Origin of the sequence: Bremerella cremea (assembly GCF_039541315.1) — a bacterium.
Taxonomy (GTDB): domain Bacteria; phylum Planctomycetota; class Planctomycetia; order Pirellulales; family Pirellulaceae; genus Bremerella; species Bremerella cremea.
Genome location: NZ_BAABFZ010000003.1, coordinates 1,613,056 through 1,728,398 on the forward strand (window position 1 = coordinate 1,613,056; position 115,343 = coordinate 1,728,398).

78 protein-coding genes and 15 tRNA genes (1 of these 93 running past the window's edge) are annotated in these 115,343 nt (G+C 56.9%); 44 read left to right on the top strand and 49 right to left on the bottom strand.

Annotation, left to right across the window (positions count from 1 at the left end; genetic code table 11):
- Positions 1-69: 69 nt before the first annotated feature.
- The 3 genes from rfbC to rfbB are packed head-to-tail and all read right to left on the bottom strand — an operon-like array spanning position 70 to position 2,637.
- Positions 70-624: a dTDP-4-dehydrorhamnose 3,5-epimerase gene (gene rfbC / locus ABD890_RS08765; protein WP_345087942.1), complete on the bottom strand. Its 555-nt coding sequence runs from the start codon at positions 622-624 to the stop codon at positions 70-72.
- A complete protein-coding gene (rfbA, locus tag ABD890_RS08770) occupies positions 614-1,516 on the bottom strand; it encodes a glucose-1-phosphate thymidylyltransferase RfbA (protein WP_345087944.1) in 903 nt (300 codons plus the stop codon). Before rfbA ends, rfbC begins: the two co-directional genes overlap by 11 nt.
- A gap of 50 nt (positions 1,517-1,566) precedes the next feature.
- Complete coding sequence (gene rfbB, locus ABD890_RS08775) at positions 1,567-2,637, bottom strand: dTDP-glucose 4,6-dehydratase (protein WP_345087946.1); 1,071 nt, start codon at positions 2,635-2,637, stop codon at positions 1,567-1,569.
- A 256-nt stretch (positions 2,638-2,893) separates the two neighbouring features.
- Here rfbB and rfbD point away from each other — a divergent pair, with 256 nt between their 5' ends.
- On the top strand, positions 2,894-3,742 hold the full coding sequence (rfbD, locus tag ABD890_RS08780; RefSeq protein WP_345087948.1) for a dTDP-4-dehydrorhamnose reductase: 849 nt from the start codon (positions 2,894-2,896) through the stop codon (positions 3,740-3,742).
- Here the strand turns inward: rfbD and ABD890_RS08785 are convergent.
- Both ABD890_RS08785 and ABD890_RS08790 read right to left on the bottom strand, forming a co-directional pair.
- On the bottom strand, positions 3,739-5,847 hold the full coding sequence (locus tag ABD890_RS08785; RefSeq protein ID WP_345087950.1) for a glycosyltransferase: 2,109 nt from the start codon (positions 5,845-5,847) through the stop codon (positions 3,739-3,741). The genes rfbD and ABD890_RS08785 overlap by 4 nt on opposite strands.
- A gap of 41 nt (positions 5,848-5,888) precedes the next feature.
- Positions 5,889-7,073 carry a glycosyltransferase family 4 protein gene (locus ABD890_RS08790; protein WP_345087951.1) on the bottom strand — a complete coding sequence of 395 codons (1,185 nt, stop codon included), beginning with the start codon at positions 7,071-7,073 and terminating at the stop codon, positions 5,889-5,891.
- A gap of 1,062 nt (positions 7,074-8,135) precedes the next feature.
- Here ABD890_RS08790 and ABD890_RS08795 point away from each other — a divergent pair.
- The 3 genes from ABD890_RS08795 to ABD890_RS08805 all read left to right on the top strand — a co-directional run bounded on the left by ABD890_RS08795 (position 8,136) and on the right by ABD890_RS08805 (position 17,129).
- Entirely contained in the window at positions 8,136-11,966 is a 3,831-nt protein-coding gene (locus ABD890_RS08795; protein WP_345087953.1) for a CHASE domain-containing protein, read from the top strand.
- Between the two features lie 391 nt (positions 11,967-12,357).
- Positions 12,358-13,662 carry an efflux RND transporter periplasmic adaptor subunit gene (locus tag ABD890_RS08800; protein ID WP_345087955.1) on the top strand — a complete coding sequence of 435 codons (1,305 nt, stop codon included), beginning with the start codon at positions 12,358-12,360 and terminating at the stop codon, positions 13,660-13,662.
- A gap of 65 nt (positions 13,663-13,727) precedes the next feature.
- Entirely contained in the window at positions 13,728-17,129 is a 3,402-nt protein-coding gene (locus ABD890_RS08805; protein WP_345087957.1) for an efflux RND transporter permease subunit, read from the top strand.
- Between the two features lie 93 nt (positions 17,130-17,222).
- On the opposite strand, the gene ABD890_RS08810 is transcribed toward ABD890_RS08805, so the two are convergent.
- The 7 genes from ABD890_RS08810 to ABD890_RS08840 all read right to left on the bottom strand — a co-directional run bounded on the left by ABD890_RS08810 (position 17,223) and on the right by ABD890_RS08840 (position 27,477).
- Positions 17,223-18,503, bottom strand: coding sequence for an SGNH/GDSL hydrolase family protein (locus ABD890_RS08810; RefSeq protein ID WP_345087959.1), 1,281 nt, complete (start codon positions 18,501-18,503; stop codon positions 17,223-17,225).
- 80 nt (positions 18,504-18,583) lie between these two features.
- The gene (locus ABD890_RS08815; RefSeq protein WP_345090870.1) at positions 18,584-19,819 is read right to left on the bottom strand and encodes a DUF1501 domain-containing protein; all 1,236 of its coding nucleotides are present in this window, start codon (positions 19,817-19,819) and stop codon (positions 18,584-18,586) included.
- A 119-nt stretch (positions 19,820-19,938) separates the two neighbouring features.
- Positions 19,939-23,673: a DUF1553 domain-containing protein gene (locus tag ABD890_RS08820; protein ID WP_345087961.1), complete on the bottom strand. Its 3,735-nt coding sequence runs from the start codon at positions 23,671-23,673 to the stop codon at positions 19,939-19,941.
- 59 nt (positions 23,674-23,732) lie between these two features.
- Entirely contained in the window at positions 23,733-24,164 is a 432-nt protein-coding gene (locus ABD890_RS08825; RefSeq protein ID WP_345087963.1) for a lipoprotein, read from the bottom strand.
- A gap of 74 nt (positions 24,165-24,238) precedes the next feature.
- Positions 24,239-25,174, bottom strand: a complete 936-nt coding sequence (locus ABD890_RS08830) for a DUF1559 family PulG-like putative transporter (RefSeq protein ID WP_345087965.1) — start codon at positions 25,172-25,174, stop codon at positions 24,239-24,241.
- A 102-nt stretch (positions 25,175-25,276) separates the two neighbouring features.
- On the bottom strand, positions 25,277-26,953 hold the full coding sequence (locus ABD890_RS08835; RefSeq protein WP_345087967.1) for a FecR domain-containing protein: 1,677 nt from the start codon (positions 26,951-26,953) through the stop codon (positions 25,277-25,279).
- Positions 26,950-27,477 carry a sigma-70 family RNA polymerase sigma factor gene (locus tag ABD890_RS08840; RefSeq protein WP_345087969.1) on the bottom strand — a complete coding sequence of 176 codons (528 nt, stop codon included), beginning with the start codon at positions 27,475-27,477 and terminating at the stop codon, positions 26,950-26,952. The genes ABD890_RS08835 and ABD890_RS08840 overlap by 4 nt, the downstream gene beginning before the upstream one ends.
- 327 nt (positions 27,478-27,804) lie before the next feature.
- Between ABD890_RS08840 and ABD890_RS08845 the strand changes: the two genes are divergently transcribed.
- The 4 genes from ABD890_RS08845 to ABD890_RS08860 all read left to right on the top strand — a co-directional run bounded on the left by ABD890_RS08845 (position 27,805) and on the right by ABD890_RS08860 (position 36,285).
- Positions 27,805-30,798, top strand: coding sequence for a DUF1553 domain-containing protein (locus tag ABD890_RS08845; protein WP_345087971.1), 2,994 nt, complete (start codon positions 27,805-27,807; stop codon positions 30,796-30,798).
- A gap of 17 nt (positions 30,799-30,815) precedes the next feature.
- On the top strand, positions 30,816-32,273 hold the full coding sequence (locus ABD890_RS08850) for a DUF1501 domain-containing protein (protein ID WP_345087973.1): 1,458 nt from the start codon (positions 30,816-30,818) through the stop codon (positions 32,271-32,273).
- A 131-nt stretch (positions 32,274-32,404) separates the two neighbouring features.
- Entirely contained in the window at positions 32,405-34,819 is a 2,415-nt protein-coding gene (locus tag ABD890_RS08855; RefSeq protein ID WP_345087975.1) for a DUF1549 domain-containing protein, read from the top strand.
- A 32-nt stretch (positions 34,820-34,851) separates the two neighbouring features.
- Positions 34,852-36,285 carry a DUF1501 domain-containing protein gene (locus ABD890_RS08860; protein WP_345087977.1) on the top strand — a complete coding sequence of 478 codons (1,434 nt, stop codon included), beginning with the start codon at positions 34,852-34,854 and terminating at the stop codon, positions 36,283-36,285.
- A gap of 96 nt (positions 36,286-36,381) precedes the next feature.
- Here the strand turns inward: ABD890_RS08860 and ABD890_RS08865 are convergent, their stop codons facing one another.
- A complete protein-coding gene (locus tag ABD890_RS08865; RefSeq protein ID WP_345087979.1) occupies positions 36,382-36,948 on the bottom strand; it encodes a hypothetical protein in 567 nt (188 codons plus the stop codon).
- A gap of 241 nt (positions 36,949-37,189) precedes the next feature.
- On the opposite strand from ABD890_RS08865, the gene ABD890_RS08870 reads away from it, so the two are divergent.
- Together ABD890_RS08870 and ABD890_RS08875 are read left to right on the top strand one after the other, a co-directional pair.
- Positions 37,190-38,992, top strand: a complete 1,803-nt coding sequence (locus ABD890_RS08870; RefSeq protein ID WP_345087981.1) for a cytochrome c peroxidase — start codon at positions 37,190-37,192, stop codon at positions 38,990-38,992.
- 250 nt (positions 38,993-39,242) lie between these two features.
- A complete protein-coding gene (locus ABD890_RS08875) occupies positions 39,243-39,785 on the top strand; it encodes a hypothetical protein (RefSeq protein WP_345087983.1) in 543 nt (180 codons plus the stop codon).
- A 47-nt stretch (positions 39,786-39,832) separates the two neighbouring features.
- Here the strand turns inward: ABD890_RS08875 and ABD890_RS08880 are convergent.
- The 20 genes from ABD890_RS08880 to ABD890_RS08975 form a co-directional block, all read right to left on the bottom strand.
- A tRNA-Arg gene (locus ABD890_RS08880) sits at positions 39,833-39,904 on the bottom strand.
- Between the two features lie 84 nt (positions 39,905-39,988).
- Positions 39,989-40,061 (bottom strand) — tRNA-His (locus ABD890_RS08885).
- Between the two features lie 141 nt (positions 40,062-40,202).
- Entirely contained in the window at positions 40,203-40,850 is a 648-nt protein-coding gene (locus ABD890_RS08890; RefSeq protein ID WP_345087985.1) for an RNA ligase family protein, read from the bottom strand.
- 16 nt (positions 40,851-40,866) lie between these two features.
- Positions 40,867-40,949: transfer RNA gene (locus tag ABD890_RS08895), tRNA-Leu, on the bottom strand.
- Positions 40,950-40,956: 7 nt separating this feature from the next.
- A complete protein-coding gene (locus ABD890_RS08900; protein ID WP_345087987.1) occupies positions 40,957-41,469 on the bottom strand; it encodes a class I SAM-dependent methyltransferase in 513 nt (170 codons plus the stop codon).
- A gap of 113 nt (positions 41,470-41,582) precedes the next feature.
- Positions 41,583-41,657, bottom strand: a tRNA-Leu gene (locus ABD890_RS08905).
- 69 nt (positions 41,658-41,726) lie between these two features.
- A tRNA-Asp gene (locus ABD890_RS08910) sits at positions 41,727-41,799 on the bottom strand.
- A gap of 185 nt (positions 41,800-41,984) precedes the next feature.
- A tRNA-Val gene (locus ABD890_RS08915) sits at positions 41,985-42,057 on the bottom strand.
- A gap of 18 nt (positions 42,058-42,075) precedes the next feature.
- Positions 42,076-42,146, bottom strand: a tRNA-Trp gene (locus tag ABD890_RS08920).
- 8 nt (positions 42,147-42,154) lie between these two features.
- Positions 42,155-42,229: transfer RNA gene (locus ABD890_RS08925), tRNA-Gln, on the bottom strand.
- A 37-nt stretch (positions 42,230-42,266) separates the two neighbouring features.
- A tRNA-Gly gene (locus tag ABD890_RS08930) sits at positions 42,267-42,338 on the bottom strand.
- A gap of 12 nt (positions 42,339-42,350) precedes the next feature.
- A tRNA-Asn gene (locus ABD890_RS08935) sits at positions 42,351-42,425 on the bottom strand.
- Positions 42,426-42,429: 4 nt separating this feature from the next.
- Positions 42,430-42,504, bottom strand: a tRNA-Pro gene (locus ABD890_RS08940).
- A 10-nt stretch (positions 42,505-42,514) separates the two neighbouring features.
- Positions 42,515-42,585 (bottom strand) — tRNA-Gly (locus ABD890_RS08945).
- A 36-nt stretch (positions 42,586-42,621) separates the two neighbouring features.
- Positions 42,622-42,693 (bottom strand) — tRNA-Thr (locus ABD890_RS08950).
- A gap of 62 nt (positions 42,694-42,755) precedes the next feature.
- Positions 42,756-43,019 (bottom strand): hypothetical protein, encoded by a 264-nt coding sequence (locus tag ABD890_RS08955; protein ID WP_345087989.1) that lies wholly within the window; start codon positions 43,017-43,019, stop codon positions 42,756-42,758.
- Positions 43,020-43,053: 34 nt separating this feature from the next.
- Positions 43,054-43,125, bottom strand: a tRNA-Lys gene (locus tag ABD890_RS08960).
- A 13-nt stretch (positions 43,126-43,138) separates the two neighbouring features.
- A tRNA-Ile gene (locus ABD890_RS08965) sits at positions 43,139-43,214 on the bottom strand.
- Positions 43,215-43,666: 452 nt separating this feature from the next.
- Positions 43,667-44,650, bottom strand: coding sequence for a dihydrodipicolinate synthase family protein (locus ABD890_RS08970; RefSeq protein ID WP_345087991.1), 984 nt, complete (start codon positions 44,648-44,650; stop codon positions 43,667-43,669).
- Positions 44,651-47,377 carry an exo-alpha-sialidase gene (locus ABD890_RS08975; protein WP_345087993.1) on the bottom strand — a complete coding sequence of 909 codons (2,727 nt, stop codon included), beginning with the start codon at positions 47,375-47,377 and terminating at the stop codon, positions 44,651-44,653.
- Between the two features lie 179 nt (positions 47,378-47,556).
- Here ABD890_RS08975 and ABD890_RS08980 point away from each other — a divergent pair, with 179 nt between their 5' ends.
- From ABD890_RS08980 to ABD890_RS09010, 7 genes are all read left to right on the top strand, one after another.
- Positions 47,557-48,627 carry a GntR family transcriptional regulator gene (locus ABD890_RS08980; RefSeq protein ID WP_345087995.1) on the top strand — a complete coding sequence of 357 codons (1,071 nt, stop codon included), beginning with the start codon at positions 47,557-47,559 and terminating at the stop codon, positions 48,625-48,627.
- Positions 48,628-48,684: 57 nt separating this feature from the next.
- Positions 48,685-49,575, top strand: coding sequence for a DUF1559 family PulG-like putative transporter (locus tag ABD890_RS08985; protein WP_345087997.1), 891 nt, complete (start codon positions 48,685-48,687; stop codon positions 49,573-49,575).
- 45 nt (positions 49,576-49,620) lie between these two features.
- On the top strand, positions 49,621-50,049 hold the full coding sequence (locus ABD890_RS08990; RefSeq protein WP_345087999.1) for a hypothetical protein: 429 nt from the start codon (positions 49,621-49,623) through the stop codon (positions 50,047-50,049).
- A 428-nt stretch (positions 50,050-50,477) separates the two neighbouring features.
- Positions 50,478-53,678 carry a response regulator gene (locus ABD890_RS08995; RefSeq protein WP_345088001.1) on the top strand — a complete coding sequence of 1,067 codons (3,201 nt, stop codon included), beginning with the start codon at positions 50,478-50,480 and terminating at the stop codon, positions 53,676-53,678.
- A 51-nt stretch (positions 53,679-53,729) separates the two neighbouring features.
- Complete coding sequence (locus tag ABD890_RS09000) at positions 53,730-54,974, top strand: sensor histidine kinase (protein WP_345088003.1); 1,245 nt, start codon at positions 53,730-53,732, stop codon at positions 54,972-54,974.
- Positions 54,964-55,530 (top strand): response regulator, encoded by a 567-nt coding sequence (locus ABD890_RS09005; protein ID WP_345088005.1) that lies wholly within the window; start codon positions 54,964-54,966, stop codon positions 55,528-55,530. The genes ABD890_RS09000 and ABD890_RS09005 overlap by 11 nt, the downstream gene beginning before the upstream one ends.
- Positions 55,531-55,535: 5 nt before the next feature.
- Positions 55,536-56,054 (top strand): hypothetical protein, encoded by a 519-nt coding sequence (locus ABD890_RS09010; protein ID WP_345088007.1) that lies wholly within the window; start codon positions 55,536-55,538, stop codon positions 56,052-56,054.
- 66 nt (positions 56,055-56,120) lie between these two features.
- Here the strand turns inward: ABD890_RS09010 and ABD890_RS09015 are convergent, their stop codons facing one another.
- Both ABD890_RS09015 and ABD890_RS09020 read right to left on the bottom strand, forming a co-directional pair.
- Positions 56,121-57,416 carry a DUF1552 domain-containing protein gene (locus tag ABD890_RS09015; RefSeq protein WP_345088009.1) on the bottom strand — a complete coding sequence of 432 codons (1,296 nt, stop codon included), beginning with the start codon at positions 57,414-57,416 and terminating at the stop codon, positions 56,121-56,123.
- Positions 57,417-57,448: 32 nt separating this feature from the next.
- Positions 57,449-59,800: a DUF1592 domain-containing protein gene (locus ABD890_RS09020; RefSeq protein WP_345088011.1), complete on the bottom strand. Its 2,352-nt coding sequence runs from the start codon at positions 59,798-59,800 to the stop codon at positions 57,449-57,451.
- A 405-nt stretch (positions 59,801-60,205) separates the two neighbouring features.
- Here ABD890_RS09020 and ABD890_RS09025 point away from each other — a divergent pair, with 405 nt between their 5' ends.
- A complete protein-coding gene (locus ABD890_RS09025) occupies positions 60,206-61,030 on the top strand; it encodes an alpha/beta hydrolase family protein (RefSeq protein ID WP_345088013.1) in 825 nt (274 codons plus the stop codon).
- 3 nt (positions 61,031-61,033) lie between these two features.
- Here the strand turns inward: ABD890_RS09025 and ABD890_RS09030 are convergent, their stop codons facing one another.
- Entirely contained in the window at positions 61,034-62,209 is a 1,176-nt protein-coding gene (locus ABD890_RS09030) for a glycosyltransferase (protein WP_345088015.1), read from the bottom strand.
- A gap of 66 nt (positions 62,210-62,275) precedes the next feature.
- A complete protein-coding gene (locus ABD890_RS09035; protein ID WP_345088017.1) occupies positions 62,276-63,109 on the bottom strand; it encodes a hypothetical protein in 834 nt (277 codons plus the stop codon).
- Between the two features lie 140 nt (positions 63,110-63,249).
- Here ABD890_RS09035 and lpxA point away from each other — a divergent pair, with 140 nt between their 5' ends.
- The 11 genes from lpxA (at position 63,250) to ABD890_RS09090 (ending at position 79,520) form a co-directional block, all read left to right on the top strand.
- Positions 63,250-64,137, top strand: a complete 888-nt coding sequence (lpxA, locus tag ABD890_RS09040; protein WP_345088019.1) for an acyl-ACP--UDP-N-acetylglucosamine O-acyltransferase — start codon at positions 63,250-63,252, stop codon at positions 64,135-64,137.
- A gap of 111 nt (positions 64,138-64,248) precedes the next feature.
- Entirely contained in the window at positions 64,249-65,859 is a 1,611-nt protein-coding gene (locus ABD890_RS09045) for an arylsulfatase (protein WP_345088021.1), read from the top strand.
- A gap of 32 nt (positions 65,860-65,891) precedes the next feature.
- On the top strand, positions 65,892-67,694 hold the full coding sequence (locus tag ABD890_RS09050; protein WP_345088022.1) for an arylsulfatase: 1,803 nt from the start codon (positions 65,892-65,894) through the stop codon (positions 67,692-67,694).
- 4 nt (positions 67,695-67,698) lie between these two features.
- Positions 67,699-69,189, top strand: a complete 1,491-nt coding sequence (locus ABD890_RS09055; RefSeq protein WP_345088024.1) for a sulfatase family protein — start codon at positions 67,699-67,701, stop codon at positions 69,187-69,189.
- A 32-nt stretch (positions 69,190-69,221) separates the two neighbouring features.
- A complete protein-coding gene (locus tag ABD890_RS09060) occupies positions 69,222-70,664 on the top strand; it encodes a sulfatase-like hydrolase/transferase (RefSeq protein ID WP_345088026.1) in 1,443 nt (480 codons plus the stop codon).
- A gap of 332 nt (positions 70,665-70,996) precedes the next feature.
- Complete coding sequence (locus ABD890_RS09065) at positions 70,997-71,896, top strand: DUF1559 family PulG-like putative transporter (RefSeq protein WP_345088028.1); 900 nt, start codon at positions 70,997-70,999, stop codon at positions 71,894-71,896.
- A gap of 30 nt (positions 71,897-71,926) precedes the next feature.
- Positions 71,927-72,343, top strand: a complete 417-nt coding sequence (locus ABD890_RS09070; RefSeq protein ID WP_345088030.1) for a hypothetical protein — start codon at positions 71,927-71,929, stop codon at positions 72,341-72,343.
- 171 nt (positions 72,344-72,514) lie between these two features.
- Positions 72,515-73,084 (top strand): sigma-70 family RNA polymerase sigma factor, encoded by a 570-nt coding sequence (locus tag ABD890_RS09075; RefSeq protein WP_345088032.1) that lies wholly within the window; start codon positions 72,515-72,517, stop codon positions 73,082-73,084.
- A complete protein-coding gene (locus ABD890_RS09080; RefSeq protein WP_345088035.1) occupies positions 73,081-74,802 on the top strand; it encodes a FecR domain-containing protein in 1,722 nt (573 codons plus the stop codon). Before ABD890_RS09075 ends, ABD890_RS09080 begins: the two co-directional genes overlap by 4 nt.
- A 3-nt stretch (positions 74,803-74,805) precedes the next feature.
- The gene (locus tag ABD890_RS09085) at positions 74,806-78,039 is read left to right on the top strand and encodes a DUF1549 domain-containing protein (protein WP_345088037.1); all 3,234 of its coding nucleotides are present in this window, start codon (positions 74,806-74,808) and stop codon (positions 78,037-78,039) included.
- A gap of 53 nt (positions 78,040-78,092) precedes the next feature.
- Positions 78,093-79,520 (top strand): DUF1501 domain-containing protein, encoded by a 1,428-nt coding sequence (locus tag ABD890_RS09090; protein WP_345088039.1) that lies wholly within the window; start codon positions 78,093-78,095, stop codon positions 79,518-79,520.
- 5 nt (positions 79,521-79,525) lie between these two features.
- Here the strand turns inward: ABD890_RS09090 and ABD890_RS09095 are convergent, their stop codons facing one another.
- Positions 79,526-79,996: a hypothetical protein gene (locus tag ABD890_RS09095; protein ID WP_345088042.1), complete on the bottom strand. Its 471-nt coding sequence runs from the start codon at positions 79,994-79,996 to the stop codon at positions 79,526-79,528.
- A 381-nt stretch (positions 79,997-80,377) separates the two neighbouring features.
- Here ABD890_RS09095 and ABD890_RS09100 point away from each other — a divergent pair, with 381 nt between their 5' ends.
- The 4 genes from ABD890_RS09100 to ABD890_RS09115 all read left to right on the top strand — a co-directional run bounded on the left by ABD890_RS09100 (position 80,378) and on the right by ABD890_RS09115 (position 83,572).
- Positions 80,378-81,058 carry a response regulator transcription factor gene (locus tag ABD890_RS09100; RefSeq protein WP_345088043.1) on the top strand — a complete coding sequence of 227 codons (681 nt, stop codon included), beginning with the start codon at positions 80,378-80,380 and terminating at the stop codon, positions 81,056-81,058.
- A gap of 1 nt (position 81,059) precedes the next feature.
- On the top strand, positions 81,060-82,466 hold the full coding sequence (locus tag ABD890_RS09105) for an ATP-binding protein (protein ID WP_345088045.1): 1,407 nt from the start codon (positions 81,060-81,062) through the stop codon (positions 82,464-82,466).
- Between the two features lie 286 nt (positions 82,467-82,752).
- Positions 82,753-82,962, top strand: coding sequence for a hypothetical protein (locus ABD890_RS09110; protein ID WP_345088047.1), 210 nt, complete (start codon positions 82,753-82,755; stop codon positions 82,960-82,962).
- A 370-nt stretch (positions 82,963-83,332) separates the two neighbouring features.
- Entirely contained in the window at positions 83,333-83,572 is a 240-nt protein-coding gene (locus tag ABD890_RS09115; protein ID WP_345088050.1) for a hypothetical protein, read from the top strand.
- A 152-nt stretch (positions 83,573-83,724) separates the two neighbouring features.
- Here ABD890_RS09115 and ABD890_RS09120 read toward each other — a convergent pair whose 3' ends face one another.
- Positions 83,725-84,360 carry a hypothetical protein gene (locus ABD890_RS09120; protein ID WP_345088052.1) on the bottom strand — a complete coding sequence of 212 codons (636 nt, stop codon included), beginning with the start codon at positions 84,358-84,360 and terminating at the stop codon, positions 83,725-83,727.
- A 74-nt stretch (positions 84,361-84,434) separates the two neighbouring features.
- Positions 84,435-85,889 (bottom strand): OprO/OprP family phosphate-selective porin, encoded by a 1,455-nt coding sequence (locus ABD890_RS09125; RefSeq protein ID WP_345088054.1) that lies wholly within the window; start codon positions 85,887-85,889, stop codon positions 84,435-84,437.
- 440 nt (positions 85,890-86,329) lie between these two features.
- On the opposite strand from ABD890_RS09125, the gene ABD890_RS09130 reads away from it, so the two are divergent.
- A complete protein-coding gene (locus ABD890_RS09130) occupies positions 86,330-88,189 on the top strand; it encodes a methyl-accepting chemotaxis protein (RefSeq protein WP_345088056.1) in 1,860 nt (619 codons plus the stop codon).
- A gap of 79 nt (positions 88,190-88,268) precedes the next feature.
- On the opposite strand, the gene treZ is transcribed toward ABD890_RS09130, so the two are convergent.
- The gene (gene treZ / locus ABD890_RS09135; RefSeq protein ID WP_345088059.1) at positions 88,269-90,074 is read right to left on the bottom strand and encodes a malto-oligosyltrehalose trehalohydrolase; all 1,806 of its coding nucleotides are present in this window, start codon (positions 90,072-90,074) and stop codon (positions 88,269-88,271) included.
- A 190-nt stretch (positions 90,075-90,264) separates the two neighbouring features.
- Here treZ and ABD890_RS09140 point away from each other — a divergent pair, with 190 nt between their 5' ends.
- From ABD890_RS09140 to ABD890_RS09150, 3 genes are read left to right on the top strand one after another with little or no spacing between them, the layout of a single operon-like run.
- Entirely contained in the window at positions 90,265-91,986 is a 1,722-nt protein-coding gene (locus ABD890_RS09140; RefSeq protein WP_345088062.1) for an arylsulfatase, read from the top strand.
- Positions 91,987-92,006: 20 nt separating this feature from the next.
- The gene (locus ABD890_RS09145; protein ID WP_345088065.1) at positions 92,007-93,629 is read left to right on the top strand and encodes an arylsulfatase; all 1,623 of its coding nucleotides are present in this window, start codon (positions 92,007-92,009) and stop codon (positions 93,627-93,629) included.
- A 54-nt stretch (positions 93,630-93,683) separates the two neighbouring features.
- On the top strand, positions 93,684-95,030 hold the full coding sequence (locus ABD890_RS09150) for a sulfatase family protein (protein WP_345088067.1): 1,347 nt from the start codon (positions 93,684-93,686) through the stop codon (positions 95,028-95,030).
- Between the two features lie 24 nt (positions 95,031-95,054).
- Here ABD890_RS09150 and ABD890_RS09155 read toward each other — a convergent pair whose 3' ends face one another.
- From ABD890_RS09155 to ABD890_RS09180, 6 genes are all read right to left on the bottom strand, one after another.
- A complete protein-coding gene (locus ABD890_RS09155) occupies positions 95,055-96,332 on the bottom strand; it encodes a tetratricopeptide repeat protein (protein ID WP_345088069.1) in 1,278 nt (425 codons plus the stop codon).
- A 2-nt stretch (positions 96,333-96,334) separates the two neighbouring features.
- Positions 96,335-97,609 (bottom strand): tetratricopeptide repeat protein, encoded by a 1,275-nt coding sequence (locus ABD890_RS09160; RefSeq protein ID WP_345088071.1) that lies wholly within the window; start codon positions 97,607-97,609, stop codon positions 96,335-96,337.
- A gap of 12 nt (positions 97,610-97,621) precedes the next feature.
- A complete protein-coding gene (locus ABD890_RS09165; RefSeq protein ID WP_345088073.1) occupies positions 97,622-98,893 on the bottom strand; it encodes a tetratricopeptide repeat protein in 1,272 nt (423 codons plus the stop codon).
- Entirely contained in the window at positions 98,890-100,236 is a 1,347-nt protein-coding gene (locus ABD890_RS09170) for an AAA family ATPase (RefSeq protein ID WP_345088075.1), read from the bottom strand. The genes ABD890_RS09165 and ABD890_RS09170 overlap by 4 nt, the downstream gene beginning before the upstream one ends.
- Positions 100,237-100,393: 157 nt before the next feature.
- Positions 100,394-101,947, bottom strand: a complete 1,554-nt coding sequence (locus ABD890_RS09175) for a hypothetical protein (RefSeq protein WP_345088077.1) — start codon at positions 101,945-101,947, stop codon at positions 100,394-100,396.
- A 176-nt stretch (positions 101,948-102,123) separates the two neighbouring features.
- Positions 102,124-103,635, bottom strand: a complete 1,512-nt coding sequence (locus ABD890_RS09180) for an aldehyde dehydrogenase family protein (RefSeq protein ID WP_345088079.1) — start codon at positions 103,633-103,635, stop codon at positions 102,124-102,126.
- Between the two features lie 225 nt (positions 103,636-103,860).
- On the opposite strand from ABD890_RS09180, the gene ABD890_RS09185 reads away from it, so the two are divergent.
- From ABD890_RS09185 to ABD890_RS09205, 5 genes are all read left to right on the top strand, one after another.
- On the top strand, positions 103,861-104,673 hold the full coding sequence (locus ABD890_RS09185) for a hypothetical protein (RefSeq protein WP_345088081.1): 813 nt from the start codon (positions 103,861-103,863) through the stop codon (positions 104,671-104,673).
- A gap of 85 nt (positions 104,674-104,758) precedes the next feature.
- Positions 104,759-106,141 carry a sulfatase-like hydrolase/transferase gene (locus tag ABD890_RS09190; RefSeq protein WP_345088083.1) on the top strand — a complete coding sequence of 461 codons (1,383 nt, stop codon included), beginning with the start codon at positions 104,759-104,761 and terminating at the stop codon, positions 106,139-106,141.
- 111 nt (positions 106,142-106,252) lie between these two features.
- Positions 106,253-106,576 (top strand): ArsR/SmtB family transcription factor, encoded by a 324-nt coding sequence (locus tag ABD890_RS09195; RefSeq protein WP_345088085.1) that lies wholly within the window; start codon positions 106,253-106,255, stop codon positions 106,574-106,576.
- Between the two features lie 73 nt (positions 106,577-106,649).
- Positions 106,650-107,198 (top strand): rhodanese-like domain-containing protein, encoded by a 549-nt coding sequence (locus tag ABD890_RS09200; protein WP_345090873.1) that lies wholly within the window; start codon positions 106,650-106,652, stop codon positions 107,196-107,198.
- 130 nt (positions 107,199-107,328) lie between these two features.
- Positions 107,329-108,753, top strand: coding sequence for an MBL fold metallo-hydrolase (locus ABD890_RS09205; RefSeq protein ID WP_345088088.1), 1,425 nt, complete (start codon positions 107,329-107,331; stop codon positions 108,751-108,753).
- Between the two features lie 73 nt (positions 108,754-108,826).
- On the opposite strand, the gene ABD890_RS09210 is transcribed toward ABD890_RS09205, so the two are convergent.
- On the bottom strand, positions 108,827-110,083 hold the full coding sequence (locus ABD890_RS09210) for an outer membrane protein assembly factor BamB family protein (RefSeq protein ID WP_345088091.1): 1,257 nt from the start codon (positions 110,081-110,083) through the stop codon (positions 108,827-108,829).
- Positions 110,084-110,266: 183 nt separating this feature from the next.
- On the opposite strand from ABD890_RS09210, the gene ABD890_RS09215 reads away from it, so the two are divergent.
- Positions 110,267-111,454, top strand: a complete 1,188-nt coding sequence (locus ABD890_RS09215; protein WP_345088094.1) for an FAD-dependent monooxygenase — start codon at positions 110,267-110,269, stop codon at positions 111,452-111,454.
- 40 nt (positions 111,455-111,494) lie between these two features.
- On the opposite strand, the gene ABD890_RS09220 is transcribed toward ABD890_RS09215, so the two are convergent.
- Entirely contained in the window at positions 111,495-113,159 is a 1,665-nt protein-coding gene (locus ABD890_RS09220) for a tetratricopeptide repeat protein (RefSeq protein ID WP_345088097.1), read from the bottom strand.
- Between the two features lie 544 nt (positions 113,160-113,703).
- Here ABD890_RS09220 and ABD890_RS09225 point away from each other — a divergent pair.
- On the top strand, positions 113,704-115,343 hold the 5' portion of the coding sequence (locus ABD890_RS09225; protein ID WP_345088099.1) for a glutamine synthetase III family protein. 574 nt of this gene lie beyond the right edge of the window; the window shows 1,640 of its 2,214 coding nt (coding positions 1-1,640); it begins with the start codon at positions 113,704-113,706; its stop codon lies off the right edge, out of view.

The following is a 115,343-nucleotide window of genomic DNA, read 5'->3' on the forward strand; positions in this document are numbered from 1 at the left end:
TCGGGTTGATCGTAGGATCTCAGGCTCGTTCGATCAACCAGCGAAGTTCTGAAAGGTGCGACGACCACTTTATCGGGTCGACGACGCCCTGCCCTGAAAAGCCGATAACGGTTTGGCGTTATGCTGGTCTTTGTCAGAGAGAATCGGGTTGTCGATCGGCCAATCGATCGCGACGTCGGGGTCGTTCCACTTCAAGATCTCTTCGTCTTCTGGATGGTAGACTTCCGTGCACTTGTATAGAAAATCGGCCGATTCGCTCAAGACGCAGTAGCCGTGTGCCATACCTGGCGGAACGTATAGTTGGTGCTTGTTCTCTTCGGAGAGATGGGCACCAACCCATTGGCCGAAGGTGGGCGAGTCAGTGCGAAGGTCGACCGCGACATCGAACACTTCACCCTGAATCACGTTGATCAGCTTGCCTTGCGGGTAGTTCACCTGGAAGTGCATACCACGCAAGGTTCCTTGAACGCTACGGGAAAGATTATCCTGCACGAAAGGGGCTTCGATGCCGGCCTCGGCATAACGTTCGTGGCGATAGGTTTCCATGAAGAAGCCGCGTCGGTCGGCGAAGACGCGCGGCTTGATCAGCAGCACGCCAGCGATCTTCGTCGTTTCAATTTCCACGGGGGCTCTCCTCTTCCGCGATGCCGCTCAAATATTCGCCGTAGTCATTACGGAACTGGCGGCCTAGCTCGGCCAACTGCGACCGGGTAATGAAGCCTTTGCGAAAGGCTATTTCTTCCAGGCAGGCAATCTTCAGGCCTTGTCGCTTTTCGATCGTTTCGACGAACATGCCTGCTTCGATCAACGAATCGTGCGTCCCAGTATCGAGCCAGGCAAACCCGCGCGTGAACTTTTCGACCCGCAACGTACCACGTCGCAGGTACTCCATGTTGACGTCAGTGATCTCGAGCTCGCCCCGGGCCGAAGGCTTCAGGTTTTCGGCGATCTCGACTACGTCTCGATCGTAGAAGTATAGGCCTGGTACGGCGTACTTCGATTTCGGCTTCTGCGGCTTCTCTTCAATCGAAACGGCGGAGCCTGACGCGTCAAACTCGACGACACCGTAGCGCTGCGGGTCTTTCACTGGGTAGCCGAAGATCGTGGCACCTTCCTGTTGATTGGCTGCTCTGCCCAACATCTGCTGAAAGCCCTGACCGTAGAAGATGTTGTCGCCCAGAACCAGGCTGACCGATTCGCCTTCGATGAATTCTTTGCCGATGAGAAAGGCCTGAGCGAGCCCTTCCGGTGCGGCCTGAACCGCATAGCGAATGCGGATGCCGAAGCTCTCGCCATCTCCAAGCATTCGCTCGAAGAGGCCGATGTCGTGCGGCGTCGAAATCAGCAGCACATCACGAATGCCAGCGAGCATCAGCGTCGACAGCGGGTAATAGATCATCGGCTTGTCATAGACCGGCAGCAATTGCTTGCTGATGCCACGGGTCAATGGAAACAACCGCGTGCCAGAGCCGCCGGCGAGGATGATTCCTTTGTTGCATTGTTGCGAAGAGGACATGCGATTTCTCAATGCCAATGATGAATTGCTCTAGGTGCTGAAACTCGCGACTATGGACTCAACACACCAAGTCGTTCGCGTCGATAGTTGCCACTGGTGACGTTCTCGACCCAAGGCATGTTATCCAGGTACCACGCCACGGTTGCCTTCAAACCGGATTCAAAGCTTTGCTTTGGCTGCCAACCAAGCTGCTCTTGAATCTTGGTGCAGTCGATTGCGTAGCGAAGATCGTGGCCTGGACGATCTTTGACGAACGTAATCAAGTCGCGACGTGGGTGTGGCAGTTTCTTTTCGGCCAGTTCATCGACGATATCGCAAATCGCTTGGACAACTTCCAGATTCGTGCGTTCGCTGTTGCCGCCAATGTTATAGACCTCGCCTGCTGTCCCTTTGTGCATCACCGTCCGAATCGCCTGGCAATGGTCTTCGACAAAAAGCCAGTCTCGGATGTTCTCGCCGGTACCATAAACAGGGAGCGGCTTCCCTTCCAAGGCATTCAACACCATCAACGGAATCAGCTTCTCAGGAAACTGAAACGGCCCGTAGTTGTTCGAGCAGTTCGTCGTCAGCACCGGCAGACCATAGGTGTGATGATACGCACGCACGAAGTGATCGGAAGCTGCCTTCGATGCGGAATAGGGAGAATTCGGCGCGTAAGGGGTGGTCTCGGTGAACTTACCGGTCGCGCCTAGTGAACCATACACTTCGTCGGTCGACACGTGCAAGAATCGAAACGTGGTTCGCTGCGAACCCGTGAGCCCGTTCCAATAGACGCGAACTGCTTCCAACAAACGAAACGTACCGACCACATTTGTTTCGACGAAAGCCTCGGGCCCGTCGATGGATCGATCGACATGGGACTCGGCGGCGAAATTGATCACCACGTTCGGCTGATGCTCGATGAGAAGCTGCGAAACGAGCTCTGTATCGTTGATATCGCCTTGGACGAACCGATGACGCGAAGGATCTTTGAATCCGGTCAATGAACTGAGATTGCCCGCGTAGGTAAGCTTATCGAGATTGATGATCCGGCAAGTCGATTCCGCCATCATCTGCCGGACGAAACATCCCCCGATGAAACCGGCGCCACCGGTGACCAGAATGTTTTGCGTTATTTTCATAGACCAGGCGTCACTAAAAGGATCGAACCAAACCCTGACTATACTCTGTGTATCTTATTTTTCGGTTAAGAGACTACGGAGATTTCGAGCGGTTTCCTCCAGGATCTGCCAGGGAATCGATCAATCTCCCTCGTTTTCGACCGTATTCAATGACCAGCGAACTTGTCGGCCGGCATGGGCCGTGCAAGCTTGAATCGCCCAGATTACCTTAGGCGTATTCGCGCCATCTCGTTTCACGCCTGAAGCAGTCTTCACCATGAATCCAATTTTAGTCACCGGTGCCCTGGGACAACTGGGGAGCGAACTGCTTGCCCAACTCGGCGGACGGGCGTTGGGCATAACCCGGGCAGAACTGGATCTGGCCAACCTCGATTCGATTGGCCCAACCCTACGGCGACTTCATCCGGCAATGGTGATCAACTGCGCGGCTTACACGGCGGTCGATCAAGCCGAGGCCGATCGCGAAACTTGCTTTCGCATCAACCAGCATGCCGTCGAAGCGATGGCAAACGCATGCAACCAGTTGAAAGTCCCGCTGGTTCAGGTCAGCAGCGACTATGTCTTCGATGCGTATCGAGGATGTCAGCCTCGCACAGAAACCGATGCGGTGGAACCGCTTGGGATCTATGCTCAGAGTAAGCTTCAGGGGGAAATCGCGGCAGCTCACGCCGATCGCCATTTGATCGTCCGTACCTGCGGGCTGTACGGCGGAGGCGCTCGGTTCCGTAACTTTGTTGAGACGATGCTTCGCTTGTCGGACATTCACTCGGAACTAAAAGTGGTCAACGACCAATGCTGCACGCCGAGTTATTGCCGCGATGTCGCTGCAGGAATCGTTCACTTGATCGATGGGAACGCGGAAGGCTTGGTTCATTTGACCAACAGCGGCAGCACGACCTGGCATGAGTTCGCCGAGACGATCTTTGCGATCGCCGGGCGGAATGTCTCGGTGCTTCCGATCACGACGGAAGAGTTCGGTGCGGCGGCACCTCGTCCAAGTTACAGCGTGCTCGATTGCCAACGTTTTCAAGATCTGACAGCGACTCCCCTTCCCTCTTGGAAAGACGCGTTGGCTCGTTACCTGGCTGAGAGACCGGCGACTTAGCGACTGGCAAAGCGAACCATCAGTTCGCGGAACCTGGCAGGCAGTTGCTCATAGAATCGCTGCGGAGCGAAGAACGATGCCGCATGCGTCTGGGCGGATTCACCAAGCTTTTGTCGCTGGGAAGTGTTCTCGGCCAGATCAGCAATGTGCTGCGAAAGCTGCTGCTTGTCAGGCTCGGCCCAGACTTGATCCGGGAAGTCGTAGACCTGAGAAGGATCGTGAACGGGGACCAACTCGTAGTCGACCAGGGCGGCCGTGTCAGGCGGCATGAAGTCAACGTTGCCGGAATAGTTCGTGGCGATCACCGGCTTCCCCAGCAGCATTCCTTCGGCCAGCACGAGCCCAAAGCCTTCCGAGCGATGGGGCGACAGAACGACGTCAGACACTCGGAGCAGATCGCCCACTTCTCCTCGGCTTAATAACTGGTCGATGACTCTTACGTTGGCAGCGTTGCCGATCGCCGCTTCAAGTCGCGCGAGATTCTCTGGCGATTGCTGCGTGTGGTGCGTTTTAATTATCAGCATCGTATCGGCACGATTGCCGCAAGCTTCCACGAACGCTTCGACGGCACCGGTTAGGTTCTTCCGCGCGAAGCTGGAACGCATATCGGCCATCGCTAGAAAGATGACCTGATCTTCGGGCAAACCAAAAGCTTGCCGGGTCTTGCCACTGGTCGGAGGAACGCGAACCGGATGCGGCACCACGTGCACCGGGATTGGGCTCTCTGGTTGAAACGCATCGGCACAGAATCTCGAGGGAACCCACAACTCGTCCAGCAGCGAATACATCTCGCGGCAATAGGCCGGCGGCTTGGAAAGTTCCCAGGCCCAGCCTCCGGCCAGGTAGCGCCGCTTGAGGGCAGGCTGGCCGATAAATCCCAAGGTCCGCGGAAGATCGAGTGGGTTGGTCCGAATGAGCAGCGGGCCCCCTTCGGTCAGAATCGTATTCCCAAAGCCCCAGCCTTGAAGGTCGGCCATATTGAAGGCGGGACTGACATCGAGACGGGCCGGACCGAAACGCAGTTCCTGCAAGGCCTGAAGTTCGAGTCGTGCTGCTTCGCCAATTCCCAGTGCCGATTGCAAATAGCCTGCCACGGTGACGCGACCTGGGGCAGGTTCGCCATCCCGCGAGAGCTTGGCGAGCTTGCGTTTGGGTGGACTGATCACCATCGAAACGATTCGCGATCGCATCGTGCCTGATAGTGGCAATGCCCGCCATACCTTGCGCACGAAGCCGCTGTACATGAACGGAGTCGTATTCTTCGGCCGCGATGTTTTGATGAGCTCAAGGACTGCCTGCCACTTGCTGCGAAACTTGTTGCGCGAGTTCATCGCCAATTGCGTGCGTGTGCTGGCCATCGATCCGCCATCGACATGCAGCACCAGACAATCAGGCTGATAAACCACCTCGAAGTCCCTCTGCCAGGCCTCGAAGCAGAGGTCAACATCTTCGTAGTAGGCGGGCGAATAGCGTTCGTCGAATCCGCCGATCTCTTGCCACAGTTTCGTTCGAATGGCCAGGCATGCCCCAGACACGTAATCGCAGCAGCGCTGTTCCAGGTACTGCGGATCGTCGGCATCTCCATCGATTCCTTCACGACGCGTGATGGCCGTGGGGAACACTGTGCATCCTGCCTCTTGCAGTCTTCCATCGGGATAGACCAGCCGGGCACCAACGATGCCGATGCGTTCACTTTGCTCGAGGGTCTGGTCAATCGCGTCGAGCCAGCCAGGCTGAACTTCGGTATCGTTGTTCAGCAGCAGAATAATCTCGCCGCGGGCTTCTTGGGCCGCGAAGTTGCAGTTGTGCAGAAAACCTGATCGAGCGGAAGTGTTCACCACACGACGGACGCCAGGAAACTGCGTTTCGCAGTCGAGCGTGGCGTCTTTCGAGTGATCGTCGGCGATGATCACCTCGTACGGAGTACGCTTTGCGTCGGTTCGATCGGCGATGGAAACGAGAGCTCGCTGCGTTAGCGACCAGCCATTGTAGACCGGAATGACAATAGAATAGCGAGGCTGCTGCGATGTCGGCAAGGGACGACAATCATCGATCGACGAGAGAGGCGTGACGATCGAATTGGGTAAGATAGTCGTAGTCGACATCGGGCCTTCGACGCAGGTTGTATACGGAAAACAGGGCTTCGCTACGAAACGCTCGAAACCACCTGGCGACGATCGGCCAATGCTCGCACCGATTCTGGAAGCGATGCCGCCAAACCAAGCTGACGACGGTAGTTGTAGAGCGTCAGAATCGCGGCGTTGTCCCAGGTAAAGTTCGAGGCGAATGCCTGATTGCGAGCCTCGTCTCGGCGACGTTCCGTTTCGTTTTCTAGATAGTACTGGATTGCGTTGGCGAACTGTACCTCAGAATCGGCATCGCAGTATTTCACGTGATCGCCGAAAACTTCTCGGAAGGCGGGCAAATCGGCACAAACCGCGGCGGTTCCGGTCGACATCGCTTCGAGGACCGGCATCCCAAAGCTTTCGTACTTCGACGGAAAGCAGTAAATCAACGCTTCACGGCAAAGCTGCGGAAACGTGTCACGCCACTGCTTATGACTCAATTTGCTCTCAAGCGAGAAGTATTGCTCGACTCCCAGTTTTTGCAGCAATGGCGTCAGCCGAGCCCGATCGGCATCGTTTGCGCCAATCATTCGAAACAGAGGCAAGTCAACACCGCGCTGCTTCAACACCTGATAAGCACGCATCAAAACTTCGACATTCTTATGCGGCAGCATGCGTCCTGCCCACAGCAGATGCTTTTTGGTGATTGGTGAAGCGGTCGCGGCACCGTCGAGGAAGACCGGATCGATGCCGTGATACACATGCGAGATCCGCTCGCTGGGGATCTGCATCTCTTGCTGTAAGAGCGACGCCGCGTAGCCTGAGACCGCGATCACCCATTTTCCGCTGCGGACATTTCGTCGTTGGATCCGCCGATAATATTGCCCCAGCAGAAACGGCGTCAGATCGGGCCGTTGCAGGCGGATCGTATCGTGCATCGTCACGACACTTGGGGGTGAATAGAAGTAAGGTGCCGTCGAGCCAAGGAAGTGCGTCAGGTCGAGGCGATGCTGCTTTAGATACCGGGCGTAGTCGGTGTGTTCCCATATGACCCGGGAATAGATGTTCTCGACCGGGCAAGGCAATTCGACCAACTCGAAGTTATTCGCCTCGAACTGAAAATCGTGTCCCTTGGGGAGAAACACCACGTAGTGGTTCGTCTGGTCGATTCGTGCCAGGGCTGGTATCAATTGCCGCGCATAGGTTTCGGCGCCACCAAACCGCGACGGATGGATCAATAACGCACCTAGGCCAATTCGCAACATCGCTACCGACTCGAAACGTTCGACTTTCTACGAAGCAGCGAGTTTACGCCAAGCTGAAATCGGTGAGGACCACCATAATTGCCTGCCCGGCACATCGGCCATTCCACGGTGAATCTGCCGATCTTGCGAAGGTTTTCGCCGCCACCGCCTCCCCTTGCATTCCGGGCAGCATCGACGATTCGCAAACACTAGCGACGCCATGACTTGCGACTCTCATTGAGTTGAATTCGATGGGGCCAAACGGCGTCGTATCACTCGTTTCGACCGGGCGAAATGGCCTGCTTAAGAGTTAATGAAGAATCGAACAAGTTTGCCAGCCAGCCTAAAACGCCCCCGCGTTGGTGCTCGCAGCAGTAACGCCCGCATGCCCCAAATTGGAAGCATGTTTCCGAGATCGCAATGGAAAACGCCACTTCGTCTGCGCCGCTTCCGCGTGAACTCTTCCGGCCGGGCTTCTTTTGCACATGAAAAGAATGATGATTGCCCTTCGCTGGAAACTCAGAGAACCTGGGGCAGATATTCAGCCAGTCGAAGGAGATGGTCGTTCATGGACGTCAGGCTCCGCAGCGGAATCACTTTACGGGACGCCCGTAAAGCACCGCTTGGAACCTCGGACAACTAGGGATTCGACGTCGATACGAAAGCGTAGATTCTGGCCTGGATGTCGCGGTGTCCCCATTCAGAATAGGCTACAATTTGTATTGTTGATTGAAACCTCGAAATAACACTAGACATCGGCCACCCGGCAGAAGTACGCTGGCCGTTACGGCACTTCGAGCCATATCGGATTTTGGCGAAGCGTTGCCTGCCTCGAGTTCTTTTCTCCACCAGCGGCTCACAAATCACTCGTGGATTGGCGAGCGTTTCTGAAGTCCGACGCAGGTACAAGGATCGGATTCCTCACATGCCCAACAGTCTCCCTACTCTTTTGATCTTGCAGCGAATCCGACGCATTGCCGGCCCGTCGATCGCTGTTCGCTCTGCCGTGATGCACTGTCTTGTAGAATCGATTTAGCGACCCGTTGCGTTAGCGGCATCGAGTGTAGTCTTTGAGTTTGCATCATGGTTAATTCGTTGTTTCATACCGATCCCTCCGAGCAGTCGCAACAAATATCGGTTGCGTGGTGGGTGATGGCAGCGCGTTTGCTGCTGGCGGTCGCCCTTATCGTCGCGGCGATTGTCATGATTGCCTGGCCAGCCGAGTGGACCACCCTACGATCGCTGATCGCAGGTCTGCCGACGATGAAATTCAACACGGCTCTGGGCCTGGCGACGTTGGCCGCCGCCGGATTGCTGCGTTCACAAGCGATCCTGTCCTATCACCTTCGCAGTCGCTTGCCAGAAGTTCTGGGCTGGTTCGTTTTGCTGCTGTCATTGGCCAGCATTTTCGAGAACCTATTCCTTGTTCAGTTCGGGATCGATACGCTGGTCAGTGCCGACCCACGATCTGTTGCGCGGGGAAAACTGCCGGGACTAATGTCAACCGGGACCGCCATCGGCCTATCGCTCTTATCCGGCGGCTTTCTGTTAAGCGTGCACGGAAAAAGAAAATTTGGCGAACGACTCCTGGCGTTGGGCGGCTTGCTTGGCGTGATCGGCGTCGTGCTTTACATCGTGCGGGCCTCAGGCCTTCGCAGCGGGAGCATCTTTTCCACAACTGCAATTCACACCGCCATTTTGCTGGTTGTACTAGCCTCAGGAATCTGGCTGATCGAACACTCCGGCGCGTCGATCCGCGGTCGTGACGCGGCTAACCAGATTCGTCGCGAATTGTCGCGTGCTCGCTGGATGACGACGTTCATTACCGGAACCTTGCTGCTGGGTTTCTTTGTGACATCCGTTCTGGTCCTTGATTCCCAGTCGAATATCTATCAAATCAACCAGTCTCGTTTCCAACACCTGACAGAAATTTCAGTCGACGAAATTGGACGCCGGATCAATCGAATCGTTTACGGATTGCGAGGGGCCCGTGGTTTGTACCTCGCCAGCGAATTGGTGACCCGAAAAGAGTTCGAGACATTCGTCGAGTCGCGTGACATCGAAGCGGAGTTCCCCGGTGCCATCGGAATCGGGCTGATTCAACGGGTGATGCGAAGCGATCTCGATAAGTTCATCGCGGCCGAACGGAAGGATGAGGCACCAGATTTCGACGTCTTGAGTCCCAGTAGCGCCCCCGATCTTTACGTGATCAAGCATATTTATCCCCTCGATCGAAATCGCGCGGCGTGGGGATTCGATATTGGCTCGGAACCGACGCGACGTACGGCCGCTGAAAAGGCGATGATGACCGGCAAGCCGCAAATTACCGGGCGAATCGAGCTATTGCAGGACGATAAGAAATCGAGCGGCTTTCTCTATTTCTTGCCTGTCTATAAGTTGGGCGCCCCAGTCGACACGCCGAATCAACGCGAAGAGAACCTGATCGGCTTGCTCTATTCGCCGATCATTTTGAACGAAACTCTCGACGGAATCGATAAGCTCCACCAGGGCCGTCTGGAAATTGAGATTCTCGACTCCGAAGACTCCAGCGACCCGACAACACTTTACGAAGATGCGTTCGAGGTGCCGCAGTCACCTCCGGCCGATGATGTCGCTCCTTGGGGTTGGAACTTATTTCGTCAGGAAACCGAGATCATCGCCGGCGGTCGACACTGGATCATTGTCACGCGAAGTTCTCCTGACTTCGAGTTGCGTATCGACCGTGTTACCCCATCGTTGATCGGCGTGGGCGGAACAATTCTGACCTTCCTGCTGGTCAGCATCGTGTGGTCGATGGGCCGCAACGAAGCGGTCGCCCGGAATCTTTATCACGAACTGCAAGACAGCGAAGCATCGGCAAAGGCGGCTCGCGCCAATGCCGAAGAAGCGAATCGCGCGAAGAGCGAGTTCCTGGCGAACATGAGCCACGAAATTCGCACACCCATGAATGCCATCATTGGCCTGACCGACTCCGTCCTGCGAACTTCGCTGACATCCGACCAGCGTGACTACTTGTTGACCGTCTCCGACGCGTCGAATTCGCTGCTGCGAATCATCAACGATATCCTCGATTTCTCACGCATCGAAGCAGGCAAGCTGAAGCTCAGCGATGGCGACTTTCAGCCGCGCGAGTTGATCGCCAATGTTCTGAAGCCACTCTCGCAGAAGACTTCCGGAATGGCGCTCGACCTGGTCTATCATGTCGATAGCAATGTTCCGGAAGCTGTGCATGGCGATGCCGGACGTATCCGCCAGATTCTGTTCAACCTGGTGGGCAACGCCATCAAGTTCACACCAAGTGGCCAGATCGATGTTGGCTGCACGCGGATCTATTCTGAAGGCGACACTTCAGATATCGTCGAACTGCAGTTCACGGTCCGTGACACAGGCGTCGGCATCCCCGGCGACAAGCTCGAATCGATCTTCAACGTCTTCGAGCAGGCCGACAATTCGCTTACGCGGAAGTTTGGCGGAACGGGCTTGGGACTGACGATCTCGTCGAGGCTCGTTCATCTGATGGGAGGAGCAATCTCGGTGACCAGCGAGCCTGGGACCGGCAGCGTGTTCCGCTTCACAACCAGGCTTCGTGCCAGTCAAACGCAAGCGGAACCGGCCTGGCACTCGTACGCCGACCAACTGGCCGGCAAGCGTGTGATGGTTGTCGACGACAACATCATTAACCTGGAAACGCTCGTCGGTATCGTGGCTTCCCAAGGCCTTTCGCCTGAGGCGGCCGAGACCGCAGACGATGCCTTGCATCAAATGCAAGTTGGTGTTGACGATAATCGGCCGTTCGATGTCCTGCTGACCGATATGCGCATGCCGGACAAAGACGGTATCGAACTTATCAGCGAAATTCGACGGGCCCCAGAGAAATACGGCAATCCCATCTCGATCCTGGTTTCCTCCAGTAATCTGCACGAACTCGATCCGCCAGGGAATCTCAACATCTGTTCGCGCATCATGAAGCCTGCCCGGCCTTCCGAAGTGGTCGAGGCAATCGCGGTCGGCATGGGCTTGATCGAACGTTCGCATGATCTTCAGACGAAGCAGCAGCAAGCCGAAGAGCAAACCCTGGTCCTGAAGCCGCTGAACATTCTTCTGGCGGAAGATAGTCGCCCCAACCAGAAAGTTGCTTTGGCGATGCTGAAGCGTTTCGGCCATACGATCACGATCGCCGAGACCGGCAAGGCTGTGCTCGAACTGCTGGAAACGCAATCGTTCGATGTCATTCTGATGGACGTCCAAATGCCGGAAATGGATGGACTGACCGCCACGCAAGAGATTCGTAAAGCGGAACAGAAGTCAGGACAGCACATGCCGATCGTGGCGACGACTGCACACGCCTTGCCACTGGATCAAGCTCGCTGCCTCGATGCGGGCGTCGACAGTTACGTCTCGAAACCACTCTCGCTGAAAGAGTTGAACAAGGCCATCCACCACGCGATCCTGGTCGCCAATGGCGAATCGGCCGAAACCGATGCGGTGGTGCCAGCCACCGAGTCAGAAACCAGCACCCAGATCGTCGACTCGGCTGAATCATCGTTGGTGCCGTGGGACAACCTGAAACGGCGTTTGGGGAACGACGAGGGGGCTTTGCTCGAAATCGTCCAGGCTTATCTCCCCGAAATGCGGGAGAGTCAGGATCGAATTCGTCGGGCATTTCAGGACTCGAACGGGACCGAACTTTGCATGGCTGCGCACAAGCTGAAGAGCGCCCTGCAATTCTTTCAACAAAAAAATGTGTCGCTGATTGCCCAGCGTTTAGAGACCCAGGGCTCGGAAAAGAACTTCTCGACCGGCAAAGAGCAGCTCTCTGATTTCAACGCTCAACTTGACGAATTGTTCCCAATTCTCGAGAAGTTTATCGAAGCCACACAAGCGAAGCTGCATAACCCCACCAACCCTGAATAGTCGGTTCCAGGGCGGGTGAAAATTCTTTGCTCGGACAATCGCTTCGTCGACTTAAGCCCGCTTCTGGACCTTTTGAAATCTTGTTTTCAGACGGTCAAAGAAAGCCCCACTGCCCGAGTTTATGGGGGTAGGCGGCTGCCAGGTGGACTTCCTCTAGTATGCCGGCTTGGCCATCGAATAGGGGAAGATCGTTCGATCGCGCGAATTTATGATCGCCAGGGCGGGCAATCTGATTTCGACCTGAAATGCGTGGTATCTTGTTAGGTGCACAAATTCGGGAGCCTTCCCTTCTTCATGAAGGGAGTCCGAGGCGTGGTTAGCCCCGTGCGGCGTGACCTTGCCTGCTTCCGATTGCCTGACCTTCAACTGGAATATCAACGGGAAGCAGAAAATGAAGCTGGATTTGCTTCGCCTGGCCACCATTTTGGCAGTTGTTGTCTTGACCGTCGCAGGCTGCGGCCGCCGCCGGCAAATGCCCAAGGCAGAACCACCGCAAGTGACGGTTGCCCCGGCCATTGAACGACAAGTCGTCGACTTCGATGAATACACCGGGCACGTCGAGGCTGTCTCATCGGTCGACGTCTATGCGAAGGTTTCGGGCTATCTGCAAGAGGTTGCCTTCCAGGATGGTGCCAACGTGAAGGAAGGCGAGCTGCTGTTTCTGATCGACAAGCGGACCTATCAGGCCGAATACAACCAGGCCGCTTCCCAGGTTGCTTTGTACCAGGCCAAGGCCAAGCTGGCCGAAGCGACCTTGGCTCGTAACGAGAAACTGGTTGGCAGCGGTGCTGTGAGCCAGGAACTTTACGACGAGAGTGTTGCGGCTGCGAACGAAGCCAACGCCCAGGTCGCCGCAGCGGAAGCCAACGTGGCTGCTCGCAAGGTCGACCTCGACTACTGCACGATCACCGCCGCCATTAGTGGCCGCATCGACCGTACCTACGTCACCAAGGGCAACCTGGTGCAAAGTGGCGTCGGGGCCCCTACCCTGCTGACGACGATCGTGTCGGTCGACCCAATGTACGTCTACTTCGACATCGACGAACTCGCTTTGCTGCATTACATCGAACAAGCCGCCGCAGCCAATGGTGGCAAGGTCGATGATGGCTCGCTGCGAGATCGCAAGATTCCTGTCGAGATCATGCTGGCCGACGGAACCGAATACCCGCATCTCGGCACGATTGACTTCGGCTCGAACGAGGTCACCGCCGGCACCGGTACGTTGACCGTTCGTGCCGTGGTACCGAACCCCAATGGTGCCCTTCGCCCTGGCCTGTTTGCCCGTATCAAGGTCGCCGCTGGTCCTCCGTACAACGCGGTTCTCGTTCCAGAAGCGGCGATCGGTGCGGATCAAAGTGATCGCTATGTCTACGTCCTCGACGACAAAGGACTCGCCCAGCGCCGTGGCGTTACGCTCGGCACGAAGCAAGGCAAGCTGCGTGTCATCACGAGCGGTTTGAAGAAAGGCGAGAAGGTCATCATCAACGGCACGCTGCTGGTTCGACCGGACAAGCCAGTCGTTCCGCACGATGGCACCATGCCAGAACCTCCGCCAATCGATAAGAAGATCTTGCAGAATGCCCAAACCGATACCGAGGCACCTGCCGCTGATTCGGCTGATGACGTAGGGGATCAGCCGGCCGCCCCGAACGCTTCGGATGCAGCCCCTGCCTCCGAAAACCCTGACCAGTCGTAGCCAGTTACCTGGTAGTGGAAACCTTTTTAGCTCATAGCCGTTAACTAACGACGAAGGAATACACCGTGCTGGCTCGCTTCTTTATCGACCGCCCGATTTTTGCCTGGGTGATCTCGATTGTCATCGTATTGGCAGGCACGATCTGTCTTTACCTGCTACCGATCGCCCAGTATCCCGAAATCGCACCGCCAACGGTTTCGGTGACCTGTCAGTATGCTGGTGCAAGTGCCGACGTGGTGGCCGAAACGGTCGCCGCTCCGATCGAACAACAAGTGGTGGGTGTCGAAGACGCCCTCTACATGTCGTCGCAATCGGCGAGTGACGGCAGCTATACCCTGACGGTCACTTTCGCCCTGGGAACCGACCTCGACATGGCCCAGGTGTTGGTGCAAAACCGCGTCGCCCAAGCCGTGCCGCTGCTTCCCGATGTGGTGCAACAAACCGGCGTGACGACGAAAAAGAAGTCGCCGAATATTCTGCTGGCGGTCAACCTTTACTCGAAGGACGACCCTGAAACCGGCAAGCCGCTGCTCGACAACCTTTACCTGAGCAACTACGCCACCATTCAGATCCGCGACCAGTTGGCCAGCCTCGATGGCGTGGGCGACGTGCAGATTCTGGGTCAGCAAGACTACAGCATGCGTATCTGGTTGAACCCCGATGCGTTGGCCTCGCGAAACATGACTGCCGGTGAAGTGGTCTCGGCGCTGAAAGAACAGAATATCCAAGTCGCCGCCGGTCAGATTGGTCAGCCCCCGGTCCCCAAGGGACAGGAAATGCAGTTGACCATGACTACGCTCGGTCGACTGACGACGCCGGAACAGTTCGCTGACATCGTGGTCAAGACGGGCGAAGATGGTCAAATCACGCACATCAGCGACGTCGGTTACGTCGAACTGGGTGCCAAGAACCAAAACACTTTGTGCCGCCTCGACCAGATGCCTTCCGCCGGTCTGGGTGTGTTTCAGCTTCCTGGCTCGAACGCCCTGGATGTAGGCGAACGGGTGAAGACCCGCATGGAAGAGCTGAAGAAGCGATTCCCACCAGGCCTGGAATACGAAATCGGTTACGACACCACGCCATTCATCGAACAGTCGGTGGAAGAAGTGTTCAAGACGCTGCGTGACGCCATCATTCTGGTGGCGATCGTGGTGCTGCTCTTCCTGCAAGACTGGAAGGCCGTGATGCTGCCGCTGATCGACGTCGGCGTGTCGCTGATCGGTACGTTCGCCATCATGATGGTGATGGGCTTTACGCTGAACAACTTAACCTTGTTCGGGCTCGTGCTGGCCATTGGTATCGTGGTCGACGACGCGATCGTGGTGCTTGAAAATATCGAGCGATGGATAGGCATGGGCTATAAAGTCCGCGAGGCCACCATCAATGCCATGGCGGAAATCACCGGCCCGATCATCGCAATCACCCTGGTGCTTTCCAGCGTGTTCTTTCCGAGTGCCTTCCTCGGAGGCATCACCGGGCAGTTCTTCCGCCAGTTTGCGTTGACCATCGCCGCGGCGATGCTTATTTCCGCTTTGAATGCCATGACGATGACGCCGGCTCGTGCGACATCGATCTTTAGCGATCCGAAACCAGGCGAAGACCACACCAAAGATCGCGAAGCGTTGCCTTGGTGGGGGATCGCCATCCTGTTCGGCATGCTGACGGTCTGGCTTGGCAACATGTTCATCACCGCCAAAGACAGCGACCTTGGTTCGCTGAAATACCTGGTCGACGCCGCGTTCTTCATTCCAGGTGCTGTGGTTGGTGTGCTGCTGGCCCACACGGTCAACAAGATGTTGGCTGCCATCTTCGGCGTATTTAACAATGCCTTCGATTGGGCGACCGATCTGTATGGCAAGGGAATCGCCAAGCTTCTGCGAATCAGCTTCGTCGCCTTGTTCGTTTACGTTGGTTTGATTGCGTTGACCGGCTTCGGTTTCACAACCGTCCCCGGCGGCTTCATTCCGACTCAGGACCAAGGCTACTTGATCTTCGACGTGCAGCTTCCCGACTCGGCTTCGTTGGAACGTACCGACAACGTGATGAAGCAGATCGAAAAGATCGCCATGGAAACCCACGGCGTGCGTCACGTGGTCGACGTGGCCGGTCAGTCGTTTGTGCAGAATGCTGTTACCTCGAACCTGGGAGGTGGCTTCCTCGTTCTCGATCCGTTCTCGGAACGCCATACGCGTGCCGAGTCTTCCGAGGGAATCGCGATGGAGCTTCGCAAGAAGTTCGCCCAGATTGAAGAAGCTCGTATCTCCGTGTTCGAGGCCCCGCCGATCAACGGTCTGGGCAACGCCGGTGGTTTCAAGCTGATGGTCGAAGACCGTGGCGACAATGGCTATGCGGTCCTGCAAGCCCAGGCCGATCGCCTGGCCAACGCGGCACTTGATCAGCCTGGCATCGTCGTTGCCTTTAGTAGCTTCCGTGCCAGCACGCCGCAGTTGTACATCGATATCGACCGCGAAAAGTGTAAGGCGATGGGGGTCGAACTGAACGACGTCTTCGACGCGTTGCAGGTCTACATGGGTGGTACTTATGTGAACGACTTCAATCGCTTCGGACGTACCTGGCAGGTCAACGTGCAGGCCGAGTCCCGCTTCCGCGTCAATTCCGACTCGGTCAAGCAGTTGAAGGTGAAAGGCCGCTCGGGCGGCATGGTTCCGCTGGGATCGATCTGCAAGATCGAAGACAGCGTCGGACCGATGTTCATCAACCGCTACAACAACTTCCCGGCTGCCGCCATCAACGGTGTGAACGTGCCGATGATCAGTACCGGCCAGGTGCTCGACCTTATGAATAACCTGGCCCAGGAAGAATTGCCTGCCTCGATGGAGGCCGAGTGGACGGAGATCTCGTTCCTGCAGGAACAAGCCAGCCAGTTCACGTCGTTCAAAGACTTGCTGCAAAACCCGATCTCGGCATTGATTGGTGCCGTGATCCTGGTTTACCTGATTCTGGCTGCCCAGTACGAAAGCTGGGAACTTCCGGTCACGATCATCCTGGTGGTCCCGATGTGCGTGCTGGCCGCTTTGACCGGCATTATCATCGCCCAGATGGACTTGAACATCTTCGTGCAGATTGGGTTCGTGGTGCTCGTGGGGCTGGCGTGTAAGAACGCGATTCTCGTGGTCGAGTTCGCCAAGGACCTGATGGAGAAGGAAGGGATGCCGCTGCTCGAAGCGACCGTCCAGGCCTGTACTACGCGTCTGCGACCGATCGTGATGACCAGCTTCGCATTCGTGCTCGGTGTGGCTCCGCTCCTCTGGGCCCACGGGGCTGGTGCTGAAATGCGTTACGCTCTCGGCGTGGCGGTGTTCAGCGGGATGCTTGGTGTGACCGGCTTCGGTTTGATCTTCACCCCGGTGTTCTATTACGTCGTGATGAAGGTCCTCCAGAAAGAAGGCCTCTCGCCGATCCACGTGCAAGAGCACAAGGAAACCGAGCCAGAGCCGCCGGCCTAATGCCAACGGTCAACTTGATAAACCAAGAGGCCTCGCGATTCAGTTCGCGAGGCCTCTTTTTGTTTTGTCATGGAATGTCGCCGATTGCCAACCTTAAGGAACGATGTCCCCCAGCACTAGGATCTGGCTGGCTCGCACATTCGTGCCTTGGTACTTCGGAGCCTTCAGCTCGACTTCCGGATCCTTCAAGCGGAAGGCAACCGGCTGACGATCTGGCTGGTCAGGATGAATTTCGATCGTGACCGTATGCACTTCGTTCGGATCGAGCCCATCGGCCAGACCCAACGTGGCGATACGATGATAGGTGCAATAGCTATCGAACCGCGGAATTGGCTTGCCGTGTGGCTTGCCATCGACGGTGACGATTACCTGGCCTCCGTCGGGACCGAGCAGGTCGTAGATCTTGGCGGTCGAGCCCTTGAACTTGAAGGTGATCTTGCTGCCAGGCTCGCTACCTTCGTAGATCTGACCCATTCGCTTGCCGAACGCACGCTGCAGCGAGGCATCTTCTGCCAGGGGCTTCCAGTTGCCCGTCAGCATGCTGTCGTTCAGCGGAACCATCTTGGCGGCTTGCCAGTTGTCGGCGACGAACGGCGTGGCCATCTTCGCCTGGTGATCGACCGGCTGACGGTTGGCAGCCATCTGCTCGATCGCCTTACCGAGAACTTCGGTGTAGATCTCATAACCAGCATCCAGCGGATGGACACCGTCGGACGAGAAGTGAATCTTTCCTTCCTCCGGCTTATCGGACTGGAAGGTCAGTTTGCCATCGGATTCCAGCTCGACCACCTTCAAAGCGAAGTTGACCGAAGGGATCCCGTAGTGGTCGGCCAACATCTCCATCGCCGAAGCGGCACGCGGGCATTCCCCTTTGCGAAGTGGTTCTTCGTAGTTGACGCGGAAGGTGTAGACAAAGCAGATGTCGGTTTCGGGGTTCAATGCCCAGGTCTGGCGAACGATCCCTTCCATCGCCTTCCAGATACGTTCCGGTGGAGCACCACCGTCGTTCACGGCGAACTCGACGAACAAAAGGTCCGGCTTGTGAACCAATGCATCACGTTCCAAACGAAACACGCCCAGGTCGCTGCCAGTCCCACCGATCGCAGCATGGATCTCTTCGATCTTGGCGTCAGGGTATTTCTCTTGTAGCCATTTGGTCGTCTTCACTCGCCAGCCATTGGCCGCGGTGATCGAGCCGCCCAGGTACGCGACCCGGACCGTCTTGCCTTCTTCCAGCTTCTTTAAAACGTTATTCAAGCCCTCGCGAGGCTTGACCAATTGGGCCGGCACGGTCTCGAACGTCGGTTCGGCCAGTACCGTCGTGGCCAGCAAGGCACACAGCGAGAGGGAAAGAAACACGCGGGCAAGATTCATGGGGGGCTCCATCGAAACAGGTAGGAATGTGGAGCCCCTAGTTTAATCACGGATCGAGACGAATTCGAGATCCGCCTTGTTTATCCGAACAAAGCGGCGATCGGCTGTCCACCATCAGTCACGGGAACCGGACGGTCGCCGTCGTACAGCGACTTCGAGTAGTCGATCCCCAGCGATGCATGGATCGTCGCGAAGAAGTCAGGCACCGAAACCGGGCTAGAGACAATCTTCTGAGACAACTCGTTCGTTTCGCCATAGGCTCCACAGTGCTTCAGCCCGCCGCCGGCCAGCACGCACGTAAAGGCCGAGCCCTGGTGACCACGGCCGCCGCCACCATCGAACTGCGGAGGCCGACCGAACTCGGTCGTGATGACGACGAGCGTCTTGTCGAGCAGCTTCTTTGCTTCCAGGTCCAAGATCAATGCCGACACCGCGTCGTCCATCTCGGCAATCAGCTTGTGCTGATCGAGAATACCGCGGTTATGGACATCCCAGCCAGCACCGTTCAGGAAGTTCAAGTTGTGCGAAACCTCGATAAAACGAACGCCTCGTTCGACCAGACGCCGCGAAAGCAAACAGCGCTGGCCGAACTCACCGCCGTATGCTTCACGTAGTTCCGCAGGTTCGTTATCGAGCTCGAAGCTTCGCATGAACTCTGGCCCGCTCAGTCGCATGCTCAAGCGAGCGGCCGCTTCGTAGTCTGTCAGACGCTTGTCGTGTGCTTCCGGCTGGACAGCACGCAGTTCGGTCAGATACTGCTCGCGACGAGCCTGACGTTCCGGCAAGATCGCGTCCGGCCGGGAAAGCCCTGCGGGGCCTCGCCCTGTCTCGGTGAGATAGAGATAGCTGTGCTGAGCCCCGAGAAAGCCAGGGCCGCGAGAGCTGTTGGGGTAACCAATCAACACGTAAGGTGGCGCGGACTCGGAAGCGGCGCCTCGTTCGTGAGCGATGATCGATCCCAACGAAGGATAGACGACGGTACCACTGACCGGGCGACCGACATGCATCCAATTGGTCGCTGCGGCATGTTCATCGATCACTGAATGATGAACCGTTCGCACGGCCGTGACACGGTCCATGATGCCGGCCATCTTCGGCAGGAACTCGCAGACCTGAACCCCGTCGACGGCCGTGGGGATCGCATCGTAATACGACCCAGCGACCTTCTTAGCGGGATCTCCTTTCCGTTTCGGATCGAAGGTATCGATCTGTCCCATGCCACCACCCAACCAAATGGAGATGACATGTTCAGCCTGACCTTGAATCAGCGGAGCGTTTGATTCGGCAAACAGTGGCGTGGCGGCCATGCCCGCCATCGCTGCGCTGCCGGCGAGGAAGTTACGTCGATTTAAGGAATGATTTGGATTCATAGGATTCGATCCTGTGCTTTGCGTTTTGGCTTGAAATGAAACGATGCGGCAGATGGCTTCGCGAACTAAGGCATCCACACAAACTCGCGCAGGTTCGCCACGCTCCAAACAAAATCTTCGTAGCGTGTCCGCCACTTCGGCTCGAGCCGTGGATCGGCAGGTGGCCCCTGACGAACACGGTCGGCATGTTGCTGCTGAATCGTATTGGCTTCCGAACGAAGATGATTCGACCAGGTCACTTGCGGCAGACGCGGCAGCGGCTCTGGCGTTTTCACCTGATCTTTCGGCAGCAAGCGGCTATCGAAGCCTTCCGCCAGACGATCGTGGAACAACTGACGTTCGTCGTCGGTCGGATAACGACTCAAAAATCGCAGGTAGATCGTCTCGATCAACTGATCAGGCGACTTTGCATTCACTGCCAGGTCGGCCAGTTCCGATTGATAGGCCGCCTTCGTCAGAGTGATCGCCAGGTTGCTGTTGGCCATCACGGCTGGCTGACGAATATTCGGATCGGTTTCGCGATCGGTCTTTGGAGCCTGACGATCTGCCGACCAGCCAAAGGCAGTCAGCACCTCGGTCACCATCGCCGCGTGCGGGAACGTCAGACTCGGCCGATCCCGTTCGTTGGAAAGACTGACGAACATCCAACTGCGATAAGGCGTGCCGAAGGTATTGCGACTACTTGCCGCACGGCGACCGTCCGGGTCTAGCGTCATTTGCTCGACATCCATCTGGCAACCGGCAGCCTCGTAGAACGAATCAACAATCTGCTCGGCCGTCATGCGACGCCGTTCCGGAGCGTTGAACAATCGCTGCCCTGGTTCGGCATCCAAGTTATGCCCGACCGCTTCTTGCTGATACAGCTCCGAGTTCATGATCACGCGGGTCAAATGCTTGACGTCGTAGTTGCTGGCCACCAGTTCTTTCGCCAGCCATTCCAGCAGTTCCGGATGGCTCGGCAAGTTGCCTTCCCAGTCGTGCGGTGGTTCGACGATCCCGGCCCCGATCAAACGTCGCCAGATTCGGTTCGCCATCACCTTAGCAAAACGTTCGTTCTGCGGCGCGGTGATCAGTGTCGCCAGCTTCTCACGAGAATCAGAAGCGTTCTGCATCAACGACTGCAGTGCGTCGTCATCGGCCGCCCCGGTGACTTTGGCGAATGGCCAAGTCGGCGTGACGCTCTCGCCCGGCTTCAACGTTACCTGAATCAACGACTCGCGCTGCTTGCTTTCAAAGAAGCCTGGCGGAACAGTGCTCGACTTCGGAACCGTCACCGACTTCCGCGAGAACATCGCGGCCAGCGAGTACAAGTCTTTCTGCGTTGTCGAATGGTAGGGCGAGTCATGGCATCGGGCACACTGCATTTCCAAGCCGAGGAACGCACTGGCAACCACATGCCCTTTGGCCGCAAATGGCGAGTCGTTCTGGGCGGCCTGACCGAAACCGGCACTGCCACCGTCGGCCGAACTTCCTCGCAACATGATCAGTTCCGTCACCATGCGATCGAGCGATTTGTCGTCGCGAAGCGAATCGTAGAGGAACCAGCGGAATGGTCCCGTTGCGTTCAACGTCGCGTTGATCATCGTTGGATTCTCCGCCAACAGATCTTGCCAATAGCTGACCCAATGATCGGCCCAGCGAGGATCGTCTAGCAGGCGATCGATCCACTGCGAACGCTTGTCTGGCGACGAGTCCTGGAGGAACTGCTGAACTTCTTCCGCGGTGGGCGGAACACCGACCGTATCGAGATAGGCACGTCGCAGGAAGGTCGTGTCACCGACGACGGCCGAGCGTTCCGTCTGGGCTTCGGTCAATTGAATTTCCGGCCAGATCGCCCCGTCGGTGATCCATTTTTCGAGGATCTGAATCTTCTTTTCTGGCAGCGGTGTGCCCGTCGGTGGCATGCGTTCTTCAGCCGATTCACTTCGCATGCGTGCGATCATGGCGCTGGCATGCGGATCACCTGGCGTGATCGCCGGCTCACCGGAGAACCCGCCCAACATGGCCAGCTCGCGTGAGTTCAGGGCGAGTCCACCTTTGTCTTTCTCGCCATGGCAGCGGATGCACTCCGACTTCAAAATCGGCAGCACTTCTTTATGGAAGTAGCTGACATCGGTCGTGCCCCCCTTCCCTTGTGAAGCCTTCATTTCTTCGATTCGAGAGACGATGAACGCGTCGATCGGGCCTTCGACTTTCGTCTTTGGAGTCGGAACGGCAGGTGCCGGATGCTCCGTCAGCCAGGCCTGTCCCGCTTCGTGGCGTTTCTGCCAATAAGCATCCTGACCTTTTGCCGCCACGTGACGCTTCTGGCGATTGAGCTGTTCCAGCGAAGCTTTTACACGTTTCAATTCCGACTCGACGGCTACGTTGGTCAACGGCAACGGGTCACCAGCCAAGGCTGCCGGACGCAGCACCTGGAAGGTCTTTCCTTCGTCGCTACTGACCGCGATGGTCAGTTCGCCTGGATCGACGCGAAACCGCTTTCCGCCAGCAATCGCTTCGACGACAACACGGACCGGGCTGATCGTTTTTACCTGAAAGTCGCCCGTTACCTCTTGGCAACGATGCCACTTGGGGCGATGTCCCGGTGCTGGCGGCTCGGATACCGGCGTGATCGGCTCTTCGCCATCGGGCGAACCAGATAGAGGTTTCGTCGAAGCAACCAACTGGCCATCGACCCAGACGCGAGCCAGACCACGTGCCCGCATCAGCAGCGTGTGGTTGCCTGGCGAAAGCTGCACGTCGGATGCCATCCGCACCACCACCGGAGCCTTCCAGCTATCGCGAATACCCCACGCGTCGTATCGCAGGGGAAGATGATTCAGCAGGAAGGCATCGCCACTCCAGGTCTCAGCCGCTTCCGGCCAGCTTTCGTTCGACATCAACCAACGATCGTGTGCCGGGAAGTCTTCAAAGAACGAAACTGAGACCTGATCGGCAGGCAACTTGCCAAGCTCTGGCATCGTTTCTGGTGCCGGCCCAATGACAACCGCCTCGCCGACGCGTCGATATCGCTTCTGCAGCGTGGTATCGTCCAGGATCTGCCGATGAATGGCGATCGAGTCGAGGCCTCCGCGGAAGCTGGTCGAAGCGGCACCACCCATCGAAGAGCCAATCCAGATTTCGTCGTCGTCCACGACTGGGGCCTTTTCGGTGGCACCACCCATATCCCACTTGCCAGGCACCTTCTTACCATCGATCCACGTCGCCACGCTGTTCGGATCACCAAATCGGTACGTCGCGGCAACATGATGCCACTCGCTGTTTGGGATGAAACCAGTCATCGAGGTGTATCGATGCCAAGGGTCTTTGCCATCACCGTGAGGAGGCGTCGAGAACAGGAAGCTGACGCAGGCCATTCCATTCACGCGGCGCATTCGCAGGGCCCAGTTTTGATTGTTGGGCATGAAGCCGGCCCGGCCGGTGCGTCCTTTGCCGATGACGTAGGTGTTCTCCCCTTCCTTCAGGTCGCGAACGTCGACCCACGCTTCGAGCGTGATCTCGTCACCATTGGTGAAGTCGAACGGGCTCTCAGGTCCCAGATCGGCAAAGGTGAAGCGAGCTCCGCTACCATCGAAATCGACCGCCGTGTTGTTCTCGGCAAAGTCGGGATAAGCAGGCGGACGCGGACCAGGGACATCGCGATGAACGCCTCCCACCGATTTGAGCGGGGACTGTTCTTCGGTACCAAATTCCCAAGAGGCGACCGGTTCTTCGCTATGAACCATGCCGACGGTAAGAGGAAACACGGTCGAGATGCTGGCGAGACATCCAAGCGAGACTCTCTGAAGGAACGTCATGGGTAAGATTTCCATTCGGGAAGCAAGTTAGGTGGGAAAGTCGAGGCGGGAAGAAAGACCTATTGGTCCTTCAGATCGAACGTGAAGGTATTTGTCTTGCCAGCCACGACGTCGGCTGTCAGTTCGCTGGTCGAGAAGCTGGTGTACTTCTGTGGGATCAGCATCTTGGGGGCGGTCATTTCCGTGTTTTCGGCCACTTCGCCAGCCGTGCCCGCATCGCGATCGGTCGCGGTCACCAAGACTTCGTTCATGCCGATGATCGCGCCATCGCCATTGCCGTAGGTCGACAAGGTGAAGGTGCCATCGCTTTGAATCGTGCCGGTCGCAGGCGAACCTGCCGCAGGTCGAAAGCTGACCGTACCAAACTTCAGCGGTTGACCGTTATAGTTCACGACGCCGGTTACCGGTGCCGTTTCTAAAGAGCCACTTCTGCCACAGCCAAGTAGCATCAAGACGGCCACAAACAACAGAACAAGGGATAGGCTACGCATGATTCGCTCCGAACTCGTGGCGACAGTTCCACCACGAGAAAATGTCAGGACAAGGAATGGGAGGTGGGATGTCGTTATGGAATCGACAAGGCTTCGCTTCCGTTGATCGTGCCGATCGCACGGTAGACATCGAAGTTGATCGTTTCCGGGATGAAGTGCGCGCTTCCGTCGGCGGCGACGAAGTTCCCTCCGCCCGGATGCTGACTGCCGAAAGGCAAGTGGTTGAACGCCACGCCATCGTTGCGATCGCGACGCGAGTTGATCGTGTCTTCGTAGATAATCTTCATGTTGTAGAGGGCCCCCTTGGCGACGTCGGTCGTGCCCATGATCCAGACACGAACGTTGCCAGGGTAACCGCTGTTCACACCGGTTCGGTCGGCGTGGTTATAGTCGCCAATCATCACGGTATTGCTCATGCCGTCGGTCAGCTCGGCCGCACGACGCGGACCGTTCAGACGGAAAACACCGTTCGAGGTGATCATGCCATGGCCTGCGTTGCCGGGCAGGTTACGGTCGAGCGTCGAGTTGTTGTAATAAACGCCGGCCACGCCTTGATAGGTCAGCAAAGCACCATCCGAAAACGCACTACCGGACGAGTTCTTCGAGGCACCTGGGAAGCTCGGGCAAATATATCCGGACACGACCGTCCGGCGGATGTTCTGATGAACGGTGGCTTGCGGTCCCTGCGAGAAGTCGTAACCGTCGTACAACGCGTTCTGTTCGATGTAAGGCAGAATCGCCACGGCCCAGCCGTGCGAGTCCCACTGGCCTGACTGCAATACGTACATCGACCCTGGCGGCAGATAACCTTGATGGGTGTCCATATAGTTGTGGCACGCCAGGCCCATCTGCTTTAGGTTATTCGAGCATTGCATGCGGCGAGCCGCTTCACGGGCTTGTTGCACAGCCGGCAAGAGGAGCGCGATCAAGATACCGATGATGGCAATCACAACCAACAATTCAACGAGCGTGAATCCACGTCGCCGAGGCGAAACGAAGTGCGATTTCATAGAAAGGATTCCTGCGAATGAGGGATGAGGAGGAATAGTCGGGATTCGGAACGTGCCACAGCGAAAGGCAGGCCACATTCCGTTAGGATTCTCGGAGGAGTCTTATGAGCTGGTCTCGTCAGGCAAACCGGCAATGAACACCGGGTCGACGGCATCTTCGTTGTCCATGGCGTCTTGAAAGAACAGGCCTTCGACCAATGCTCCTTCGGGGTAGCCAAGATCAGACAAATCGATACCGACCGCAATCGCGTCAAAACGGGTCGACTGTTCGACAGACTCGAAAGGCACCTGCTCCAGTTGTTCCAATGACTTGGGGGCCTGATCGCTGCGATACAACCAGGTCGGTTGCACGCACAATGCTTCGGGCGATTCCATCGTCAGGTCGTACTGGGTGATCGTGTGCGAACGCAGTCCCTCGGTGAACTTCAGAGGGCTAACGTGAAACGCGTCCCCTTCGATCGGATTGGAATAGGTTTGAATCTCGAAGAACACAATGTCGGCCCCTGGTCCGTTGCGGACCGGGCGATCAAACATCACCGCCATGCCGGGTGTGCCGACGTCGTTCGCATCGACATCGATCGTCATCTTCGGGTCGGAAGCCAACGGATGGGGATTGCCCCCCATATTGATCAGCCCAGTCCGCAAACTACGATCGGAAGCGAAGTCGGCCCGTAGCTTTGGCAGTTCTTTATCGCCAATCAAATAGCCAACATTCTCTTGAGCCTGGTACCAGGTCACTCGCGATAGGATTAAGTCTTCGATCGGAATCGTGGTCGTCTTGCCGCCCCGCTGCATCGAGATGCTCAGCAGTTCATCGACCTGACCTTTGGCATCGGTCGTTCCGTCGTACGAAACAATTCGATCCGGCAGTTGCCGTTGATACTGGCTGGCCTCAAAGGGAAGTGGCTGTGGGTTCGCTCGATTCGACTGCGAGAACCGCAGGGCATCTTCCGGGTTCAAACGTCGCTCGAACTGGGGCTCCAGTATGGTCGTCGCGTCGTTGGCCGGTTTGCGATAAACGTCGGCGGCCCCTTCGATCACCTGGACATCGGTGATGTTGCCTTCCAGGACATTCACCGAGAAGCGCGTTCCGCGATCGACCACGTTGATCTCCGGCGTGGCGATTTCGAACCCTTCGGCTCCCGCAGGGGCATGCACGCTACAACGTCCAACGTCGAGCGAAAGCCTTTGATCCGATTCGACCCGAAAGACTGCCGGACCTTCAATAATTGTCGAAGCGCCGCGTGGGAACTCGAGCTCGACCATCCCTTCCAGCAGGACGTAGTCCTTCAAGGGAACCAACTGCGAACGTATCGCCGGGGGAAGCTGTCCGTAAAACTTGGCATGCGCGACGTTCGCGAAAAAGACCTGATAGGTCACACCACCATTGGCCGCGATTGGCGACGTGGGACTGATCAGTGGATCGCCACCGCGCGGCAACATCATGCCGACGACGACCGCCAACGGCAGAAGCAGCGCGACTGAAAGCGAAATCATCCACTCTGGCAGGCGTCTGCTTTCCTCCACCGGGACATGGACCGGAAGTTGGGGCAGCTTCTCGACGGGCTGGATCGGTTCTGGTTCGCAGGTGATATACGCGAACTCACTCAAGTCGCCGTGCAACTGCAAATAGTCGAGGTAAATCTGACGTGCTTCTGCGTCTTCCTTCAGCCACTGATCGAGCCGGGCGAACTGTTCGTCGGTGATCGAACCTTCGACCAAAGTCGAAATCAGATCGCAAAGTTCGCGGGCTTGCTTGGGATCCATGGGCGTGCTCATGAGGTGGCCTCCGCGGCGATCGTCTCACGGACGCACAAAGCCAACGCATAGCGAATCCGTGCCAGCGAGCGATACAACTTCGCCGCAGGTTCGCCGATTCGCTGGGCGAGACTGTCGATCGTTTCTTCGCTGAAATATCGTAGCTCTACGAGCCGACGATCTTGCGAATCCAATTTGTGCAGGCAATCGGCCAGAGCCTTCTTGCGCTCTTCCGATTGTTGTTGATGCCGCTGATACTCTGAGGCGATCGCTTCTACCACTTCATCCGAGAAATGGCGGCGACGCGTGTTCGATCGCTTGCGATGCTGTAACACTTCGTACAGCGCAAAGCGGCACGCCCAGTTAAAAAAGGGTTGCTCGTCGTCGTATTGCTCGAACTTACGCATTAGCGCGATGGCTGTCTCTTGCAGCACATCATCCACGTCGGCAGTCGAAGGGACCAACGACGCGACATAGCGCCGCAGTCGTCCTTCGTCGCGGGCGTACAGCCGAACAAACTGCTCATTCTGGGGGGATATTTTCACAAGTCACCGATTGGGGGTCGTTCAATCCGATTCATCCTCAATTCATTCAATTCTCGTTGCAATTTTAGAAAAAAACAAAAACTCTCAGCGGCGCGGCTCTTCGGAAATTTCCCCAGAGGTGGGTCTATTTCGGTTTCCTCCTCGCTGCGCCGTAGATTCCCATTCTTAGTGCAGCTGATCGCTCCCTTCGGTGGCTTGTCCCCCGACAGAATGCCTACCCATTTTTTCTTGCTCTCGACCTACCCGTCATGGCAAACTTGGACGCAGCAGCACTCGTCTGCTTCCGCGACATCGATGTCGACCCACCTTCCCTGACGAGCCCTCCTTATGTCGATCTCTTCTCCACGATGGCTGTCCGCAGTTTGCTCGCTTGCGTGTGCACTGGCCGGTTCGATTGTCTTGGGCGAACCCTTGCCTGCCGCAACGTTTGAGAACTCGGTCGGAGCGATCCTGTCGAACCACTGCGTCAGTTGCCACAACCCGAAGAAGCAAGAGGGCGGCCTATCGCTGGCAAGTGCCCAAGCGGCATTCGCTGGCGGCGACACCGGCGAAGCAATCGTCCCGCGACACCCCGATGCCAGCACCCTGCTCGATTACATCAGCGGCGACGAACCGGAGATGCCGAAAGGGGGCGTGCCACTAAGTAAAGAGGAAGTCGAAACCATCCGCCGCTGGATCGCTACTGGGGCTGATTGGCCGGAGGGAGTCGTTTTGAAGGCGAACGATACCTGGTGGTCTCGCCAGCCGCTGAAGCGTCCCGAAGTGCCAGCAATCACCGGCGAACTTGCCGCGCAGGTTCGCACCCCCATCGATGCCTTCATCATCGCGAAGCAACAGGAACATGGCCTTCAACTCTCTCCCGAGGCCGACGCACGCACGCTCGTCCGGCGACTTTACTTCGACCTGATCGGTCTTCCCCCAACGCCAGAGGAGATGCATCACTGGACTGCGAAGCTAGAGAGCGGCAACGAAGCGTACGCGCAGCTTGTCGAACATCTCCTGGCGTCGCCTCACTATGGCGAACGCTGGGCCCGGCATTGGCTGGATGTGGTGAAGTACGCCGATACGTGCGGGTACGACAAAGACAAGCTGCGGCGAAATGCGTGGCCGTATCGCGACTACGTGATTCGTTCGTTCAACGAAGATAAGCCGTACACGCGATTCGTCCAGGAACAGATCGCTGGCGACGCGATCTTTCCTGGCGAAGCCGATGGCATCCTCGGCCTGGGATTCATCGCCGCGGGTCCGTGGGACTTTATCGGCCACGTCGAAGTTCCGGCGACCAAGATCGATGGCAAGATGGCCCGAAATTTGGATCGAGACGAAATGGTCTCGAACACGATGAACACCTTCTGCAGCGTCACGATCCAATGTGCCCGTTGCCACGATCACAAGTTCGATCCCTACACCCAGCAACACTACTATGGACTGCAAGCGGTCTTCGCCGCGGTCGACCGGGCCGAACGAGCCTATGACCTCGATCCTGCGATCGAACAACAGCGGCTCGAACTCGCCGAGCAAAAGCAACATGCCCAGCAGCAGTTGGCTTCGCTGAACAGTGAAATAGAAGCCTCCGGCGGGAAGCGTCTGCGAGAGCTTCAAGTTGAATTGAAATCACTTCAAGCACAGCATCGCCCGAAGACACCTGTCGCCGAGCATGGCTACCACAGCCGAATCGAAGCGAACGCGGATCAGGCCAAGTGGGTGCAGATCGACTTGGGGGCACCGGTCGAGCTGGCTCGTGTGGTGCTTCATCCCTGCTACGACGACTACGCCGGCATCGGTCCTGGTTTCGGCTTTCCGATTCGCTTCAAAGTCGAAGCCTCCTCCGACGCCGCAATGACCAACGCCATTACGCTGGCAGATGAAACGACTCGCGACTATCCCAATCCGTTGCTGGCAACCTATGAGGTAAACACCGAGGTCACGGCCCGATTCGTTCGCATCACGGCGACGAAGCTTGCCCCGCGGCAGAACGACTTTATCTTCGCACTGTCCGAAGTTGAACTACTCGACGCGAATGGGAGTAACCTGGCAACCGGTGCGGAAGTGACTGCCTTGGATTCAATCGAGGCCCCGATTCGTTGGGGTCGAGCCAACTTGACGGATGGACGCTGGCCGCAGCCTTTTGAAACGTCGTCAGTTCGGGCGATCGGAGAGGTCCAACAGGAATTGGCTCGCATCGAAAGCGACATCAACACGCCTGAACGAACGACACGTCGACAAACGCTCCAGCAGCAACTTCAGCAGGCCGAAGCGAAGCTGAAATCGCTTCCGACCGGCAAGATGGTTTATGCAGCGGCAATTCATTTCAAGCCGCAGGGAAGTTTTCAGCCAACCGAAGGCACCCCGCGCACGGTTCACGTTTTGCATCGCGGCAACGTGACCGATCCGCGTGAAGAAGCCCTGCCAGGGGCATTGCCACTTCCGGGCGACGACACGGCATCATTCGATTTAGCGGATGGACATCCTGAAGCAGCACGCCGGGCTCAACTAGCCCGTTGGATTACCAATCCTGAACATCCGCTGACCTGGCGAAGTATCGTCAATCGAATCTGGCAGCACCATTTCGACCAGCCGATTGTTGGATCTCCGAACGATTTCGGACGGATGGGGCAACTTCCCACGCATCCGGAATTGCTCGACTGGTTGGCGATCGAGTTTCGTGGCAATGGCGAGTCGATGAAGCACTTGCATCGGCTGATCGTCAACAGCAGCGTTTATCGCCAGCGGTCGGACCACCAGGAAGAGTTCGCAGCGATCGATGGTGGCAACCAGTTTTATTGGCGAATGAATCGTCGCCGGCTCGAAGCGGAAGAGATCCGCGATTCAATCCTGTCCGTCAGCGGACGCTTGAACCTGCAGATGGGTGGCCCAGGGTACTTTCTTTTTGAGCTTGAAAAGGAAGCCCACTCGCCGCACTACGAGTACCACAAATTCGACCCGCGCGATCCCGCTTCGCATCGTCGCAGTATTTATCGGTTCGTTGTGCGGTCGCAGCCCGATCCCTACATGACGACGCTCGACTGTGCCGACTCTTCGCAAAGCACACCGAAGCGAAGTGAGACACTGACGGCGCTGCAGGCCCTTTCGATGCTCAACAATCCGTTCCAGTTGGCGATGTCCGAGGCATTCGCCGCGCGACTGCAGCAAGAAGCCGACAACCTTCCGCGGCAGATCGAACGTGGCATTCAGCTTACGCTGGGCCGATCGGCGACACCGCGGGAAGTGGAGCTGTTTACTAACTTCGCCGAGCAGCACGGGCTCGTTAATTTGTGTCGCGTCTGGTTCAACCAAAGCGAATTCGTCTACCTCGACTAAGCACCCCAGGACAGCGAATGTTCCCTTCACGACGCGAATTCTTGCAGCAAAATGCCTGGGGCTTTGGTTCCCTGGCGTTGTCCTCGTTGCTGATGCAAGAGGATGCCGATGCGGCATCTGGTCAGTCAGGTGTGCTTGCCTCGCCCCATCATCCCCCGAAGGCGAAGCGAGTCATTCAGCTCTTCATGAGTGGTGCGGCGAGCCCGATCGATATGTTCGATCACAAGCCGTTTCTCGATAAGCATCATGGCGAAGACTCGGACTTCGGCGAACATGTCGAAGCATTTCAGAACGGACTTGGTCCCTGGATGAAATCCCCGTTCCCGTTTCGCCCCTACGGCAAATCAGGCAAGATGCTGAGCAACGTGGTCGCCCCGCTGGGAGCGTGTGTCGACGACATGGCCTTTGTGCACAACATGGTCGGCAAAAGTGGCGTGCATTCGCAAGCCACCTACCTGCAAGCGACCGGTTTCGATACGCCGGGCTATCCTGGCATGGGTGCCTGGATCAGTTATGGGCTGGGAAGCTTGAACGACAACCTGCCTGCGTTCGTCGTTCTGCCCGACCATCGCGGCTTTGCGAGCAACGGGCCTAAGAACTGGAGCAGTGCCTTCTTACCGGCCAGTACCCAGGGGACCGCGATATTTCCACAGCGTGCCAACCCCATAGAAGACCTCATGCCAAGCTCGTCGTTCACCACCAAGGCAGGCGATGCCGACAGCATGCGATTGCTTGAGCAGATCAACGGCCAATATCAGTCGCAGCGTCCCGGTGACTCGCGACTGGAAGCACGCATCCGAAGCTACGAGCTGGCCGCCAAGATGCAGTTGAGTGCTCCCCAGGCGCTTGATATCTCGGACGAACCGCAGCACATTCTGAAGATGTATGGTCTCGATCGGATGGGGTCCGAGTATCCGGCCGAAATCAACGCCCCGGAAGAGATCGAGTACTTCGGCCGTAAGTGCCTGATCGCGCGACGACTCATCGAAAGTGGCGTTCGGTTCATTCAGATCTGGTCTGGCAACGACAACGGTTTCCCCCGCCGCAATTGGGACAGCCACGAAGATATTCGACGCGATCATGGTCCCCTGGCCACCGGCATGGCGGTCGGTACGGCGGCTCTGATCCAAGACCTGAAACAGCGCGGGCTGCTCGACGATACGATTATCCTCTGGACGACCGAGTTCGGGCGGATGCCTTCAACCCAAGGCAATGTCGGCCGCGACCATAATCCGTATGTCTTCACCAATTGGCTATGCGGCGGCGGCATCAAACCAGGCGTCACCCATGGGGAGTCGGATCAGTGGGGATACAAGCCGCTCGATCGCGATCATCCAACCCAGGTCTACGACATTCATGCCACGATGCTGCATCTGCTGGGAATCAATCACGAAAAGTTGACCGTGCGGCACAACGGAATCGATCGCCGACTGACCGATGTGCACGGCCACGTCATTCACGAACTACTCGCGTAGAAGTTCCATCAGGCTGAGAACCTTTTCGCCTGCCATGAGATTGCTTCCCGCGGCAATATTCCAATTTGCATATCGGGCATGCGGATATATACTGAGGTTTTTCCCGCCTCCATTTTTCTGCATCTGATCTTATGATTTCACGACTCGCGATCGTTCTCGCAATCGGTCTTGGCTCGGCACTTCAAGCTGAAGAAATCGACTTTGCTCATCAGATCGTGCCCCTTCTGAAGCAGCAATGTGGCAAGTGCCATAGCGGCAACCAGAAGGAAGGTGGTTTCTCGCTGAATACTCGCGAGACGGTCCTGGCCGGGGGCGAATCGGGCGTTGCCGTCGTTTCTGGCAAGACCGATCAAGGCGAACTGTTGGCACGCGTGACCACCGACGATGAATTCACGCGGATGCCGCCCGAAGGGGACGGACTCGACGAAGAACAGATCACCCTGTTGAAGAAATGGATCGCCGGTGGCGTGACCTGGGAGCCAGGTTTTACCTTCGGCGAACCAATCTACGAGCCACCGCTGAAGCCTCGTCGCCCGGAACTTCCGCCGGCAGTCGCTGGCCGCACCAACCCGATCGATCGCATCCTGGATGCTCAACTGGCAGCTGAAGGCGAGGCCCCCATCGCGCCCCTTGGCGACGAAGCATTTCTGCGGCGTGCCTATCTCGATTTAATAGGTCTGCTGCCGACGCCTGAGCAGCGGAGTCAGTTCCTCAGCGATGCCAGTCCAGATAAGCGAGCCCAGCTCGTTCGCGAACTTCTGGAACGTGACGTCGACTATGCCGAACATTGGCTCAGCTTCTGGAACGACTTGCTCCGCAACGATTACGCCGGAACTGGTTTCATCACCGGTGGGCGTTCGCAGATCTCGAAGTGGCTGTATAACGCGCTCGTGACCAACATGCCGTACGATCAATTCACGCAAGAGTTGATCGCACCACCGACATCCGACAGTTCTGGGTTTGCTGGTGGCATCAAGTGGCGTGGAGAAGTGAGTGCCGGGCAAACCGTTGAGATCCAATTCGCCCAGAACATGGGGCAATCGTTCCTTGGCATCAATCTGAAGTGTGCCTCGTGCCACGACAGCTTCATCGATCGCTGGAAGCTGAAAGATTCGTACGGGCTCGCTGCCATTTACGCGGAACGTCCGCTGGAACTACATCGCTGCGATAAGCCGATCGGCAAGATGGCCGAGGCTGCCTGGCTGTTCCCGGAACTAGGTCAGATCGATCCGAACGCCGCCAAGCCGGAACGCTTGAAGCAGCTTGCCGCCTTGATGACGCATCGCGAGAACGGCCGATTCACTCGTACGATTGTCAATCGCTTGTGGCATCGCATGATGGGCCATGGGATTGTTCATCCGACCGATTCGATGCAAAGCCCTCCGTGGAATGACGACCTGCTCGACTTCCTGGCCGAGCACCTGGTCGACAACCACTACGATCTGAAAAAGACTCTCGAACTGATTGCCACGTCGCAGGCCTATCAAAGCGAAGCGGAGCGCGTCACCGAAGGCAAAGATGACAATGGCTACGAGTATGCTGGGCCGCGTTCGAAACGGATGACGGCGGAACAGTTCATCGACTGTGTCTGGCAGGTAACCGGCACCGCCCCGAGCAAGTTCGACGCCCCAGTCGTGCGAGGCAAACCAATCGCAAAACAAGCGGACGCATTGGCTGTGACCGGTTCCTGGATCTGGAGCCGAGCCGATGCATCGAACGCGGCCGCAGGCGAAACGATCTCGCTTCGCAAAGAGTGGGACATCACCGAACCGATCACGACTGCATTCGCGGTGGTGACGTGCGACAACTCGTACACGCTGTACGTGAATGGCAAACAAGTCAAAGCGGGCGACAACTGGGAAGAACCGAACCTGATTCCACTGACTTCGCTAAAGCAAGGGGTTAACGAAATCCTGATCGTCGCGAAGAATGGTGGTAGTGGACCGAATCCGGCTGGCCTCTTCTTTGAGGCACGCCTTGGCTCTGGAGATGCTCCGGCGCAGGTCTTGGCCTCGGATGCCACCTGGCAATGGACGTCTGAAGTTCCTGCGAAGTCGGGCAAGTTTCCCAAGCCTCCTGAAGATTGGCAGCCAGCCGAGGTCGTGAAATCGCAGCAGGTCTGGATGAGTCGGATTCAGCCTCAGTTGACGCAGCTACTCGCTCAAGGTGTCGATGGCTCGCAAATGATGGTGCGAGCTTCGCTGTTGAAGAGCGACTTCCTGATGCGGTCGCTGGGTCGTCCAAACCGTGATCAAGTTGTCAGCGTTCGTCCATTGGAACTGACTACGCTCGAGGCAATTGATCTTTCCAATGGCGAAACCTTGGCCAGCATGCTGCACCAAGGTGCCGAGCACCTTCAGCAGCAGTCGTGGCAGTCGCCCGAAGCGATGGTTACCTGGCTGTATCAGTTCACATTGAGTCGAAACCCGACCGAAGCCGAGTTGACGACACTCAGCCAGTCTCTGGGTGATGAGATGTCGACCGAGGCAATTGAAGATGTCCTGTGGGCGGTCTTCATGTTGCCAGAGTTTCAACTCGTTCATTAGTACATGCGGGCCTAGCCCGACGGAGTTTATCCATGGATCGTCCAGCGATTCGACGTCAGTTCTTGAAGCAGATGGCCGCTGCCTCCGCCGCGACGATGATGGCAGGCGCGCCCCGACTTGTTGAAGCCAACGAAGGGGAACCGATCGAACACCCTGCCCCGAAGGCGGACGCGTGCATTCTGCTGTGGATGGCGGGCGGCATGGCAGCCCCGGACACGTTCGATCCGAAAAAGCACGTTCCCTTCGAAGTCGGCACACCGGTATCGGCAGTCGAAAGTACCTTCCCGGCGATCGACACGAACGTCGACAACATCAAGATCTCGGAAGGGATGGAGAACATCGCTCAGGTCATGGATCGCGCGACGCTCATTCGCTCGCACGTTCTGCCTGACCTCGGCAGCATTCTTCACTCTCGTCATCAGTACCATTGGCACACCGGCTACGTTCCTCCGCAAACGGTAGCCTGTCCGCACATCGGTGCGTGGATGGCCAAAGTGCTTGGTCCGCAAAATCCGGTGATGCCTGCCTTCATCAACATCGGGCAACGCCTGGAAGGTGTCGGCGAACAAGAGGAACTGAAGGCCTTCACCACGGCCGGATTCTTCGGCAGCGAATTCGGCCCGATGAACTTGCCTTACCCGGAACAAGCGGCTCAGTCGGTTCGTCCGCCGGAAGGTATGAAGTCGGACCGGTTTGCCAATCGCAACAAGCTATTCCGCAAGCTGATCGATCAGTCGCCACAGCGCGAGTTCCTGGGAGACTTCCAGCGCGAGTCGCTGCTCCGTTCGATGGATAACGCTTATCGGCTGCTTAGCGCGAAAGAGCGCGAGGCGTTCGACATCTCTCTGGAACCGAAAGAGTCGTACGAGAAATACGACACCGGGCGTTTCGGCCGAGGCTGCTTGCTGGCTCGCCGGTTGGTTGAGAACGGGGCTCGCTTCGTGGAAGTCACCACCGAGTACGTTCCGTTTTTGAACTGGGACACGCATGCCAATGGCCACACGACACTGCAGCGGATGAAGAAAGAGATCGACTTGCCGGTCGCTCAATTGATTCGTGACTTGGAAAGCCGTGGCCTGCTCGATCGCACGCTTGTGATTCTCGCCAGCGAGTTCAGCCGCGACATGATCATGGAAGGCAAGCCAGGATCGAACGCCTTCGACCAGGCGACCGAGAAGGTCGAAGTCTTCCAAGAGATGAAGCACTACGGGCAGCACCGCCACTTCACCGGTGGCTCGTGCGTGGCGATGTGGGGGGGCGGCGTGAAGAAGGGTCACCTTTACGGCAAGACGGCCGAGCAACGACCATTCGTCGCGGTCGAGAACCCGGTATCCGTAATGGACCTGCACGCGACCATTTTCACCGCGATGGGAATCAGCCCGAAGACGGTTTACGACATCGAACGTCGTCCGTTCTATGCGACCGAAGATGGCAAAGGCAAAGCAGTCAGCGAGGTCTTTGCATAGTCGCAACAAGTATTGCTGGAAGCCAACAAAAAAAGAGCTGCCTGACAGAGGTAGCCAGGCGGCTCTTTTATTTTGATGCGAGTCGGGATCGTGAAACTAGTTCAGGATCTTTTCCAGACCAGCGATGACGGCGTCGACCTTCAGGTCCTTAGCCGAAGCAGCGGCGAAGTTCGCCTTCACTTCACCACCCTTGGCCAGGATGATGGTGACTTCAGCCTTTGGATTGATGCCGTAGTTTTCTGGGCCGTTTTCAAATTCGTTTGGCAGAACGATTGGCACGTTGTCGGCAGTAACGGTCTTGGCCAGCTTTTCAGCGTCAGCCTTGGCCGAAGCCTTTTCGTCGCCGAGGTAGTTCACGAACGAACGCAACTGCTTGTCTTCGTTAGCGGCGATGGCCTTGTCCAACTGCTGGACCAGATCGACCACCTGCTTATCGCCGGTGCGGGTAAACACGATCACCTGTGGACGACCACCGTTTTTGCAGCGGTAGCAGAGGTTCTTACCAACATCGACGCCATCTTCCGAGGCACCGGCCAGCTTGGTCACGTAGAACGCGCCAATCATTTCGCCCGTTTGCAGACCGCTCTTGGTTTCTTCCGCCATGCAAAGCGAGGAACCGGCAACCAAAGCGACCGCAGTAAGCATCATCGTCAAAAGCTTCATCAGAGAACTCCTGGAACAAACCGAGGGGAACAGAATGGGGAGGTAACGGAGGGGACGCAACGACCGAGTCCTTCCACCTTGGCGGTACCGGACTGGGCATCCAGATCAGATGCAGTATCCGCAATCCCATCCCCAGCTACAAGTCTTGAGTATGATTATCCAAAGGAAACCGCGTTTCTGTTATGCTGCTAACAAACACCGAAAACTTGCTTCAGTTCTCGCTGGTTAGGCCGAAAATTAAATGAATGCTCTGCGTTTGATCTGCCTGTCGTTTGCCTTAATTTGCGCAAGTGTCCCGTTGCTAGCCCAAGCTTCGCCGGTCGAACTGGCTCAATATCGCTCGCCCGTGGACGTCGCCCTGTCGAAAAACGGCGAATGGTTAGTCGTCGCGAATCAATCCGCTGGCTCGATCAGCCTGATCGACACCCGCCGTCAGGTAGTGCTCGACGAGCTGGCCGTCGGCAAACACCCCACCGCGGTGGCGATCTGTCTCGATGGTGACCACGTCCTGGTGAGCTGTTCTTACAGTGGTCAGGTCTCGCTCGTTCAGGTGGACGGCAATACGCTACAAAAGAAGAAGACATTCGACGTTGGTTTTGAACCAAATGGCCTGGCGATTTCTCCCGATGGCCAAAAAGCCTACACCGGGCTGGTCGCGACCGGCGAAGTCGCCGAACTTGATCTGGAAGCCGGCCAACTCGTCCGTAAGTTTCCGGTCGGACCTTGGCCTCGTTATCTGACCGTCACGCCGGATGGCTCGAAACTGGCAGTCGGCTGCAGTGGCGAAAGCAAGATCGTCGTCGTCGATATTGCCTCTGGCGAGATCGCCTATGCCGAGAAACTTTCTGGCGGTATCAACATCGGTCACCTGCAATGTTCGGCCGACGGAAAGCACGTCTACTTTCCCTGGATGGTTTATCGCAGCAATCCGATCAGCCGCGTCAACATTCGCCAAGGCTGGGTTCTGGGAAGTCGGATTGCCCGGGTTCGTCTGGATGGCCCAGAGTATCGTGAAGCAATCACTCTCGACGAATCAGGAACCGCCGTCGCCGATCCGCATGGCATGGTCATCAGTGAAAACCAGAAACGAATGGTGGTTTCGGCATCCGGGACGCACGAACTGCTGGTCTATCGTCGGGCTGATCTCCCTTGGGAAGGTATCGGCGGACCCGGCGACTTCATCGATTCGCGGTTGATGATGGACAAAGATATGTTCGGCCGAATCGACGTCGGTGGTCGCCCGATGGGCATGGCGATGGCGGACGATAGCCGAACCGTTTACGTTGCCAACTATCTGAAAGATGCCGTGCAAATTGTCGATATCGAATCCCGCAAGCTGCTGGCAGAGATCCCGCTGGCCCCAGCGATCGAAGTCACCCAGATCCGTCTCGGCGAAGCGTTGTTCTTTGATGCTCAGCGGAGTCTTGATCAGTGGTACAGTTGCCACTCGTGCCACTACAACGGTGGTGTGAACTCGAAGGCGATGGATACCTGGAACGATGGTTCCGCGTTGACCATGAAGACGGTGCTGCCACTGTACGATGTCGATAAGACCGGACCATGGACCTGGCATGGTTGGCAGGTCGATCTGAACGATGCGATGCACAAATCGTTCACCACGACGATGCAAGGCGAGAAGGTCAGCGAAGCAGAAAAGGAAGCGATTCTGGCCTACCTGAAGACCGATCGTTCGCCACCCAATCCATTTCGAGGCAGTGATGGCCAACTAAGCGAGTCGGCCCAGCGCGGCAAAGCGATCTTCGAGAGCAGTGAAGCCAATTGTGCGGCATGTCACTCTGGTCCCTACCTCACCGACGGCAAGATCCATGATGTCGGCTTAGGCTCAGACGAAGATGAATACGAAGGCTTCAACACGCCTTCGCTGGTTGGCATCTACCGCAAAGTGCGATTCCTGCACGATGGTCGAGCGAAGAGCCTGGAAGATGTTCTGGTGGACTTTCACTCGCCCGAAGAAGTCTCCGGCACGCGTGCTCTGTCCGATGGCGAATTGACCGATCTGATTTCGTATTTGAAATCGCTGTAACAAAAAGGCTACGAATACCATGAGCTGCCGTTGGAATGCCACCTGAGTTTTCTGACGCTGGGTTAGCGAGGCCTTCGGTCCTAGATCCAGTTCGATATGCGCATCCGGCTGGATCAGCCAACACTGCTGACTTTCGATACCAGCGTGTGAGAGGTCAGAAAGAGCTGGGGATAGAGAGTCAGATGAGGCATCGATTATATTGCTTCCATTCTGGAAACGATCCCACCCCGCGACTTGAAAGTTCCTTCTTATGCCTGAGCTAACGCAAGATGATGCGATCCAGCAGTTTCTAACGATGGCCCAGGCATGGCATTCCGATCAGGCAACTTGCCATCGAATTATCGAGGCGTTCGTCGCCTTCTACGAAGATATCCAAATTGTCGGAGCGGACCGCGAAAAGTACGACGACGCCGACATGTTCTCGATCGAGACGGGACCAACAAAAGAAATTGGCATCCCTGAAATTGCCGACTTTCGGGGTGTCGGTGATGAGTGCCTGAATGACACATCAGCTCAGAACTACCAAGCCATTATGATTTATCGAACGGTTCACGCCATTGACGAGCTGTCGGACATGTCGGAATTCGACGACGATGCTTTTAACATGAATGCACGGCTATACTTCGACCCGACCGACGACACTAGTTTCAGTGGATGGCAAGGCTTTGTTGAGATAGGGAACCCAACGAAAGTCATTTTGCAATTGCCGGCGCTGTTGAGCGATCCGAAGATTGCCCGCCTGCTCGATAAGGTTCCAGCCAAAGCCGAGTTTTTCGTCGGAGGAGCAGGCTAACGAGACCCGCGTCTTTCGTTTAGTGGCCACATTGGGCTTAAGAACAGTGCCTTTGCCAGGAATCGAACCTGATCTTCGAGCTTCGCAAGCTCGCGTGCGATCCGCCACACTCCAAAGACAATCGAGTAACTCGCCCAGGAATCGAACCTGGCCTTGAACTTTCGAAGAGTTCCGTGCGCTCCGATACACTACCGAGTTATCAGGGTGACCGAGGAGATTTGAACTCCCTCTTCCTGCTTCACAGGCAGGCGTGCCTTCCAAGAACACTTCAGTCACCATGAGTTGGTCACGCGATCTCACCTCAACCAGGCGTGATCGCGTTGACCAATGAAAGTAGTGGGTTCGGGAGTCGCACCCGACGATCCAGGCTTATGAGGCCCGGATGAGCACTGGCTCACCCACGTCAGTTGAATCGAGCTATTCCCAATGGTCTTCCCATCGTTCGCCGAACGATTGTTGCAGGCGGTCGCGATAGGCATTGGATTTGATCTTGGCCATCTGCACGTTCCCACGTGTACCGGTCTTGCAGACGACGCCTTCGATCACGTCCAGCTTTCCCTCACGGACTCGTTCCGCAAATGAACTATTGAACTTGCCTTGAAAGACCACGCGGGCAATCGGAAGTTCGCGAAACAGTTCGATAAATTCAAACGGTCCGAGCATCTCGCCATCGACTGCGACATCGAACATTACCAATCGCTTGGGGTCATCATGTTTGTGCAATCCAGCGAACGAATTGGGTCCGCAGTACTCAGCGAATACCTCCACCACTTGCCATGACTGGCAGCGTTCGTCCTTCTGGAACACGACCTCTAATTCAGCAGTCCATTGCTGCTCGAACAATTCGGCGGCATCCGCAACGTTTCCATGGGCTGCCGCGAATGCTTCTCGACCTGCGTGATCCCAAGTGAAGCGATCACGACGCGTCCCCAGCGCGATCCAGCCTGAAGTCCGTTTCCAAACGAAATGTAAGTTCGTTCCGTCCAACTTCTCGAAGGCAATGCAGCGTCCCAGCGGAAAGTCACGCGAATCGCGAATCTTCGGGTAGTGCAATTTCCTGTTCATGCTGCCTGCGATCAAGTAGCCAAGGGGAGACTTGCACTCCCACGCCCGATGGACACGACGTTCTAAGCGTCGCGCGTCTTCTAATTCCGCCACTTGGCCAAATGGATTACCGGCCTTTAAGCCGATGTTCGATCTCGTCCGTTCGATCTGCAACCTTCGCATCAGACGTCAGCCGATAGATCTCTAACTTGGCGTCGACATAGACCGAAGGCAGATCGACCACCACGTAGTTTTGAATGCGTTTACGAAGCCCTAGTTTGCCGGTCGCCGGGATATTTCTCGGAACGATCAGCCAGCCATTTCCACTGGGAACAAGTCGCTGTTGAATCTGCTCCATTGCAGCGAGCCGACTGGCCTGCGTTAGCATGTTGAGGACATGATTGCAGACAATTGTGTTGAACTTTCCTTCTGGCATGACAGGTCGATAGTAAGGATCGAATGCCTCCCAACCGAAGTGATCGGCATCGCGACCAAACCCGCAGCCATAGTCGAGCGTACGTCCCTCGATCCGTTGCTGCTGGACCAGCCAAGCCGCGCCGAAGCTGATTGTCTCGCGACGAATGGCTCCGCCTAGTTCCTTGATGAATCGAAACCCTCGTTTGCCTTTCAACTTTGGCATACTTCTTCCTTTCCACAAATGGATGAGGCGTGAAGGATTTGAACCTCTCGTCGGCCACCTCACTTTTTTTCGACGGATGCTTTACAGGCATCTGTGAGGGACACGCCTCGAAGTAGCACGCGAGGGACTCGAACCCCCATCCACCAGGATTTGAGCCTGGTCGCTCTGCCTTATTGGCGTAGCGTGCCATGCTGGTCTGCCGAAATGAAATTCGTCCAGGCACGCGGGACAACCTTCAGATCAACAAACCAAACAAGCGTTCCCGACCGGATTCGAACCGGCGATCTCCTGCGTGACAGGCAGGCGAGCACTCCGCTGCTCCACGAGAACTTTTTAATGCGCGATACCTCGCGAAGTGTTGTTAAAACAAAGTACTAGCTGCCGCACGGGTAACACGTGCCAGGGACGGCACGTCGAAAAGCCGACGCAGGTCGCTTTTCGGAGCCGCGAGGAGTTCTGCTCTGAGCTTGGCGAGGGCATAGCGATGGCACGATGCCATCAGCGCCCCAGCAAAGTAGTCCTGGAGGGACTCGAACCCCCGATCGACTCTTTGTAAGAGAGTTGCCGTTGCCGCTGGGCCACAGGACTGTCATCTACTTTTCCGAGCACGCCCCCAAGGATTTGAACCTTGACCGGCTGGTTTGGAGCCAGCCATGCTACCGTTACACCAAAGACGTATCGTGAGCTGCGAGGGTTGGAATCGAACCAACGGCCTCCTGGTTCAGAGCCAGGCGAAACTACCAACAGCGTCTACCTCGCAAAACGTTCGACGTGCATGCGCATCGAGCGAACTTCAGAGTGCCCTGAGGGAATCGAACCCACCTCGCCAGGTTGGAAGCCTGCCACCTAAACCGCTCGGCCAAGGGCACACGTTCAACAAGCTGCGGCGGCAGGAATCGAACCTGCGACAAAGCGGTTAACAGCCGCCTTCCCGTACCAACACAGGACCCACCACAAAAGTCAGGATGGCTGGACTCGAACCAGCGATCTCATGCACCCGAAGCATGCGGATTAGCCAGGCTTTCCCACACCCTGAATTTGCAAGAGCGCCCAGTGGGAGTTGAACCCACACTTCCGCCATGGCAAGGCAGTAGGCTACCGCTACATCATGGGCGCTTGTTGTTTTGGTTTTCAGTTTTCAAAGATCGAAAGAGCACCGGGAGGGATTCGAACCCTCGTAGCCGCACTACGAATACGGTGTCTTAGCCGCTGGACGACCAGTGCTTGTTTGAGGCCAGGCGCAGTTCGATGATTCGACTGCGCCTGACCAACAAAAGTCCGTTGAACTAACCTCGTTTAGGCAGGGCATCGCCTGTCGCCTTCTTATGACCCTTAATCATCGCATGCGCGTCAGGCAGGTCGTTTTCCTGCAACCTCTGGGACGAGATCGACTTCACTTCCCAGCCATCGACAAACGAGCCATCGGGCTGCTTGAGCTTCACGTAGCTATTCAGCTGCGCGTATTTCTCAGGGATCCACGACGTAAGCTCGACCCTCGTGGTAGCACTTGTTTGTTTGACTAATCGACATTGTTGGTAATAGAGCGTCATGGCTTCGATTCCTTGACTTGACACTGCCGGAAAGTGGGATCGGAAGGACTCGAACCTTCACCCGCCTGGTTAAGAGCCAGGGATGCTGCCGTAACACCTCGGTCCCATGTTGTTTGGTTTGGTCGGCGCGGTGGGGTTTGAACCCACGACTCACGTCTTATAAGGACGCCGCTCTCACCACTGAGCTACGCGCCGTCTCTCGTGTATCTCGTGCCGATTGGAAACGCACTTATCGCAGTGGTAGCCCTGGGAATCGAACTCAGCGCAGCTTGAGTATCAGTCAAACTCGGACGACCAGTCCTCGACTACCGTTGGCTCCAGGCACAAAAAAAGCCCGGCATCACTTATGACACCGGGCTTGTTCGCCTCAATCGGTTTTCACCGCTGGTCATAAGCGCAAAATAAACGCGAGATACACGAACTGCCCGTTACCGGACGGTCGCAAATCGCCTTGATTCTGGATTCGATCTATGTTGTTTTTGGTCAACATGGAAAGCACTTACTCAGCGTTTCAAATGAAGGTTGGTATCAAAAGTCTGCAGGTTTAGACGAAGCTGCCCGCCGATGGTTCGCGGGAAAGTTGAGATTCCGCCAAAAAAAGAAGCGGACCATTTCTGATCCGCTTGCTTTGTTTTTTCATTGGCCCACTAGTCTCGCCAGTCGAAGAAGCCAATTTGCTTTAGTTCGTTTTCCAAGGCTTGCTTCTCTTCCTTGGTCAAGTCACGCCATGGCAGCCGTGGTGGTCCGGCTGGGATTCCTACCATCTCCATGATCGCCTTCTGCGCCGGCAACGCGGGATAACGAACGAACGCTTGTACCATTTCGATCGAACGCAATTGCAGTTCGGCAGCCGCTTCGTTCTCGCCGTGACGATACGCCTCGAACACGCGACGATAGAGCCCCGGTGCGAAGTTGTAAGTACTACCCACCGCTCCCTTCGCCCCAGCCGACAAACCACTCAGCAGCATTTCGTCGCAGCCATACAGCAGGTCGAACTGTTCGCCGAAGTGCGCGATGCAGGCCTGGAATTCGTGGATCGACTGGGCCGTGTACTTCACCCCGTTGAGTTGCGGCAGTTCTTCCGTCGCTTGACGCAGGACCTGATGCAGGTCGAAGTCAACGCCAGTGATACGAGGGATGTGATAGTAATAGAACGGCAACTCCGGCGCGCCGCTCATGATCTCTTTCAACGTCGACAGCAGCAACGAAATCGAAGCCGGCTTGAAGTAGGTTGGCGGCGTCGCGCTGATTGCCGTCGCCCCAATCGCCTGGGCATGCTCGGCCAGCTCTTTTGCTTCGCGAACGCTGGTATGGCCGATCTGAATGATGACCGGAATGCGACCGGCGACCGCTTGCACGAACTCTTCGGCGGCAACCCGGCGTTCTGTGCTCGTCATCGAAACACCTTCACCAGTGCTTCCATTGACATACAGACCCGCGATGCCGGAATCGATCAACGTATCGACCATCGGACCGATACGATCCAGGTCGAGATCTTCCTCGGAATTCATTGGGGTGAATGTCGCGGCGACCAACCCCCTCATCCTCATCCGGCCTGATTTGACAGGACTCAATTGCGACTCCGTTCCGCCGAGCGCGTGCGAGGCAGCTTTCATCGTGTCGATGTTCATTTAGTTCCCAGCTCCTGATTGTGGCACTTCCAGGCGAAAAAGAGAAATGGTTTCGTAAGGATGATTTTCTCCGACTTCAGCGAGGCAGCCTACCTGGCCTTCACCCAGTGGGGCGAGACACGAGTATGCCGCATGGCCTGGGAAGAGCGTCTTCTCGAAAGGCCACGACTGGTTCTCGTCGAAGCTTCCCATCACGGTCAAATTGCGTCGCTTCGCTGGGTCGCGAGGACTCGAAAACAGCAGCACGCCTGGGGCATCGGTCGTCGGCCAGGCCGCGCGAATAATGCTGGCCTGACAGACCGGCGATACCAATTCCCGAGCATCGGTGATCTCGCCCCAAGTTGCCCCTCCATCTTTGCTGACTGCCTGGGCTCGGCAACCTTGGCCTCGGTACGATCGCATGTCCATCACCAGGTTCCCCTGATCACCGATTTCGACCACCTGGCATTCGTTCATGTTGGGCTTGATCGCCTCACCCAGCTTCCAGGTTTGGCCATGATCGTCACTATAAATGGCATGCGATCCGAATCCGTAGCCACGCTTGTCGACCGAGCGGTCGATCGGGTAGCTATGGTCACAAGGAATCACGAGACGTCCCTTGTGGGGGCCATGCTTCACCTGAATACCGACACCTGGTCCGGTGGCATACCAACCCCACTCTGGCTTCTTGGTCGAATCGGTGATCTGGACCGGCTTGGTCCACGATTGGCCATGGTCGTCGCTGTGACAAACCCATACGGTTCGTGTCGACTTCGCTTTATTCAGCTTGATCGCCGACTCGTGGTCTTCACCCAGGTTATGCGTCAGCAGCAAATGAATGCGACCGGTCGACTCGTCGAGCACCGGGCATGGATTGCCACACGTGTTGTCCGCATCGGTCCAGACCACGACTTGATCGCTCCAGGTGTTGCCACCGTCCGTCGAGCGCTTCATGAGAAGGTCGATCGCGCCGGTATCGCTGCGTGAGTTGCGTCGACCTTCGCAGAACGCGAGCACGCTTCCGTCGGCCGCCTGAATCATGGCAGGGATTCGATAGGTGTCGTAACCATCGGTGCCACTCTTCCAAACCGCAACAGGCTTCTCGTCAGCGACTCGCTGGTCGAGCTCCTTCATCTGGAAACGAACCGCGACCACCGAGTTCTTTTCGTCAGGGCGATAGCCGACGTAGGTTGTCGCGACGAAAGTTCCGTCGGGCAGACGCTCCAGGCCGGGATAACCAGTATCGAGCGGACGCCCGTGATGCTCTAAAAGGCGAACGCGATATTCGCCAGGCTGCCCAGCGAGGATGTCTTCATAGCGACCGACCCAGCCGACAAAATGTCCGTAGGTGGGACTCTTCTTCACCACATCTCGGAAGACAATCAACAGGCGGCCATCTTCGGTATAGCGAGCACAATGCCGGTCGCCAGTCAGGTTGGCGTGAACTTCCTGCGGAGCCGACCAGGTTTCCCCTTCATCATCCGAGACCATCACCAGCGAGTTCAATCGCCGGGCGTTCTCGCGAATCAAACACATGATTTGTTTGCCATCCGGCGAACGGAGCAAAAACGGTTCGCATGGATTGGCTCCTGCGACGGCAGCCACCATACGCTGATCTTCCCAAGTCAAACCGCCATCGCGCGAGATCGCCTGCCATAGCTTGAGTGGCGGACGGTCGCGATCTTCGTCACCACGGTGGAAGATCGCGAGGTGCTCTTTGCCATCGTTGATCGGCAAGATCGTGATCGGAGCGACGATGCACTTCAGGCCGTTCTTTTCCATCGGTGACCAGGTCTTGCCTTCATCCAGCGAGACCGATTGGGTCATGTCGCCACGCCCGGCAAAGGCAAACAGGCGAGCCGTTCCGTTGGTATCGACCAGGCGATGCAAACAAGGGCAGTTCTCGACCTCGGTCCAGTTCTGCGGGACGTCGATCAAGTCGCTCCAGGTCAAACCACCATCGTCACTTCGCTTCAAGGGACCGCAGCGGCCACCATGGTTGTAGGTCCACGCGGCGAAGATCGTTTTGCCATCCGGCATCAACAGCGTGGTGGGATGCCCCTGATAAACATCCTTGGTTCCGCGAGCAACGACCACTTGTCGCTCGACATCGTCCGACAGATCGATCGTCGGCACGGTGATCTCATCCCCCAGCTTTTTCGGCAGGAAGTTGCCTTCGCTCAAATCGCCGGAGAGCGTGAACTGCTCGACCGTCATCGTTGAACGCCACGGACGAAGGCCGACCAGTCCTAAGGGGCTAGTCACGGATCCCTCATAAACGTTCTCGCCATCAATCGAAACGGTCAGCTTGCCATCAGCCGTCTTCAGTTCGCAGTCGAACATTTGCTTCGGCTGAATATGACTTTTGGCCACCTCGAGGAAACGGGTTTGCTTGCCAAACAAAGGCCCCTGCAGAAACAACCGCTGGGCCTCGCCGTCGAAACCAAACTGGTTGCCAGGACCAATCGAGATGGACGCGGCCGTGTGATTCAGTTCGTTCAACGCGAGCCGAATCTTCACCGTCGCGTTCGGGCCGACAATCGACTTCGAAGCCCAGGCCACATTGCCAACCCCGTCGCCCACTAACCCGGTTGGGGTCGATTTCCATGGAGGACCATCAAAACGAACTTCCTGAGCGACGCCACTAGCGACAGCATGGAGCGTTTCGGCCGATAATAGTTGAGGCAGGATCGCGACGCCCAAGAGCATCACACCGCATGTCGATAAGAAGAGCTTCCAACGGGTCATAAGAGTTCGCTCGGCAGGCTGAAGGGGTGAGGAAGAAGGGAGTTGCCAGGCACGGTGGGTGCGACCTGACTAGACTGAGTTTAGTACTCCACCAATATAATTTCAATCGAATCGGAAATATTCTGTTGAACACCAGAAATAAATATTGCTTTTTTTGTGAAGAGCGTTAGTTTTTAGGTATGGACACTTCTACCACACCCCGAGTCGTTCAGTTGGCCGAGCAAATCATTGCCGATATTGCTGGTCGTGGATTGAAATCTGGTGATGCTTACCTCGGCACGGCCGACGCCGCTCGCATGCTGGGTGTCAGCACCACGTCGGCGAACCGGGCCATGCAGTTGCTGGTTCAGCGAAACGTGCTGACGCGTCGCCAGAAGCGTGGAACGTTTGTCGCCGATGGCATTCATTCCGATTCGCAGCGCACCATCGATCGCGTTCACCTGGTGGTCAACAAAGCCTACCTGTCGACCGAAGGCATGTTGGCCGACGGTGTGATCGTCGGCATCCAAAGTGTTCTCCCTCATGCCGAGATCGAATTCAACCATTTGCCAGGCAGTGACGACACGGCCTGGGTTTCGGAACTGATCGCGAAAACGGCCCGCTCGCAGCAAGCGGAAGGGTTCATTCTCGCTCGATCGTCCCTCACTTCGCAACGATTGTTTCAAGCGAGTGGTATGCCGACGGTGATCTTCGGATCGCGGTTCCCTTCGATTCAAGCACTTCCTTCGATCGACCGCGACCAGGTTCAAGCAGGCAAACTGCTGACGACGTACCTGGTCGATCGCGGCGTGAAGAAGATCGGCGTCCTGATGCGAAGTCAGGTTCTGCCCGGGGACCATGCGTTCCTCGATTCGATCTGGAAGACGTCGGCCGAACTCGGTCTGACGCCCAGTGATCTGACGGTTCGCTTCCTCCCGGCCGACGAACAGGCCATCCAACATGCGACCCGCGACTTGATTCATGAACATGCGGCGGAAGGCTTGATTTGCCGTTCGCAGCCATTGGCCGAGTCGGCCTCGAAGATGGTCCGATCTTCCCGCCAAACCAAAGTCAAACGAACTCCGATCGTCGTGTCGGATATTTACAGCCGTAACCAGGCCCGCCTCCCTTGGCCATCGGTGATCGCCGCCGAGTCGGCCGAGTCGATTGGCGCCCAATTGGCCGAAGCGCTAATTAGCCTGGCGAAAGGACAGCAGCCCGAAGTTGCCGTGCGTAAACTTCCCGTCAGTTTGAACGACCCTTCGGCCTAGCTCTCCTCCCCTACTCTATCCTCTTCACGTCCTTCTCTTTTCTGGTCAGGTGATGTTATGCGAAAGAACTCAGGCTTCACGTTAGTCGAACTGCTGGTCGTCATCGCGATTATCGGTGTCTTGATTGCCTTGTTGCTGCCTGCCGTTCAGCAGGCACGCGAAGCCGCACGCCGCATGCAATGCTCGAATAATCTGAAGCAGGTCAGCCTGGCGATGCATAACTATCACGACACGTTCGGTACGCTGCCCCCTGGGGCGCTGAACGTCAATACGCTGGGTTGGCATGCGTTCATCCTGCCTTTCATTGAACAAGGCCCAATGCACGACCAGTTCAGCTTCGCGGCTGGCGACTGGAATGCCGGCACCAACAAAGAAGGCCCAAACAAGAACATCTTCGGCCTGAATCGTATCGACATGTACATGTGCCCTAGTTCGCCGCGAACCGAAACGACGCATGGTAGCAGCACGCTTGGCGACGGACGCAAACCATTCACGACCCACTACTATGGCGTGATGGGACCTTATGGAACCAATGCAACCGATGGCTCGACCTATCCGCATGAACCGAATCCGTCAGGGCACGGCGGCTTCTGCAAAGGAGGCATGTTCCTCGTCGATGCGAGCGTCAAGTTTCGTGACGTGACCGATGGCTTGTCGAACACTTACGCCCTGAGCGAAATTGGCGGAGACAATGGCAGCTATGCCAGTTGGGTACGTGGCGTGAAAGGGAACGGCATGGCCGCTTCCAAGAACATTCGCTACGGGATTGGCCTGCAAAACGAGTCAGGTGGTAACTTCAACAACATCAGCTTCAGCAGCGAGCACCCCGGCGGCGTTCAGTTTGCCCTCGGCGATGCTTCGGTGAGCTTCGTTGCCGAGACGATCGACTTTTCGGTCTATCAATCGCATGCCAGCAAGGCAGGCGGCGAGCCGATCTCTAGCAACTAAACCTTTCTCTCCTCGTCCCACACGTTCCCTGCAAGGACTCTTCCCATGCGTTCCCATCCGTTCGTCGGACTTGGCCTCGGCTTGCTTATGCTGATCGGGTCGGGTTGCGGCGGCAGCAATCCGAGCGCCACCGACTTTCATGTGAGTGGTACGGTCCAGTTCAATGGGCAGCCACTGCCTGCCGGCAAGATCTATTTCACGCCAGATAGCTCGCAGGGAAACCAAGGGCCGCAAGGTGTCGCTGAGATCAGCGATGGTAAGTACGACACGTCGGAGTCGCGTTTCGGCGTGGTGGGCGGTCCCTACATCGTCCGCATCGATGGCTACGATGGAGTTCAGCCGGCTGATGATGAAGATGGGCTCTTTCCCGATGGCCAGGTCGTCTTCCGAGACTACGAAGTCAAACTGACCCTCCCAGAAGAGAATCATGTGGAAGATATTCAAATTCCGGCGACTGCCGGCAAGAAGAAATAGTCGCTGATGAACCCTGCCAGGAAGTTGCGTTTCGCGGCAATTTCCTGGCGATGGTTGGCATGTTTATAGCCCCGATCTCCAAGCTGTCCCCTACGTGTTCCACGTTTCTCTCGGCAGCGACTTTGCGGCTTATGCTCGAAATTCCAGCCAGTCGTGGCGAAGGTGAGCGTGTAGCCTCCACCCGGTGGCGAATCTTTAGCCTTCCTCTGTCGGGTTACCGAGCCAGCAGCAGCCGAGTGCCTGCCGTTGCCATACCCCTTCGGGAAAAGTTGGCCCCTTCCGGAATATCCGTCGACATAAATACGTATCTCGTTGCTTCAGCGATTTGTTCTCCCTTAAATTAAGGTAGATACTTTAGATGCAGCGCGTCATGATCACGCATGACGATATCAAATGTTCACAGCCCCATCGACTAACCCATCTGCCGCATGCGTATCGTCCATAAGTTGCTGTTGGCGACGGTTCTGCCTGCCCTGTTAATCTGGGTCGTCGGCTACTATGCGGTAGCCGTAAGCGAACGAAGCCTTCGCGAGATCATCGAGGCCCGTTCGGCCGCTCGAGCCGCTGCCGTTATGGACGAAATCGATCGGGCCCTGCGAACCCACGTCGCGAATCTGCAGGCGCTCGCTCGGAGTTCCCAAGCGCGGCAAACCTTGGCCGAGTCGAATGCTCACTTCGGCGAGTTGGAAAACCCTGACCAACGCATCGCCGACCTTGATAAGATCTGGCAAACCGGCACTCTCAGCGAACAACAAGCCTTGCTGTCTGGCCTGATCGACAACGAGCTTTCCCAAGAGCTGCGACTCCGCCAAGAGAAACTGCAAGAGGCGACTGGCTACGCCGTCTATGGCGAGATCTTCTTCACCAATCGTTTCGGTGGCATCGCCGCACTCACCAGCCGGACGTCTGACTATCGCCAGGACGACGAAGTCTGGTGGCAAGAGGCCGTCCAGAACCAGATTTACGTTAGCGATGTGGCGTTCGACGATAGCGCCAACATCTATTCGGTCGATATTTGCCTGGCGGTGGAAACGTCCGAAGGGAAACTGGCCGGGGTGATGAAGGCAGTGTTGAACATTCAGGAAGTGTTCAACATCATCGATGGCCAGTCGCGTTCCGACACCAACGCCCAGACCGAGTTCTTCCTGTTCACGCACGACTATCGCATCATTCGTGGACCACCAGGGCACTCGGCACCGCTGACCGATGGTCGCGAGTACTTCGAGAACCTCAATGAGGACTTCACGCAGAAAGGCCTGATTGCAACCCGGCATCGGCCTGGCGGACAAGGTGAAGTGTTAGCCGCCTACGCAACCTCGGCGAATCAGGCCGACGTCCGCCAGAACTTGCACTGGATTGTGATGGTCCAGCAAGAGGCAGCTTTGGTGTTCGCTCCGATCCATGCCATGCGGCAGAACATCTGGTCGCTTGCGTTGTTCGCAACACTGCTAACCCTAGCCGTAGCCGGGGGCTTTTCGTGGTCCCTCTCGCGACGCATTCAAGAGATCACCGACGCCTCGGTGGCGATTGGCGAAGGCAACTGGGAAACCACGGTGCCCGTCCGTGGTAGTGACGAAGCGACACAGCTTGCCAGTCAGTTCAATCTGATGACCAAGCAGTTAACCGAAATGAACCACGAACTGGTCCATGCCAAAGAAGTCGCCGAATCGGCCAACCGCTCGAAGAGCGAGTTTCTGGCGAACATGAGCCACGAAATTCGCACGCCGATGAATGGCATCATCGGAATGACAGAGCTGCTGCTCAATACCGACCTCAGCACCGAGCAGCGTGAATACCAAAAGCTGGTCCAGAACTCTGCCGACTCGCTCCTTGTCTTGTTGAACGACATCCTCGACTTCTCGAAGATCGAAGCAGGCAAGATGGAGCTCGAGCATCATCCGTTCGCGCTGCGCGATACGCTTGGCTCGACGATCCACACCCTGGCAGGTCGCGCCGCGAAAAAGGGAGTCGAACTAGTCGCCCGTATTGTGCCGGAAGTTCCCGACGACCTCATCGGCGACGCCAGCCGTTTACGACAGATTATCGTCAACCTGGTCGGCAACGCGATTAAGTTTACCGAACATGGCGAAGTGGTCGTCAAAGTCGAGAACGATTCGTTCTCCGGCGAAACGATCATGCTGCACTTCTCCGTTCGCGATACCGGCATTGGCATTCCCCCAGCGAAGCAAAGCCAGGTTTTCGAAGCCTTCACTCAAGCCGATGCTTCGACGACACGTCAGTATGGCGGAACGGGGCTGGGGCTGGCGATCTCGGCGCAGTTGACCCGCATGATGGGAGGCCGCATCTGGGTCGAGAGCGATCCTGGCAAAGGAAGCACCTTCCACTTCACCGTGCGTTTCCGCCGGGCTCCGAAGCAGCATGATTCGCGACCAGCCGCACTCGATACGCTGTATGGCTTGCGTGTGCTGGTGGTCGACGATAACTCGACCAATCGCTTGATCTGTGAAGAGATGCTTTACAGCTGGGGCATGAAACCGAAAGCGGTCGAAAGTGGCAACGAGGCGCTCGTCGAATTGAAGCGAGCGATCGATGATGGCGCCCCGTATCAGTTGGCACTCGTCGACGTGATGATGCCCGAGATGGACGGCATTGAACTGGTGCGTCGCTTGCGGCAAGTGGCCGATCACCCGGCACTGACCATCATGATGCTGTCTTCCGCCGACCGTCCCGCCGATGCCCAGTTCGCGGCCTCGCTGGGGGTGGCGAAATACATCACCAAGCCGATCACCCAGTCGCTGCTCCTCAATGGTATTTCGACGGCGATGGGGACCGCCCGGTCGGATCAGTCAGAAGACCATTCACTGACGCCCGACCTCGCCAAGCGATTCATTCCGCGCAACATCTTGCTGGCGGAAGATGGGGTCGTGAACCGCAAGGTCGCGCAAAGCCTGCTTGAGAATCGTGGCCACCATGTCACGGCGGTAGAAAACGGCCAACTCGCCGTCGATGCGTATCGCAGTGGGATGTTCGATTTGATTCTGATGGACGTCCAGATGCCGGTGCTGGATGGCTTCGCGGCGACGGCAGAAATTCGTCGTCTGGAGCGCGGATCACGCCGGCAGATTCCGATTATCGCGCTCACCGCTCATGCGATGAAAGGAGACCGCGAACGCTGCCTGGCTGGCGGCATGAACGACTATGTGTCCAAACCATTCCGCCCGCAGGAATTGTTTACTGCTGTCGAAAGTGTCGCGCCGGTGATCGTTTCCACAGAAAGTTCTGCTGAAGACCTGAACGGAGAAGACACTTCCGGAATCTCGTACAACCGCGAACAAGCGCTCGACAACGTCGGCGGAAACGAAGTGATCCTGCGTGAGATGCTCGACTTGTTTATGACAGAGTGTCCCAAGCAGATGAATGAGATCAAAGCGGCGTACGTCGCCGGCGATCACGATCGGCTGACGCGGGCAGCCCATACGCTGAAAGGTTCTGTCGCGATGTTTGCCGCAGATGCCGCGATATCGGCCGCGCGTCGAATTGAATTCATGGGCCGCAACGACAAGATCGACGAATTCGAGGTTGCCTGGATCGACCTACAGGAAAAGATCAAACGCCTGACGGCCGATCTTTCGGCAGACCGGGTTCCGTCCGACGAACCTTCCTCGTGAGCACGTTTTGCCAAGCGAGTACTTTTCCAACCCTATTAATGCAACGTTCCTATGCGAGTCCTCGTAGCTGAAGATGGATTGATGATGCGACGACTCCTCGTGCGTGCACTTGAGGGGTGGGAGTACGATGTCACCGAGGTCGAAAATGGTGCCGAAGCCTGGGAAGCGTTTGAGAAAGAGCCGTTCCGCCTGGTCCTGACCGACTGGGTCATGCCCGAAGTGGACGGATTGGAATTGATCCGCCGGATTCGAGCCGCCCAGGCCCCCTTCTACGTCTACATCATTCTGCTGACCGCGAAGAGCGAAAAGGAAGACCTGGTCGTGGGGATGGAAGTGGGCGCCGACGACTTCCTGGTGAAGCCGGTCGACCACAACGAACTACGTGTCCGCCTTCGTGAAGGGGAGCGAATTGTCCGCCTCGAACAAGAATTGGCGGAACAAAATCGACAACTTCGCGAAACCCAGGCCGCCCTCGTGCAAAGCGAGAAACTGGCCAGCCTGGGTCAGATGGCCGCTGGCATGGCACACGAGATCAACAATCCAATCGCCCTGGTCGCGAACAATTTGGCGGTCTTGAAACGAGACATTTCAGCGGCGTTCGATCTGTTAGACCTTTATCGATCGATCCATTCCGATCTTTTGCAGACTCACCCAGAGCTAGCTCAGCAAGCAGCCGAACTGGAAGAAGAGTGCGACTACCAATGGATCCGGACCGAGTCGCCCCAGTTGTTCGACCGGTCTCTGGCCGGTTTAAATCGGGTGCGGGACATTGTGCAGAACTTGCGTTCATTCGCCCGGCTGGACGAGGCGGAGCTCGATTATCTGGACGTGAACTCTGCCCTGTTCGCCGTTTCGCAAGTTCTGCACCACGAGGTCGATTCGCAGCAGGTTGAATTACGGATCGATCCGGGAGACATCCCAATGATCCTGTGCGAACCAGGCAAGATTCAACAGGTACTGCATCACTTGCTGTTGAATGCGATCCAAGCCAGCGAACCAGGCAGTATTGTTACGATGCGATCTGCCCGATGCGAAGAAGGGGTAAGAATTGATGTGGAAGACCATGGATGTGGCATTTCGAGCAGCGACTTAGCGCACATCTTTGAACCTTTTTTCACAACCAGGGCCGTGGGCAGCGGTCAAGGGCTAGGCCTGGCGGTCAGCTATGGGATCGTACGCGATCATGGCGGATCGATCCAGGTTCGAAGCCAATTGGGCCGCGGCAGCACTTTTAGTGTACAATTGCCTATACGACCGCTGGATAGTCAAACACCGGGAGGAAGCCATGAAGACTAGGCCATCCATTCTGTTGGTGGACGACGAGCCAGATATTCTGCACTCGCTTATCGGCCTGCTACGCCGTCAGTTTACGGTGTACACGGCCCAATCGGGGCAAGAGGCGCTGCAGATTATGGCCGAACACCCCATCTCCGTATTAATGACAGATCAACGTATGCCCGAGATGACCGGTGCGGAACTCGCCCGGCAGGCATACCACCGTTTCCCCACCACAACGCGAATCTTGTTTACAGGATACGCCGATATCAAATCGGTGATCGACGCCATCAATCATGGCGGACTGTATCGCTACGTGACTAAGCCTTGGGATCCCGACGAACTGATCGAACTGCTGACCGAAGCAGTCGAGGTATCGGAACGGGAAGCCGCCCATCAAAAACTGATGCAGGAACTGCAGCGGTATGTATCGATGGGACAGCAGATTTCGCAGCGACTTCGCCTGGGCCCTGACGGGCACGAGATCGATCAAGACCTGCTCCAAGCGTTCGCCCAATCAGGTAGCGTGCTGGAAGAGCTGACGCACGAACCCTGTAAGCCAGCAGCAGGAGATTAGCCCCTTTGCGAAACAAACAACCGGTCCTGCTGACGGTGTTGATCGAGTGCGAATCCTTCCGCTGGTATGTCGCCGGCATCGATCAGCAGGGCAACACCACCCCACTGCTCTGCTCGGAACCTCAAGACCTCGCCCCCTACATCGGAGAACCGTTCGACGAGCAGGCGAACTTCCTGCGTCATCGCCTCTCGGGCGTGCTGCAACGAGGCTGCGATCGTCTGTGGGGCAAGATGATGAAGCCCTGCCAGGTGGTCTTCGTCACCGACATGCCCTTTCAACAAGCGGAAGATGGCCTGACTCAACGTGTGGCCGATCACTTCTTCGAATGGATGACCAGCCCGCCGGTAGTCTTCTACACGATTCGCGAAAGCTCGCCGGTCTGTAATCCGCACCTCGATTCAATCGCAGGCGAGTTGCTCGCCGACTGGAACGAAGCACTCAAGCAAGGCTTTCCAAAGATGCTCTCGAAGTGCAGTCAGACCGATCCATGGGAATTGGTCGTCTCGAAACCACACCCTGGCTAAACGAAAACAGGCACGCCCCATGAAGGACGTGCCTGTTGCTTTTTCTTGTGACGGATTGTCGACGAACTAGCTGGCTTCCAGCCCGGTCATCGTTCCGGTACTGGTCGCGAACTGATCGATTTCCAGGCCAGACTTCTGCAGCATCGACAAATACAGGTTCGGCAGCGGGTAGTTCTTCTTCTGATCAAATGCCAGATGCTGACCATGGCGGAAACCACCACCAGCAAACAACACCGGCATGTTACGGTTATCGTGGCTGGAAGCGTTACCAAGATTGCTGGTCAGCAGCACCGACGTGTGATCGAGCAGGCTGCCACCATCTTCCTGAATCCCATCGAGGCCACGCAGGAAGTCGCCCCAGGCATGGACGATCGATGTTTCGATGAGTGCCAACTGGCCAAGCTTTTCTTCGTCGCGACCATGATGGCTAAGCGAGTGATAGCCTTCTTCCACCCCTTCGATCGGCACCACGCCGCCGCTTCCACCGAGGTGATACGAAACGAACCGCGTCGAATCGGTCGACAAGGCGAGGCGGATCATATCGTTCATCAAACGTTGACGCCCGATGAAGTCGTTCGGGTTGCTGATATCGATCGGCTTCTTCGAGTCGACCTTCGGCTTCGGCAAGTGAGCCCACTGCTCCGCTTCCGCCATTCGCTTTTCGAGTTCACGCACACTGTTGAAATAAGCGGCCAGGCGATCGCGGTCACCGGCTCCCAGCTCACGCGAGAGTGACTTGGCATCTTCGGCGACCAGGTCCATGATGCTTTTGCCCTGGCGAGCCCGGTGCAATTGTTTGGCTTGATCGGCGGGTGAGTCGTTGACGAACAACTGCATGAACAGCCGCGCAGGCGAGCTTTCGGCCGGAATCATCGAGCCGTTTTCGGTATACGAAGGACTGGCGTTCCCGGCCGAGCTTAGCACGAGCGAAGGAAATCGAGTGTGATGCCCCATGTGCTTGGCCAGCAATTGATCGACCGAGATCGTGGTCCTCGACTGGGCACCGCTTCCCATCGGGGTGGCCGAAAGCAAGCTTGCTTCGGCCCGGTGACCGCCTGAGACATGCGGATGGGACGATCCAGAAATGACCGTGAACTTCTCGCGAATGTCCTGCAGCTTTTCCAGGTAAGGCGACGGCTTGTAATCGCGGCCTGCCTTTTCTGGATTGAGGTTCTCAGCATGCAAGCCAAGCCCCAGCGTCATTGCGACAAAGCGGCGAGGCGTTTTCTGCTCTTCCGGGCCGGCAAATGCTTTCTGCATCGCACTCAGCCAAGGCACGGCGATCCCAACACCAGCGGTTCCGCGTAGAACCGTGCGGCGGCTCAGCTTCTTCCCGAAGTTGAAATGAACTTGTCGCGACATGTCTCGTCTCTTTCCGTTTCTGGTGGGGTCGATTACTTGCTCAGGAACAAATCGCTGACGACAACTTGCTCGATGATCGATCGGAAGCCATAGCCATCTTCAGCCGACTTGCGAGCGATCTGGTCGATCTGGGCACGGTCGACAAATTCGACCGTGGCTCCGGTGCCATAGGTCAGCAAATGCTTGGCCATGTTCGCGGCCAGGCGATGCGGATGGCTGGTGACTATCTTCTGGAAACCGTCGATGTCTTTGAAGTGCATGCCACTGGGCAGGTCGTAGCTGGCGTCGATCTTCGGGCCCTTCTTCACGCTACGGCCTTCCATCTTGATGTAATTATCACGCCATTGGCCCGCCGGGTCGAAGTTTTCCAGCGCGAAGCCGGCCGGGTCGATCTTGACGTGGCAACTGGCACACTCGCCTTGCGAGCGATGCTTGGCCAACTGTTCACGAATCGTTTTCGCGCCACGGATATCTGGTTCGACCGCCGGCACGTTCGTCGGTGGCGGAGGAATCTCGACGCCTAAGAGGCGTTCCGAAACCCAGACGCCGCGAATCACCGGCGACGTGTTCGAGCCGTTCGCGGTCACCTTCAAGATGGCTCCCTGGGTCAGCACACCACCACGATGCGTTTCTGGCTTCAGCGTCACCTTTTGCAGTGCATCCCCTTCGACACCATCAATTTGATAGTACCGTGCCAGGCGGCTGTTCAAATACGTGAAGTCGGAGTCGATCAGGTTCGAGACGTGCAGATTCTCGGCCAGCATCGTCTGCAGATACTGCTGCGTCTCCGAGAGCATGCCGCTTTCGACAATCGGATCGAACTGGCGATAGAGCTTCGAGTCGGGCTGGGTGAAATCGATTTGATCGAGGTCGAGCCATTCGGCGGCGAAGTCGTTCACAAACTGCTCGCCTTGCTTGCCATCCAACAAGCGACGCGTTTGCTGCTTCAGCACTTCTGGTTCGCGCATCTTGCCGGCCGATGCCAATTGCATCAGTTGGTCGTCAGGCGTGCTACCGGTGAGGAAATAGCTGAGACGGGTCGCGACTTCATAGTCGTCCAGCTTGCCGGGCTCTTCGGCAAAGTACATGAACCGAGGCGAGCACAGCAGCGCTCGGTAGCCAAGACGTAGGGCATCGACGAACGACTCTTTCGCATCTAAGGCCGCGTAGACTTCCGCCAGGTAAGGTTCGATCTCGTCCGAGGTCACCGGGCGACGGAACGCTCGGGTGGCGAACCGGGTTACCAGTCGCTCAGCATCCGCTTTCGGATTCTTCGAGGTCACTTGCCATGGCTGGCGTTTATCTTTGACCGGTTCGACTTTCAGATTGCCGAACAGAAACTCACGGACCTGATCGTCGTTGCCTTTCAGATGCACCTGCTTCATCGTGACGCGATCGAAGGCGATACCGGCGAGATCTTGCGGCTCCCCTTCGCCCACACCGACCTGACCACCCGCGAAACGCCCACGCTTCAGAGCTCCGTCGCCAGGACGAATCTCAAGCATGTGCCCCTTCGGCAACCAGGTTGTGAACTTGACGACCTTCGGCTTCTCGGTCGCTTCAAACGTGGTGACGCTAGCCAGCAGCGGGGCATTCGAGACACAAGGACCACTTCGCACCGTCGACCAGACACCGCCCGTCTTGGGCAGCTTTAAGCCAGAAACTGTCACTTCAAATTCGTACCAGCCATCTTGCTTGGCCGTGGTTGCCGGCAGGCGACCGTAATAGATCAAGCCGGACGACCAGATGACCGCTTTCCCTTCCCGCATCTCCGGTTCGCGGCAGCGGCGTTTGGGATTGGTTCGAGCGACCCCTTTCGCATCGAAGTCGCGGGCATAGTCATCCTCGGGACTCAAGGCACGACGCAGCGCTTCGTCCAAAGCGACATCGACAGCGTCCAAATGGGCGGCCAGTTGAAAGTGCGACATCCCTTGGCCGTCGGCAACGGTGGTGAAACCATCAGTCTTGTTTTCATCCGGCAGGATGTGCGTCAGCGGAATATCGATCGCCAGCAAATCGTGCAGCGAGTTCTCGATTTGTTTTCGCGTCAGTCGACGACCACGCACACGCCCGTACTTGGTGTGGATGTTGTGCTGAAAGTCGCTCAAACCTTGATGGGTCGCGGCGAGGAACTGCGACTTGTCCTTGGCTTCCAGTTCGCCATAGTCGGCTGGCGGCATCTCGCCGTCGCGGACGCGATCGTAAATGCGAACCCAACGCTGCAAGTTGTTCGCCTTACCGAGATCGAACGAGAGAGCTTCCAGATCGAGCGATCCATCCGCGTCTTTACCCTGATGGCAGTCGTAGCAGTTGTTCTCGAGGAACGTACGAACCTGGTTTCCTTCGGGTACGGCCGCATAAGCCGCGCTCAGGAAACTGCCCACGCCAACCACACTGGCCCAGACGGCAAGGTGCGCGCAGATCGATGCGTAACGGGTCGATATCATGGCAGTGACAAATGGGAATGGAGGGAGCCGCGTTGTGGGGTTGCGACATCGTTGAGGGAGGGTGTCGATGCCAGGCAGGCTGCTGAAATAGCTTCGGCATCTCCATCCAATGGTAGCCAATTTGTTCAAAAAAAGCGAGAAGCTTTGCGCCAGGCCGAAAACTCAAGGCCGGCACCAACAACCTGTTCAGGGGGACTATTTTCACGCTCATCGGGCCAACGCTCTGTTAATTGGCCGACGAATCGATTAGCGTGGCTCTGTAGGTAACCTGATGGCATGCTATCAGTTGCCGCGACACCTTCCCCCCAACAGCCTCTCACCTCTGCCCGGAAAATGCCTGCCATGCGTTCCCCTCGCCTTCTGGCTGCGGCCCTGCTCGTCGTCGCATTCTGCCTTGTGTCTTCTGCGTCGGCCGAGTGGACCGGCAAAGAGTCGACCTGGAACGGGTACACTCGCTTTGACTTCACTGTCGACTCGCGTCCTGCTTACGTTGTGGTGCCCAAGAAGGCCGCCGAAGGCAATCCGTGGGTTTGGCGAGCTCGCTTTCCTGGCTTCCATGCCGAAGCCGACTTGTTGCTTCTGGAACGTGGCTTCCATGTTGCCCACATCGATACCAACGACATGCTCGGCAGCCCACGTGCGATGGGGCACTGGGATAAGTTCTACGACTACATGACCGACAAAGGCCTTTCCCCGAAGGTTGCCCTGGAAGGGGTGAGCCGCGGCGGCTTATTTGTTTATGGTTGGGCTGCTCGGCATCCAGATCGGGTCGCGTGCATCTACGCCGATACGCCGGTGTGCGATTTCAAGAGCTGGCCAGGCGGTAAAGGAAGTGGCGTTGGCAGCGCTGGCTCGTGGCAGCGACTACTCACAGAATATGGCTTCACCGAAGAACAAGCCCTTGCCTACGACAAAAATCCGATTGACAATCTCGCTCCGATCGCTGCTGCCAAGATTCCGGTTATGCACATCGTTTCGCTGAACGATGTTGTCGTGCCACCGACGGAGAACACCTTCATCCTGGCCGAGCGTTATCGTAAGCTCGGTGGAACGATGGAGATCATCGAAGTTGAAGAAGGGACCGAGAAATCACAAGGGCATCACTTTACCCATCCCGATCCCAAGCGTGTGGCCGACTTTATCGAATCGCACGCGACGAAGAAGTAACGGCTAAGCCGCCTGCTTCGGAGCCTCGACCGGTGGAGCCGGCACAGCCGGTGGCTGCGTAACGCGGCGAACCCGTTTCTTGATGGAACGCCAAAGACGCTTGCCGCGGTGCTTCAAGTACTGCAGTCCACGAGGCTTCGGCTCGACTGACGCTGGGAAGGTAACTGGCACGTGTGGCCTGACGAGCGGCGGACCAGCCGTCCGTTGGCTTCGAGTCAAATGCCACCACTCTGCCATGCGAGCCATCTCGCGAATTTCATCCAGCGGATCCAAGTCGGTTCGCTTCTGATACGCCTCGATCACCTCTTCATAGATGTTGATCAACTGACCATAGATTGAATCGGTGCTGTTGTTCTGGCGGATGTATTGCGTCACTTTGGCGGCATCGGCAGCGTTATAACGCTGGATCTCCGCTACAAGCCGCCCGGTCGTCAGGGGCGAAGCCAACGTGCGACGTCCGAGTTGGTTCAAGTAGACGACATCCTCAGCCGTGACCAGCGAGCTCATGCCGAACACATCGCAGTAGATCGTCGCACACCCCACGGCCATTGCTTCCCGGGCACAACGTCCCTTGGCGAATACCAGGTCGTATTGAGGCAATCGTGTGTAAGGATCGCGGCAGACGTCGCCAAAGTTACTGCCGATCGCATCCAGGCGAATCCCTTGCTGACTGCAAGCCTCTCGGATTGGCTGGATCGATTCTGGCGTTCCGTAGCTGCTGAAGACCACGGCGCGTTTCGGTTTCTCGGGCAAGGGACGGCGGGGCTGAAACAAGTTGAGATCGACCGGATTGGTCAGAATCTGGATTCGCTCCAGTTCAATTCCTTCACCATGCGCAAGCCGGTCGGCGCAAGTCTGATCGACAGCAACATAACGTCCGATACGATCGAACTTGGGAGGCGTGTCGTGCCATGCATCGAAGTCATGGCAAAGGAAGATGCCAGGCGTCTTCGGAAAATGCAGCAGCGCCGCCGTTGTCTGCAGCGTGTGATGCCCATGGATTACGTCGGGCGTTTCACGGATCTTTTCCAGCCGGTCGACTACCGGGATCGAGTTGCGCCGCAGTTCGTCGGTTACCTCGCCCATGTCAGGCGTATAGACGATCGGACGATGCCCGCGCTGAATCAGATTCCTCGCCAGATCGTAGACGTACATCTCGGTCCCTGACCGGGATGTCATGAAGATATTGGTTATCAAAACTGTCAGCCGACTCATCGCTTTCTAACCTTCCGCCGAGAGAGTGCCCTAACCAATCGAAGCGGCCGCGTGACGACGCAGCAGCGACTTGGCTAATGGTGCGAAGTGTTTGCCGAAACTGATCGCCTCTTTCGAGCGACCTTCAGCTACACGGCGTTGCCCGCGGACATCGTAAGTCACCCACCCCTTGGTTACCGGTGGCTGGAGGAACGAACGCTCGACCGGGGCAGTCCGATAGAACTCGGTCCGAATCAGCTCGGATGGCCAGTTGCCAACAATCGCGGCTAGATCGTCGGTGATGGGGTAAGGGCTGCGCTGGATGAATTCACGCATGCATTCCAGCAAAATCGCTTTGGCAGGCTCTTCTTCCTCGGTCAACATGACCTTCGACCAGCCACTCGTATCGCGAACTTCCGGAGCGACAGTCTGAATCGCGATGCCATGTTCGGCTAGAACCACATCGCCAGGACCTCGACCAAGGCTCAGTAGCGCCGCACTGGTCAACAGCGGGGCCAGATCGTGGGCCGAGTTATACCACTCAAACGGATCGGTGAAGATCACCGACGGTTCGACTTCTTTCAGCCACGATGCCAGACGTTGTCGCTGCTCTTGGAACCACTTCTCGTCATGGCGAAGGTAGTGAGTGTAGACCTCTTCTTCCCGGATCGGCGCGATCGTGATCGAACCGCGATAGCCGATCTTCGTCATCGCTTCGCGGAAGTGCGATTCGAATTCGGGATCGTTGAACGGACCTGGCGACAGGTAATAGATGTCGGGCTGCAATCGCAGCAGAGCTGCCAGCGTGAACCATTCATGCGCGGGATGTGCAAAGACAAAAGCCGACGAACGGTGCGGCTGTGCTAGCAGGGTTTCACCATCCATGGTGACGGACTCTCAATTTCTATTGATTTGATGGACAAACGTGCTTTTGTCCAGAAGCGACGTTGACGTTTATAGGGGTTTCCAGCGATAAGAAACAGACGAATTCCCCACTGAGACCTCCACCCGATGAAGGGACACTGATGCCCTACGTTCGCGATACCCTAGCCATCCAAGACGCGAATATCGTGTTCGGGGAAGGCTGCCGTATTTCGCCAGATGCATGGTTGGGCGCTGGTACCCAAATCGCCGATCACGTTCGAATCGATGCCGACGTCGTCATCGGCGAGAACAACGTTATTTCACACGGTGCCGTCATCAAATCAGGCACACGGATCGGTGATCGGAATCAGATTGGTGAGTATTGTATCCTGGGTGGAACACCGCTGATTGCACGACCTACGCAGAAGCCTGGGCAACTTCAGATTGGTCACGACAACGTTATTCGCGAGTTCGCCACGTTTCAGGTCGGTACCGGCCCCAGCGATGTCACGCACTTCGGCAGTTACAACTACATCATGCCGAACGTTCAGATCGGGCACGACTCTCAGGTCGGCAGCCACATCACGATGACCAATCAAACGGCATTGTGTGGACATGTTACCGTCGAGGACAAAGTGGTCCTTGGCTTGGGTGTGCATATCCATCAGCATTGCCGCATCGGCACGTTAGCGATGGTGGGTGCCTCGGCTTACGTTTCCCAAGACATCGTTCCGTTTACCTTGGTCGACGGGCGAACCGGGAACGTTGTTAGTCTGAATAAGATCGGCCTCTCGCGTCACCAGATCCCTGCCGCGACGATCTCGCAACTGAAGCAGGCCTTTCGCGTGATCTTCCGCGAAGGTCTCTCGCGGGAAGCGATCTACGACCGGCTGCAAGGCGTAGACGTTCCTCAGGTGCAGCAGATGCTCGCCTTCCTGAAAGCGTCGCGCCGTGGCTACGAAAAGGCCCGACGTTCGAGCAGTGCCTCGAAAGCTACGGCAGCGGAAGGCTTGATCGAGCTGACCATCTATCGCGGCGACGCGGCCTAAACGGCTTCGCCGGCAAAAAGTTGACGAGCGACTCTCGACCGAGGACAATGCAGGTCCGCGCTTGCCCACCCATTCTTGCTGTTCTCCCATTTTGCTTGTCGAGATCCTCCCATGCTCCCGTGTATTGATCTGCGCGCCGTGAGAGTTGCCACCGCGATGGTGGTGTTGTCGTTCTTCCCTTTCGCTTTGATGGCCCAAGAGAAACCGAACATCGTCTTGATGATGGCGGACGACATGGGCTTCTCGGACCTGGGATGCTATGGTGGCGAGATTGAAACGCCAAACCTCGAGCAGTTGGCCCAAGGCGGACTTCGATTCACGCAGTTCTATAACACGGCCCGCTGCTGCCCGACCCGAGCAGCCTTGATGACGGGTCTATATCAGCACCAAGCAGGCCTCGGTCACATGACCGGCAACTATGGCGTGCCGTCGTATCAAGGCTATTTGAACGACCGATGCGTCACGATCGCCGAAGCCCTGCGTCCGGCCGGTTATACCACCTTGATGACCGGCAAGTGGCATGTCGGCTCCAAGCCCGAATGCTGGCCGCTGCAGCGTGGTTTCGATCGTTATTGGGGCACGCCTTCTGGCGGTGGTGTTTACTTCAAAGACACACTACAGATTCGGAAGGAAGTCTTTTTTGTCGATGGCAACGAACGCGTGGAACTGGAAGACGATTTCTACATCACCGACGATCTGACCGACCACGCAATCGAGTTCATCGATCAGGCCGTTAACGAAACGAAGAAGCCGTTATTCCTCTACTTCGCGCACATCGCTCCCCACTGGCCGCTGCAAGCCAAGCCCGAAGACATCGCCCATCAGGCTGGCCGCTATGATGCCGGGTGGGACGAGGCTCGCAAGGCTCGATTTGCCCGCCAGGTGAAGATGGGGCTCTTCCCGGAAGGAACTCGTTTGAGTCCACGCGATCCGGATGCGAAGGCCTGGGATGAAATGTCCCCCGAAGCACGCGAAGACCTGGCCCACCGGATGGAAGTCTATGCGGCTCAGGTTCAGTGCATTGATCAGAACGTTGGCCGACTGGTGGCCAAGCTGAAAGAACTAGGGCAATACGAGAACACGTTGTTCCTCTTCCTTTCCGACAATGGCTGTTCGGCCGAAGGTGGCCCCGGCGGATTTAGCCGTGGCAAAGCAGGTGCCCCGATCGGTGCCGGCTTGTCGTATGCCAGTGTTGGGCTGGAATGGGCGAACGCCAACGACACTCCGTTCCGCAAGTTCAAAATCGACACGCGTGAAGGTGGCATCTCGACGCCGTTGATCGCTCACTGGCCGCAAGGGATTCAGCTTTCAGGTGGCGAAGGTCGACTGGTTGATGCCCCTGGGCACGTGATCGATGTCATGCCAACGCTCCTCGAAGTGGCCGGGGCAACCTATCCCACGGCGCACGATGGCAAGGAAGTGATCCCTACCCCAGGCCAAAGCTTCGCCGCCCAGTTCCAGGGGCCACAGGACGTCGCCGCGCGTGATCTCTTCTGGGAGCATGAAGGCAACAAAGCGATCCGACGCGGCGACTGGAAAGCGGTCCGAATTAAAAGCGGTGCATGGCAACTTTATGACCTGAAACAGGATCGCACTGAGACCAATAATCTGGCCAAAGAGCAGCCAGAAAAGACCAAAGAACTTGCCCAGGCCTGGAAGCAATGGGCCGACAATGCTGGTGTGGTCGAATGGTCACAGCTTCAGAAACGACGCAAGAAATAGCCGACAACATCCTCTGCAGGGAATTCCTCCTGATGAAAACTCACCTCGCGCTGGCATCGCTTGTTTTAATGACGCTATGCGTCTCGACGGGCTTCGCCGCGAAGCCGAATATTGTCCTGCTAATCACTGACGACCAGGGCTACGGCGATCTGGCCTGCTACGGCAACCAGGTGATTCAAACGCCGAACCTCGATCGCCTGGCATCGCAGTCTTCGCAGTTGTCGAACTATCATGTCGCTCCGACCTGTTCGCCGACACGGGCCGCGCTGCAGTCGGGGCACTGGACCGATCGAGCTGGTGCCTGGCATACGATCATGGGGCGTTCGATGCTTCGCGCCGACGAGGCCACCTTGGGACAACTGCTCAAAGCAAATGGCTACACAACCGGGATGTTCGGCAAGTGGCACCTGGGAGACAACTATCCTTATCGCCCTGAAGATCGCGGCTACGACGAAGTCTATCGCCATGGCGGCGGAGGCGTCGGCCAAACGCCCGACCTGTGGGACAACGCCTACTTCGATGGACATTACTTCCACAATGGCGAAATCGCAGCAGCAGAAGGGTTTTGCACCGACGTCTTCTTTGATCAAGCCAATCAGTTCATCAAAACCAACGCGGAACAAGGCAAGCCCTTCTTCGCCTACATCGCCACAAACGCGCCACATGGTCCGCTGCATTGCTCGCAGAAGTACATGGACATGTATCCGGACGAACCCAAGCCGATGGCCGCTTTCTATGGCATGATCACGAACATAGACGATAACGTCGGGCAAACTCGCAAGCTGCTAGAAGACCTGGGGATCGCCGACAATACCATCTTCATCTACACCACCGACAACGGCACGGCCGCTCCGGGCAAAGGCTTTAATGCCGGCATGCGCGGCAAAAAAGGAAGCGAGTACGACGGCGGGCACCGCGTTCCTTTCATGTGCTATTGGCCAGAGGCCGGCATGAACGTGAAACATGTCGACGACCATTTGACGCATGCGATCGACGTCGCTCCGACCTTGCTCGAAATGGTCGGCGGCCAAGGTCCCAAAGACTATCAGTTCGACGGCATCTCGATCGCTTCCCTGTTGAAGCCAGGCACCGATGTCGACTGGCAAGATCGTTTTCTCGTGACCGACTCGCAGCGCGTACGTGATCCGATCAAATGGAAACAAACCGCGGTAATGTCGCAGCAATGGCGATTGATCAACGGCAAGGAGCTGTACGACATTCAGCAAGATCCTGGCCAGAAGAACAACATCGCAGCCCAGCATCCTGAACAAGTTGCTGCGATGCGAAAGTTCTACGATCAATGGTGGGCCGAGCTCGAACCAACATTCGCCAAGACCACCGAAATCTACCTTGGCCATCCCGCCGCCCCAGAGGCTTCGCTGACCGCGCACGACTGGATTCAGCCGAGCTATCCGCCATGGGCCCAGGCTCACATTCGCTCTGGCAATGGCAACAATCCGAAGAAGAAGCCAGTGCTGCACGAAGGACACTGGGCGGTGAAAGTAATACGCGATGGCAACTACGAAGTGAGCGTTCGCCGCTGGCCTGTTGAAGCGAATCATCCGATCGTGGCTTCGCTGCCACCGGGGGAAGATGTCCCTGGTGCGAACAAAGCGATGCGAACCGTCCCTGGCAAAGCCATCGACGTCACCTCGGCCGTTCTGCGGATCAATGGCAAAGACGTCGACGAGAAAGAGGTTCCTGCCGACGCTACGGAAGTGACCTTTCAAACTCGACTGACGGCAGGCTCGCACGAGTTGTCGCCGTTGTTCCTGTTGAAGGATGGTGGCGAACTGGGGGCCTATTACACCGTGGTTCGCTTTGTCGGGGAATAATGGGATGCGTTGGATCTTGTTAGGAATTGTTCTGACCGCGTTCACCAGCGTCGGTCAGGCTGCTGATCGCCCAAACATCGTCATCTTGTACGCCGATGACATGGGCTATGGTGACCTACATGCCAACAATCCCGACTCGAAGATCCCCACGCCCAACCTCGATCGCCTCGCCAGCGAAGGGATGCGATTCACCGACGCGCACAGCTCGTCTGGTATCTGCACCCCTAGCCGCTATGCCCTGCTGACCGGAAGGTATCACTGGCGAAAGTTCCACGACATCGTTTACGCCTTCGGTCCTCCGGTGATCGCGGACGACGAGTTTACCTTACCCGAGATGCTGAAGGCTCAAGGCTATCGCACGGCCTGCATTGGCAAGTGGCACTTGGGGTGGAACTGGACCGGGCTCCTTCGTCCTGATGCTCACGTGAAGAAGGATCGCGGCAACCTGGTAATTCCGCCGGACGCGTTCGATTGGAATCAATCGATCACCGGCGGACCGACGTCGCATGGCTTCGACTATTACTTCGGCGACGACGTCCCGAACTTTCCGCCCTATGCCTGGATCGAGAACGATCGTGTTGTCGAGCCCCCGACGGTCATGCTGACGGAAACACCCAAGACGCCCGAAGGGAAGTGGAACGCTCGACGCGGACCGGCGGTTGCCGACTGGGACTTCTGGGACGTCGTCCCTCGGCTTGCGGATAAGGCGGTCGACTGGATCGGCGATCAAAAAGGCAAGCAGCAGCCGTTCTTTTTGTACGTTCCGTTCAATTCGCCTCACTCGCCGATCGTGCCGACGCCAGAGTTCGCCGGCAAGTCAAAGGCCGGTCCCTTCGGCGACTTCGTCGCGATGACCGACGCCATGGCTGGCAAGATTCTTCAGGCCTTGAAAGACAACGGCTTCGAGGACAACACGCTTGTCCTGTTCACCGCCGATAACGGTGCGGAAAACTATGCCTATGCCCGGCTCGAAAACTTCGGCCACTGGAGTTCGGCACCATTTCGTGGTGTGAAGCGTGACCTTTACGAAGGCGGCCACCACGTTCCGTTTCTGGTCCGTTGGCCAGGTCACGTGAAGCCTGGTAGCGTCAACGATTCGCTCACCAGCCAGGTCGACATAATGGGAACGCTCGCCGCGATTGTCGAAGCAGGCCTTCCGGCCGACGCCGCCCACGATAGCTACAACCAACAAGCCAATTGGACGACCGAAGAAGTTGGCCGACGCACGACGATTGTCCACAACACCTTTGCCAAAGCATATGCCATTCGGGATGGTAACTGGCTGCTGATCCAAGCCGAAAGTGGCTCGCATAATCGCGTTCCTGCCTGGTTCAATCAGCAGAAAGGCTATACCGAGGACCACCAACCTGGCGAACTTTACGATCTGGCAATCGATCCGGCTCAGAAGCATAATCTTTACAGCGAGAAGCCACAGCTCGTGGAAACGCTGAGCCAGAAACTGAAACAGATCCGCAGTCGCGGTCAGGTCCGTTAATCGAATTTCCCTCCCTGCCTGAGAACCACACCATGATTCATTTCGCGACCTTTAGCTGCGCTGCCATTGCCCTGCTCTCTTGCTTGAGCTTTGAGGCATCGGCCAAAGATCCGCCACGGCCGAATATCATCTTTGTGATGGCCGACGACATGGGCTGGGGGCAAACAGGCTATCGCAATCATCCCGTTCTGAAGACGCCGAATCTCGATTCGATGGCGAACAACGGTTTGCGATTCGAACGCTTCTATGCAGGCTGCTGCGTTTGCTCGCCGACCCGAGCCAGCGTGCTGACGGGTCGATCGCCTGACCGCTGTGGCGTGCTTTCGCATGGCTACGCATTGCGGCATCAGGAAAAGACAATTGCTCAAGCGTTGAAAGACGCCGGTTACGTCACCGGTCACTTCGGCAAGTGGCACCTCGATGGTCTGCGTGGCCCGGGGGCTCCGATCTTGAAAGACGATCCTTACAGCCCAGGTCACTTCGGTTTTGATGAATGGCTGTCGGTCACCAACTTCTTCGATCTCGATCCGTTGATGAGCCGCAATGGCGAGTTCGAACAGAAGAAGGGAGATTCGTCCGATATCATCGTGGCTGAGGCGATCGAGTTCTTGAAGAAGCACAAAGATGGTGGCGAGCCGATGTTCACGGTCATCTGGTATGGCACGCCGCACAGTCCTTTCAAAGCACTGGACGACGACAAAGTTCCGTTCGGCAACTTGAAGGTCGACTCCGAGAACCACTATGGCGAACTCGCCGCAATGGACCGCAGCATCGGCACGCTTCGGTCTGCCCTCCGCGAACTGGAAATCGCCGACAATACACTGCTTGTCTTTTGCAGCGACAACGGCGGCTTGCCACGCATCGAACCTGACACGGTCGGTGGACTGCGTGGCAACAAGGGAACCGTCTACGAAGGTGGCTTGCGTGTTCCGGCCATCATCGAATGGCCCTCGGTCATCCAGCCTCGTATCACCGAATATCCTGCGTGCACGATGGATCTGTTTCCGACCGTCGCCGATATCCTGGCGTTGCCGGAAAATGTCTTTGTGCGGCCTTTGGATGGTGTCAGCTTGAAGCCACTTCTGAATGAGGAAGTCGGGCCGCGCGTGCGACCGATTCCGTTTCGATTCCAAAAGCAAGCGGCCTGGGTCGACAACGACTGGAAACTGGTCACCACGAAACGAGATCAAGGAGCCGCCTTCGAGCTTTACCACTTGAAGGACGATCCCCATGAAGAGACGAATCTGGCCCGCGAGAAGCCCGAAGTGCTCGCCAAGCTCAAGGCTGGTTACAAGGCGTGGAACGAAGCCGTCGAAGCGAGCTTCGCGGGAAAAGACTATGCCGTAGGTAGACTTAGCGAGGCCGACCCTGAGCCACACTCGTGGACAGAAGACCCTCGCTACGAGCCATACCTGAGCGAGTGGGAAGACCGCTGGGAATTCCGTCCCTACATCAAACGCTCGAAAAAGAAATAACGGGCATCGAGCGGACTCTAAGCTGATATCTAGCCAATTTGTGGGGCTGTTTACCACATCACATCGTCACCTGTGATGTTTTTTCTTCTATTTCTTTTCAATTTGATAGTAAATAGTCTCTGGGGCGTACGATCTCTTCCAGGACAGCGCCGATATCTCCCATCCGCGCCTCCCATACCTTTTCGTAACCCTAACCCCGCATGAAGGTTACCAGCGTTTCATCGTGCAGCTCTGCACCATGTAAGCCTTTCCTCGACCTTCTTGCCGCAGTCAGCCTTGCCTCTCCTCCGCGCGCTAATCGTTGTTGTCTCATTCAGTCAGGAATCGCCCCTATGGTATCTCGGTCTGCTCAGATCGCCCGTCGCGCCTTCACGCTTGTCGAACTTCTCGTTGTGATTGCCATCATTGGTGTTTTAATCGCTCTGCTGTTGCCTGCGGTGCAACAGGCTCGCGAAGCCGCTCGCCGTTCGCAATGCACTAACAATCTGAAACAAATTGGTCTCGCCGTCCATAACTTCCACGATACGTTCGGCGAACTGCCACCATCTCGTATCAAGTACGAATACCTCGGCTGGTCTGCGGTCATTCTGCCGTTCATGGAACAAACGAGCCTGTACGATCAAATCGACTTGAAGGTCCGCTACAAAGACCAGACCACCGTCGTTCAACAAGCCAGCATCTCAGGCTATGTCTGCCCCAGCCGTCATTCCCCAGGCGACCAGACCACCGAAGTCCAAGCTGTCAACGTCGACAACGGTGCCGTTTGGGACTACGCCAGCGTCTGCGGTCCCAGCGGCGACGACTCGATCATCCGTCAGGTCGGCCGTGAGAAAGGAATGATCGTTGTGGCGAAGGGTGATCAAAACGCGTACGAAACGCAGACCAATTTCGCATCCGTCACCGATGGCTTATCGAACACCATCATGATTGGCGAACGCCACATTCATAACGACAAGCTGCGCAACGAAAAAACCGGGCACGATGGTCCGATTCTCAGTGGTTGGGCTTACACCACGATGCGTGCGGCTGGCACCGATTACCCCTTGGCCCAGCACAAAAGGGACAACGTGGGCGGGGTCGAGCACCTGGTATTTGGTAGCTTCCACCCAGGCATCGTCAACTTTGTGATGGGAGACGCGAGCGTTCAATCGATCCAAGTGAACATCGACGAAACGAACCTTGGCCGACTGGCCAATCGTGAAGATGGTCAGGTCATCGACGTCTCGTTCTAATTCTCACATCCCAAATATGAGTTCTCAGCGATGCGAACCCCTACAGTTTTCAAATTGCTACTGCTCTTCGCGGGCATCCTGATTTTGGGCTGCGGAAGTAGCAGTGATATCCAACCGGTGACCGGCAAAGTTTTGCTTTCGGATGGCTCGCCCGCCGACGCTGGCGTCATCAAGTTCCGCACCGTCTCGGACGAAGGCGAAGAGGTGAAAGCCTTTGGCCAGATCCAGTCGGACGGAAGCTTTCAATTGACCACCTTCGACGAGGGTGATGGTGCTTTTTTAGGTGAGCATGAAGCCCTCTTATTCTTGCCTGCGATCGGAGATGGCCAGCGTCCCATGAAGACGAAGTCATTTCCCACGAAATACCGTAATTACGAAACGTCCGGACTCAAGTTCAACGTGGGCCCGGGGGAGAACGACTTCGTAATTCGGTTGGAGGCCCGATAACGGCCTTCGGGGGTTAGCCTGACGGCAAGGCGCTAGGCTGCCCCCTTTTTCCTACATTTTCGAGGAGAATCCCGTAGTAAACTGAGGTCCCAGCGTACGATCTTAAAGTAGAGAGCCTGCGAAGACTTCCGCTTTGCTGGCCTTTTCCTTCCCACGATTCCCCGCCGAAACATGCCGCACGAACCATCAGAACGCACTCCTCTGGAAGATGTCGCTCAAGACGAGCGATATGCGGACTTCCTCGCCTACTTCTCGGCGGACTGCGATCGGCTGCATGCATACATTTATTCGCTGCTGCCTCACCATGCCGATGCGGACGATGTGTTTCAGCGATGCAGCATTTTGCTGTGGAAGAAGTTCGATACGTTTGACCAACAACGAGATTTCTTATCGTGGGCCTGCGGGGTGGCATTTTACGAAGTGAAAAACTTCCTTCGCACTGCCCAACGCGACCGGCTTCAGTTCAGCGAATCGTTACTCGATTTGTTGGCGGAAAAGCGGCAAGAAGATCTTTCCAAAGGTGCCGATCACCTGGCTGCGCTGCGACAATGCGTGAAGAAGCTGACCGAGCATCAACAGCAATTAGTCTGGAAAGCCTATAGCAGTGCGATGACCACCGCCGAGCTGGCCGCCGCGTCAGGTCGTTCGGCCCAGACCCTTTACAATCAGTTGGCAACCATTCGCCGCAAGCTGGCCCAATGTGTCCAGATGCGACTCGCCGCCACAGGAGAGGACGCATGAATCGCGACATCAACCAACGTCTGATCGAACTGGTGCATCACAGCGTGCAAGGTACGCTGACTTCGGCCGACCATGCCGAACTCGAACAGTTGCTTCTGGAAAGCTCTGCCGTTCGAGAGCAATATTTCTTGCTCGTCGACCTGGAATATGGCCTGGCGAAGCTGGCCGAAGAAGAAGCTGGCAAACCATTCCCAACCCGCTCGACACCACTGTCCGCGAACAACACCCCATCCCCAGCCAGCTTTGCCTGGCCTTTGATCGCGTTGACACTGGTTGGTTTGATTGCGATTCCGTTGGCCGGCTGGCTGATGCAAGATCGCGATGTCGCGAAGATCAATCCGCTACCAGAGACAACGTCCCCTGCCCTCGCGAGTGATCTGGCTGCCCCACAGCCATCGCCTGCGATGCAGATCGTTCAATTGGCACGCACGCGTTTCTTCGACGAACCTCAGGCATTCGCTCCTGGCGACTCGCTGCAGCTCGATCACGACTATGCCCTGGTCGAAGGGAGCGTGCAGATGCGAAGCAGCACCGGTGCCGAGATGATCGTCCAGGCACCGGCCGTCTTCTCGATCCAATCGGCCGAACAGGTCTTGCTGAAAGTCGGTAACTGCTCGGTCTACGCTCCTGATGGAGCAGAAGGCTTCCGAGTGCTGACGCCTCAGGCCGAAGTGGTCGACAAAGGAACTCGCTTCTCGATCAACGTGAAGGAATCTGGCGAAGCCGATGTCGAAGTGATCGAAGGTGCCGCTGAAGTCTTCCCGGTTGGCCAGGACGAAAAGTCGACCTCGGCTGGTTTACTGCTGGAAGCTGGTCAGGCCCGTGCCATCAATGCCTTGGGGGAAATCGCGTCGACCGATTCCGCCCGCTTCGGCGAAACCTATCGCGCGACGCTCCCGGATCGCATCGTCTCGTTCGAGGCAACGCCCAAGAATGCCGACGATCCGAATCAACTACAAAGCGTTACCGTCCAGCGTGGTGGCAAGTCGTTCACCTACAATGTCGATCAGCTTGTTGGGTTTGATCTGATTCATTTCAAAGTCGGGACCAATACCAACAACATGACCACGCCGCTGGTCAGCATCGACATGAAGCAAGGGGATGACTCCCGTCGCCGAGTCGAATACCTCGATCGCGATCGCTCGCTCTGCACTGGCCTGCTGAACCCAGGCGGCAATGCGATTCCACTGACCACCGATCCTGACATCACGAGCGAAGACCTCGACGTCAGAACGCCTGGTCTGGCGATTCGATTCGAGCAACCCGTCGTGAACGGCCCTGGCCCAGACATTGTCTTCTTCGACCTTCAGGTCGTGCATCATCCAGAACAAGGCGATCCTTTTCATGTTTCGCCGCTGCATTTCGAGACCGGACTGAAGACCGTCACGATTGCCAACTACGACATTTCATTGGCGGACCGTGGTGCCCACGCACTCTGCAACTTCCGCCTCTATGGCTTCGACCGACGTATCCGCAGCATCGAAGAACTTTGCCGAGCCAATCACAACAACGGTGTCGCCCACGCGGTGCCGGCGAAGGTGATTGCCACCGGCATCGATCTTTCCGATCTCGGCTATCCGGAAGGTGCCGAAGTCCACGAGTTGTTCATCCAGGATGCGATGGACGACGACAACCTTATCGATCCTGTCTTCATCGGTGGATTCCCCCCGGTAACGCCACCCGCCTCAACCCAAGAGCCCACCTCAACGGAAGAGTAAATCATGCCACGTCCCCTCCGACTCACGATGTCGCTCGCCATGGTGCTGGTAACCAGCATCGTGGTCCTGCCGCTCCATGCCGACGAGAAAGAAGACGCGCACTTCTTCGAGACGAAAGTGCGTCCGCTGCTGGCTCAACACTGCTTCGGCTGCCATGGCCCGAAAGAGCAGAAGTCGGACCTTCGCATGGATCGCAAGAACCATTTCATGAAGGGTGGCAGTGCCGGCCCGATTGTGGTCCCAGGCAAGCCCGAGGAAAGCGATTTGATCGCGGCCGTGAAGTACGAAAGTTACGAGATGCCTCCGTCCGGGCAACTGCCAGACAAAGACATCGCGATCCTGGAAGCCTGGGTGAAAAACGGAGCTTACTGGCCAGAACATTCGGGCGAGCAGCGTGAAGAAGATGGACCGTTCACCCAAGAAGATCTTTCGTGGTGGGCTTTCCAGCCGCTGTCGCATCCGAAGATTCCTAAGGTCGGCAAAGACGATCACGTCGAAAATCCGATCGACAACTTCGTTCTGGCAAAGCTCAAAGACCAGAAGCTGGCCCCAGCCCCCGCTGCTCCCCGCCGCGAATTGATCCGTCGCGTTTACTTCGACATGCTGGGCGTTCCGCCAACGGCTGAAGAAGTGGAAGCATTCGTCGCCGATAAAAGCCCGACCGCCTACCAGGAACTGGTCGACCGCGTGCTGGAAGATCCTCGCTACGGGCAACGCTGGGCAACGCACTGGCTCGATGTCGTGCGTTATGCCGATTCCGATGGCTATCGCCAGGATGCCTATCGTCCGCTGGCATGGCGGTATCGCGACTACGTGATCCGCAGCCTGAATGAAGACAAGCCTTACAATCAGTTCATGAGCGAACAACTGGCTGGCGATGAAATCGCTCCGCACGATCCGGATGCGATGATCGCGACTTACTTTCTGCGAGGTGGCGTCTACGAATACAACAGCCGCGACGCGGAAGGCCAGCAGGTATTGATCCTGGACGAACTGACCGACACCGTGGGTGACGTGTTCATGGGGATGGGGATCGCCTGTGCCCATTGCCACAACCACAAGTTCGACCCGATCCTGCATGACGACTATTACCGCCTGCAAGCGTTCTTCAAACCGATGGTCTGGAAGAACGATCAACCGATTGCCACCGCGGAAGAACAAAAGAAGTACGCCGAAGATCTCGCCAAATGGGAAACGAAGCATGCGGAACTGATCAGCAAGATTGCCGAGATCGAAGAGAAGCCTCGCGAGAAAGCTCGCCGTAAGGCGGTTGAGATGTTCCCGGAAGAAGTCCAGGAAATGTACTGGAAGCCTGCCGACGAACGCACGACCTACGAGAACCAGATCTTCTACCTGGTCGAGGAACAAGTCGGCTTCGAGCATGACCGTTTGACCAACTACATTCCGAAGGACAAGAAACAACACTGGGAAGATCTGAAGAAGAAGCTGCAGGACGTGCTCGGTCAGAAGCCAAAATCGCTGCCAGTCGCGAACGTTGCTGTCGATGCTCGCGGCACGATCCCGCCGACAATCAATCCCGACGACAAGACGAAGCGAGAAATCAAGCCGGGCTTCCTGACGATTCTCGACGCCGATAACGCCGAAATCGATCCTTCGTCGATCGAGAACTCACACAGCAGCGGTCGCCGTGCGGCGTTGGCCAAGTGGCTCTCGCGTGACGACAATCCACTCTCACCACGCGTGATTGTGAATCGCATTTGGCAGTATCACTTTGGTGTGGGCCTTTCCGGCAACTCGAGCGACTTCGGTCGCCTGGGCGAGCCACCATCCCACCCGGAACTACTCGACTGGCTCACCGGCGAGTTCATCCAGAATAACTGGCGGATGAAGCCGATCCATCGGGCCATCCTGCTTTCAGCAACCTATCAGCAGACCTCACTGGTCGACATGCCGGAAACAGCCAAGATGGTCGACCCGAAAAATCGGCTACTGTGGAAGTTTCCTTCGCGTCGATTGGACGCAGAACAGATTCGCGACGCAATGCTGGCGGTCAGCGGCGAGCTTTCCGAAAAGACCGAAGGCCCAGCCTCGTCCAGCAACAGCCCGGTTCGGACCGTCTTCACCAAGAAGATGCGTAACTCGCCGGATGCCCTGCTGGAGAGCTTTGACTCACCCAATGGTTTCGCCAGTGTGGCTCAGCGTAATGCGACCACTACCGCCACCCAGTCGCTGCTGATGATCAACGGTGACTGGACGCTGAAGCGTTCCGAAGCGATGGCCAAGCGGCTTTACCGCGAGCATGGCACCGACTTCGCCGCGATCGTTCGCGAGAGCATTGAAGAATCCTACGGGCGTCCAGCCCAGCCAGAAGAAGTGGAATTGGCACTGACCTATATTGAGCAGCAAGTTGCCTACAACCGCGAGTTGAACAAGGCCAACGCGGGCGACATCCCGTCGACCGCGCTGCTGGACGAACCTCAGATGCAGCGATGGAGCACCGCCTTCAACATCAACGATTCCATCGGGCATCAGACGTTGACCCTGCCCGATACGAAAGCTTTGCCATCGCATAACTTCTCGATTGAAGCGATCGTGTTCAATCGCACCCTCTTTAAAGACGCGTCGGTTCGTACCATCGCCTCGCACTGGAACGGGTCGAATTCGACGCCAGGCTGGAACTTCGGCATCACCAGCGAAAAGTCAGCCTATCGTCCCCGCAATCTGATTCTTCAGTTGATCGGCAAAGACAAGGGCGGCAATGTGAAGTACGAAGTGGTTCCTTCCAACATTCGCATCCCCGCCGACAAGCCTTACTACGTGGCAGCCTCGGTGAACTTCGACAAGGGAACCGTAACCTTCTTTGCCCGTGACATGTCGTACGACGAATCGGAACTCGAAACGGCCGTCGTGAAGACTTCGATCGTCGGCGATTGCGGGACCCAGTCGCTTCGCTTCTGCGTGGGTGGCCGGGACTCGAAGAGTTCTCACAACTGGGATGGCTTGATTGACGAAGTTCGCCTTTCGCGAGAAGCGATCTCCGAAGATTCACAGATCATGATCAACAATCCGAACAGCCTGGTGACCGACGACACGGTCGGTATGTGGCGATTTGTTCGCTCCGATCCACGCGGCCCCTTGGCCGAGATGGAGAGCGACCAGTACGAACTGGAACTGAATACCAGCAACGAGCGGCACGGCCTCACACCGGAGCTGACCGCTTTGAGCGACTTCTGCCACGTGCTGCTGAACTCGAGTGAGTTTCAGTTCATGGACTAAGTCGTCGCCGCCCCTGATTGCCTACCTCACCCAACTCCGAAGGGAGCCCTATCATGACCAATCGACCTCACATCGAAGTCCCCACTTCGCGTCGCGAATTCCTCGCCAAATCTGGTGGGGGATTTGGAGCTATGGCTCTGGCAGCGTTGATGGGAGGCGAAGCGTCGGCGGCTCCGGTCGATCCTCGTGCGCCCAAGACAACGCACTTCCCGTCGAAGGTGAAGAACGTCATCTTCTTGTTCATGGAAGGTGGCCCGAGCCATATCGACCTGTTCGATCCCAAGCCTCTGCTGAACGAACTGGCCGGCCAAAAGCTGCCCGAAAGCTTCGGCAAAGTGATTCTGGCGATGGGCGAGAACGACGCTCCGCTGATGCGTTGCCCTCGTAAGTGGAAGCAACATGGTGAAAGTGGTCTGTGGGTATCCGACTGGTTCCCCGAGATCGCGACCTGTGCCGACGACCTGTGCGTGATTCGCTCGTGCGTTTCAGACGGGATCAATCACTCCTCTGGTGTTTGTCAGATGAACACCGGCCACGTGATCGGTGGCCGGCCATCGCTGGGTGCCTGGGCAACCTACGGGCTGGGAACTGAAAACCAGGACATGCCTGCCTTTGTCGTTCTCACCGATGGTAAGGGACAAGTCGTGAATGGTCCACGTAACTGGGGCAGCGGTTTCATGCCGGCGGCTTACCAGGGCGTTCAGTTCAAGTCAGGTGCCGATCCGATTCTGAACTTGAATCCACCAAGCCACATCTCTAACAAGCGTCAGCGAGCCAAGCTTGACCTGCTGGGGCAGTTCGACCGCAACCACGCCGATCAGCGGAGCGACGTTTCGGAACTGGAAGCCCGTATCAAGTCGTACGAACTGGCGTTCCGCATGCAATCGGCCGCTCCCGAGATCGTCGATCTGTCGACCGAGACCGAGGAGACCAAGCTGCTTTATGGCTTGGATCAAAAAGAAACGAATGTCTTCGGCAGCAACTGTCTGTTGGCACGTCGTCTGGTCGAGAATGGTGTTCGGTTCGTTCAACTTTACAGCGGAGCCGGCAGCGGCTGGGACGCTCACAGCAACATCGAAGGTAATCATGGCCGGCTGTGCAAAGAAGTCGACAAGCCCATCGCCGGTCTGCTGAAAGACCTGAAGCGTCGCGGCCTGTGGGACGAAACGCTGGTGATCTGGGGCGGCGAGTTCGGACGAACGCCGATGTCCGAAAAAGGAAACGGTCGCGATCACAACCCAACTGGGTTCACCATGTGGATGGCTGGTGGGGCGATCCCAGGCGGCCGCACCATTGGTTCGACCGACGAGCTGGGCCTGAAGGCGGTCGAGAATCCACTGCATGTCCACGACCTGCACGCAACCATTATGCGTGTGCTGGGTGTCGACCACACCAAGATGATCTATCGCCACAAAGGTCGTCCGGAACGGATCGACATGAACGAAGGTCGAGCAGAACTGAAGGTGCTTGGCCTCGGCTAAGTGACCTACATCATTCGGCGTGGAGTGGCGTAGTCGCGAATCTGATCGGTGACCAGGTCATACGGCCAGAAGATCAACCACGACTGCTCCTCGCCGGAGGCTTCGCACAGCGTCTCGAAGCTTTCGACGACGCGTACCTCGCTCCAACCCAAATCTGCCGCGGGCAAATCATCTGGCAGGAATCGCCGTACCGTCGCAGGGCAATCCGGCAGATAGTTCAGCACCAGAAGCGGCCCGAACGAATCGCGGCGAATGAGCGCCGGTAAGTGTCCCTGAAATTCGGTCGAAAGTCCAAACACGACGCCTTGGCCGGGATGGGCTTCGCGGCGATCGAGTTCGTTCCATCGATCGGTCAGCTCTTTCGCCGAACGGTACAGCACCACCGTCCAGTTGGCCTGACCAAACACGACATGGACTGCCAGCAACTCTTCTTCCGAGTGCTGCAACGAATGCTGCTTGCTCCAATCCGCGGCCACGGAAGGAGTGCGACAGATGAGATCCAATGCGTGGGGCGCGCCGGTCAGAACAGCATTGGGGTGCTCAGGTCCCAAAGTCAGGGAGTGTGAGTTTGTGCGTATCATCACAGAGTCCTTGAAGCGCGAAGCGACAGTAAACGGTCGTGGGGTTTGTTCCGTTTCTTTCTACGCTGGTTGGATAAGATACAGATGAGGCGAAGATAAGTTCCACTTCATTTTAAGCGTAGTCATTCAATATCGACACGTATTTGTCGCGGAAATCAGTCGAACATGAAGCCGAATTTATCTTCAATCCTTCTGCCAGCAGACTGGCTGCTAGAATCTCTAGAGTGGCCTTCGTGCCCCAAAACCAAACAGAGCCAACCCTAACGCAGGCCATTTGTGAGTAGCCGCATTCTGATCGTAGAAGACGAAGCCCCCATCGCCGATTTTTTGCTGCGCGGATTAGGGGAAGAAGGCTATTGGGTCGAGCGTGCCGCCGATGGACAGTCCGCCTGGGATTTGCTGCAAACCACATCCTACGATCTGATTCTTTTGGACTGGTGGCTACCCGGCCTGGACGGGATTGATGTGCTGCGAAGCTTCCGTGCGATCAATCGCACAACGCCAGTGCTGTTTCTCACCGCCCGCGATGCTGTCACGCAGCGGGTCGAAGGACTTGATGCAGGGGCGGATGATTATCTGGTCAAACCGTTCGCCTTCGCGGAACTTCTGGCACGTGTCCGGGCCCTCCTTCGCCGGCCAGAGCAACACTCGAGCCTGATGCTTGAATACAAAGACATCCGCGCCGATCTTGGCTCGCAGAAGGCAACGCGTGACGGATCGGCACTCGACCTGACGGCGAAAGAGTTCTCGCTGCTGTGCTTGTTCCTGCAAAACCCTGGCAAGATCCTGACGCGAACCCGGATCTTCGATTCGGTGTGGGGCGACAACTTCGACGGCCATTCCAACACGATCGAAGTCCATGTGAAAGAACTGCGTCGGAAGCTCGAAAAGCATGGACCGCGCGTGATTCTAACTCGCCGTAATCGTGGTTACCTGCTGGAAGAAACCGAGGCTTAAGATGACACTCGTCGATCGAGTTTCGGCATTCTTTCTGGCAGCCTTGGCGGTTTGCCTGGTGACGTTGTCCGCGGTGATGTACCTCGTCATCGAGCACTACATCTATGCCCGCTTCGATGGTCAGCTGCGTGGTTCGCTGCATGTGTTGGCCGCCGTGATCGAAGCCGAAGAAGACTCGATCAAATGGCAACCTCTGGAACATGCCATCGAGCTATGGCGTGATCAGGCGCCTGAAGATATTCGCTGGGTGCTTGTCGGCGAGAAGGGCCAGGTCATCGATCAAACGACCCACCATCATGGCCCGCATGAAATCGACGCCGACCTCCTTTCGCTTGCCCATACCCGCATGGCGACTGCCAACGATCCGATTGAGATCGGCAAATGGCGTTGCCTGCAGGAAGAGATTGTCGCTCTCGATCCACTGCCAGAATCGGAACGTGAAGAAGACGACTTCGAACGCATCCTGGTTACGGTCGCGCGACCTGCCAAGCAGCTGGAAGTCGACATGTTTCGACTTGGGGTTTTATTCACACTGCTGCCACTGGTGATGTGGATCGTCGCCGCGCTGCTTGGGCGGGCCTTTTGCCGCCGTGCCTTGCGCCCAGTGCACGACATCGCCAAGCAAGCCCACCGGATCAAGCCAAACGATTTCTCGTCGCGACTGCCGGTGTCTCCCCAGCGAGACGAATTGGCCGACATGGCTGAGGCATTCAACGGACTGCTCGATCGACTGGAACAATCGTTCTTACGGCAGCAAGCGTTTGCAGGAGACGCAGCTCATCAGTTGAAGACACCACTGACCGCCCTGCGAGGACAGATCGATGTGGCCCTGCTCCGTTCACGTTCACCCGAGGAATATCAGCGCACACTCCAGACGCTCTGCGAGCAGACGCTTCAGTTGCAGCACATTATCGAAGCACTCTTGATGCTGGCTCGCGACGACCAGGAAGAACCCGACGATTGGCAATCGGTCGAGTTGGGCGAATGGTTTGCCAGCTATCGCGCGAAGTGGTCGAACCATGCCCGAGCCGGCGATCTACATTGGCCTTCAGTGGCCGAATGGTCGGTCCCCACTTCGCCAGGGCTGCTGCAAGTTGTGCTCGATAACTTCCTCGAGAACGCCTTCAAGTTCAGCCCCGATGGCACCCCCATCGAAATCACTTGCCATCCGCAGCGAGATCACGTCGAGATCTCGGTGATCAACGAAGGCGGATCGATCCAGGCGGAAGACCAGGAGCGGATCTTTGAACCGTTCTATCGCTCTGAAACGGCTCGCCGCCAAGGCATCGCCGGCACCGGCCTCGGCCTGGCAATGGTCGCGCGAATTGCCCGTCGCCTCCATGGGGACGTTCGCGTTGATTCCCCAAATGAATCAAAATCCAGATTCACGCTGCAGATTCCGAGCTAGACTTGGCCAACCGCAGGCGGCATGTGCTGTCAGCGATGTCTCCTTTGCTCATACAGAATCGCGCCAAAACCGATCACGATTTGACCACGCTTGTTTAGATCTGATCAAATTTCGACTTCGTGAAATTTTTCCCATTTACATATTTCTCGAGCCTTGGGACACTGCCCGAAGAAGGAAATATTGTTGTAGGGATACAGCGACGATGTCGCATCGTTCTAGGCGGAATGATGAACGTTGGGCATTAGGATTTAGTGGAATCGGAACCTCAGAATTAAGGAGTCCAACCATGGTCCGCTTTGCCATCATCGAGGTAAATCGAACTCTGACAATCGCTCAAGTCACGCCAGGCCAACTGCCTGAAGACACCGCTCGCGAAGAGCGGGGTTACCTGGTCGACCCGGGCACGTACCGGTCGTACGATCAGGCTCGCGCCGTGCTGAACAAGATCCTACGGATTGAATCCGTCGAAACCGACCTGGCCCCTTCACAGGCTTAGGCCGGCTTTGTTGTTGAGATCTCGCAGGGACTCCTCTCCCTGCGATTTTCTCAAAATTTTTCGAGTGCGCCGCTTCTCTTTCGCCTCGTTCCTTTAGGCTAGGCGCCCCGTCACGCAGAGGGATCTTGGGCCGTACAATCAGTACGATCCGACTGGATTCTCTCATCAGACTCTTCGATTGTGACGCAATTCAACGAACCAAATCTTGGTTCGCCTTCCATTTCAGTCCCTCGGGCAATCGTCCGCCCCAAGGGATGTCCGCGCGCGATTGAACCTCGGTCGAGCCTGATTAGTATGAAATGAAGCAACAATGTCCGTCCCCAATTCATACTCCCTAGTTTTCGCCTTTCTGTTTTGGAGGCCCCTTTCGATGATTACACGTATTTTTGCATCCCTGGCCCTGGTAGCGATCGTAGGCAGCTCGCTCGTATCGACCGCCGAAGCTGGTTTGTTTGGCCGCCGTGCAAGCTTCCCTGGGCACCACGCTCCTCGTACCTCGTATCGCGTCTACAACTCGACTCCTAGCTATTCGACGCCTGCGATCAGCATCATCCGCCACGTCAACGATCCTTCGATGTTCTTGAACGAATCGAACTACGGCGAAAGCTAATCGCAAACTGCTCACTCCAAGCACGGCAGCCATGTTTGTTCTGCAAACGTGGCTGTTTTTATGCGCGATCGCTCGTGGCAAGAAACGACCATGCCCGCACGAGGCGGGCAAGGAAGCTGGGAGCAGGAGCTATCGAGTCTGAATGGCAGTTATTATTCGCCGTAGCTACTTTGATTGCGAGGCAGTGTAGCGACGTGTGGCACTTCTACCGCATTCGCATCGGCGACCGGCGATTTTCCGCCGCCAGTCGAATCGATCGCGCCACCACAGCTGTCGCAGCAGAATTCAACGACACACTTATAAACCGGCACCTCTACCGTGATGGTCTTTTTGACCAACACTTTCCGGGTACGGCAATGCGTCGCCACAGGAGCCTTGGTGCAGCAGCCAGCGGCACAATCGCCACAGCCTGCTTCGCCACAGCCCATCTTCTTATGTCCCCACAGCGAGATGCCAAACAAACTGTCCGGCAACATCGAACTAGGCAGCAGGCCGCAGACGTCTTCGCATTCGCAATCGAAGACCGTCTTCTTGACCTTCTTCATTTCGCAGACAATTCGCGTGTGCTTCTGACAGGCACATTGCTGAGTACAGCGAGCACAGCACGATGGCTCGCCGTAAACGACTTGTGGCATCGACTCGACCGGAGGCACCTTCGTCGCGACAGGCACCGCCTTTTCCATTTGGACAGGAACCGGCGGGATCACAAATGGCTCTTGCGAGCGGACCTGACCTGAGAAACAAGCCAGCATCGCAACCAGCATCAGCGTTAGAATCTTGGTACGCATTGTTCTTTCCCTTGTGGGCAATATTCGTAGTTCTTTCGTGTTCAACTTGATAAGCGAAGTGGGCGTCGTGGCGACTAAAAGTCGTACTGCATTCGCATCTGGAAGATCTGCAGCACGCCATCCGAAGCGACCTGATCCTCAGTGTTCGAGTAGACGTACTCGAACATCGCTCGTGAGAACGGGCTGAGATACCAGTTCAAGCCAACCAGGTGGCGATGGTCGCGACCACCGAAAATGTTGTCGCTGTTCAAATCGTCGTGAGCGAATCGGTACGCCAGTTCCCAGGCACCCCAGCCATTGCAGATATAGTTATCTTCTGTACGAACCCGGAAGAAGTTCTCGTAAGGAACCACGCGATTGGCGAACGAACCCGACTTGCGGTTGTAGGCCCGGTTCTCACCGGTCAGCACGTAGCTGGCTTGAATGTAGTAATGGTTGAGTGCTTCCGAACCGAAGTCATCCGTATCGATCGAAGCGATATGGTATTCCGACTGCAAAATGAACGAACCATAAGCGTAAGCAGCTTCCAGTTCCAACTGTTGGTAAGAGTCGGCATTGATCACGCCGGTGTCGACGATGATCGGAGCCAGGGCCGAGTCAGGTCGGTTCTGGAACTGAGCTGTTCCGTCGCCCAGATGTCGCCAGCTGTAGCCGGCACCAACGTGGATCAGACCACGTCCGCCGCTGGCTTCGTCGTACCATGGCAAGTACGTCACACGCCCGGTGATCGCCGAGGAGTCATTGTCATTCTGATAGAAAGGCGGCTTGGAGCCAACTTCGGAAACGAACAGACCGACCCCATAGGTCCAGTTGGCTTCGTCGTTGTTCGAGTGAGCCATGATGCCCATGTTACGTCCAAGATTGAACGGACTGGCACGTTCCATCGTGGTCAGATACTTGTTCGGGGTAAGCTGTTCCATGCCCCACGGCTCGAAGAAGTGCCCCACGCGAAAGTTCTGGATGTAAGGGAGTTCGCCAAAGTCGAGGTAAACGTCGAGCAAGCTGACCTGACCGGCGAGATCGAACCACAAGCGGTACTCGGTGTTTTCGAGCATGTTGCCTTTCAGTTCGACCCATGCCCAGCGAACCTTCATCGCGTTTTCGGCATCACCGACCTGATCCATGCTCTCGTCGTTCTGCCCAAAGACGGCCGAGTCGATAAAGACACGTCCGCCGACGTTGACCGATGGCTTGAGAGCCGCTTTGGCTGCCGCGGCTGCCTCCGCCTTCTCAACCGACTTTCTCCATTTCATTAACGCGTCGACGTCGCCGATCAGGTCTGGGGCAGCGCTGCCGGGGGCACTTACATTCATGGCAGGCGTCTCGAACTTGGAACGATTCAGCTCTCGTTTCAATTCGTCGATCTGCGCTTGCAGTGCCGCGGCTTGATCCGCCGTGATCATTTCTGCCGTCGGCGGTGGTGGAAGAGGCGTGGGATAATAGGTTGGTCCCGCGAACTCATACTGAGCCATTGCCGTATGGCAATAGCTCACCATCACGACTGTGGCAATCACAATCCATCGTTTCATTGAAATCTGCCCCGAAGATAATTTCAGAATTTCGAGATAAACCGGTTCAACCGTCCCCCGGCATCAACTGGTTCGACTTCACACCACTATGGGCTAGACGCTTTGTTGCGCTTTACGGGCTTTGATGATGATTCCCGCAGTCCCCGATTTTCTGTTATTCCAGCTACGGTGAGTTTGGCGCCTACTCTCTGCATAATTCCGGACTTGAGCCCACCACCCGAATGGGATGCCTTTCCCGCTCTCTAGCATGGCATTTCGGGTCAAAACGATGCAGGTTACCGCAATTGAGGGCCAAATCGAGATCATCCTTGCGCCTTACTGCTCATGAAACCTCCATGTGACCTAGGGTTCTGCAATCGCGTTGTCATTGGTGGCGACGCTCACATTTATCAAGGATCTGAACATGTGGCTTCCAAAGGCCACGGGGCAGGAGATTCAGCATGTTTAACACCAAGGGCAAAATCGGGGGGCTGGTGGCAATCAGTTGCCTGTCGCTCGTTCTTCTCATTGGTCTCGGGTGGTACGCCCTCTCTTCGCAAGTGAAGAGTCTCGACGACATCGTCGACAATCAATTTCTGGTTCTGATCGACGAAAAAGTTACACCGCTGCTGAAGGACGAAATCCTTCCGTTCCTGAACGAAGACCTGGTGCGAATGCAAGAGATGCAGGCAAGTATCGTGCTGATGCTCGATGCCGACCGCGATGCTTACCAGGCGTTGGTTGCTGAGATCGAAGCCCGTAACATGTCCCAGACCGGCAATGACAATCAGGAAGAATATGCCGGTTTTGTCAAGGATCACGAGGACAATATCGGTCAAATCGATCGCCGAGTTGGGCAGTCGCGTGATGGCATCTTCAGCCAAGAGGCGATGGCTCACCTCGACGAATCGCTCGCTCGTCTGGAAGAATGGAAAGTGATTACCCGTCAGATCGTTGCCAGGTCGGCACCCGGCAACGAATACAACGACGAGCAAATGGACAAGATGATCGCGGAGTCGCTGGTTGCCTTTGAAGCCTTCCGCGAACCGCTGGATGGTGCCAAAGAACAGCTGCAGCTCGATATCGCCGCTGCCCTGGAAGCGATTCAGAAAAAGAAGCAGTTGATCAACGAAAGCGAACAGAAAGCGAGCGAAAGCCGTGAGTCCGTGGTCGCGACTTCGCAAGACGTCCGCCAGACTGCCTCCGCTTCGGTGACTAGCTTCCTAGTGATTGGCGGTCTCGCGATTTTGTTGACGATGGTCCTGGGTGTCCTGATCGCTCGCTCGATCATCGCACCGCTCAACACCACGATTCAAATGCTCGATGGTATTGCCGCTTCCGGCGGCGACCTCACCCAGCGACTGGTGATGGATCGTAAAGATGAGTTCGGCATTCTGGCCAACTCGTTCAATCGCTTCGTCGAGAAGATTCAGCATGTGGTCAGCCGGATTGCTTCCAACTCGGAAGTGCTCGTGACCTCGTCCAACGAACTGAACGCCACCGCCGGCAGTTTGTCGAAGGGTGCCGAAGATACTTCGCTGCGAAGTTCGTCGGTCGCCGCCGCCGCGGAAGAAATGTCGGTCTCGATTACCAACATTCAGCGTACAACTCACGACATGAACGACAGTTTCAACATGGTTGCGACCGCGGTCGACGAAATGACTCGCAGCATTTCCGAAATCGCCACCAACACCGAACAGTCGTCGTCGATCGCCAACTCCGCTTCGGTGACGGTTGGTAGCAGCCACGAAAAGATGCAAGTCCTGAGTCAGGCCGCCGAAGAAATCGGCCGCGTGACCGAAGTGATTCAAGACATCGCCGAGCAAACCAACCTGCTCGCTTTAAACGCGACCATCGAAGCATCGCGAGCCGGGGAAGCTGGCCGAGGTTTCGCTGTGGTTGCCACCGAAGTGAAGGCTCTGGCCCGTCAAACGGCCGAAGCGACCGACGACATCCGCAAGCGAATCGCCGGTATCCAAAGCTCGGCCACGCTCGCCGTCGAAACGATCTCGGACGTCGACAACGTTGTCAAACAGGTTCACGACATCTCGATGACGATTGCTGCCGCGGTGGAAGAGCAGCGCTGCGTCGCTCAAAGCATCTCGGAACAGTTGACCAACGTCGCCTCCGGCGTTCAGTCGGTCTCGCATAGCCTCGATCAGTCGAGCGAAGCGAGTGCGGAAGTCAGCCGCAACATCGCCCAGGTCGACGATGTCGCCAGCCGCACGGCATGCGACGCCGCCAAGACCGGCGAAGTCGGTACGCGAATGACATCGCTCGCTGCACAGTTGAAAGAAACCCTGGCCGAGTTCAGCTACTAAGCACAACTCAGTCGAATTCGACCCACAGCCAAGTCCGGCAGGAATCTCCTGCCGGACTTGTTTTGTTTCTTGGTGACACTCAGGGAGTCAGCGACACCAACTCCCCTTCTCCGATCACGACACCAAACGCATCCAGTAGATACTGGTTTGCTTCGTCAGAGCTCGCCTGGGCATTCTGGCTAAGCAGCAGCTTACCATCGAACGCAACCTTGCTTGGCGTGGAACGTTCCTCTGGAACTCCTAATCGAACGACTGCGAAGCGTGAAGCATCGTCCTTGCGATACTGAATCACCGCCGCGTGAGCCAGACCATCCCACTTTGCCTTCAACGTTTCACCGGCCATCACACCGGAAGCTTTCCATTGCTTTCGCATGGCAATCAAGTCTCGATACCAGGCCAACGTCTCCGCGTTTCCTTGCTCGTTCGAGCCAATCCGCGAACGTTCGAACGCTTCGCTCGACAAACAAGAAATCGTCTCGGCCCAGCTATGCTGCGGATACTCCCGACGCCGACCTTCCTCAACGGCAACGCGCAGATGGGCATCGCCGAAGTCGGTGAAGAAATAGAACGGACTCTCCGACGCGAACTCTTCCCCCATGAACAACATCGGAATCGCCGGCAACATCAACATAATGGCCGCCGACGCACGATGTGCCTCGTGCGAGGTGACCTGGTGCAGTCGGCCACCATCGGGATGGTTGCCGATGAAGTCGTGGTTTTGAATCGAAAAGATCAACGACTCCCAGTCGTCAGAAGTTGCGTCTTCCGATAGCGGGATTCGGCGACGCTTCTTCTCGAACGTTCCGAGGAAGGCGTACCCGCGCCGCAAAACCGTGTCGATATCTTCCCCCGGCAAGTAGCGTCGATCCGACATATGCTCGTCCGGACGAATCTCAGCCGCGACCGCGTGCAGAAAGTCGTCGCACCAGATCGCATCGAAACCATAGCCTTGCTGGTCGAGCGGAGTCAGCAACTGTGGATCGTACACATTGCTTTCCGCGATCAAATGCAACTCGCGTCCCAGTTTCTCTTGCAGGCTGGCAAACAAGGCTCCGACGTCAGCCACGATGTGTCGCGGCGATTCGTCCAGAATGCAGTGCGTCGCGTCGAGACGCAGACCATCGAAGTGAAACTCTTCGAGCCAATACCGCACGTTTTCGACGATGTAGTCCCGCATCATTTCGCAGTCGTCGCCATCCAAGTGCGGTGCATCTCCCCACACCGTTTGATGACGCGGCGAAACATAGCCACCAAACGGATGCAGATAATTCCCCTCCGCGCCGAAGTGGTTGTAAACGACATCCAGGATCATCGCGATGCCGCGATGGTGCGCCGCATCGATCAACTGCTTCAACTGGTCCGGCGTTCCGAACGATTCGCGCGGCGCGAAGAAGTCGGTCCCGTCGTAGCCCCAGTTCCAGCGGCCAGCAGACTGGGCGACCGGCATCACTTCGATTGTGTTAATGCCCAAAGCGACCAACTCGTCCAGCCGCTCGATCGCCGACAGGTAGGTCCCTTCCTCGGTGAAGGTTCCAATATGGAGTTCGTACAAAACCATCTCGGACTTCGGCAGCCCCTTCCAGGCGTCGTCTTGCCAGTCGTACGCATCAGAGTCGATCAACTGCGATGCCTGATGAACTCCGTCTGGCTGAAAACGCGTTGCCGGATCTGGCCGCAAGTTGCCATCGGGCATGCGAAACCAATATCGCGTTCCGGCAGGCACTTTAGCTTCGGCAACAAACGTACGGCCTCCCTGATCTTTCATCGCGATCTCGTGCGGGTCGGTTCCCTCGAGCCGAAGGGTCAGACTTTCGCACGCCGGAGCATGAACCGTAAAGCGAACGTTGCCATTGGGCTGAATCGTAGGGCCAAAAGTGCGAGGCATAACAATTTCAATTCGTGTGCAAAGAGTTTCAATTGCCGCAAAACTTCTAAAGTTGCGCGTCGATTATTTCGTTTCTGGTTCGATTCGACAATGATAGTGCGACCCGAAACTTCCTGGTTCGTTTTTTGATTTCGTTTCAGCTACAATCAAAGACCACCACTCTCAAAACTCCCCTCTTCGAGATCACGCCATGCCTAGCCTCCCTGCCTGTCGATTTCTGGGGCTAATCCCCCTGCTTTTACTTGGCTCTGCCGTTGCACAAGCTGCCACGCCGCCGAATATCATCCTCATCCTTTCCGATGACATGGGCTACTCCGACATTGGCTGCTACGGCGGTGAAATCAAAACGCCAACGCTCGACACTTTGGCCGACGCTGGTCTTCGTTTCACGCAGTTCTATAACACGGCTCGCTGCTGTCCGACCCGAGCTTCGCTGCTGACGGGCCTCTATCCGCATCAAGCGGGAATCGGCCATATGGTTACCGGCAGCTACGATCCCGAAGCGTTCCCTGGCTATCACATGGAACTGAACAAGCAGTGCCAGACGATTCCGGAAGTGCTGAAGACTGCTGGCTATGCCAACTACATGGTGGGCAAGTGGCACGTCTGCCGCAACATCCAGCCCGATGGCCCCCAGCACAACTGGCCGCTGCAACGTGGCTTCGACAAGTTCTATGGCACGATCACTGGCGCCGGCAGCTTTTATGATCCGGCCGCACTTTGCCGAGGCAACACGCTGATCACGCCCGTGAACGACAGCGACTATCAGCCGCAGCAGTATTACTACACCGATGCGATCGGCGACAACGCGGTTCAGTTTTTGCAGCAACACGAACAGACTTCGGCCGAACAGCCGTTCTTCATGTACGTTGCCTTCACTGCGGCCCACTGGCCGATGCATGCGTTGCCGGAAGACATCGCCAAGTATGATGGCGTCTACGACAAGGGCTATGGCAAGATTCGAGCTCAGCGATTTGCTCGTTTGAAAGAGCTTGGCCTGATCGACGCTGACTGGCAAATGTCGGAACAGGCTGGCAACTGGAAAAAGATCGAACACAAAGAGTGGCAAGCTCGCAACATGGAAGTCTACGCGGCGATGATCGATCGCATGGACCAGAACGTGGCCAAGATTGTCGATCAGTTGAAGGCTTCGAGCGACTACGACAACACGCTGATCTTCTTCATGCAAGACAACGGCGGTTGTGCCGAAGGAATCGGCCGCGGCAACGACGAGAAGCTTCCACCGAATCGCAAACCGATGGGGCCTGATGAACTTCAGTTGGCTGTCTTCCCTTCGTTCGATCGCTCTGGCCGCCCGATGCGTCATGGTCCCGATGCGATGCCAGGACCGGAAGACACCTACATCGGGTACGGTCGTGACTGGGCGAATGTTTCCAACACGCCGTTTCGCGAGTACAAGCATTGGGTCCATGAAGGAGGCATCTCGACGCCTCTGATCGTGCACTGGCCAGCCGGTGTCGCGAAGGACCAACTCGGCAAACTGAACGACACCCCCAGTCACTTGATCGACATCATGTCGACCTGTGTTGATGTGGCGGGTGCTTCTTATCCCCAAGATGTCGCCGGCAATGCCATCACGCCAATGCCAGGCATCAGTTTGCAAGAGACTTTCAGCGGCAACGCGGTCCAGCGTCCGACGCCGATCTTCTGGGAGCATGAAGCGAATTGTGCCGTTCGTGACGGCAAGTGGAAGATCGTGCGATATGGCAGGATGGGCTCTGGCAAGACGCAGCCTTGGGAGCTGTACGACATGGAAGCCGATCGCACCGAGCAACACAATCTCGCCGACCAACATCCTGAAATCGTGAAGAAGATGGCCGACCAATGGCAGACCTGGGCGGAAGCCTCGCACGTGCTGCCTTGGCCTTGGGGGCATCTCGGTAAGAACTAAACTTTCGCTTGAAATTCGTCATGCGCATTTGCCTTTCCCTTTCGCTTTTGCTGACCTTGTTCCTCGCGACCGCAGCCCACGCGGACGATCGGCCGAACATCGTGCTGATCATGCTCGATGATCTTGGCTTCTCGGATCTTGGCTGCTACTGCGGCGAGATCGACACGCCAAACATCGACAAACTGGCCGCCGGAGGCTTGCGGTTCACTTCGTTTTACAACTGTGCTCGCTGTTGTCCGACCCGGGCCGCGTTGTTGACGGGGCTCTACCCGCACCAAGTCGGTCTCATTCGTAATGGCCGATCGCTGACCAAGAATGGCGTGACGATTGCCGAAGCCCTGCAACAGGCCGGCTATCAGACCGCCATGGCTGGCAAGTGGCATCTCAGTCAGACGAATCCCATCGATGGACGGCAGAAGCAGCTCGACTGGCTCAATCACCAATCGAACTTCGACCGCGAATTCGCTCCGCTTGATACTTATCCGATCGATCGTGGCTTTCAGCGACACTTCGGTCCGATCTGGGGTGTGGTCGATTACTTCGATCCCTTCTCTCTGGTTAACGGCACCGAGATCGTGAAAGAGGTCCCGGACGATTTCTACATGACCGATGCGATCGGCGACAAAGCGGTGGAATACATCGAAGAAATGTCGAAGCAGGATGCTCCTTTCTTCATGTACGTCGCCCACACCGCTCCACACTGGCCGCTACATGCCAAGCCAGAAGACATCGCCAAGTATCAAGACAAGTACGCTGCCGGCTGGCACCAACTTCGTGATGCCCGCTACGACCGCATGGTCGAAGCGGGCTTGATCGATCCGCTAACGTTTCCCAAGCCTGCCCTGCAAGGGGAAGGCCCCGACTGGAATGCCCTGTCGACCGAAGAGAAACAACATATGGCCCAGTTGATGGCAGTCCATGCGGCGATGGTCGACTGCGTCGATCAAAGTGTCGGTCGCGTCGTTCAAGCCTTGAAGAATACCGGTCGCTACGACAACACCTTGATCCTGGTGATGTCGGACAACGGTGCTTCACCGGAACGTTATCTGAACCCTGGCTTCGATCGACCGAACGAAACTCGCGAAGGCAAACCGATTCAGTACGAAGGAATCTTTAACCCTGGCAGCGAAGAGACCTGGGGATATATCGGTTCGTATTGGGCCAGTGCTGGCAACACGCCGTTTCGTTATTGGAAGGCACAGTCGTTTGAAGGAGGAGCCCACACGCCGATGATTGCTCATTGGCCGAGCGGTCTGAAGGCAAAGCCTGGCTCGACGACCGATCAGCAAGGGCATGTCATCGATGTGATGCCAACCTGCCTGGAACTGGCCGGGGCTTCCTATCCGACGACCTACGATTCGCACCCGATCACGCCGGTGGAAGGCAAGTCGCTCGCTCCGATCTTTCAAGATCAGACGCGCGAAGGTCACCCGCAACTTTACTTCGAGCACGAAGGTGGCAAGGCGGTGATCGCCGATGGCTGGAAAGTCGTCCAGCCACGCCAAGGTGGTCCGTGGGAACTGTATCACCTGGAAGAGGACCGCACCGAAACGAAGAACCTTGCCTCTGAGCAGCCAGAGCGACTGGCCAACATGAAGAAGCAGTGGCAGGCCTGGTTCGATCGCGTGAAGCCTGCCAACTAGCCTTCCGTGCTATTGCCTGAACACCCCCATTCCCTTGTCGCCGGAGTTTCCTTCATGCATCGTATTTCGTTGGCTGTGCTGGCCTTGTTCGCATTGGTCGGATCGGCTCGTGCCGCGGATCTACCCAACATCGTGGTTTTTCTTTCGGACGATCATACGCTGACCGATTCGTCGCTGTATGGTTCGACCGACTTAAAGACGCCCAATATGGAGCGAATCGCCAAGCAAGGTTTGACGTTCGATCGAGCCTTTGTCGCTTCGCCATCGTGTGCCCCAAGTCGCGCGGCGTTGCTGACTGGCCTCATGCCTTCTCGCAACGGTGCCGAACCGAACCACTCGCGTCCTCGGGCCGAAATCAAGAAGCTGCCTGCCTATTTCCAGGACCTGGGGTATGAAGTCGTTTCGTTCGGCAAAGTCGGGCATTACGCTCAGACACCGGAGTACGGATTCGACCTGGCGAAGCATTTCAAATATCACGAAGACATCGCCATTGGCGAAGCGATCAAATGGCTGAAGGCTCGCGAGAGCGACAAACCACTGGTGCTATTCGTCGGTACGAACTGGCCGCATGTGCCATGGCCGGAAGCGAAGGACATCGACCCCAAGTCGATCAAGATTCCGCTGACGCATGTCCACACTCCTCAGACACGTGCTGCCCGGGCCCGCTATTATCAGGCCGTCAAAACGATGGACCGCGAACTGGGAGAAGTCTTCGACGAAGCCTACGCCAAGCTGGGCGAGAACACCCTCTTTCTGCACACCAGCGATCACGGCGCCCAGTGGCCGTTTGGCAAGTGGACGCTATATGACGACGGCATTCGCACGCCGATGATCGCGGTCTGGCCAGGCCACATTGCCGCCGACAAGCGAACCGGCGCGATGGTCTCGTGGGTCGACATCTTGCCGACGCTGTACGCCGCCACCGGACAGACGCCGCCAGAATCGATCGACGGAAAGTCGTTCCTGCCGGTGCTCGAAGGCGAGCAAACCGATCATCGCGATGCGATCTTCACCGTCCACAGTGGCGACGGCAATAACAATGTCTATCCGACGCGCAGTGTCCGCACCGAACGCTGGAAGTACATCCGCAACTTACACCCAGAATTCAAGTTCAGCTCGCACGTCGTTCGCGAGAAACGCCCGGTTCCTTATTGGGATAGCTGGGTAAAGAAGGCGGAGACGGTCAAAGAAGCTGCCCGCAAAGTGAAGCGTTATACGCAGCGACCGGCCGAAGAGTTGTACGATCTCGAAGCCGACCCGATGGAGCAGAACAACCTGGCACTCGATCCTGAACATGCCGAGAAGTTGAACCAGCTTCGCGGAAAGCTCGATGCCTGGATGAAAGAACAAGGCGATCAGGAAAAGATCTACGGCGAACCGATCTTGCTGGAAAGCGAATAAGCTTTCCGCCTGGCCGATGCAAACTCACTCGCCCTGATTGACCTCTGCCACAATGGTTGGCACCGCGGTCAGGGCAAAGTAGGCCGCCCACGCGAAGGCCGAGCTATTGTAGTCGTTCGACGCATCACCAGTCAGCGTAAGCACTATGCAGAAAATGCCAAACGGGATGGCGACCAGCGTGAAGATGGTGCAGATCTTCGCGATCATCGGACGATACGTGCGGCAAACCTCAGAGATCGGCAAGTAAGCGAACGCCAACAGCAGTGCGACCAGCACCATCGGCAGGCTCGCCAAGGCCATCCCCGTGGTCATGATGCCGAGGTAAAACAGCAGAAACCCCAACAGAAACCAACTGCTGCGAATCTCCCAGCGCGAGAAGAGTTGTCTTCCCTGGCTCGTCATCGAAAGCCAGCACACGCCAAGGGGATCGACTATTGCCCGGATCACGCAGGCCAGAATCAATTGGCCTGTGATCGGCGCCAGGGCCATCGGAATCACTTTGTCGACCTTCGATGCGTAGATGCCACCACCCACGCCCAGGAGCAGCACGAAGAAGACAAGCACGAACTCAGCTGAGTCGCGTCCCCAGTTGTGCAGCTTGCCGATCGGAGTCGTCGCGACTTTGGCCTGATGTAGGCTCATTCGCGAATCTTCGATGTTCGGGTCGATTCGCAGCGACTCACGGAAGTGATATTCGGCTGCCTGCAAATCCCCATAATCGGCCTGAGCGACCCCCATAACGTGATGTGTCCAGGGATTCTCGGGGTCCTGCCGTATCGCTTCTTTCAACGCTTTATCTGCTTCATCTTTGAAGCCAAGATCACGCAGAATAATGCCCTTCAGCCGATGCGAGTAACCGTCGCTCGGATCGAGCTCGATCGCTTTATTGGCCATCTCCAGGGCGTCTTGCTTCTGCAACAGACGATATAAGATCGAAGCCAACAACGAATAGGCGTCGGCATATTCCGGAGCCATCCGAATCGCTTCGCGAACCGTCTTCTCTGCTTCGTCAAACCGTTCGTCCTGCTGCAAAATCCAAGCGGCGTTTTGCATCACCAGCGGATTGTCGGCACCCAGCCGGATCGCTTCTTGGGCGTAGGGAATCGCCTCGCGAACTTGCTTTAGTTCGCACAGCGTGACTCCCATTCGCACATGCGCCAGTGGGTTCTCCGGGTCTTCTCCCAAAGCTAGAGCGAACTGCTGCCGGGCATCGGCATACCGTTTCGCTTGCAGCAAGAACAAGCCACGGTCCATGAAGAAGTTGGCCTGCGATCCATCCGCAGAGACGGGGTCCAACGTCATGACTACCCTTCTTCTCCCAGGCTATCGAGGGCAACACAAGTGATGTAGGTAATCAGGATCCACCAACGATAAATGAAGATCGAAGGGAGACAGAATAGCAGCACCAACAGCGGAAGCCCATCGGGGCCAAACTCAAGAATCATGCGACCGATGGTCAGCGGAACCGCGAGAACCAGTGCCCCGACCATCGCCCAGCGAGCCCATTTGGTTTCAGCTTGGAAGAGTAGCAGCGTCGGCAGCACAAGCGTCAGCACGCCTGAGTTGATCACGCTCATCTCTTTCATTTCGACGATCCGCGAGGTGATCATCGTGCCGACAGCCAGCAAGATCAACGGACCACCGATCGCCCCTTGCCAACGCTCCCAGCGCGACATCGCGAGACGCCCGAAGGGATGAAAAAGCAACATGAAATTAGTCACGGCATCCGAAAATGCGAGCGCCGCACCTAAGAGAATCACCACGACATCAATCGGCACGGCTGCCACTGGCGGCAACTGCAGCCACTCGACGGTTCGATCGACCGCGATCATCACGCCAAGTATGCCAAGAATGATCATCCACTGCATGCCGGTGGTCTTGGTCCCCAGCCACAGCAGAAAGGCGAGCAGACGGCGATAGATGGGGGACTTCGCCTTGAGTGTTTCCAATGCTCCTCGACGGGCATCGTCGTAGTTCGGATCGAGTCGTAGCGCCTCGCGGAAATGAACTTCCGCTTCCTCGATCTGGCCGCGATGCAAACAGTTCCAACCGTAGTTGCAGTGCGAGTATTCCGATTCCGGATTTTCTCGCAAGGTATCGCGGAGTTCTTCCTGCGAGGCATCGAGCTTGCCCAGGCCACGCATGGCAACGGCTCGCAGGTTTCGCGCTTCGTGATGCTGAGGATCGAGTGCCAACACAGTATCCGCCGCATCAAGGGCTGGTTGCCACTGCGATTTGCGCGAGTAATAGGTCCCCAAGGCAAGCCAGCAAGAGACCGACTCTGGATCGATGGCAACGCCGATCTTTGCCGCCATCTCGGCATCGGCCAACCGGTTGGCCATCAAACAGGCAAACGCCAGGCAGCCATGGGTCTCGGCAAACTCCGGCGCCAGCCCGACGGCGGTTTCCGCATGTGCGACCGCTGCAGAAAAGTCTTTCAGTTCGATTAGACAGTCGACCAATAGCAAGTGGGCGAAGAGGTCTTCCGGATCGTCGACCAACCGCAACATAAGTTGCTTGCGAGCCTCGTCATACCGCCCTGCCCCAACCAGCATGCGGATCCGATCGTGTTGTTCCATAGAAGCTTAGGCCTATCGATAGCTGCTCAGCACGTTCGCTAACACGATTGTTCCCAGCGGAACGAAGATGAAGGCCTGTGTGCAGCGTTCGCAAAGAGATGCAACCGCTAACGGAAGGTTCTCCAGTCCATAGATGGCACCTACGCCGAAGCCAAGCGCCAAGCCGGCGGCAACCACCGTGGTGATCGCCATGACTTTGCGTGGCATCCCCTCTCGAATTTGAAACATCATTGCCATCGGGATCGCCGTGAACCCGATGCACAATGCGAGAACGAGTCCGATCTCACTCGCCATGAAGAAATTGGCAACCAGGCAGCCAATCGTTAGCACAATCGCGGAACCGACCGCGAACCCGCCCAGCCGTTCCCAGCGCGTTAGCGCTAATCGGCCGAACGGATGCAGCACGACGAGGGCATCAGAAATCGGCCCAGCGAACCAGGTTGTCACACAGAAGAGGAGATACGCCCCCATGACGACATAGGCGAGCCCTTCCGTTGCCGGATTATTCACCAGGGCCTGAAAGACCACGCGATAACCGATCAACAAGCCAATGACGATTGCCCACTGCATGCCGGCGGTCTTTGTCGCCATCCACATGAAGTAGCCGAGGATCCAGCGATAGACCGGCACTTTCGCTTTCAGCGTTTCGAGAGCCCCGACACGAGCCCATTCCAGGTTCGGATTGATCCGCAGTGCTTCGCGAAAATGAATCTCGGCTTTGTCGAGCTTGCCGCTTTGCAGGTAGGTCCAACCGAGGTTGGCATGCGACGTCGCGTCTTCAGCGTTGACTTTCAGCGACTCTGTCAACTCGTCAATCGAAGCCCCTGACTCGCCCATGCTCCGTAAAGCCAAGGCTCGCAGGTTCATCGCTTCGATATCGTCCGGCTTGTAGGACAGAGCCATCTCGGCCATGCGTCGGGCTTCCGCCCAGTTCTTGTAATGGGCATGAACGGAGGCCAGCACATTCATCGCCATGATCAACGAAGGATCGAGGCGGAGTGCCTGCTCGGCGCCGAGCTTCGCATCTTTGTACTTATCGGCCTGCAGGTAGATGGCAGCCAACACCCCGTGCGTGTTCGCCGAGTCTGGTACCTGATGCACGGCGAACTCGGCATGCTCGATCGCGGCATCGTACTCTTTGAGGTTGGCGTGACAAATCCCCAGCAGCATATGCGCGATCGGATCTTGCGGATCTTCGGCCAGTCCCAAGCTGATCTGCTTTTTCGCTTCCGCATAACGGTGCGTATCGATCAGCATCTGACCGCGTTCGACGTGTCGGTTCATTTCAATTTCATGTAGCTCAGGATGTCGTCGTAAAGCCCACCGTCGTTCGCGTACAAGGCATAATTACGCGCAGTCGAAAACCATTCTTTGGTGGTTGGCTTGTGCCGTTTAATTGCGGCCAGCACATCTTTGCCGGTCACCGGCACCGGCTTGCCGGTCTTCAATGCTTCGCTCAGTTTCGATTCGACCGCCAGGTCGACGACCGCCTTCAAGTCGGCCCCAGAGAACTGGTCTGCTTTCTTGGCGAGGTAGCTGAAGTCGACATCTTTGGTCGGCTTGTTTTGACAAAGGACCTGCAAGATTTCGGTCCGCGAGGGAGCATCGGGTGGCGGAACGAAGATCACGCGATCGAAGCGGCCTGGTCGGCGGAAGGCGGAGTCGACATGCCAGGGAGCATTCGTCGCGGATAGAATCAGCACCCCTTCGTTCGAACTTTCGACACCATCCATCTCGGCCAGAAACTGATTGATCAGTTGCCGGGCACTGCCGCCGTTCATATCGCTACGGCGACCACCCAGTGCGTCGACTTCATCAAAGAAGATCACGCAAGGGCTGCTGTTTCGGGCGACCTCGAAAAGCTGATGTAAGTTGCGTTCGCTATTGCCCATCCACATGTCGAGCACATCGTTGATGCCGACACTGATGAAGTTGGCGTCGATCTCGCCAGCGGTGGCCCGAGCCAGGTGCGTCTTGCCACACCCCGGAGGCCCATACATCATGATCCCGCCACCGATTGTCTTACCGTAGGCCTTATAGATCTCGGGGTTCTGCATCGGATAGATGATCTTCATCCGGATCTCTTCCTTGAGATCTTCCATCCCGCCCACGTCCGAGAACTTGACCTTCGGCCGTTCAACCGCGGCAGTCAGATCGTCGGCCGGATCGGTCGAATTGATGCGAATCTTTCCTTCGACCACTTCTCCTTCTTCAAACTGCACGCCGACACCCAAACGTTCGCTCAAGGCGTCGTCTTCCAGTTCTGGATCGAGATCGATCGCGGTCTTGTAATGATAAACGGCCGACGAGGTATCCCCTTCCGCCATCGCCACACGGCACGCCAGCATATGTGCTTCCGGCGAAGCATCGCGACCATGGACGATCCGCTCGATCACCACGGCGGCTTCACCGACCTGATTGTTCTGCAGAAAGCAATCGGCCAATCGCAGCGGCCAGCCTTCGTTGCCAGGCTCTTGGCGAGTCAGCTCTTTAAAGTGATCGATGGCCGCTTCAAACTTACCCAGGCCATACAGCGAGTCGGCCAGGTGACGACGAAGCGGGATATTGTCGGGGCTGAACCGCAACGCCTCTTCCAGCGCGCGGAGTGATTCTTCAGATGAGCTCATGGCCTGCGATCTTCCGTTCCCAGTAGCGAATTCGACTATTCCTATCATGCCACGCAGGGGGCCGATTGCCCACTGCCGAGTGATCATTTTTCCCAGGAAGATGACAGCCAAAACTGGCAACAAGTTCGGGAAATCGAGAACAAATCACCTACCTTGGTTAGGCCAGAGCCGATTGAATTCGCGAAACTAGTTGGTTATCTTTTCGCTGCGAATCGCGGAGCAGGAAGATATTCGACGCCAGGTAGGTATCGCGCCAGGCCGGCGAGACGTGGTAATAATCTTCCAGGATGGCCGAGCTGAACTTGTAATCGTGGGCGTTGTCCCCTTTGCGGAACACCAATACCCGGGCCGCATCGATCAACTGCTTCGCCTTGGCCGAATGGTTTTCCTGACCTTGCAGGTAGGCCAAAGTCATCTGCGCGGCGGCCATCGGATCGCTTCCCAGTTCGGCGAAAATATCATCCACACTTTGCGGCGACTTCGCTGGCTCGACTTCGGAAAGCTTGCCGACGGTCACGTCTTTGACCCGGCCGCGGCCCCCCATGCCACTGCGGAACATCGGCAGGAACGCAGCGTTCTGCAGCAGAAGCAGTTTGCGTGTCGCATCGTCTCCGCAGGTCTCGTACGCGTAACGCAAGGCGTTGGTGGTGGTCACGCTATGCAATGGCACGATCGCCGGCTGCTGCATCACCATCTCGCCGGCGACGACATGCATGGCATCCCAGATTGATTGTGGATGAATGCCACTGTTGATCAATTGAACGGCCTGATCGCACGCATCGTCATTGGAACCGCTGCGCAGCGTTTCGATCATGGCCTGGGTGGCGTCAGAATCGAGCTTGCCCGTCGTCCAGTCGTCACGCAGCTTCGCCGCGATTTCTTCGTTGCGACGGAACGGTCGGTCCGCTTCGTCGTCGCGCTGCGAAGGATTGCTCCCTTCATGCATCAGCAAGGCATAGGTCAAGCTGCGTAAGACGGGCTCGGCATGCTGCCAGCCGATGCAGCTTAGGGTGCGATAGCTATTGGCAACGTAGATCGCCTTGTGGCCGATGCTACGATAATCGCGCGAGCCGTACTTGAAGAGCAAGCGATAGATCTCGTTCGCACCGCCGGTCCGTGCCAGGCTGGCCGCGGCGATATCGGCCTTTGCTTCGTCCCAGTTCTCCATCGCTTCGACGTACTGAGCCTTCGCCTTGGCGTGTGGCATGACCTGGCTGTCATCGATGGCCGACATCGTCCAGTCGCCTCGTTCTTCTACGTCTCGCTGGGCGGCCGACTTGTAGTGATCGAGCGCCCAGAAGATCGGCAACCAGCGATGCTCGTCCGGAGAAGAGATACTCGCCAGGTGGGCCGAGTTCACAACCAGCACCGCGTGAAACTTATGGCCGACGCTGGGACGGGGCTCGATGTTCTTGACACCTACCAGCAGCAGCGCCGCGAGAACTTCGCGATAGCTGGTTCCCTGTTTGATGCGAGCTGCGACTGCTTCCATCAATTGCTCGCGCGGGGTCTCTTCAATCAGCCGGACCAGGGGCTCGATACTGGAGTCGAGACGCACAACGTTTGGATCAAGCTTCGCTTCCGCCGCCGAGACGGGCTTCAGTTGCGAGAGCATCCCGAGATCTCCCATCGCCAGCAAGCCACCGCAGAGGGCACCAGACTGCAGCATTTGACGGCGTGAGACGCGAGGGGTGCGTAATGGGGAATGCATGGCGATGACTCCGAATAGCAGGATGGGGCTTTGCTTCCGCGCAGCTCCCTTTGTATCGCGCTGGCCCGAAAATGAAAAACGAATTCACCTACGGTGATTGGTAGCAATGAAGCTTCGGCCGCGCACAAAAAAGGGGACGCTGGCACCAGCATCCCCCAGAAGTAACACTCGGCAAACTAGCCAATTTGCAGCGTCACGGCCTTGGTCTGCGTATAGAGGCTAATCGCTTCGTAGCCCATCTCACGGCCCCAGCCAGACTGCTTGTAACCGCCAAACGGCAACGACGCATCGAAGACGTTATAGCAGTTCATCCACACGGTGCCCGCCTTCAGCCGCTTGGCAATGCGATGCCCCTGACTGATGTCCTTGGTCCAGACCGCGGCGGCCAGGCCATAGATCGTGTCGTTGGCCGTGGCGATCACCTCGTCGATGTCGTCAAAAGGAACCGCCGCCACGACCGGGCCAAAGATTTCTTCGCGAATCACCTTCATTTCCGCATGGGTATCGACCAACACGGTTGGCTCGACAAAGTAACCGCTGCTGTCAGCTCTTTTGCCACCGACCAACGCCTTGGCACCTTCCTGCATGCCAATGTCGAGATAGCCGCAGACGCGGTCTTGCTGAATCCGTGAGACCATCGGCCCCATGTTCGTATCGGGATGCATGCCGGGACCAAGCTTGATTTTGGAAGCCTCGGCAGCCACACCTTCGACGACCTGATCGTATTGACTGCGGTGCACGAACAAACGCGAGCCGGCGCAGCAGCACTGACCATGGTTGAAGAAGATAGCGTTGGCCGCACCACTAATCGCCGCCGAGATATCGGCATCGGGCAGGATGATGTTGGGGCTCTTGCCACCCAGTTCGAGCGTCACCTTTTTCAAGTTGGTATCGCCAGCCGCTTTGACAATCAGCTTGCCCACTTCGGTCGAACCGGTGAACGCGATTTTGTCGACATCGGGATGCGCCGACAGCGCGGCGCCGGCGGTCTCGCCAAACCCGGTAATGATATTCACGACGCCTGGTGGGAAGCCTGCCTCTTGAATTAAGTGTCCCAAACGCAAAGCACTCAGTGGCGTTTCTTCGGCCACCTTCAGCACAACGGTACAGCCGGTCGCCAAGGCTGGGCCCAGCTTCCAAGCGGCCATCAAGATTGGGAAGTTCCACGGTATGATCTGGCCGACAACGCCAACCGGTTCGCGCAGCGTGTAACTGTGGAACTCGGCCCCTTCAAGATACGGCACCGAAATCGGAATTGTGGTCCCTTCAATTTTGGTCGACCAACCGGCCATGTAACGAAACAGATCAATCGCCAGCGGAACGTCAGCAGCAGCGGCGACTGCTTTGGGTTTGCCGTTGTCGAGCGATTCGATTTCGGCCAGCTCTTCGATGTGCTGTTCCATCAAGTCGGCCAGCTTCCAGATCAGCTTGCCACGCTCCGATGCCGTCATCGCTGGCCAAGGGCCGGTCTCGAAGGCTCGGCGAGCGGCAGCGACCGCTTTGTCGACGTCCGCCTTATCACCTTCAGCCACTTCGGCAATCGTTTTGCCGTCGGCGGGATTGGTCACCTCGAACGTTTTGCCGGAGGCGGCCGGCATCCATTGACCGTCGATCAAAAGTTGATGTTGCTGGTCGAGGAATGCTTGCGTTTCGCGACGGGCGACAGGGGCAGTCGTCGTCAAGATCATAGGTCTCTCCTTGGTCGATGAGGGTGACTGCCGAACGAGACGGCAGGTTATAAGCATTGCAGCATAGAAGACCGCGCAAACAGTCTCCCATTTCATTCTATGCGTTGGGAACCTTTCCTTGGAATCTTTTCCGAATTCAGGTTATTGCCTCTGCCCCCACTTCGGTCTACTCCCTGACCAACAATCACGACCAGAAGATGAAAAACGTACGGTGGAGTACCAGCCATGGAATCGCTTGCCCAACTACGGCAGTGCTATGTAGATATCGAAAAAGAAGCGATCCAATTGGCCGGGGCGACGCATCAGCTATCGCAGCGAGCGACCACCTATCACCATCTTTTTGAAGACTCGGGACACAACCATATTTTTCCCCTGATTGCAGCTCACGGTGCATTGTGGGCACGTGGTTATTTTGCCTTCGGCATGAAGCTGGGACAGGTCGCTGCCTGGCAGTTCGCCGGAAATCAAGACAAACGCAAGGCAAAGCTCGCAGCCCTGGAGAACTTCGCCGAAGCGTTCCGGGAAGTCAATCGACGGGTATGCGTCGACACTTACGCGACCTATCACTTCACCAAGCACTTTGGTGACCACCCGGATGCCGATCAATTCGTACGTGCTCCGCTTCTGGCAGGCTTACGACAAGTCCATCATGCACGACGAACGAAGACACCGCTAAGCGATGCTGCACGACGCCAGATCTTCCAGGCCCACTTCTTCGACGAGCAAGACCGGGTCGTCGGTCCGCGTATCGCCCAGGCCGTGCAAGACTTCGATTGGCCGCTCATGAAGTCGATCGCCCTGATGCCGGCGGTTCGTTTCGCTTACTTCCCCACCGGGCGCTGGCTGCAGTTCTGGAAGTTCGACAACAAAGCCGAACGGATTGCTCGCGGTCTGAAGGCGTTCGACATCGCCGCTCACGTAGGTTGGGATCAGGTCGAACGAGCGCTCGATCACTACGCGATCCTGCCAGACGCCTTCTTTGCCGATTCGATCGGACACTTCGCCGGGATGCGAGCCTCCGTTCTCGCCGGCTGCTAAACGGTGGAAAACTTGCTTCGCGATTACAAATCGCTATCTTGAACGCACTCCCTCCTGCTTCCTTCCCCCAACGAATGGAAATGCAATGCGTGCGTTCGCCCTGCTTCTGACTTTCGTGTGCTGCTCAACCGGACTAACCGCGGAACGTCCGGCCAACATTGTGCTGATCGTTTCCGACGACCAGGGCTATCACGATCTGGGAAGTTACGGTGCCCAGGATGTGCAGACGCCCCACCTTGATCGCCTGGCGAAAGAAGGAACCCGGCTCACGAGTTTCTATGTAGCCTGGAACGCTTGTACGCCATCGCGTGCCGCGTTTTTGACCGGCCGTTATCCGCAGCGAAACGGGACCTACGATATGATTCGTAACGACCGTGTCGACGATGGCTATCTCTACAAGGCGGATGAATACGCCGTTTCGCCGGAACATATTTTGGGAACCGATATTCGCGAGATCTTCCTCTCGCAAACGCTGCACGAAGCTGGCTACGCGTGCGGCTGCTTCGGCAAATGGGATGGCGGGCAACTGAAGCGATACTTGCCACTGCAACGTGGCTTCGACGACTTCTACGGATTCTGCAACACCGGCATCGATTACTTCACGCACGAGCGTTACGGCGTCCCCTCGATGTTCGATGGCAACCAGATCACGACGAAGAATAAAGGCACCTATTGCACAACACTGTTTCGCGATCGAGCGCTCGAGTTCATCGACCGCAATCACGAGCGGCCCTTTTTCTTGTACCTTCCCTTCAACGCACCGCATGGGGCATCGAACCTAGATCCCGAGATTCGCGGAACCGTTCAGGCTTCGCCCGAGTACCTTGCACGTTACCCAGCCGGCGACACGAAAGCATCGCGACGACGCCAAGGCTACATGGCGGCCGTGACCGAGATGGATGCGGCGATTGGTGACGTGCTCGATCGCTTGGACCAGTATCAGATTGCCGACAACACCTTGGTGATCTTCTTTTCCGACAATGGAGGAAGCGGTCTGGCGAACAACGCGCCGCTGCAAGGTCGCAAGTCGACGATGTGGGAAGGTGGCAACCGGGTGCCGTGCCTTATACGATGGCCTGGTCATGTCCCGGCCAATCAAGTCAGCGATCAGTTTCTCTCGTCGTTGGAAGTCTTCCCGACAGCATGTGCGGCGGCTGGTGTCGAACTGCCGCAAGATGTCACGTACGACGGCTTCGATTTGCTGCCGGTCCTGCGTAACGAAATCGCTTCGCCCCGCATCGAAATGTTCTGGCAGCGCCGCGAGGAGGTCGCGGTGCGGGTCGGAGACTGGAAATGGATCGATAGCAAGAAAGCGAAGGGCCTGTACCATCTGGCCAACGACATCGCCGAGAAGAACGATCTTTCGGCCAAACACCCCGAGAAGGTCGCCGAACTACAGCAACAACTGGCTCAATGGCAAAGCCAGATGGAAGCCGCCGAGCCGCGAGGTCCGTTTCGCGATTATTAGCTCCGCCTGGCATCTGGTTTACCATATCCACACCTTTTTGAGCTTTCCCCAGATATTTCCCTGATTGACATCTCGTGAATTCCCGATATATTGATATTAGGAGAATCAATCATGCCCGAGAAACCTGACAACAAGCCGCCACTCGATATGGACGCCTTAGGTGAAGCCGCCGAATGCCTGAAGGCATTGGCTCACCCAGTTCGTATTCGTATGGTGCAATTGCTTCTGGCAGGCCGTTTCACGGTGGGCGAAATCGCGGAAGACTGCGGTATTGCCGAGAACCTGGCCTCGGAACATCTTCGCCTGATGCAACGCTGTGGGTTCTTCACCAGCGAGCGAGATGGCCGCCGTGTTTATTACTCGGTTGCCGAACCTCACTTGAAGGACATCATGGGCTGCATCGAAAGTCGATTCCTCACGGGTGCCGGCAAATAGCCGCCCCTTTTTTTGACCAAATACATCGTCACCTCACGACATATCAAGGATACTGAAGGAGCGAATCATGAGCATCAACACTATTTCGCCCCAAGAGCTGAACCAGCGTCACCAGAACGAAGCCTGCGAACTGATCGACGTCCGCACCCCGGCCGAGTTCCAGGAAGTGCACGCCACCCAGGCCGTCAACGTTCCGCTCGATCGACTCGTCCCTCGCGACTACATGCAAGCCCGTAACGGCAATGCTCAGACGACGCTGTATGTGATCTGCAAGTCTGGCACGCGAGGTGGCAAGGCCTGCGAGAAGTTTCAGGCCGCTGGCTTCGAGAACGTTGTCAACGTGGAAGGTGGAACCGAAGCCTGGGCTGCGGCGGGCTTGCCGGTCGTGCGTGGCAAGAAGGTGATGTCGCTGGAACGCCAGGTTCGCATCGCGGCTGGTTTCCTGGTGCTGGTCGGCGCCTTGCTGGCCATGTTCGTGCATCCCTACTTCGCTGGGCTTTCGGCTTTTGTCGGAGCAGGCCTGATGTTCGCGGGCATCACCGATACCTGTGGCATGGCCATGGTGTTGGCCAAGATGCCATGGAACCAGGTTTCCAGCGGCGCAAAGAACTGTTCGGTCTAAATCATCGTGGATCAGGGGAGCAGATCTGGAGTGCTCATTGTGGCTCCACCCAATGCAAGGGCACACTTCGCTCTGCTCCCCTACCTCCCCTCAAAACATGCCCCCAACCACTTGCATAGGGACCAAGACCATGTATTTCCAACGATACTATCTGGAGTGTCTTTCGCACGCTTCCTACATGGTGGCGGACGAAGAAACCAAGGTCGCCGCGGTCATCGATCCGCAGCGTGATATCGACATTTACGTGAAGGACGCCGAAGAACATGGCTTCCGTATCGAGCATGTCATCCTGACACACTTCCATGCCGACTTCGTGGCGGGGCATATCGAACTACGCAATCGCCTCGGTGCGAAGATTTATCTAGGTGCCGAAGGCAACGCCGAGTTCGATCACATCAAACTCTCGGACGGCGACCAGGTGGTGCTGGGCAAGGTTTACCTGTCGGCGATCCAAACCCCAGGGCACACGCCCGAAGGGATCACGCTGCTGGTTTACGATCCTGAAACCAACGCCGAGGTTCCTTACGCCGCGTTGACCGGCGACACGCTGTTCATCGGCGATGTGGGGCGTCCTGACTTGCTGGCCTCGATTGGTGCCACGGCCGAACAGCTGGGCAATCAGCTTTACGACTCGCTGCACGAGAAGCTGCTGAAGCTTCCGGATGCAGTTCGCATCTACCCAGCTCATGGTGCCGGATCGCTTTGCGGCAAGGCCCTCAGCAGCGAGCCTTATTCGACACTCGGCGAACAGCGCAAGTACAACTACGCTCTGCAGCCGATGTCGCGATCGGCGTTCCTCGACCTGGTGACCACAGCCCAGCCGGAGGCTCCGAGTTACTTCGTGCACGATGCCATCCTGAATCGCAAGGATCGCCAGAGCCTGGATGAATCGCTGAAGGAAAGTCTTTCGCCTCTGACACTGTCGCAGGTTTTGCAGTTCCAGAAAGATGGTGCTCAGGTGGTCGATACGCGAGAAGCAGTCGACTTCGCCGGAGCTCATTTGCAAGGTGCAATTAACATCGGTATCGATGGCAAGTACGCGACCTGGGCAGGATCGATGCTGGTGAAAGATCAGCCGATCGTCGTGATTGCGGACGCCGACCGCACCGAAGAATCGATCGTGCGACTGGGTCGAATTGGTTTCGACCAGGTGGTTGGCTACCTCGACGGCGGAATGGATGCCCTCGATCAGCATAGTGACCTGGTGGCATCGACAGCCCGAATCACCGCGCCTGCGGTTGGCGAACTCGAAGGCAGCGTGGCGATCGTCGACATCCGCAGCGAAAAGGAATTCGACGCCGGGCACATCGACGGAGCCCTCAACATTCCACTGCCTCACCTGGAAGAACGTGCCAACGAAATTCCGGCAGCCGATCACGTGGTGGTGCATTGTGCCGGCGGCTATCGCTCGTCGCTGGGAGTCAGCGTACTGCAGAAGCTCGGCAAAGAGAACCTGCTCGACCTCGTGGGTGGTTACAAGGCCTGGGAAGCTTCGCATCTGCCGACAACCGGCAGCAGCGGCGGTTGTGGAGGAACGTGTTCGGTGAAGAGCTAATTCACCCGACTCGATTCCCAAGGCAAAACCGAGCCAGGCGCGTGATGTGCCTGGCTCGATTTGTTTCTTGGATTTACTTCACGTCATACACCCAAACGGTGCCATGCTGACGCAAGTAGAGCTTGCCATCGGCCAGGGCTGGATAGGCCCATTCCTTGCCACGCCCTTCCGGTTGGCCTGGCAGCGTGAACTCGGCCAGCAGTTGAAATCCTTCCGGCGAGGCAGTGACCATCATCACTTTGCCATCTTCGGTATGCAGGTACAAACGACCGTCGGCATAAACGATCGACGCCGCGGCGCTGATGCGTTCCTGCCATTTGATTTCGCCAGTCATCGCATCGAAGCACATGAGTGTCGACTGACCGCAGCCATAGAGATAGCCATCCACCTTCACGGCACCGCCGATCGAGGAAGGCAGCTTCGGACTGAAGTAAAGTTCTTCCGGCGTCAGTTCCTTTTCCTTGGCAATCAGCTTGAACGCACCGCCACCTTTCCGACCACCGCCGCTGTAAACCACGTTGTCGCTCACGACCGGGGTTGCCATGTTGGCCGTGCCGGAGGTTCCTTCATACGACCAGAGGAAAGCACCATCTTTGGCATTCACGCCGGCGACACCGTTCCCCATGAACGCGATGTACTGTTCGACGCCATCGATGGTCGCCTTCTGGACCGAGGCATAGCCGGCCGCGCCCATCTTCGGAGTCTCGGCTTTCCAGATCGTATTGCCGGTCTTCTTATCGACCGCCACGATGCCAGCAGTCTCACCACCAGGCGTAACGATCACTTTATCGCCATCGACCAGGGGCGATTCCGAGTAAGCCCAGATCCCTGGCTCGCCACCATATTCTGTCCGGACATTCTTACTCCAGACGACTTCGCCGCTCTTTGCCTTCAGGCAAGCGAGGTCACCATCGGAACCGAAGACGTAAACGAACTCGCCTTCCACCGTCGGCGTGCTGCGAGCGGCCGGGTAATCAGGCTTTTGATCGGGATTGCCAACCTTGCCAATGCGCGTGCCCCACAACGTTTGACCGGTGGTCGCGTCGAGGGCTTTCACCCGTTCGTCTTCCAGTCCTTCGTTGACGACCAGAAAGATGATGCCATCGGCGACCGAAACCGCACCATAGCCATCGCCCAGATCGTTGACCTGCCAGGCGAGCTTCGGACCATCGCTGGGCCACTCGGCCAACAGACCCTTCTCGTCCGAGATACCATCCCGGTCAGGACCACGCCATTGAGCCCAGTCGCCGGCGAAAAGGGAGAATGGAACCAGAACCAATAATCCGCACGACAGTGCGAAACGGGAACCCAGGCGAAACGAAGCGGGCATGGGCGAACTCTCCGTAGTTAAGAAATTGAGAGAATGGGTGAACCAGGGTTATTCTAACGGGGAGGATTCCTTAATCTCAATGATTCCCCTGACATCCTCGGTTGCAGATAACCCTACAGCAACCTAGTGTGAGGGGTAGTGTTTTTCGACCGAAAGACGTATTCCTCGCGCTGAATCGACTGCATGACGCTCTCCACACCCCTCATTATTGGTGCAGGTCCCGTCGGAATGGCGGCCGCGACCTTCCTGTCTCAGGACGGAATCGTGCCGCGCATCGTCGATAAACGGGCGGAACGGTCCAAGTTCTCGAAAGCCCTGGCCATCAATCCCCGGACGCTGGAACTGCTGGAAGAGAGCGGGATCACCGATCAATTGCTGGGGCTTGGCCGGAAGATCCATGGCACGACCTTCCATCGCAACGACAAAATCATCGCCGAGATCGACTTCAACGACCTCGAACACCGTTTTCCCTTCATGCTGGCACTCTCGCAAGCCACGACCGAGCGGGTCTTGAGCGAACATCTCGCCCGCAAAGGAATCGAGATCGAACGTCAGCTTGAGCTGGTCGAGTCCCCTGCCCTGATCCAAGGCAAAGCGAACCTGGTCCACTCCGAAACACAGTCGCACCTGCAGATCGATGCACCGTGGATCCTGGCCGCCGACGGTGCCCACAGCGTCGCTCGCAAGTCGGTGCATGTCCCCTTCGCCGGCGACACCTACGAACGAGCTTGGGTGCTGGACGACATTCCGCTGGCATCCGACTTCGCCCCAGACCGAGCCCACATCAAGCTGCTGGACGATGGCTTCCTGTTTCTGTTGCCGATCTACACCGGCGAAGAAAAGCCAGGCGAGCCAACCGTATGGCGTGTGATGGGCAATTACCCAGAACCGTTAGCCCAGCTGACCGAATCGAATCTGATTGGCGAATCGCTTTGGAATTCGTCGTTCCACATCGCGCATCGCGTGGTCGAATCGATGAGCGTCGGCCAGGTTTACTTCGCTGGCGACGCAGCTCATCTGCATTCGCCGGTGGGTGCCCGCGGCATGAACCTGGGAATCGAAGATGCCTGGGTCTTCGCCGAACTTGCCAAGCGAGACGAACTAAAGCTTTACGATCAACAGCGTTGGCCGGTCGACAATGCCGTCGTCCAGCGGATTCGCACCATCACCGATTTCGCCAAAGGCGAGTCGTGGATGCGACGTACCATTCGCAATGTGATGCTCCCACGTGTCATGCGCTGGAAGAGCATCCGCGAGAACATGCTCAAGACCTTAACCGGTCTCGATCATCCCCTTCCGCTCATGCAGAAGAAAGCGGCCAGCGAATCGGCAGCCGCCGACGAAAAGCCACGCAAGCGACGACGAGACTGACCCAGCCGATCGCGCGGAGTCAGTCTCTTTCTTTCACGGACTATTGAGCCGGCAAGCACATGCACGCCGAGCTCATTTTGACGTCCGAGTCTTTCCAGGCGATCTCGAACTGAGCCTGAACTTTGTCGGCTTCGTCCCACTTGTCTTGCATCCGGAGACTGCGGGCCAGGTCGTACAATGCCCAGCCGTTGTGCGGATGAATCTCGAGATCGCGGCGCAACACCTTCTCGGCTTCGGCATAGCGTTTGGCATCCATCAAGGTTGCCGCCAACGCGTGACGCACCGGCTGAATCCAGTCTGGCGGCTCGGTATAGCGAAGCTCGTCTTCCAGTTCGGCTGCCTTCTGCAAACTCGCTACGGCCTGATCGATCTTCCCTTCGCGGTAGAGGATTTCCCCTTCCAGCATGTTGTCAGCGACCGCCAGAACAACGTTGGCAGGGTTCAGCACAAAGTAGGTATCCTCTGGCATCGCGTCTTTCAGCTTTTGGAAGATGGCCTGCTCTTGGCGAGCCTTCTCTGGCTGCTTCTTTGCGGCGTAAGCAACGCCACGTGCGAAGTGTCGCATCGCTCGGCAAATCGGGAAGTGCTCGGCAGGCTCTGGCTCCTCCAGGATTGCATCCCAGCGTCCAAACCGAATATGCATTTCGTACGGCATGCTATGCATTCCATCGACGAACGGAGCGTTCGCTTCCACCCAAGCTTCCGGCATTTCTTCGAGCATCAAATCGATTTGCTCGGTCGCCACTTTCTCTTGCCCGATCATCATGGCGGCAAACGCCAGCATATGCCGATTGTGGGCCATGTAGATCCGGAAGAAGTCTTGATCGGGCGACTGAGCCTTGTATGCAGCATCGGCCTCGATCGCCTTTTCGTTCGCGACGATTGCCTTCCGCCACGCTCCTAGTCGAACGTCGATGTGGCTTGGCATGTGAACCATATGCCCGAGACCAGGCTGCAGATCACGAAGCCGATCCGCTTCGTCGGCCGCTTTGGCAACTTCTCCGGAAGCTTCGAGCGTATGGATATATAGATGCAGTGCCAGAGGATGATTCGGTGACTGCTGCAGAACCGCTTCTAGTGTGCGCATCACTTCGGCCGTGTCGGGATTGGCGGCCCCTGCCTTCTGCCACAGATCCCACGGCCAAAGATCCATCAGGCTCTCAGCGAAGATCGCGCCCACGTCTGCTTGATTGGGATACTTCTGCCAGACGTTTCGCATCGCCTTGGCAAACGCTTGATCGAGCGGTTTGCGATCGGCAGGCGGCGGGTCGGCGTAACGTTCTTCCAGGGCGGCGATCAGGGCTTGTTCGAGGGGCGATCCGTTCTTGGCAAGCTCCTTGGCCTTTTGCAAGGCATCCCAGGCCAGTGGTGCGTGTTTTTCGTCGAGCAGCGGATAGTTGATGTTCGGTCCGTTGGCAAACGAAATCGCCCACCACGGCGCCGGGCACTGCGGATCGAGCTTCGCGGCAGCGTGGAAGCTACGTATGGCTTCGTCATGATTGAAGCCATACATAAACGCCAGGCCTTGATTGAAGTAGGCCTGAGCTTGTGGCTGCTCGGTCGAGATCTTCATCCCATGCTTTCCCAAACCGGGGAACATGGGAACGTCGACCTGGGGCGGTTCCGCGTGGAGAGGTACCGCCATGGCGAGCGATGTCAGTAGAAGGCACCCTACTGAAACGAGCTTTTGGATACGAGTAAGCATGAAACGGATCCCCCAAGATAGTTTTGCCCCGTGAGCCATTTGGCCCATTTGCCTACTTCCCTTTGACTATGCAGCGCTTTAAGTTTAGCGACAGTGACCACCGGAAGAGACCTTCTGGGGGCAGAAATGTTCGGCCGATGGAAGAGACTTTCCGAAAGTGCGACGACGTGCTGGGGGCTGGTGATCAAAAATTGATCTCCCCCGGCAGTGCGGTCGGCACCCTTTTTGCAAAGTTTAAAAAAGAGGCCTCGGCAATACTTTTTTGCTACATTTCTATGCAGGTCACGCTCACTTCGCGCGCAGAGGCTACCCATTCCGGGGTCATTTTCTAGCGATTTTGACCCTTCTGACGATGCGGCATGGTAATTGCTATCACTCCGCACCATGCTTCTGCAGGGATCGCGAAGCGTATCGATCGTAAGGGAATTTCAACAACGAAAAGCGTGACGCGGATCCCTTCCCCAGGGGTCGCCGTTCGCGCTAAGGCTTTGGAGGTCACACACTAGTGAGTACGGCATCGAAAGGTAAGGCGGGCTCTTGCGGAATGAACTCCGTAGGCAGCGGTAGTGGGTACATGGGCGGTTCGGCTCGAATGGCAGCCATCTCCGCGGTTACCAACTACAAGCCCTCCGCTCCAGCCATGAACTTCCTGGAAACCCCAACCCAGGAACTGTTCTGCGCAAACGTCTTCAGCAAATCGGTCATGAAGGACCGTCTTCCTAAGCCAATCTTTAAGTCGCTGATGAAGACGATCGAAACGGGCGAAAAGCTCGATACGACCGTCGCCGACTACGTCGCTTCGGCCATGAAGGATTGGGCCATTGAAAAGGGTGCGACCCACTACGCCCACGTCTTCTATCCGCTGACCGGTTTCACCGCCGAAAAGCACGATAGCTTCCTTAGCCCAGATGGTTCCGGCAGCGCCATCGCCGAATTCAGTGGCTCGCAACTGATCCAGGGCGAACCAGACGGTTCCAGCTTCCCATCGGGCGGTATCCGCCAGACGTTTGAAGCCCGCGGTTACACCGCTTGGGACGTTACCAGCCCTGCCTACATCATGGAAAACCCGAACGGAACCACGCTGTGCATTCCAACGGCGTTTGTTTCGTGGACTGGCGAAGCGCTCGATAAGAAGACCCCGGTTCTGCGTTCGATGCAGGCTTTGAACAAGCAAGCTCAGCGCATCCTGAGCCTGTTCGGTCATACCGACGGCGCCATGGTCAGCTCGACCGCCGGTCCAGAACAGGAATACTTCCTGGTCGATCGCAACTTCTTCTTCGCACGTCCTGACTTGCTCAATGCTGGCCGAACCCTGTTCGGTGCCCAGCCTCCTAAGGGTCAGGAATTCGACGACCATTACTTCGGTGCTATTCCAGATCGCGTTCTCGCGTTCATGCTGGAAACCGAACGCGAGCTGTTCAAGCTGGGCATCCCGGTCAAGACTCGTCACAACGAAGTCGCCCCTGGCCAGTACGAAATCGCTCCGATGTTCGAGTTCGCCAACGTCGCGACCGACCATCAGCAGCTGGTCATGATCACGCTGAAACGCGTCGCCGAAAAGTACGGCATGGCCTGCTTGATCCACGAAAAGCCGTTCGCCGGCGTCAATGGTTCGGGTAAGCACGTCAACTGGTCGATGGGCAGTGCCTCGCAAGGCAACCTGCTCGATCCAGGCGACACCCCACACGAAAACGCTCAGTTCCTCGTGTTCTGCGGTGCCGTTATCCGTGCCGTGCACAAGTTCCAGGGTCTGCTGCGTGCTGTGGTTGCCTCGGCTTCCAACGATCACCGTTTGGGTGCCAACGAAGCTCCTCCTGCGATCATCTCGATCTTCCTCGGCACTCAGCTGGCCGACGTGTTCGAGCAGATCAAGGGCGGCGGTGCCAGCAGCTCGCTGCCAAAGGGCACGCTGGAAATCGGTGCTGACGTTCTTCCGCCATTGCCGAAGGATGCTGGCGACCGTAACCGTACCAGCCCATTCGCCTTCACTGGCAACCGCTTTGAATTCCGTGCTGTTGGCTCGAACCAGTCGATCGCTGGTCCGCTCGTCGCGATGAACACCATCGTTGCTGAATCGTTGGACTACTGTGCGACCAAGCTGGAAGAAGCCACCGGCGGCGACAGCTCGAAGCTGAACGGAGCCATCCAGAAGCTGCTGACCGACATCATCAACGAACATGGCGC

Excerpts from the sequence above, each read along its gene's own strand:
- rfbA (WP_345087944.1), bottom strand. The coding sequence starts at position 1,516 with ATGTCCTCTTCGCAACAATGCAACAAAGGAATCATCCTCGCCGGCGGC.
- rfbB (WP_345087946.1), bottom strand. The coding sequence starts at position 2,637 with ATGAAAATAACGCAAAACATTCTGGTCACCGGTGGCGCCGGTTTCATC.
- rfbD (WP_345087948.1), top strand. The coding sequence starts at position 2,894 with ATGAATCCAATTTTAGTCACCGGTGCCCTGGGACAACTGGGGAGCGAA.
- ABD890_RS08785 (WP_345087950.1), bottom strand. The coding sequence starts at position 5,847 with ATGTCGACTACGACTATCTTACCCAATTCGATCGTCACGCCTCTCTCG.
- ABD890_RS08790 (WP_345087951.1), bottom strand. The coding sequence starts at position 7,073 with ATGTTGCGAATTGGCCTAGGTGCGTTATTGATCCATCCGTCGCGGTTT.
- ABD890_RS08795 (WP_345087953.1), top strand. The coding sequence starts at position 8,136 with ATGGTTAATTCGTTGTTTCATACCGATCCCTCCGAGCAGTCGCAACAA.
- ABD890_RS08800 (WP_345087955.1), top strand. The coding sequence starts at position 12,358 with ATGAAGCTGGATTTGCTTCGCCTGGCCACCATTTTGGCAGTTGTTGTC.
- ABD890_RS08810 (WP_345087959.1), bottom strand. The coding sequence starts at position 18,503 with ATGAATCTTGCCCGCGTGTTTCTTTCCCTCTCGCTGTGTGCCTTGCTG.
- ABD890_RS08815 (WP_345090870.1), bottom strand. The coding sequence starts at position 19,819 with ATGGCGGGCATGGCCGCCACGCCACTGTTTGCCGAATCAAACGCTCCG.
- ABD890_RS08820 (WP_345087961.1), bottom strand. The coding sequence starts at position 23,673 with ATGACGTTCCTTCAGAGAGTCTCGCTTGGATGTCTCGCCAGCATCTCG.
- ABD890_RS08825 (WP_345087963.1), bottom strand. The coding sequence starts at position 24,164 with ATGCGTAGCCTATCCCTTGTTCTGTTGTTTGTGGCCGTCTTGATGCTA.
- ABD890_RS08830 (WP_345087965.1), bottom strand. The coding sequence starts at position 25,174 with ATGAAATCGCACTTCGTTTCGCCTCGGCGACGTGGATTCACGCTCGTT.
- ABD890_RS08835 (WP_345087967.1), bottom strand. The coding sequence starts at position 26,953 with ATGAGCACGCCCATGGATCCCAAGCAAGCCCGCGAACTTTGCGATCTG.
- ABD890_RS08845 (WP_345087971.1), top strand. The coding sequence starts at position 27,805 with ATGTCGATCTCTTCTCCACGATGGCTGTCCGCAGTTTGCTCGCTTGCG.
- ABD890_RS08850 (WP_345087973.1), top strand. The coding sequence starts at position 30,816 with ATGTTCCCTTCACGACGCGAATTCTTGCAGCAAAATGCCTGGGGCTTT.
- ABD890_RS08855 (WP_345087975.1), top strand. The coding sequence starts at position 32,405 with ATGATTTCACGACTCGCGATCGTTCTCGCAATCGGTCTTGGCTCGGCA.
- ABD890_RS08860 (WP_345087977.1), top strand. The coding sequence starts at position 34,852 with ATGGATCGTCCAGCGATTCGACGTCAGTTCTTGAAGCAGATGGCCGCT.
- ABD890_RS08865 (WP_345087979.1), bottom strand. The coding sequence starts at position 36,948 with ATGAAGCTTTTGACGATGATGCTTACTGCGGTCGCTTTGGTTGCCGGT.
- ABD890_RS08870 (WP_345087981.1), top strand. The coding sequence starts at position 37,190 with ATGAATGCTCTGCGTTTGATCTGCCTGTCGTTTGCCTTAATTTGCGCA.
- ABD890_RS08875 (WP_345087983.1), top strand. The coding sequence starts at position 39,243 with ATGCCTGAGCTAACGCAAGATGATGCGATCCAGCAGTTTCTAACGATG.
- ABD890_RS08890 (WP_345087985.1), bottom strand. The coding sequence starts at position 40,850 with ATGAACAGGAAATTGCACTACCCGAAGATTCGCGATTCGCGTGACTTT.
- ABD890_RS08900 (WP_345087987.1), bottom strand. The coding sequence starts at position 41,469 with ATGCCAAAGTTGAAAGGCAAACGAGGGTTTCGATTCATCAAGGAACTA.
- ABD890_RS08955 (WP_345087989.1), bottom strand. The coding sequence starts at position 43,019 with ATGACGCTCTATTACCAACAATGTCGATTAGTCAAACAAACAAGTGCT.
- ABD890_RS08970 (WP_345087991.1), bottom strand. The coding sequence starts at position 44,650 with ATGAACATCGACACGATGAAAGCTGCCTCGCACGCGCTCGGCGGAACG.
- ABD890_RS08975 (WP_345087993.1), bottom strand. The coding sequence starts at position 47,377 with ATGACCCGTTGGAAGCTCTTCTTATCGACATGCGGTGTGATGCTCTTG.
- ABD890_RS08980 (WP_345087995.1), top strand. The coding sequence starts at position 47,557 with ATGGACACTTCTACCACACCCCGAGTCGTTCAGTTGGCCGAGCAAATC.
- ABD890_RS08985 (WP_345087997.1), top strand. The coding sequence starts at position 48,685 with ATGCGAAAGAACTCAGGCTTCACGTTAGTCGAACTGCTGGTCGTCATC.
- ABD890_RS08990 (WP_345087999.1), top strand. The coding sequence starts at position 49,621 with ATGCGTTCCCATCCGTTCGTCGGACTTGGCCTCGGCTTGCTTATGCTG.
- ABD890_RS08995 (WP_345088001.1), top strand. The coding sequence starts at position 50,478 with ATGCGTATCGTCCATAAGTTGCTGTTGGCGACGGTTCTGCCTGCCCTG.
- ABD890_RS09000 (WP_345088003.1), top strand. The coding sequence starts at position 53,730 with ATGCGAGTCCTCGTAGCTGAAGATGGATTGATGATGCGACGACTCCTC.
- ABD890_RS09005 (WP_345088005.1), top strand. The coding sequence starts at position 54,964 with ATGAAGACTAGGCCATCCATTCTGTTGGTGGACGACGAGCCAGATATT.
- ABD890_RS09015 (WP_345088009.1), bottom strand. The coding sequence starts at position 57,416 with ATGTCGCGACAAGTTCATTTCAACTTCGGGAAGAAGCTGAGCCGCCGC.
- ABD890_RS09025 (WP_345088013.1), top strand. The coding sequence starts at position 60,206 with ATGCGTTCCCCTCGCCTTCTGGCTGCGGCCCTGCTCGTCGTCGCATTC.
- ABD890_RS09030 (WP_345088015.1), bottom strand. The coding sequence starts at position 62,209 with ATGACATCCCGGTCAGGGACCGAGATGTACGTCTACGATCTGGCGAGG.
- ABD890_RS09035 (WP_345088017.1), bottom strand. The coding sequence starts at position 63,109 with ATGGATGGTGAAACCCTGCTAGCACAGCCGCACCGTTCGTCGGCTTTT.
- lpxA (WP_345088019.1), top strand. The coding sequence starts at position 63,250 with ATGCCCTACGTTCGCGATACCCTAGCCATCCAAGACGCGAATATCGTG.
- ABD890_RS09045 (WP_345088021.1), top strand. The coding sequence starts at position 64,249 with ATGCTCCCGTGTATTGATCTGCGCGCCGTGAGAGTTGCCACCGCGATG.
- ABD890_RS09050 (WP_345088022.1), top strand. The coding sequence starts at position 65,892 with ATGAAAACTCACCTCGCGCTGGCATCGCTTGTTTTAATGACGCTATGC.
- ABD890_RS09055 (WP_345088024.1), top strand. The coding sequence starts at position 67,699 with ATGCGTTGGATCTTGTTAGGAATTGTTCTGACCGCGTTCACCAGCGTC.
- ABD890_RS09060 (WP_345088026.1), top strand. The coding sequence starts at position 69,222 with ATGATTCATTTCGCGACCTTTAGCTGCGCTGCCATTGCCCTGCTCTCT.
- ABD890_RS09065 (WP_345088028.1), top strand. The coding sequence starts at position 70,997 with ATGGTATCTCGGTCTGCTCAGATCGCCCGTCGCGCCTTCACGCTTGTC.
- ABD890_RS09070 (WP_345088030.1), top strand. The coding sequence starts at position 71,927 with ATGCGAACCCCTACAGTTTTCAAATTGCTACTGCTCTTCGCGGGCATC.
- ABD890_RS09075 (WP_345088032.1), top strand. The coding sequence starts at position 72,515 with ATGCCGCACGAACCATCAGAACGCACTCCTCTGGAAGATGTCGCTCAA.
- ABD890_RS09080 (WP_345088035.1), top strand. The coding sequence starts at position 73,081 with ATGAATCGCGACATCAACCAACGTCTGATCGAACTGGTGCATCACAGC.
- ABD890_RS09085 (WP_345088037.1), top strand. The coding sequence starts at position 74,806 with ATGCCACGTCCCCTCCGACTCACGATGTCGCTCGCCATGGTGCTGGTA.
- ABD890_RS09090 (WP_345088039.1), top strand. The coding sequence starts at position 78,093 with ATGACCAATCGACCTCACATCGAAGTCCCCACTTCGCGTCGCGAATTC.
- ABD890_RS09105 (WP_345088045.1), top strand. The coding sequence starts at position 81,060 with ATGACACTCGTCGATCGAGTTTCGGCATTCTTTCTGGCAGCCTTGGCG.
- ABD890_RS09110 (WP_345088047.1), top strand. The coding sequence starts at position 82,753 with ATGGTCCGCTTTGCCATCATCGAGGTAAATCGAACTCTGACAATCGCT.
- ABD890_RS09115 (WP_345088050.1), top strand. The coding sequence starts at position 83,333 with ATGATTACACGTATTTTTGCATCCCTGGCCCTGGTAGCGATCGTAGGC.
- ABD890_RS09120 (WP_345088052.1), bottom strand. The coding sequence starts at position 84,360 with ATGCGTACCAAGATTCTAACGCTGATGCTGGTTGCGATGCTGGCTTGT.
- ABD890_RS09125 (WP_345088054.1), bottom strand. The coding sequence starts at position 85,889 with ATGAAACGATGGATTGTGATTGCCACAGTCGTGATGGTGAGCTATTGC.
- ABD890_RS09130 (WP_345088056.1), top strand. The coding sequence starts at position 86,330 with ATGTTTAACACCAAGGGCAAAATCGGGGGGCTGGTGGCAATCAGTTGC.
- treZ (WP_345088059.1), bottom strand. The coding sequence starts at position 90,074 with ATGCCTCGCACTTTTGGCCCTACGATTCAGCCCAATGGCAACGTTCGC.
- ABD890_RS09140 (WP_345088062.1), top strand. The coding sequence starts at position 90,265 with ATGCCTAGCCTCCCTGCCTGTCGATTTCTGGGGCTAATCCCCCTGCTT.
- ABD890_RS09145 (WP_345088065.1), top strand. The coding sequence starts at position 92,007 with ATGCGCATTTGCCTTTCCCTTTCGCTTTTGCTGACCTTGTTCCTCGCG.
- ABD890_RS09150 (WP_345088067.1), top strand. The coding sequence starts at position 93,684 with ATGCATCGTATTTCGTTGGCTGTGCTGGCCTTGTTCGCATTGGTCGGA.
- ABD890_RS09155 (WP_345088069.1), bottom strand. The coding sequence starts at position 96,332 with ATGACGTTGGACCCCGTCTCTGCGGATGGATCGCAGGCCAACTTCTTC.
- ABD890_RS09160 (WP_345088071.1), bottom strand. The coding sequence starts at position 97,609 with ATGGAACAACACGATCGGATCCGCATGCTGGTTGGGGCAGGGCGGTAT.
- ABD890_RS09165 (WP_345088073.1), bottom strand. The coding sequence starts at position 98,893 with ATGAACCGACACGTCGAACGCGGTCAGATGCTGATCGATACGCACCGT.
- ABD890_RS09170 (WP_345088075.1), bottom strand. The coding sequence starts at position 100,236 with ATGAGCTCATCTGAAGAATCACTCCGCGCGCTGGAAGAGGCGTTGCGG.
- ABD890_RS09175 (WP_345088077.1), bottom strand. The coding sequence starts at position 101,947 with ATGCATTCCCCATTACGCACCCCTCGCGTCTCACGCCGTCAAATGCTG.
- ABD890_RS09180 (WP_345088079.1), bottom strand. The coding sequence starts at position 103,635 with ATGATCTTGACGACGACTGCCCCTGTCGCCCGTCGCGAAACGCAAGCA.
- ABD890_RS09185 (WP_345088081.1), top strand. The coding sequence starts at position 103,861 with ATGGAATCGCTTGCCCAACTACGGCAGTGCTATGTAGATATCGAAAAA.
- ABD890_RS09190 (WP_345088083.1), top strand. The coding sequence starts at position 104,759 with ATGCGTGCGTTCGCCCTGCTTCTGACTTTCGTGTGCTGCTCAACCGGA.
- ABD890_RS09195 (WP_345088085.1), top strand. The coding sequence starts at position 106,253 with ATGCCCGAGAAACCTGACAACAAGCCGCCACTCGATATGGACGCCTTA.
- ABD890_RS09205 (WP_345088088.1), top strand. The coding sequence starts at position 107,329 with ATGTATTTCCAACGATACTATCTGGAGTGTCTTTCGCACGCTTCCTAC.
- ABD890_RS09210 (WP_345088091.1), bottom strand. The coding sequence starts at position 110,083 with ATGCCCGCTTCGTTTCGCCTGGGTTCCCGTTTCGCACTGTCGTGCGGA.
- ABD890_RS09215 (WP_345088094.1), top strand. The coding sequence starts at position 110,267 with ATGACGCTCTCCACACCCCTCATTATTGGTGCAGGTCCCGTCGGAATG.
- ABD890_RS09220 (WP_345088097.1), bottom strand. The coding sequence starts at position 113,159 with ATGCTTACTCGTATCCAAAAGCTCGTTTCAGTAGGGTGCCTTCTACTG.